Source organism: Nocardia sp. NBC_01329, assembly GCF_035956715.1.
In the GTDB taxonomy this organism is placed as follows: Bacteria; Actinomycetota; Actinomycetes; order Mycobacteriales; family Mycobacteriaceae; genus Nocardia.
This window is the reverse complement of the sequence record NZ_CP108381.1, coordinates 3,918,519-4,031,735: the sequence shown is the minus strand read 5'-3', so window position 1 is coordinate 4,031,735 and position 113,217 is coordinate 3,918,519. Positions and strand designations below refer to the sequence as shown.

Annotated in this window: 117 protein-coding genes and 3 pseudogenes (2 of these 120 running past the window's edge); 53 read left to right on the top strand and 67 right to left on the bottom strand. The window is 67.1% G+C overall.

The window, feature by feature from the left end; translation table 11 throughout:
- Both OG405_RS18390 and OG405_RS18385 read left to right on the top strand, forming a co-directional pair.
- Positions 1-471, top strand: the 3' portion of a protein-coding gene (locus tag OG405_RS18390) for a helix-turn-helix transcriptional regulator (protein ID WP_327147710.1). The gene continues 519 nt to the left of window position 1, outside the view; 471 of the gene's 990 nt are visible here — the last part of the coding sequence; the start codon falls outside the window, past its left edge; the stop codon is at positions 469-471.
- A 239-nt stretch (positions 472-710) separates the two neighbouring features.
- A complete protein-coding gene (locus tag OG405_RS18385; RefSeq protein ID WP_327147708.1) occupies positions 711-2,156 on the top strand; it encodes a neutral zinc metallopeptidase in 1,446 nt (481 codons plus the stop codon).
- Between the two features lie 41 nt (positions 2,157-2,197).
- Here OG405_RS18385 and OG405_RS18380 read toward each other — a convergent pair whose 3' ends face one another.
- Together OG405_RS18380 and OG405_RS18375 are read right to left on the bottom strand one after the other, a co-directional pair.
- The gene (locus tag OG405_RS18380) at positions 2,198-3,058 is read right to left on the bottom strand and encodes an alpha/beta hydrolase (protein WP_327147707.1); all 861 of its coding nucleotides are present in this window, start codon (positions 3,056-3,058) and stop codon (positions 2,198-2,200) included.
- A gap of 94 nt (positions 3,059-3,152) precedes the next feature.
- Positions 3,153-3,347, bottom strand: coding sequence for a hypothetical protein (locus OG405_RS18375; RefSeq protein ID WP_327147706.1), 195 nt, complete (start codon positions 3,345-3,347; stop codon positions 3,153-3,155).
- Between the two features lie 137 nt (positions 3,348-3,484).
- On the opposite strand from OG405_RS18375, the gene OG405_RS18370 reads away from it, so the two are divergent.
- Positions 3,485-4,219 (top strand): DUF4191 domain-containing protein, encoded by a 735-nt coding sequence (locus OG405_RS18370; RefSeq protein WP_327147705.1) that lies wholly within the window; start codon positions 3,485-3,487, stop codon positions 4,217-4,219.
- A gap of 195 nt (positions 4,220-4,414) precedes the next feature.
- Here OG405_RS18370 and OG405_RS18365 read toward each other — a convergent pair whose 3' ends face one another.
- The gene (locus OG405_RS18365; protein WP_327147704.1) at positions 4,415-4,870 is read right to left on the bottom strand and encodes an RDD family protein; all 456 of its coding nucleotides are present in this window, start codon (positions 4,868-4,870) and stop codon (positions 4,415-4,417) included.
- 551 nt (positions 4,871-5,421) lie between these two features.
- On the opposite strand from OG405_RS18365, the gene glnA reads away from it, so the two are divergent.
- Positions 5,422-6,858, top strand: coding sequence for a type I glutamate--ammonia ligase (gene glnA / locus OG405_RS18360; RefSeq protein ID WP_327147703.1), 1,437 nt, complete (start codon positions 5,422-5,424; stop codon positions 6,856-6,858).
- Here the strand turns inward: glnA and OG405_RS18355 are convergent.
- Entirely contained in the window at positions 6,782-7,129 is a 348-nt protein-coding gene (locus tag OG405_RS18355) for a tyrosine-type recombinase/integrase (protein WP_327147702.1), read from the bottom strand. The genes glnA and OG405_RS18355 overlap by 77 nt on opposite strands.
- Positions 7,130-7,521: 392 nt before the next feature.
- Between OG405_RS18355 and OG405_RS18350 the strand changes: the two genes are divergently transcribed.
- Positions 7,522-8,697, top strand: coding sequence for a Fic family protein (locus OG405_RS18350; RefSeq protein ID WP_327147701.1), 1,176 nt, complete (start codon positions 7,522-7,524; stop codon positions 8,695-8,697).
- A gap of 350 nt (positions 8,698-9,047) precedes the next feature.
- Positions 9,048-9,266, top strand: coding sequence for a DUF4287 domain-containing protein (locus OG405_RS18345; protein ID WP_327147700.1), 219 nt, complete (start codon positions 9,048-9,050; stop codon positions 9,264-9,266).
- 219 nt (positions 9,267-9,485) lie between these two features.
- Here OG405_RS18345 and OG405_RS18340 read toward each other — a convergent pair whose 3' ends face one another.
- Entirely contained in the window at positions 9,486-9,776 is a 291-nt protein-coding gene (locus OG405_RS18340; protein ID WP_327147699.1) for a hypothetical protein, read from the bottom strand.
- Positions 9,777-9,933: 157 nt separating this feature from the next.
- Here OG405_RS18340 and OG405_RS18335 point away from each other — a divergent pair.
- Positions 9,934-10,818: pseudogene (locus OG405_RS18335) on the top strand (oleate hydratase); the annotation flags it as partial.
- Here the strand turns inward: OG405_RS18335 and OG405_RS18330 are convergent.
- Entirely contained in the window at positions 10,779-11,903 is a 1,125-nt protein-coding gene (locus OG405_RS18330; protein WP_327147698.1) for a C40 family peptidase, read from the bottom strand. The pseudogene OG405_RS18335 and the gene OG405_RS18330 overlap by 40 nt on opposite strands.
- 256 nt (positions 11,904-12,159) lie before the next feature.
- Between OG405_RS18330 and OG405_RS18325 the strand changes: the two genes are divergently transcribed.
- Both OG405_RS18325 and OG405_RS18320 read left to right on the top strand, forming a co-directional pair.
- A complete protein-coding gene (locus tag OG405_RS18325; protein ID WP_327147697.1) occupies positions 12,160-12,591 on the top strand; it encodes a VOC family protein in 432 nt (143 codons plus the stop codon).
- A gap of 165 nt (positions 12,592-12,756) precedes the next feature.
- The gene (locus OG405_RS18320) at positions 12,757-13,065 is read left to right on the top strand and encodes a hypothetical protein (RefSeq protein WP_327147696.1); all 309 of its coding nucleotides are present in this window, start codon (positions 12,757-12,759) and stop codon (positions 13,063-13,065) included.
- Positions 13,066-13,156: 91 nt separating this feature from the next.
- Here OG405_RS18320 and OG405_RS18315 read toward each other — a convergent pair whose 3' ends face one another.
- Positions 13,157-13,348, bottom strand: coding sequence for a helix-hairpin-helix domain-containing protein (locus tag OG405_RS18315; RefSeq protein WP_327147695.1), 192 nt, complete (start codon positions 13,346-13,348; stop codon positions 13,157-13,159).
- A 354-nt stretch (positions 13,349-13,702) separates the two neighbouring features.
- On the opposite strand from OG405_RS18315, the gene OG405_RS18310 reads away from it, so the two are divergent.
- The 9 genes from OG405_RS18310 to OG405_RS18270 all read left to right on the top strand — a co-directional run bounded on the left by OG405_RS18310 (position 13,703) and on the right by OG405_RS18270 (position 20,279).
- Positions 13,703-14,374, top strand: a complete 672-nt coding sequence (locus OG405_RS18310; protein ID WP_327147694.1) for a cyclase family protein — start codon at positions 13,703-13,705, stop codon at positions 14,372-14,374.
- Positions 14,375-14,564: 190 nt separating this feature from the next.
- Complete coding sequence (locus tag OG405_RS18305; protein WP_442790768.1) at positions 14,565-14,885, top strand: GntR family transcriptional regulator; 321 nt, start codon at positions 14,565-14,567, stop codon at positions 14,883-14,885.
- Positions 14,882-15,799: an ABC transporter ATP-binding protein gene (locus tag OG405_RS18300; RefSeq protein WP_327147692.1), complete on the top strand. Its 918-nt coding sequence runs from the start codon at positions 14,882-14,884 to the stop codon at positions 15,797-15,799. The genes OG405_RS18305 and OG405_RS18300 overlap by 4 nt, the downstream gene beginning before the upstream one ends.
- The gene (locus OG405_RS18295) at positions 15,796-16,488 is read left to right on the top strand and encodes an ABC transporter permease (RefSeq protein WP_327147691.1); all 693 of its coding nucleotides are present in this window, start codon (positions 15,796-15,798) and stop codon (positions 16,486-16,488) included. The genes OG405_RS18300 and OG405_RS18295 overlap by 4 nt, the downstream gene beginning before the upstream one ends.
- A gap of 278 nt (positions 16,489-16,766) precedes the next feature.
- The gene (locus tag OG405_RS18290; protein ID WP_327147690.1) at positions 16,767-17,009 is read left to right on the top strand and encodes a hypothetical protein; all 243 of its coding nucleotides are present in this window, start codon (positions 16,767-16,769) and stop codon (positions 17,007-17,009) included.
- 121 nt (positions 17,010-17,130) lie between these two features.
- Complete coding sequence (locus OG405_RS18285) at positions 17,131-17,715, top strand: DUF4178 domain-containing protein (protein ID WP_327147689.1); 585 nt, start codon at positions 17,131-17,133, stop codon at positions 17,713-17,715.
- A gap of 52 nt (positions 17,716-17,767) precedes the next feature.
- Positions 17,768-18,193, top strand: coding sequence for a DUF4247 domain-containing protein (locus OG405_RS18280; protein ID WP_327147688.1), 426 nt, complete (start codon positions 17,768-17,770; stop codon positions 18,191-18,193).
- A 42-nt stretch (positions 18,194-18,235) separates the two neighbouring features.
- Entirely contained in the window at positions 18,236-18,661 is a 426-nt protein-coding gene (locus OG405_RS18275; protein ID WP_327147687.1) for a DUF350 domain-containing protein, read from the top strand.
- Between the two features lies 1 nt (position 18,662).
- Positions 18,663-20,279 carry a polyamine aminopropyltransferase gene (locus OG405_RS18270; RefSeq protein WP_442790580.1) on the top strand — a complete coding sequence of 539 codons (1,617 nt, stop codon included), beginning with the start codon at positions 18,663-18,665 and terminating at the stop codon, positions 20,277-20,279.
- 4 nt (positions 20,280-20,283) lie between these two features.
- On the opposite strand, the gene OG405_RS18265 is transcribed toward OG405_RS18270, so the two are convergent.
- The 8 genes from OG405_RS18265 to OG405_RS18230 form a co-directional block, all read right to left on the bottom strand.
- Positions 20,284-21,441, bottom strand: coding sequence for an FAD-dependent monooxygenase (locus OG405_RS18265; protein WP_327147686.1), 1,158 nt, complete (start codon positions 21,439-21,441; stop codon positions 20,284-20,286).
- A 121-nt stretch (positions 21,442-21,562) separates the two neighbouring features.
- On the bottom strand, positions 21,563-22,624 hold the full coding sequence (locus OG405_RS18260) for a threonine aldolase family protein (RefSeq protein WP_327147685.1): 1,062 nt from the start codon (positions 22,622-22,624) through the stop codon (positions 21,563-21,565).
- Complete coding sequence (locus tag OG405_RS18255) at positions 22,621-23,340, bottom strand: 2OG-Fe(II) oxygenase family protein (protein WP_327147684.1); 720 nt, start codon at positions 23,338-23,340, stop codon at positions 22,621-22,623. Before OG405_RS18255 ends, OG405_RS18260 begins: the two co-directional genes overlap by 4 nt.
- A complete protein-coding gene (locus OG405_RS18250; RefSeq protein WP_327147683.1) occupies positions 23,337-24,158 on the bottom strand; it encodes a hypothetical protein in 822 nt (273 codons plus the stop codon). Before OG405_RS18250 ends, OG405_RS18255 begins: the two co-directional genes overlap by 4 nt.
- Positions 24,159-24,322: 164 nt before the next feature.
- Positions 24,323-26,257 carry a serine/threonine-protein kinase gene (locus OG405_RS18245; protein ID WP_327147682.1) on the bottom strand — a complete coding sequence of 645 codons (1,935 nt, stop codon included), beginning with the start codon at positions 26,255-26,257 and terminating at the stop codon, positions 24,323-24,325.
- 96 nt (positions 26,258-26,353) lie between these two features.
- Complete coding sequence (locus OG405_RS18240; protein ID WP_327147681.1) at positions 26,354-26,611, bottom strand: hypothetical protein; 258 nt, start codon at positions 26,609-26,611, stop codon at positions 26,354-26,356.
- A 9-nt stretch (positions 26,612-26,620) separates the two neighbouring features.
- Positions 26,621-27,937, bottom strand: a complete 1,317-nt coding sequence (locus tag OG405_RS18235; RefSeq protein ID WP_327147680.1) for a S8 family serine peptidase — start codon at positions 27,935-27,937, stop codon at positions 26,621-26,623.
- Between the two features lie 108 nt (positions 27,938-28,045).
- Positions 28,046-28,486 carry a YbaB/EbfC family nucleoid-associated protein gene (locus OG405_RS18230; RefSeq protein WP_327147679.1) on the bottom strand — a complete coding sequence of 147 codons (441 nt, stop codon included), beginning with the start codon at positions 28,484-28,486 and terminating at the stop codon, positions 28,046-28,048.
- 72 nt (positions 28,487-28,558) lie between these two features.
- On the opposite strand from OG405_RS18230, the gene OG405_RS18225 reads away from it, so the two are divergent.
- The 3 genes from OG405_RS18225 to OG405_RS18215 are packed head-to-tail and all read left to right on the top strand — an operon-like array spanning position 28,559 to position 30,589.
- Complete coding sequence (locus tag OG405_RS18225) at positions 28,559-28,864, top strand: hypothetical protein (protein ID WP_327147678.1); 306 nt, start codon at positions 28,559-28,561, stop codon at positions 28,862-28,864.
- Positions 28,861-30,042 (top strand): WXG100 family type VII secretion target, encoded by a 1,182-nt coding sequence (locus OG405_RS18220; RefSeq protein WP_327147677.1) that lies wholly within the window; start codon positions 28,861-28,863, stop codon positions 30,040-30,042. The genes OG405_RS18225 and OG405_RS18220 overlap by 4 nt, the downstream gene beginning before the upstream one ends.
- A 22-nt stretch (positions 30,043-30,064) precedes the next feature.
- Positions 30,065-30,589 carry a hypothetical protein gene (locus tag OG405_RS18215; protein ID WP_327147676.1) on the top strand — a complete coding sequence of 175 codons (525 nt, stop codon included), beginning with the start codon at positions 30,065-30,067 and terminating at the stop codon, positions 30,587-30,589.
- Between the two features lie 72 nt (positions 30,590-30,661).
- Here OG405_RS18215 and OG405_RS18210 read toward each other — a convergent pair whose 3' ends face one another.
- The 5 genes from OG405_RS18210 to OG405_RS18190 form a co-directional block, all read right to left on the bottom strand.
- Positions 30,662-31,972, bottom strand: coding sequence for an AAA domain-containing protein (locus OG405_RS18210; protein ID WP_327147675.1), 1,311 nt, complete (start codon positions 31,970-31,972; stop codon positions 30,662-30,664).
- Positions 31,969-33,447, bottom strand: a complete 1,479-nt coding sequence (locus OG405_RS18205) for a hypothetical protein (protein WP_327147674.1) — start codon at positions 33,445-33,447, stop codon at positions 31,969-31,971. The genes OG405_RS18210 and OG405_RS18205 overlap by 4 nt, the downstream gene beginning before the upstream one ends.
- Positions 33,444-34,541 (bottom strand): hypothetical protein, encoded by a 1,098-nt coding sequence (locus tag OG405_RS18200; protein WP_327147673.1) that lies wholly within the window; start codon positions 34,539-34,541, stop codon positions 33,444-33,446. The genes OG405_RS18205 and OG405_RS18200 overlap by 4 nt, the downstream gene beginning before the upstream one ends.
- Complete coding sequence (locus tag OG405_RS18195; RefSeq protein WP_327147672.1) at positions 34,538-35,326, bottom strand: hypothetical protein; 789 nt, start codon at positions 35,324-35,326, stop codon at positions 34,538-34,540. The genes OG405_RS18200 and OG405_RS18195 overlap by 4 nt, the downstream gene beginning before the upstream one ends.
- A 207-nt stretch (positions 35,327-35,533) precedes the next feature.
- The gene (locus OG405_RS18190) at positions 35,534-35,914 is read right to left on the bottom strand and encodes a VOC family protein (protein WP_327147671.1); all 381 of its coding nucleotides are present in this window, start codon (positions 35,912-35,914) and stop codon (positions 35,534-35,536) included.
- A gap of 918 nt (positions 35,915-36,832) precedes the next feature.
- Here OG405_RS18190 and OG405_RS18185 point away from each other — a divergent pair.
- Positions 36,833-38,188 (top strand): cytochrome P450, encoded by a 1,356-nt coding sequence (locus tag OG405_RS18185; RefSeq protein WP_327147670.1) that lies wholly within the window; start codon positions 36,833-36,835, stop codon positions 38,186-38,188.
- Here OG405_RS18185 and OG405_RS18180 read toward each other — a convergent pair.
- The 3 genes and pseudogenes from OG405_RS18180 to OG405_RS18170 all read right to left on the bottom strand — a co-directional run bounded on the left by OG405_RS18180 (position 38,185) and on the right by OG405_RS18170 (position 41,361).
- Positions 38,185-39,396, bottom strand: a complete 1,212-nt coding sequence (locus OG405_RS18180; protein WP_327147669.1) for a CaiB/BaiF CoA transferase family protein — start codon at positions 39,394-39,396, stop codon at positions 38,185-38,187. The genes OG405_RS18185 and OG405_RS18180 overlap by 4 nt on opposite strands.
- A 69-nt stretch (positions 39,397-39,465) precedes the next feature.
- Positions 39,466-40,041: pseudogene (locus tag OG405_RS18175) on the bottom strand (serine aminopeptidase domain-containing protein); the annotation flags it as partial.
- 228 nt (positions 40,042-40,269) lie between these two features.
- Positions 40,270-41,361 (bottom strand): homogentisate 1,2-dioxygenase, encoded by a 1,092-nt coding sequence (locus tag OG405_RS18170; protein WP_327147668.1) that lies wholly within the window; start codon positions 41,359-41,361, stop codon positions 40,270-40,272.
- Between the two features lie 142 nt (positions 41,362-41,503).
- Here OG405_RS18170 and OG405_RS18165 point away from each other — a divergent pair, with 142 nt between their 5' ends.
- Together OG405_RS18165 and OG405_RS18160 are read left to right on the top strand one after the other, a co-directional pair.
- A complete protein-coding gene (locus tag OG405_RS18165) occupies positions 41,504-42,241 on the top strand; it encodes a TetR/AcrR family transcriptional regulator (protein ID WP_327147667.1) in 738 nt (245 codons plus the stop codon).
- Between the two features lie 304 nt (positions 42,242-42,545).
- Positions 42,546-43,406: a methyltransferase domain-containing protein gene (locus OG405_RS18160; RefSeq protein WP_327147666.1), complete on the top strand. Its 861-nt coding sequence runs from the start codon at positions 42,546-42,548 to the stop codon at positions 43,404-43,406.
- Positions 43,407-43,564: 158 nt separating this feature from the next.
- On the opposite strand, the gene OG405_RS18155 is transcribed toward OG405_RS18160, so the two are convergent.
- Positions 43,565-43,918 (bottom strand): hypothetical protein, encoded by a 354-nt coding sequence (locus OG405_RS18155; protein ID WP_327147665.1) that lies wholly within the window; start codon positions 43,916-43,918, stop codon positions 43,565-43,567.
- 116 nt (positions 43,919-44,034) lie between these two features.
- On the opposite strand from OG405_RS18155, the gene OG405_RS18150 reads away from it, so the two are divergent.
- Positions 44,035-44,172: a hypothetical protein gene (locus OG405_RS18150; RefSeq protein WP_327147664.1), complete on the top strand. Its 138-nt coding sequence runs from the start codon at positions 44,035-44,037 to the stop codon at positions 44,170-44,172.
- A gap of 159 nt (positions 44,173-44,331) precedes the next feature.
- Positions 44,332-44,727: a VOC family protein gene (locus OG405_RS18145; protein WP_327147663.1), complete on the top strand. Its 396-nt coding sequence runs from the start codon at positions 44,332-44,334 to the stop codon at positions 44,725-44,727.
- A 25-nt stretch (positions 44,728-44,752) separates the two neighbouring features.
- Here the strand turns inward: OG405_RS18145 and OG405_RS18140 are convergent, their stop codons facing one another.
- Positions 44,753-45,445 carry an NAD(P)H oxidoreductase gene (locus tag OG405_RS18140; RefSeq protein WP_327147662.1) on the bottom strand — a complete coding sequence of 231 codons (693 nt, stop codon included), beginning with the start codon at positions 45,443-45,445 and terminating at the stop codon, positions 44,753-44,755.
- Positions 45,446-45,576: 131 nt separating this feature from the next.
- Between OG405_RS18140 and OG405_RS18135 the strand changes: the two genes are divergently transcribed.
- From OG405_RS18135 to OG405_RS18125, 3 genes are all read left to right on the top strand, one after another.
- Complete coding sequence (locus OG405_RS18135; RefSeq protein ID WP_327147661.1) at positions 45,577-46,512, top strand: AraC family transcriptional regulator; 936 nt, start codon at positions 45,577-45,579, stop codon at positions 46,510-46,512.
- 86 nt (positions 46,513-46,598) lie between these two features.
- Positions 46,599-47,030 (top strand): hypothetical protein, encoded by a 432-nt coding sequence (locus OG405_RS18130; RefSeq protein WP_327147660.1) that lies wholly within the window; start codon positions 46,599-46,601, stop codon positions 47,028-47,030.
- Positions 47,031-47,130: 100 nt separating this feature from the next.
- Positions 47,131-49,512, top strand: a complete 2,382-nt coding sequence (locus tag OG405_RS18125) for a serine/threonine-protein kinase (protein WP_327147659.1) — start codon at positions 47,131-47,133, stop codon at positions 49,510-49,512.
- Between the two features lie 100 nt (positions 49,513-49,612).
- On the opposite strand, the gene OG405_RS18120 is transcribed toward OG405_RS18125, so the two are convergent.
- The 3 genes from OG405_RS18120 to OG405_RS18110 all read right to left on the bottom strand — a co-directional run bounded on the left by OG405_RS18120 (position 49,613) and on the right by OG405_RS18110 (position 52,094).
- Positions 49,613-50,611 carry an alpha/beta hydrolase gene (locus OG405_RS18120; protein WP_327147658.1) on the bottom strand — a complete coding sequence of 333 codons (999 nt, stop codon included), beginning with the start codon at positions 50,609-50,611 and terminating at the stop codon, positions 49,613-49,615.
- A gap of 339 nt (positions 50,612-50,950) precedes the next feature.
- Positions 50,951-51,490 (bottom strand): carboxymuconolactone decarboxylase family protein, encoded by a 540-nt coding sequence (locus OG405_RS18115; protein ID WP_327147657.1) that lies wholly within the window; start codon positions 51,488-51,490, stop codon positions 50,951-50,953.
- A gap of 16 nt (positions 51,491-51,506) precedes the next feature.
- Complete coding sequence (locus OG405_RS18110) at positions 51,507-52,094, bottom strand: peroxiredoxin (protein WP_327147656.1); 588 nt, start codon at positions 52,092-52,094, stop codon at positions 51,507-51,509.
- A 131-nt stretch (positions 52,095-52,225) separates the two neighbouring features.
- Between OG405_RS18110 and OG405_RS18105 the strand changes: the two genes are divergently transcribed.
- A complete protein-coding gene (locus OG405_RS18105) occupies positions 52,226-53,134 on the top strand; it encodes a hydrogen peroxide-inducible genes activator (protein WP_327147655.1) in 909 nt (302 codons plus the stop codon).
- A gap of 101 nt (positions 53,135-53,235) precedes the next feature.
- On the opposite strand, the gene OG405_RS18100 is transcribed toward OG405_RS18105, so the two are convergent.
- The gene (locus tag OG405_RS18100; RefSeq protein ID WP_327147654.1) at positions 53,236-54,678 is read right to left on the bottom strand and encodes an MFS transporter; all 1,443 of its coding nucleotides are present in this window, start codon (positions 54,676-54,678) and stop codon (positions 53,236-53,238) included.
- Between the two features lie 100 nt (positions 54,679-54,778).
- Here OG405_RS18100 and OG405_RS18095 point away from each other — a divergent pair, with 100 nt between their 5' ends.
- Positions 54,779-55,168, top strand: coding sequence for a MarR family winged helix-turn-helix transcriptional regulator (locus OG405_RS18095; RefSeq protein ID WP_327147653.1), 390 nt, complete (start codon positions 54,779-54,781; stop codon positions 55,166-55,168).
- Between the two features lie 232 nt (positions 55,169-55,400).
- Here the strand turns inward: OG405_RS18095 and OG405_RS18090 are convergent, their stop codons facing one another.
- From OG405_RS18090 to OG405_RS18080, 3 genes are read right to left on the bottom strand one after another with little or no spacing between them, the layout of a single operon-like run.
- Entirely contained in the window at positions 55,401-55,862 is a 462-nt protein-coding gene (locus OG405_RS18090; RefSeq protein WP_327147652.1) for a hypothetical protein, read from the bottom strand.
- The gene (locus OG405_RS18085; RefSeq protein WP_327147651.1) at positions 55,859-57,055 is read right to left on the bottom strand and encodes a hypothetical protein; all 1,197 of its coding nucleotides are present in this window, start codon (positions 57,053-57,055) and stop codon (positions 55,859-55,861) included. Before OG405_RS18085 ends, OG405_RS18090 begins: the two co-directional genes overlap by 4 nt.
- Before the next feature lie 60 nt (positions 57,056-57,115).
- Positions 57,116-57,961: a hypothetical protein gene (locus tag OG405_RS18080; RefSeq protein WP_327147650.1), complete on the bottom strand. Its 846-nt coding sequence runs from the start codon at positions 57,959-57,961 to the stop codon at positions 57,116-57,118.
- A 262-nt stretch (positions 57,962-58,223) separates the two neighbouring features.
- On the opposite strand from OG405_RS18080, the gene OG405_RS18075 reads away from it, so the two are divergent.
- Both OG405_RS18075 and OG405_RS18070 read left to right on the top strand, forming a co-directional pair.
- Entirely contained in the window at positions 58,224-58,946 is a 723-nt protein-coding gene (locus OG405_RS18075; protein ID WP_327147649.1) for a DUF3558 domain-containing protein, read from the top strand.
- Positions 58,947-59,081: 135 nt separating this feature from the next.
- Positions 59,082-59,909 (top strand): hypothetical protein, encoded by an 828-nt coding sequence (locus OG405_RS18070; protein ID WP_327147648.1) that lies wholly within the window; start codon positions 59,082-59,084, stop codon positions 59,907-59,909.
- A gap of 194 nt (positions 59,910-60,103) precedes the next feature.
- On the opposite strand, the gene OG405_RS18065 is transcribed toward OG405_RS18070, so the two are convergent.
- Together OG405_RS18065 and OG405_RS18060 are read right to left on the bottom strand one after the other, a co-directional pair.
- Positions 60,104-60,604 (bottom strand): DNA-directed RNA polymerase subunit beta, encoded by a 501-nt coding sequence (locus OG405_RS18065; RefSeq protein WP_327147647.1) that lies wholly within the window; start codon positions 60,602-60,604, stop codon positions 60,104-60,106.
- Positions 60,605-60,799: 195 nt separating this feature from the next.
- Positions 60,800-61,123 (bottom strand): hypothetical protein, encoded by a 324-nt coding sequence (locus OG405_RS18060; RefSeq protein ID WP_327147646.1) that lies wholly within the window; start codon positions 61,121-61,123, stop codon positions 60,800-60,802.
- Between the two features lie 434 nt (positions 61,124-61,557).
- Between OG405_RS18060 and OG405_RS18055 the strand changes: the two genes are divergently transcribed.
- The 4 genes from OG405_RS18055 to OG405_RS18040 all read left to right on the top strand — a co-directional run bounded on the left by OG405_RS18055 (position 61,558) and on the right by OG405_RS18040 (position 65,406).
- The gene (locus OG405_RS18055) at positions 61,558-62,883 is read left to right on the top strand and encodes a helix-turn-helix domain-containing protein (RefSeq protein WP_327147645.1); all 1,326 of its coding nucleotides are present in this window, start codon (positions 61,558-61,560) and stop codon (positions 62,881-62,883) included.
- A 3-nt stretch (positions 62,884-62,886) separates the two neighbouring features.
- Positions 62,887-63,780: a phosphotransferase gene (locus OG405_RS18050; RefSeq protein ID WP_327147644.1), complete on the top strand. Its 894-nt coding sequence runs from the start codon at positions 62,887-62,889 to the stop codon at positions 63,778-63,780.
- 219 nt (positions 63,781-63,999) lie between these two features.
- Complete coding sequence (locus OG405_RS18045) at positions 64,000-64,422, top strand: hypothetical protein (RefSeq protein WP_327147643.1); 423 nt, start codon at positions 64,000-64,002, stop codon at positions 64,420-64,422.
- Positions 64,423-64,611: 189 nt separating this feature from the next.
- Complete coding sequence (locus OG405_RS18040) at positions 64,612-65,406, top strand: hypothetical protein (RefSeq protein ID WP_327147642.1); 795 nt, start codon at positions 64,612-64,614, stop codon at positions 65,404-65,406.
- A 109-nt stretch (positions 65,407-65,515) separates the two neighbouring features.
- On the opposite strand, the pseudogene OG405_RS18035 reads toward OG405_RS18040, so the two are convergent.
- Positions 65,516-66,191 (bottom strand): annotated as a pseudogene (locus tag OG405_RS18035) (Tn3 family transposase); the annotation flags it as partial.
- Positions 66,192-66,607: 416 nt separating this feature from the next.
- On the opposite strand from OG405_RS18035, the gene OG405_RS18030 reads away from it, so the two are divergent.
- The 4 genes from OG405_RS18030 to OG405_RS18015 all read left to right on the top strand — a co-directional run bounded on the left by OG405_RS18030 (position 66,608) and on the right by OG405_RS18015 (position 69,811).
- On the top strand, positions 66,608-67,642 hold the full coding sequence (locus OG405_RS18030) for a tyrosine-type recombinase/integrase (protein WP_327147641.1): 1,035 nt from the start codon (positions 66,608-66,610) through the stop codon (positions 67,640-67,642).
- A gap of 4 nt (positions 67,643-67,646) precedes the next feature.
- Positions 67,647-67,985, top strand: coding sequence for a helix-turn-helix domain-containing protein (locus OG405_RS18025; RefSeq protein ID WP_327147640.1), 339 nt, complete (start codon positions 67,647-67,649; stop codon positions 67,983-67,985).
- On the top strand, positions 67,982-69,520 hold the full coding sequence (locus OG405_RS18020) for a hypothetical protein (RefSeq protein WP_327147639.1): 1,539 nt from the start codon (positions 67,982-67,984) through the stop codon (positions 69,518-69,520). The genes OG405_RS18025 and OG405_RS18020 overlap by 4 nt, the downstream gene beginning before the upstream one ends.
- An 84-nt stretch (positions 69,521-69,604) precedes the next feature.
- The gene (locus tag OG405_RS18015; RefSeq protein WP_327147638.1) at positions 69,605-69,811 is read left to right on the top strand and encodes a hypothetical protein; all 207 of its coding nucleotides are present in this window, start codon (positions 69,605-69,607) and stop codon (positions 69,809-69,811) included.
- A 272-nt stretch (positions 69,812-70,083) separates the two neighbouring features.
- Here the strand turns inward: OG405_RS18015 and OG405_RS18010 are convergent, their stop codons facing one another.
- The 4 genes from OG405_RS18010 to OG405_RS17995 form a co-directional block, all read right to left on the bottom strand.
- Complete coding sequence (locus OG405_RS18010) at positions 70,084-71,145, bottom strand: IS110 family transposase (protein WP_327147637.1); 1,062 nt, start codon at positions 71,143-71,145, stop codon at positions 70,084-70,086.
- A 719-nt stretch (positions 71,146-71,864) separates the two neighbouring features.
- A complete protein-coding gene (locus OG405_RS18005; protein WP_327147636.1) occupies positions 71,865-72,305 on the bottom strand; it encodes a PIN domain-containing protein in 441 nt (146 codons plus the stop codon).
- Entirely contained in the window at positions 72,302-72,517 is a 216-nt protein-coding gene (locus OG405_RS18000; RefSeq protein WP_327147635.1) for a type II toxin-antitoxin system VapB family antitoxin, read from the bottom strand. The genes OG405_RS18005 and OG405_RS18000 overlap by 4 nt, the downstream gene beginning before the upstream one ends.
- 156 nt (positions 72,518-72,673) lie before the next feature.
- Positions 72,674-73,543: a LysR family transcriptional regulator gene (locus OG405_RS17995; protein WP_327147634.1), complete on the bottom strand. Its 870-nt coding sequence runs from the start codon at positions 73,541-73,543 to the stop codon at positions 72,674-72,676.
- 78 nt (positions 73,544-73,621) lie between these two features.
- On the opposite strand from OG405_RS17995, the gene OG405_RS17990 reads away from it, so the two are divergent.
- The 3 genes from OG405_RS17990 to OG405_RS17980 are packed head-to-tail and all read left to right on the top strand — an operon-like array spanning position 73,622 to position 76,146.
- The gene (locus OG405_RS17990; protein ID WP_327147633.1) at positions 73,622-74,575 is read left to right on the top strand and encodes an EamA family transporter; all 954 of its coding nucleotides are present in this window, start codon (positions 73,622-73,624) and stop codon (positions 74,573-74,575) included.
- A complete protein-coding gene (locus OG405_RS17985) occupies positions 74,572-75,204 on the top strand; it encodes an NAD(P)-dependent oxidoreductase (protein WP_327147632.1) in 633 nt (210 codons plus the stop codon). Before OG405_RS17990 ends, OG405_RS17985 begins: the two co-directional genes overlap by 4 nt.
- Before the next feature lie 18 nt (positions 75,205-75,222).
- Positions 75,223-76,146 carry an SMP-30/gluconolactonase/LRE family protein gene (locus tag OG405_RS17980; RefSeq protein WP_327147631.1) on the top strand — a complete coding sequence of 308 codons (924 nt, stop codon included), beginning with the start codon at positions 75,223-75,225 and terminating at the stop codon, positions 76,144-76,146.
- 1 nt (position 76,147) lies between these two features.
- Here OG405_RS17980 and OG405_RS17975 read toward each other — a convergent pair whose 3' ends face one another.
- From OG405_RS17975 to sucB, 8 genes are all read right to left on the bottom strand, one after another.
- Positions 76,148-77,221: a dTDP-glucose 4,6-dehydratase gene (locus OG405_RS17975; protein ID WP_327147630.1), complete on the bottom strand. Its 1,074-nt coding sequence runs from the start codon at positions 77,219-77,221 to the stop codon at positions 76,148-76,150.
- Between the two features lie 204 nt (positions 77,222-77,425).
- A complete protein-coding gene (locus tag OG405_RS17970; protein ID WP_327147629.1) occupies positions 77,426-77,713 on the bottom strand; it encodes a putative quinol monooxygenase in 288 nt (95 codons plus the stop codon).
- Between the two features lie 237 nt (positions 77,714-77,950).
- The gene (locus OG405_RS29275; protein ID WP_442790579.1) at positions 77,951-78,157 is read right to left on the bottom strand and encodes a hypothetical protein; all 207 of its coding nucleotides are present in this window, start codon (positions 78,155-78,157) and stop codon (positions 77,951-77,953) included.
- A 74-nt stretch (positions 78,158-78,231) separates the two neighbouring features.
- Positions 78,232-79,329: a lipoyl synthase gene (gene lipA, locus OG405_RS17965; protein WP_327147628.1), complete on the bottom strand. Its 1,098-nt coding sequence runs from the start codon at positions 79,327-79,329 to the stop codon at positions 78,232-78,234.
- Entirely contained in the window at positions 79,326-80,105 is a 780-nt protein-coding gene (gene lipB / locus OG405_RS17960; protein WP_327147627.1) for a lipoyl(octanoyl) transferase LipB, read from the bottom strand. The genes lipA and lipB overlap by 4 nt, the downstream gene beginning before the upstream one ends.
- Positions 80,102-80,626, bottom strand: coding sequence for a GNAT family N-acetyltransferase (locus tag OG405_RS17955; protein WP_327147626.1), 525 nt, complete (start codon positions 80,624-80,626; stop codon positions 80,102-80,104). The genes lipB and OG405_RS17955 overlap by 4 nt, the downstream gene beginning before the upstream one ends.
- On the bottom strand, positions 80,623-81,513 hold the full coding sequence (locus tag OG405_RS17950) for a TIGR01777 family oxidoreductase (protein WP_327152390.1): 891 nt from the start codon (positions 81,511-81,513) through the stop codon (positions 80,623-80,625). The genes OG405_RS17955 and OG405_RS17950 overlap by 4 nt, the downstream gene beginning before the upstream one ends.
- Positions 81,514-81,525: 12 nt before the next feature.
- Complete coding sequence (gene sucB, locus OG405_RS17945) at positions 81,526-83,262, bottom strand: 2-oxoglutarate dehydrogenase, E2 component, dihydrolipoamide succinyltransferase (RefSeq protein ID WP_327147625.1); 1,737 nt, start codon at positions 83,260-83,262, stop codon at positions 81,526-81,528.
- A gap of 255 nt (positions 83,263-83,517) precedes the next feature.
- Between sucB and OG405_RS17940 the strand changes: the two genes are divergently transcribed.
- Positions 83,518-83,871: an oxidoreductase gene (locus tag OG405_RS17940; RefSeq protein WP_327147624.1), complete on the top strand. Its 354-nt coding sequence runs from the start codon at positions 83,518-83,520 to the stop codon at positions 83,869-83,871.
- A 57-nt stretch (positions 83,872-83,928) separates the two neighbouring features.
- Here OG405_RS17940 and OG405_RS17935 read toward each other — a convergent pair whose 3' ends face one another.
- Positions 83,929-85,440 carry a leucyl aminopeptidase gene (locus OG405_RS17935; RefSeq protein WP_327147623.1) on the bottom strand — a complete coding sequence of 504 codons (1,512 nt, stop codon included), beginning with the start codon at positions 85,438-85,440 and terminating at the stop codon, positions 83,929-83,931.
- A gap of 9 nt (positions 85,441-85,449) precedes the next feature.
- The gene (locus OG405_RS17930; RefSeq protein WP_327147622.1) at positions 85,450-86,238 is read right to left on the bottom strand and encodes a TetR/AcrR family transcriptional regulator; all 789 of its coding nucleotides are present in this window, start codon (positions 86,236-86,238) and stop codon (positions 85,450-85,452) included.
- Between the two features lie 111 nt (positions 86,239-86,349).
- Between OG405_RS17930 and OG405_RS17925 the strand changes: the two genes are divergently transcribed.
- The 3 genes from OG405_RS17925 (at position 86,350) to OG405_RS17915 (ending at position 89,345) form a co-directional block, all read left to right on the top strand.
- A complete protein-coding gene (locus OG405_RS17925) occupies positions 86,350-86,961 on the top strand; it encodes a GNAT family N-acetyltransferase (RefSeq protein ID WP_327147621.1) in 612 nt (203 codons plus the stop codon).
- An 82-nt stretch (positions 86,962-87,043) separates the two neighbouring features.
- Complete coding sequence (gcvT, locus tag OG405_RS17920) at positions 87,044-88,138, top strand: glycine cleavage system aminomethyltransferase GcvT (protein ID WP_327147620.1); 1,095 nt, start codon at positions 87,044-87,046, stop codon at positions 88,136-88,138.
- Between the two features lie 106 nt (positions 88,139-88,244).
- Positions 88,245-89,345 (top strand): branched-chain amino acid aminotransferase, encoded by a 1,101-nt coding sequence (locus OG405_RS17915; protein WP_327147619.1) that lies wholly within the window; start codon positions 88,245-88,247, stop codon positions 89,343-89,345.
- Positions 89,346-89,411: 66 nt separating this feature from the next.
- On the opposite strand, the gene OG405_RS17910 is transcribed toward OG405_RS17915, so the two are convergent.
- The 6 genes from OG405_RS17910 to OG405_RS17885 all read right to left on the bottom strand — a co-directional run bounded on the left by OG405_RS17910 (position 89,412) and on the right by OG405_RS17885 (position 94,209).
- Positions 89,412-90,125 (bottom strand): MBL fold metallo-hydrolase, encoded by a 714-nt coding sequence (locus OG405_RS17910; RefSeq protein WP_327147618.1) that lies wholly within the window; start codon positions 90,123-90,125, stop codon positions 89,412-89,414.
- A gap of 109 nt (positions 90,126-90,234) precedes the next feature.
- The gene (locus tag OG405_RS17905; RefSeq protein WP_442790578.1) at positions 90,235-90,990 is read right to left on the bottom strand and encodes an adenosylcobinamide-GDP ribazoletransferase; all 756 of its coding nucleotides are present in this window, start codon (positions 90,988-90,990) and stop codon (positions 90,235-90,237) included.
- Positions 90,991-91,012: 22 nt separating this feature from the next.
- Entirely contained in the window at positions 91,013-92,083 is a 1,071-nt protein-coding gene (gene cobT, locus OG405_RS17900) for a nicotinate-nucleotide--dimethylbenzimidazole phosphoribosyltransferase (RefSeq protein WP_327147617.1), read from the bottom strand.
- A gap of 162 nt (positions 92,084-92,245) precedes the next feature.
- On the bottom strand, positions 92,246-92,887 hold the full coding sequence (locus OG405_RS17895; protein ID WP_327147616.1) for a maleylpyruvate isomerase family mycothiol-dependent enzyme: 642 nt from the start codon (positions 92,885-92,887) through the stop codon (positions 92,246-92,248).
- 91 nt (positions 92,888-92,978) lie between these two features.
- Complete coding sequence (locus tag OG405_RS17890; RefSeq protein ID WP_327147615.1) at positions 92,979-93,521, bottom strand: bifunctional adenosylcobinamide kinase/adenosylcobinamide-phosphate guanylyltransferase; 543 nt, start codon at positions 93,519-93,521, stop codon at positions 92,979-92,981.
- A 7-nt stretch (positions 93,522-93,528) separates the two neighbouring features.
- On the bottom strand, positions 93,529-94,209 hold the full coding sequence (locus OG405_RS17885; RefSeq protein ID WP_327147614.1) for a DUF3043 domain-containing protein: 681 nt from the start codon (positions 94,207-94,209) through the stop codon (positions 93,529-93,531).
- A 244-nt stretch (positions 94,210-94,453) separates the two neighbouring features.
- Between OG405_RS17885 and OG405_RS17880 the strand changes: the two genes are divergently transcribed.
- Together OG405_RS17880 and OG405_RS17875 are read left to right on the top strand one after the other, a co-directional pair.
- Positions 94,454-94,810, top strand: coding sequence for a HesB/IscA family protein (locus OG405_RS17880; RefSeq protein WP_327147613.1), 357 nt, complete (start codon positions 94,454-94,456; stop codon positions 94,808-94,810).
- 183 nt (positions 94,811-94,993) lie between these two features.
- Positions 94,994-95,965 (top strand): carbohydrate kinase family protein, encoded by a 972-nt coding sequence (locus tag OG405_RS17875; RefSeq protein WP_327152388.1) that lies wholly within the window; start codon positions 94,994-94,996, stop codon positions 95,963-95,965.
- 81 nt (positions 95,966-96,046) lie between these two features.
- Here the strand turns inward: OG405_RS17875 and asnB are convergent, their stop codons facing one another.
- Positions 96,047-97,990, bottom strand: coding sequence for an asparagine synthase (glutamine-hydrolyzing) (asnB, locus tag OG405_RS17870; protein WP_327147612.1), 1,944 nt, complete (start codon positions 97,988-97,990; stop codon positions 96,047-96,049).
- A gap of 442 nt (positions 97,991-98,432) precedes the next feature.
- On the opposite strand from asnB, the gene ctaC reads away from it, so the two are divergent.
- Positions 98,433-99,419 carry an aa3-type cytochrome oxidase subunit II gene (gene ctaC, locus OG405_RS17865; protein ID WP_327152387.1) on the top strand — a complete coding sequence of 329 codons (987 nt, stop codon included), beginning with the start codon at positions 98,433-98,435 and terminating at the stop codon, positions 99,417-99,419.
- A gap of 13 nt (positions 99,420-99,432) precedes the next feature.
- Positions 99,433-99,849: a cytochrome c oxidase subunit 4 gene (locus OG405_RS17860; RefSeq protein ID WP_063036634.1), complete on the top strand. Its 417-nt coding sequence runs from the start codon at positions 99,433-99,435 to the stop codon at positions 99,847-99,849.
- Between the two features lie 956 nt (positions 99,850-100,805).
- Here the strand turns inward: OG405_RS17860 and OG405_RS17855 are convergent.
- The 11 genes from OG405_RS17855 to OG405_RS17805 form a co-directional block, all read right to left on the bottom strand.
- Positions 100,806-102,083 carry an FAD-binding oxidoreductase gene (locus OG405_RS17855; RefSeq protein WP_327147611.1) on the bottom strand — a complete coding sequence of 426 codons (1,278 nt, stop codon included), beginning with the start codon at positions 102,081-102,083 and terminating at the stop codon, positions 100,806-100,808.
- A 116-nt stretch (positions 102,084-102,199) separates the two neighbouring features.
- On the bottom strand, positions 102,200-102,553 hold the full coding sequence (locus tag OG405_RS17850; RefSeq protein WP_327147610.1) for a sporulation protein: 354 nt from the start codon (positions 102,551-102,553) through the stop codon (positions 102,200-102,202).
- Positions 102,554-102,665: 112 nt separating this feature from the next.
- Positions 102,666-103,391: a lysophospholipid acyltransferase family protein gene (locus OG405_RS17845; protein ID WP_327147609.1), complete on the bottom strand. Its 726-nt coding sequence runs from the start codon at positions 103,389-103,391 to the stop codon at positions 102,666-102,668.
- A gap of 232 nt (positions 103,392-103,623) precedes the next feature.
- Positions 103,624-104,598, bottom strand: coding sequence for an ROK family protein (locus OG405_RS17840; protein ID WP_327147608.1), 975 nt, complete (start codon positions 104,596-104,598; stop codon positions 103,624-103,626).
- Positions 104,595-105,089: a hypothetical protein gene (locus tag OG405_RS17835; protein ID WP_327147607.1), complete on the bottom strand. Its 495-nt coding sequence runs from the start codon at positions 105,087-105,089 to the stop codon at positions 104,595-104,597. Before OG405_RS17835 ends, OG405_RS17840 begins: the two co-directional genes overlap by 4 nt.
- The gene (locus OG405_RS17830; RefSeq protein ID WP_327147606.1) at positions 105,086-106,366 is read right to left on the bottom strand and encodes an ArsA family ATPase; all 1,281 of its coding nucleotides are present in this window, start codon (positions 106,364-106,366) and stop codon (positions 105,086-105,088) included. The genes OG405_RS17835 and OG405_RS17830 overlap by 4 nt, the downstream gene beginning before the upstream one ends.
- A gap of 77 nt (positions 106,367-106,443) precedes the next feature.
- Positions 106,444-106,881: an SRPBCC family protein gene (locus OG405_RS17825; RefSeq protein WP_327147605.1), complete on the bottom strand. Its 438-nt coding sequence runs from the start codon at positions 106,879-106,881 to the stop codon at positions 106,444-106,446.
- 42 nt (positions 106,882-106,923) lie between these two features.
- Complete coding sequence (locus tag OG405_RS17820) at positions 106,924-107,304, bottom strand: polyketide cyclase / dehydrase and lipid transport (protein WP_327147604.1); 381 nt, start codon at positions 107,302-107,304, stop codon at positions 106,924-106,926.
- Positions 107,305-107,876: 572 nt separating this feature from the next.
- Complete coding sequence (locus tag OG405_RS17815) at positions 107,877-109,001, bottom strand: glycosyltransferase family 4 protein (RefSeq protein ID WP_327147603.1); 1,125 nt, start codon at positions 108,999-109,001, stop codon at positions 107,877-107,879.
- A gap of 45 nt (positions 109,002-109,046) precedes the next feature.
- Entirely contained in the window at positions 109,047-110,060 is a 1,014-nt protein-coding gene (locus OG405_RS17810) for an NlpC/P60 family protein (RefSeq protein ID WP_442790767.1), read from the bottom strand.
- Positions 110,061-110,316: 256 nt separating this feature from the next.
- A complete protein-coding gene (locus OG405_RS17805) occupies positions 110,317-110,892 on the bottom strand; it encodes a C40 family peptidase (protein WP_327147601.1) in 576 nt (191 codons plus the stop codon).
- A 546-nt stretch (positions 110,893-111,438) separates the two neighbouring features.
- Here OG405_RS17805 and OG405_RS17800 point away from each other — a divergent pair.
- Positions 111,439-113,217 carry the 5' portion of a DEDD exonuclease domain-containing protein gene (locus OG405_RS17800; protein WP_327147600.1) on the top strand. The gene runs 18 nt beyond the window's last position, so 1,779 of the gene's 1,797 nt are visible here — the first part of the coding sequence; the start codon lies at positions 111,439-111,441; its stop codon lies beyond the right edge, outside the window.

The following is a 113,217-nucleotide window of genomic DNA, read 5'->3' as shown; positions in this document are numbered from 1 at the left end:
CGCACGGTGGATCCGATCGGCGTGGTCATCGTTCGCGACCGGGGCTACCTGCTGGCCATGCGGGCCGGTGCCGACCGCACTTACCGGCTGTCGCGGGTATCCGCTGCCGAGGAACTCCCCGAACCGGCCCAGCGGCCGGACCGGGTCGATCTGGACCGGGAATGGCAGGAACGCAGCACGCGGTTCCGGACCGGCGGCGACCAGATCGCGGTGCTGGTACGGGTGGACCCGGCGCGGCGGGAGGAGTTGGTGGGTACCGCACTGGCCGTCCGCACCGAGGAACGCGACGCGGACGGCCGGCTGCGGATGGAGGTGACGTTCCAGGACTCGCGACACGCCGAATGGGCACTATGGCAGCTCGCCATGGACGTGGAAGCCCTGGCTCCGCAGTCGTTGCGCACTTGTCTACGCGACCGCGCCGCCGCGATCGCCACCCGATACCAGGACTCACCCGGCGATCGGCGACGGTGACCCGCGAGGTGCAGCCGGGCAGGCAGAGCGCGAGCTCCTCGGCGGCCGCGGCCGACAACGCGCCGAGCGTTGACGGCCGCCTCGGCGATCCCTATACCGCAGAATGGACGAACCGCCCGCGTTTCTTCGCTGTACGCCGTTGCCCGCCTTGTGATTCGATGATCCTCTGTCCGGCGCGGCGGTCTCGCGATCCGGGTGGTGCCGGGTCTGTGGACCCGGTTCGGAACGGGGAGGCGGAAATGGCCAGAACACAGTGGTCACGGCTGGCCGGCGCGGCGGCCGCGGCGATATTGACGATATCGGCGCCGACGGCCTGCTCGGCGGCGAATTCGATACAGCGGGCGACGGATTCGGCGAACCCATGGCAGATCACGGGAGCCACGACCAGCACCGGGCCCAGTGGTCCCCGGGAAGGAGTACCCGACAGCGCTCGGCAGGCCACCAACGGTGACGGCGGTGAAACGGACCGGCTCGCGCTCAACGCGGTCGCCGATATCGAGGAGTTCTGGGCCGAGAACTACTCGGCGACCTTCCCGGGGAAGTTCCGGCCGGTCTCCGAACTCGTGTCCTGGGACGGGAACGCCGCCGAACGCGATTCGGTCGAGTTCTGCGGGATGAGCACCCATGAACTGGTGAACGCCGCCTATTGCGGCACCGACGAGACCATCGGCTGGGATCGTGGGGTGCTGCTGCCGGAACTGGTCGAGCAATTCGGCGAGATGGCCGTGGTGATGGTGCTCGCCCACGAATACGGGCACGCCCTGCAGATAACCGCCGGAATCGCGACCGAGGATTCACCGGGACTGGTCACCGAACAACAGGCCGACTGCCTGGCCGGGGTGTTCCTCCGGCATGTGGCCGAGGGTGACTCCCGCCATTTCGCGCTCAATACCACCGAGGGCCTCAACGGCGTGCTGGGCGCCACGGTCGCGGTGCGTGACCGTGATCCCGGCGATCCGGACAACGTGCACGGCACCGCCTTCGAGCGGGTGACCGCGGTGCAGATGGGCTACACCGACGGCGCCGCGGCCTGCGCCGGGATCGACGAACAGGAGATCGAGGCGCGCCGCGCCGGCCTCCCGGTGACCTTCGAGGAACCGGGCGAGGAGTACCTGCAGTTGGAGATCACCGAGGATTCACTGCGCGATATGGCTGCCGCACTGGCCGATATCCTGCCCGTCGCCGGTTCGCCCGACTACAACTACGACGGTGTGCCCGCCCGCTGCTCGGACGCCGCCTCCACCGTGCCCGTCGCGTATTGCCCGGTCACCGATGTCGTCGGCACCGACGTCGACGCCCTGGCCGAATGGGCGGGAGAAACCGGCACCGAGGACGAACCCCTGTCCGCGATCGTGACCGGAGACTACAACGCGTTCGTCGTCTTCGTCTCCCGCTACACACTCGCGTACCAGAACCATAGACAACTGTCCCTGACCGGCGCCGACAGCGCCGGTCTGCGGACCGCTTGCCTATCGGGCGTGGTGACCACGGCGCTGAGCCGGGAGAACAGCAACCCGAGACTGTCCGCCGGTGATCTGGACGAGGCGGTATCGGGTCTGCTGGCCGACGGGCTGGCGGCCAGCGATGTCAACGGCGAGGTCGTTCCCGAGGGTTATCTGCGGCTGGACGCGTTCCGGCTGGGCGTGCTCGAAGGCGAGAGCGCCTGCCTCGCCGTATACGCGTAGGACCGGCATCCCGAATCCGGTCTCGCGTACCGGGCCGCCGCTCACTTCGCGGCGACCCGCGCGTCCAGCCAGGCGACCACATCGGTGAGTACCTCGTCGCGCTCGGGTTCGTTGAAGATCTCGTGGTACAGCCCGTCGTAACGGCGGACCGTGAGATCGGTGGTGCCGGCGCGCTGTTCGATCCGGTCCGTACTCGCCGGGGCGGCGATGGCGTCACCGGTCCCGTGCAACGCCAGCGTCGGAACCCGTAATCGCGGTAGCCGGTCGAGCACGGTCGCGGCGGCCGTGAGGATCTCGGTCGCGGTGCGTGCGGGTAGCTTCCCGCGGAACACCAGGGGGTCGTTGTCGTAGGCCGCGACCACCTCCGGATCCCGGCTGATCTGTGACGAATCGAGTTTCAGCACACCCAGATTCGGTGCCAGCCGGGTGAGCACCGGCGCCAGCAGTCGCTGTGCCGGATTACCCGCGTCGATGATCAGCGGCGGTGCCGACACCACCACCCCGGCCACGTCCAGCGGCGCCCGGGTGGCCAGATACAGGGTGATCAACGCACCCATGGAATGGCCGATCACGAACGCCGGGACCCCGGGATGCTCCGCACGGGCCAGGTCGAGCAGTGCCGCCACATTGTCCGCCGCGTCGGCGACCGACCCGATGTTGGCGCGGGAACCGGCTGTGGAGGATTCGCCGTGTCCCACATGGTCGAACGCGTACACAGCGAAACCGGCCGCCGCCAGAGTCCGTGCGACGTACTCGTAACGTCCCGAATGCTCGGCCACCCCGTGAACGAGAACGACGACCCCGCGTGCCGGTGTCGCGGGCACCCAGGACCGCCGGCTCAGCCGGTTCCCGCCGTGCTCGAATTCCCCGCGGTCCACTCGTATGTCCTGGTCGCTGGTCATCAGATCCTCCTTCGAAGCCCGTACACGTGTCGGCGGAGGCCGTAGCGAAGGCGGAGGTACCGCCTCATCGCGGCTCCTGCGGCGCTCGGTGAGTTCAGCGGGCCCGTTCCGACTCGGCGAGCGCGGTGACCGGGCGCCGGTTGAAGTCGATCAGCCGAGCGTAGTTCACCCGGGACAAACGCTCGTCGTTTCCGTGGATCCGTTCCAGATCCGCGGCGGTGAGCCGGATGGGGGCGAAATTGCAGCGGGTGGCGGCCAGATCGCCGGAGTGGCGGGAATCGGTGGACATCCCTGCATTCTCCTCGCCCGCGCGACGCTGAGCCCGCACCGTGGCCGGCCGCGCGGATCGGGGCCCGGTCGCCGCGGGTGAGGGGCGGAGTCCGTCCCGTGGCCGGGGCGTGTGGCCCGGGCATTATTCTGGGAGCCATGGCAGCAGGCAAGCCCGACAAAGAGGCGAAGGCCGCGGCGAAAGCCGCGCGCAAAGCACAGTCGAAGGAACGTCGTCAGCAGATCTGGCAGGCGTTCCAGATGCAGCGCAAAGAGGACAAGCTGCTGCTGCCGCTGATGATCGGCGCGGTGGTCGTCACCACCCTGGTGCTGTTCGGGATCGGCTTCCTCTTCGGTGTGCAGTGGTTCCTGCTGCCCCTGGGGCTGCTGCTCGGTCTGCTGTTCGCCTTCATCATCTTCGGCCGCCGGGTGCAGAAGTCGGTCTACGGCAAGGCCGAGGGCCAGGCCGGCGCGGCTGCCTGGGTGCTGGACAACCTGCGGGGCAAATGGCGGGTCAGCAACGGGATCGCCGCCACCACCCAGCTCGACGCCGTCCATCGCGTCATCGGACTGCCCGGCGTCATCTTCGTGGGGGAGGGGTCCCCGCAGCGGCTGCGGTCACTGCTCGCCCAGGAGAAGAAGCGCACCGCCCGTATCGTCGGCGACACCCCCATCTACGACGTGATGATCGGTAACGAGGAGGGACAGGTGCCGCTCAAGGAACTCCAGCGTTATCTCACCAAACTCCCGCGCAATATCGACACGAAACGGATCGATCTGATCGAGGGCCGCCTCAGCGCCCTGAGTTCGCGCGGTGGTCCGGCCATGCCCAAGGGGCCGATGCCGGGTAACGCGAAGATGCGGGGTATGCAGCGCACCATCCGCCGCCGCTGATTCCACGCGGGGCCGGGTCGCTCGATGCCGCAGGAGCCAGCGCACCCGGTCCTGAGCGAAGAGGCGATAGACCAGCAGAGCCGCCGCGGGCAGCAGCGCGAACCGCGGTAGTCCGGCGAACCGCGGTAGTCCGGCGAACCACAGCGCGGCGGCGCCGCCGAACTCGATCGACAGGCGTAGGCCCTTACCGCGGGGTCAGCGGGAACGCACCACCGCGGTCCCCGTCGCGCGATCATGCATACCGCGCCCGTCGGCATCGGTGAACAGTGCGGGAATCACGAAAACCAGCAGCATCTGACGCCCCAGGGCCCGCAGGAATCCGACGGGTGCGTCGGCATCGACACGGATCACCCGGATGCGCAGGAAATACTGCCCCGGGGTGAACCCGAACAGTGTCACCGCCGCGATGCCGATCACGAACCAGAGGAGCAGGTTCACCGACGAGGTCGGCATGCCCTGGGCGATCAGTGCCGAGATCCCGACCGCGATGAACCAATCGACCATCATCGCGACGATCCGGCGAAACATTCCCGGCAGCGATCCGGCGCCCTCGCGTGGCAACCCCAGCTCGGCTCCGGCGTAGTCGTCGGCGCCGCCCGCACCGGGAGCGACGGGAGGTCCGGAGAGCCAAGAGCCGGTGATACGTGCCATGAACCCAGGATAGGCGTACCCTCCGCCTTCGCTCCGGGCCGTGCGCGGACTGCGGATGGGCTTCGCCCAGCTGTGCTCGTCGTGCGTACCCTCCGCCTTCGCTCCGGGCCGTGCGCGGACTGCGGATGGGCTTCGCCCAGCTGTGCTCGTCGTGCGTACCCTCCGCCTTCGCTCCGGGCCGTGCGCGGACTGCGGATGGGCTTCGCCCAGCTGTGCTCGTCGTGCGTACCCTCCGCCTTCGCTGCGGGCCGTGCGCGGACTATGGGTGGGCTTCGCCCAGCTGTGCTTGTCGTGCGTACCCTCCGCCTTCGCTGCCGCGGCGCACGATGCGCGTTCTGGGGGGATATCCGGCGCAACCGCCGGTCGGATGCCCGGACGCAGGCCGCGAGACGAACTCGCTGTTCGTGGCGTGGCCCAAGACACCCCGCCGACACGACGTGTAACACTGGCGAAACACACTCTTGACTGGCGGGAAACACCCTGTCCATAGCGTCGGGTCGCGACGCCCTGCACTCGATACTGGCTGGGAATCTATCCGTAAGGAGAACTAAGTGACGTTCAGCACGGCCGACGAGGTCATCAAGTACATCGCGGACCAGGATGTCGAGTACATCGACATCCGATTCAGCGATCTGCCCGGTGTGCAGCAGCACTTCTCCATCCCGGCGAAGGCCTTCACCGCCGACCTCGCCGAGGAAGGCCTCGCCTTCGACGGTTCCTCGGTGCGGGGCTTCCAGTCCATCGACGAGTCCGACATGCTGCTGCTGCCCGACTACAGCACCGCGCAGCTGGACCCGTTCCGTGCGGCGAAGACGCTCAACCTGAACTTCTTCGTGCACGACCCGTTCACCCGTGAGTCCTACTCGCGCGACCCGCGCAATATCGCCCGCAAGGCCGAGGAGTACCTGCGCTCCACCGGCATCGCCGATACCGCGTACTTCGGCGCCGAGGCCGAGTTCTACATCTTCGACTCGGTCCGCTACGACTCCGGTATGAACGGCGCCTTCTACGAGGTCGAGTCCATCTCCGGCTCCTGGAACACCGGCGCCAAGGTCAATCCGGACGGCAGCCCGAACCGCGGCTACAAGGTCCGTAACAAGGGCGGGTACTTCCCGGTCGCCCCCTACGACCACTACGTCGACCTGCGGGACAAGATCTCCACCAACCTGCAGAACGCCGGGTTCGAGCTCGAGCGCGGCCACCACGAGGTCGGCACCGCCGGCCAGGCCGAGATCAACTACAAGTTCAACACCCTGCTGAGCGCGGCCGACGATCTGCAGCTGTTCAAATACATCGTCAAGAACACCGCGTGGGCCGAGGGCAAAACCGTCACCTTCATGCCGAAGCCGCTCTTCGGTGACAACGGCTCGGGTATGCACGCGCACCAGTCGCTGTGGAAGGACGGCAAGCCGCTCTTCCACGACGAGGCCGGCTACGGCGGCCTGTCGGACCTGGCCCGGCACTACATCGGCGGCATCCTGCACCACGCGCCGTCGCTGCTGGCGTTCACCAACCCCACGGTGAACTCCTACCACCGCCTGGTCCCCGGCTACGAGGCCCCGATCAACCTGGTGTACTCGCAGCGCAACCGCTCCGCCGCCGTCCGCATCCCGGTCACCGGCAACAACCCGAAGGCCAAGCGCATCGAATTCCGCGCGCCGGACTCCTCGGGCAACCCGTACCTGGCCTTCGCCGCCATGCTGATGGCCGGCCTGGACGGCATCAAGAAGAAGATCGAGCCGCTGGCCCCGGTCGACAAGGACCTCTACGAGCTCCCGCCGGAGGAGGCCAAGAACATCCCGCAGGCCCCCACCAGCCTGTCCTCGGTCATCGACCGGCTCGAGGCCGATCACGAGTACCTCACCGAAGGCAATGTCTTCACCGAGGACCTGATCGACACCTGGATCAGCATCAAGCGCGAGCAGGAGATCGCCCCGGTGAATCTGCGGCCGCACCCGTACGAGTTCGAACTCTACTTCGACGTGTAAGCCTGAACTGCGGATTTACCCCTGTTTTCGGCCCACGGTACGCAGTAGAAGGTTTCGAGTCCACCCGCTCGGTGATCACAGAAGCGATCACCCGGCGGGTGGACTCGTCTGCATCGGGCCAGAGGTGGCCGTAGGTGCCGAGAGTGGTCTTCGCGGTCGCGTGACGCATGCGCGCTTGGACGACCTTGATGTCCGCCCCGTTGGCAATCGACAACGACGCCAGATAGTGCCGAAGTTCATGGAAAACGAACTCATCCGGGAGACCGACCACAAGCGGCCGGGTCCGAACAAAGGCCGAACAGGTTCAGTCCCGTCATTCTCCGCCGGATAGTCCGTCTACCTGCACCTTCGGTGCCAGGGGGTTCAGTAAGTGGGGGAAGTGACAGTGAGATTGATGTGTGAGTGGGGAAAGACCACAAGGCGGGGGGAGGGCGCAAGCGCCCCACCGGGAGCAAAAGAACCCGCCTCCATAGCGGCCCAGCGATGCCCAGCAGTCGACCGTCGCGCACTCATAGCTTGTACGCACCACGCGGCAGACGGAGCTTGAACTTACACCGGCGTGATTCAAGGTTGGGCGCCCAAACTTGAATCAGAGGCGCCCCGCTTAAAGTTGCTTATGCACCGCGACCCCGTGGTTCAAGTTTGGGACGCTAATCTTTAACCATGGACTTGGAAGCAATCGGGCAGTCTACGATCGGACAGTTGGTGCCGATCTCGGGTCTTGACCCTCAGACCAAGAACGAATGGTCCTACTGGGCGTACCTACCTGATGACCTTCCGCAAGAGTTGACCATGTCCAGCGCTGCCGTGAATGCCAGCGCCAAGGCCGGCGTGGCCATTGGCCGTCTCGACGAAGCCGTGGCCCAGTTGCCTCGGCCCGAGATCATCGTCCGACCGATCATCCGCCGCGAAGCTCGGAGCACATCTGCCCTTGAGGGGACGTATGCCTCGTTCGAGGAGGTCCTCGAAGCAGACTTCCTCGAACGAGGACAGATGTCGGACGAACAACGCGAGATCCGGAACTACGTCGAAGCGACTGAGTACGCAGTTCAAGACATCACAGGACGCCGGATCACCCGGACGTTTCTCGGGGAGTTGCAGCGGATCATTGTCCGGAACACCAGCGGCGACACCCCGGACACCGGGGACATCCGGCCGCATCAAGTTGCCATCGGCGCTCGGTACCGACCTATCCAAGAGGCGCGATTCGTGCCGTGCCCTCCCGGCGATCAACTTGCTGCAGGGATTGCCGCGTTGTTGGACTGGATCGCCGACCACGACCGATTGCCGATCGTGGCCAGTATGGCTTTAGCGCACTACCAGTTCGAGACGTTGCACCCCTTCGGGGACGGGAACGGCCGTCTGGGCCGCCTTGTCGCAATCTTGCAAGCCATGCAAGCCAAGGAACTCCGGTGGGCCGCCCTCAACATCGCCCCATACTTCGAAACGCGGCGTGCCGAGTACCAAGAGCAACTGCTACGGCTGACGGTGACCGGAGATTTCAACACGTGGATCCGCTTTTTTGCCGACGGTGTCGAGATTGAGGCCCGACAGGGCCTCAGCCAGATCCGAAACCTTCTAAACGTCCGCGACAGGCTCGTGGCGAAGGTGCGGGCCAAGCGAAAAGGCTCCGCGGTCGAAGTCGCGGAATTCCTGATCGGATATCCGATCATCGATGTGAAGACCATAGCTACGCTGACGAACGTCACGGTCCAGGCTGCACATCTCGTCGTAAAGAACCTTGTTGAGGACGGGATCTTGCGGGAGGTCACCGGTAGACGGCAGAGACGGCTGTTCGCCTGCCCGGAAGTGCTGGTCGCACTCGCGGGAACCGGCTAGTCCAACCTCAGTAGCGCCAGTACGCAGTGGGTACGCAGTAGCTTCGTGCGCAGCATCGCTACGCCAACGGTGCCAACGTGGATGTGCAGGTCAGGGCTTTGCCGTCAACGCTGCCGAGAACTGTAGCGAGTCCACCCACTCCGCGATCACTCCACCGATTGCGGTCCGGGTGGACTCGTCTGCGTCCGGCCGCGGCTGTGTCGCGCCGGTCGCCTGTCCCGATCGGGTCGAGCTGGGCCCACCGGTAACGGCTTTCCGGTGATGCGCGACACATAAGCGGCGCGGGCGATGAGATCTCGGCGAGATCGCCGTCTCACCTGCAGAGTCCGTAGTCAGCAAGGAGATCGAAGATGGCGACCACCCCGAAGGGCCCCGCGTCCTACTTCCCGTCCATCGAGGCCACGTACGGGCGCGGTATCGAGGAGTGGACGACAGTCCTGGTCGAGTCGGGGCTGACCGCGCACAAGGAACTCGTCGAATTGTTGAAATCCGAGCACGGTTTCGGGCACGGGCACGCCAACGCGCTCGTGCAGCACCACCTCCACCCGGAGAAATGGGCCGCTGCCTGACCGGATTCGCCCGGGTCCCGGCCGGAGCGTCGACACGCACGAGGGGTGCTGCGGATCGTCCGCATCGTTGTCGGCCGCTCCCACCGGATCGGACCGGATAGCGCCGGATTGTGCACGCCACGTGGCGAGACCGGCTCTGCCGTGAATGCCGGGTCTGCCGCGCAACGGGATTCGATGCGTGGGTGTCTGCGAACCCGGTGATGGCCGAGTGGACCGCGCTCACGACTCCGGCGGGAGTATCGGCGGGCTGAAGACCTCTTCCAGCGGGATGGGTCCGGTGTAGCGGCGGCAATTGCAGCCGACCCATTCGCGCAGGCCGTGTATGCCTCTTCGGGAGAGTTCGGCATGGCATTTGCCGGTCTCGCGGTCGTGCAGTGCGAGGTCGTGCCCGCAGCCGCAGCGTGCGGTGATTTTCGCCCCCGGCCCGCCTCGCCGCCGTGACCCGAATCGGCCGCCTATCCAGCCCATCGCGACGAGGCCGGCGCCGACCGCAAGGCTCAGTGGATCCATGAACGAAGTATACGTATACGCATAGATCGCGGACACCTGAACAGGATCGTGACCCCGGGTCAGCGGTCGGTTTCGTGACCATCTCGATCGAGTCAACACGAATGCGCTGGTGGATCCCCGCGCATACCGTGTGCTGCGAGACCACGCACAGCCGGAATGGCACAGCGCGCTGGAGATGAAGCTGTATCTGCATCGTTTCATCCACCATATCGGGGGTCTGCCGGATTTCTCCGCGTTGAAGTTCACCAAGTACAACCAGTACGAATCGCTGGTGCTGCCGCTGTACCGGTGGTTGCTCGACCGGGGCGTGATCTTCCGGTTCGATACCGAGGTCACCGATATCGATTTCGACCTCGGCGCCGATCGGAAGCAGGCGACGCGGATCCGCTGGGTCGCCGAGGGGCTGCCCGGCGGGGTCGAATTGGGGGATGACGATCTGGTGCTGGCCACCATCGGATCGCTGACCGAGAACTCCTGCAACGGAGACCATCACACCCCGGCGAAACTCGACGAGGGCCCGGCCCCGGCATGGGAGTTGTGGCGGCGCATCGCGGCCAAGGACTCGGCGTTCGGTCATCCCGATGTCTTCGGCGGTCATATTCCGGAGACGAAATGGGAATCGGCGACCGTCACGACTCTCGACGCGCGGATTCCCGAGCATATCCGGCGGATCTGTAAACGGGATCCGTTCAGCGGCCGGGTCGTCACCGGCGGGATCGTCACCGTGCGTGACTCGAGCTGGTTGATGAGCTGGACGGTGAATCGCCAGCCGCATTTCAAACAGCAGCCGGCCGATCAGATCGTGGTGTGGGTGTACTCGCTGTTCGTGGACACCCCGGGCGACTACGTCCGGAAGTCGATGCAGGAGTGTACGGGGGAGGAGATCACCCAGGAATGGCTGTACCACCTGGGTGTGCCCGAGGACGAGATACCCGAACTGGCCGCACGCGCAGCGAAATGCGTTCCGGTGATGATGCCGTATATCACCTCGTTCTTCCTGCGCTACACCCGCACATCCGCGCCCGAGCCGGTGGGCGGTGGTTTGATGACCCCGACGACTTCTCCGGCGTTCATCGAGTAGTCCAGGCGTTGCACGCGGTCGCTGGAGTTGCCTTCGATGGTGTGGATCATTCCGCCGCTGACGGTTTCCACGATTCCGATGTGGTCGGGTGTGCCGTCCCCTTCCCAGTCGAACACGATCAAATCGCCCGGCTGAGCGTCAGCGGGGCTCGGCCTCCGCAGGTCCAATGCTTCGGCGTCGTTCCAGACAGCGGGTACATAGTCGAAGTCGGTCCAGGTGACGTCGTAACCGGCTTCCTTCCACACCCAGCTGGTGAACGCGGCGCACCAGGCGCTGCCGTTGTTGTAGGGCTTACTTCCGAACGCCTCATCGTTTTCCTCGGTCCCGACTTCCTTACCGGCCACGCGCAGGGCCTCGCCGATCGGGTCGGGCGGGTCGGTGATCCGGTAACTGGCCTTACTGGCCGGGGCCGGCCGGTAGGCGTTGCTCGCCGCGGGAACTCCACCATTGTTGTTGTCGTATCCACGCGGGGCATTCGGTACCGATCCAGCTATATCACCGGCATGGGTTTCGATACCGTTCGCCGCGTCTTGGACTTCATCGTGCACGCGGTCGGCTGCGTCCAGTAGAGCCAGTAGCAGACCGATCTCCGCGAGGGGGGACAAACGGTAGACGCCGTCCACGCCTTTCGTCGGGGCGGGTGCGTCCTCCCCGAGCGTGTCCCGCAACTCCAGGACGATCTTGGCGATGTTCCGGTATGTGTTGTTCGAGAGGCTGAACGCGGCGACCTGGGAGTCGTTGATGCTCTTGTTCTCCCGGTCGAGGTTCGCTGTCAGACTCTTCACCTCTTGCTGCCGGTCCGTGTACTTGTCGACCAGGTCGGCCTCGTCGACAGGCTTCTGCAGGTCACTCTCACCGGGCAGCTCTTTGCCTTCGAGCCAGGTGGTGAAATCGGGCGCGTCCTCGGGCTCGCCGGTGGCCAGCAACAGTATCGACCGGTTGATGTGCTCCTCGACGGCATCGATGATGGCGTTCAGACCCCCACTGGCACCATCGGGATGGGGCAGGGGCTTGATCTCGAGCTTTGCGACAGTCGTCGGACTCATCGGAACCCTATTCTCTGCGCCGGCCGTGCTGCCGAGACAACGGATATCGGGTGTCACCGGCTCCGTGCGTTTCCGTCACACCTCAGTGCGTTATAGCACGACCTTCCGGACATTCCCGGCATCGAGAAATGGCCCCGTGAGGCCGCCGGGCCGATCGATCGAGTTCCGGCGGCGGCCGCGGGAGACTTCATCGGCGGGTGAACCGGGAGGTCACCAAGCGCGCGACTAATATCAGGGACCCGACGCAGGAGGCTTCGTGAAACAGCAGGCGCACTTCTTGACGATCGCGACAGCCGATCTCGACGCGGCCCGCCGATTCTATGTCGACGCACTCGGCTGGGAGCCGTTGCTCGACGTACCGGACGAGATCATCTTCTTCCAGATCGCCCCCGGGCTGGTGCTGGGGTTTTTCCATGCGGACAAGTTCAATGCCGATATCTCCGACGGCTCCGACCGCGCACCGGTTTCCGGTCTGACCCTCTCGCACAATGTCGGCAGTCGCGACGAGGTGCGCGATACCGTGAACGCCATGGCCGGCGCGGGCGGTACCGTGCTGAAACAGCCGACCGAAAGCGAGTTCGGCGGGGTGTTCAACGGTCACGTCGCCGACCCCAACGGCGTCGTCTGGGAAATCGCGTACAACCCCGCGTGGCGGATCGACCCGGACGGTTCGGTCGTATTGAGTTGACTGTTGGCCCGTCCGGAACCGCCCGGTAGTCGCGAGTCGCCCGGAATACGGATCGAACCCGGTGCCACGCTCCCGGACCGTAGTCTTCCGGAGACCGCCGGCGCGGCGCACGCAGGCGCCGCCCTGGTCGCGGTGCACCCGGCACGAGAAAGCGGAGTTGTGCACATGGTGTTTCGAGAACGGCCGGGTCCGGCCGCAACTGATATAGCGCCTGTCTACGGGGAACCGTTCGAGACAGCGGACGGTGCGATCGTCATCACGGTCTCGCGCCGCGGCAGCTTTCCCGGTTCGGCGATGCGGCCCGCGGGGATTTTCGTGGTGCGCGACAGTGCGGCCACCTGGGTCCCCGCGGTGGATGTCAACCGGATAGCCCAACTGGGCGAATGGATCGGGTTGCTCGCCGCCGTGATCGCGGCCCTGGCAGTGCTGCGGCGACCGCCCTGGCCGGATCTTTCCTACCGGCGGATCTCATGATCCGGCACCTGGGCCGATTCCGCTGACCCAACGCCGGTCGGCCGCCACTGTACGGTCGGCTCGTCCACGGGAGGCCCCGGGTCGCGCGATCTCACTTCCTGGTCCGCCGCGCCTGGGCGAGTAGGTCGATCGCGCGGGGTCCGATGCCGTGCAGCGGACGGAGTTTCTCCAGTTGTTCGGGTAGATCGCCGAGCGTGCGATATCCCGCGTCGATCAAGGCGCCGGTCGCCGGTCTGCCGATCTTCACGCCGTCGAAAACAGGTCCACGATCGTCGGTGGTCACGCCCGAGAATCTACCCGCCAGTGCTGCCGGAGCGATCGAATCACTGCGCGGAGTCGAAGGTTTCGCCGGGAGGGTGCTCGGTGTATCTCGACAGCCCTGTCCTGCGAGAAGCCGGGGCGCGAAACCCGCCACGCTGGATTTCCGGTATCGCGCGTGGCATTCGCGCTATCGAGGCCGGGCTCGAATAAGCTCCCCGCGAAATGTGCACACCACAGATAATCCGAGACCTCCGCGCGGCCGCGGACGATCTGCCACGTCCCGGTCGGCGTGCGTTTCTCCGTGCCGCGGGTGCGGCTGTCGCCCCTGGGTGCCGTCATCTCCGCGGCGCCGGCACGCGCCGCCGAAGGTGGTGTCGTGGATCTGACCCACGCGCTCAGTGCACGCACCCCGAGGTGGCCCGGGATCCCGCCGTTCTCGATGGTTCCGGTCGCTTGGGAAGCGGTGGGTGGATTCAACCAGAACCTGCTGGCGTACTGGGAGCACACGGGCACGCATGTGGACGCGCCGACGCACCGTCGCGGCACGGAGTCCACCGATGTTCTCGCCGCGCGCGATCTGGTAGCACCGCTGGTGGTGATCGATATCAGCGCCCGGGCCGACGCCGATGTGGATGCGGCGGTGACCGTGGACGATCTCGACGCCTGGGAGTCCCGCTACGGCCGGATTCCGGAGCGGGCCTTCGTGGCGATGTACTCGGGATGGGAACGCCGCCTGGAGGTCCCCGGCGCATTCGTGAACCTCGACGGGCAGGGCACACCACACGCGCCGGGGTTCGCCCCGGAGACCGCTGAGTTCCTGGTGAGCGAACGAGGAATCGTGGGTGCGGGTGTGGACACGCTGAGTCTCGACCGGGCGGCCGACCCGGATTTCGGCGCCCACTCCGCTTTTCTGGACTCCGGTCGCTACGGTGTCGAACTACTCGCCAATCTGGCGTCGGCTCCACCGGCGGGTGCCACCGTGGTCGTCGGCGCGCCCAAACATGTGGGCGGCACCGGCGGACCGTGCCGCGTGCTCGCTCTGACCTGACCCGGACCCCCGCAGATCGGTCAGCGGGCGGTGGCGTGCTGTCCACGAAATCTTCGAGCGATCGACTTCGGTCTTGCGCGACACCGCGGTGGGCTCTATGGTTCATTACATGAGTAGTGAACCACTTGACCGGAGAAGGTGAGTAACCGTGCACGCGGACGGTAAGCCGCTCTTCCTGCAGATCGCGGAGATGGTCGAGAACTCGATCGTCGACGGATCACTTCCCGAAGAGGCGCAGGCACCGTCGTCGAACGAGCTCGCGGCCTTCCATCGGATCAATCCGGCGACAGCGGCCAAAGGTCTGAACCAGCTGGTGTCGGACGGAATTCTGTACAAGAAAAGAGGGATCGGCATGTTCGTCACCGCCGGTGCGCGCGGCGCGCTGCGGCTGCGGCGCAAAGAACGATTCGCCCAGCAGTACATCGACCCACTCATCGCCGAAGCCGACAAACTCGGGATGCGCACCGACGAACTCAAGACCATGCTCGACCAGCGGGAGGGAATCCGATGAACGCCACCTTCATCGATCCGGCGCTCGACAACGACGTGCTGGCCTCGGCACGCGGTGTGACCATGCGGTTCGGTTCGGTCACCGCGCTCGACGACGTGACCTTCGATCTGCGCGAGAACACCGTCTACGGTTTGCTCGGCCGCAACGGCGCCGGAAAGACCACGCTCATGCAGGTGCTCACCGGGCAGATCTTCCAAACCTCGGGGGAAGTGCGGATCAACGGCGCGGCGCCGCACGAGAATGCCGAGGTACTGCGCTCGGTATCGTTCATCAAAGAGAGCCAGGCGTATCCGGCGGATTACAAGGTCGGGCAGGTGCTGTATGCCGCCCGACATCTACTGCCGAACTGGGACGAGGGGTTCGCACGTGAACTGGTGCGCGATTTCGATCTGCCCACCGATCGTAAGGTGAAGAAACTCTCCCGTGGCATGCTCTCCGCGCTCGGCGTGATCCTCGGCCTGGCCTCCCGCGCCCCGCTGACCTTCTTCGACGAGCCGAATCTCGGCCTCGACGCCGTCGCCCGGCAGCTCTTCTACGACCACCTCCTCGCCGACTACGCCGAACACCCGCGCACGGTGGTGCTGTCGACACATTTGATCGACGAGGTCGCCGGTCTGCTCGAACGCGTGCTGCTGATCGACCGGGGCCGGCTCGTCGCCGACGCGTCCGCCGACGAATTGCGCGACCGCGCCCTCACCGTTTCCGGGCCGACCGCCGATATCGACCATTTCGTCGCGGGCAGGCCGGAACTGCGCCGGGAATCGCTGGGCAGCCAGAGCCGGGTCCTGCTGCGCACCTCCGACAACGCCGCGGACACCCAGCACGCGAAAACTCTGGGCCTGCTGGCGGAACCGGTATCGCTGCAGCAGTTCATCGTCGAGACCACCACCCTGCACGGCAAGGAACAGTCATGATCGCTCGCGCTCTCAATGTCTCCCGCATCCACACGGTGGCCTGGCCGCTGCTGATCGCCTGGCCGCTGGCGATCCTTTTCGTCGCCTTCGCTATACCGTGGGTGGTCTTCGCTCTGATCGACGCCACCGAGTCGAACACGACCGGCAGCATCTACTCGATCCTCGGCGTGACCATGGCCTTCTACCTGGGCGCGATGACCCAGACCTTCCCCTTCGCTCTCGGCCTCGGGGTGACCCGCCGCGACTTCTTCAACGCCACCGTCCTGGTCGGCGCCGGGCAGGTGGCCGCGGCTTCGCTGCTGCTGTGGGTCCTGGCCGTCATCGAGGACCATACCGACGGGTGGGGTGTGCGGATGGAGATGTTCGGTCTGCCGGCCGATTTCACCGGCAACCCGCTGACCCAGCTGGCCACCTACGCGGCGTTCCTGAGTCTGGTGGCCTGCGTGGGCCTGCTTCTCGGCGCGGTCTATCAGCGTTGGCGGGTTACCGGTATCTACACCGCCGGCACGGCCTTCCTGCTGGTCGGCGGCCTCGCCGCCATCCTGGTGTCCTGGCAGCGGTGGTGGCCGGAGGTCGGTTCCTGGTTCGCTGATACGCCCCGAGTCGTTCCGATGGTGGCGTTGCCCGCGACGGTCGCGCTCGCCGCGCTGATCGGTGCGTGGACCACGATCCGTCGCGCGACCCCCTGAACCGGCGATATCCGGACCCTGTTCGCGTTCTGCGGACGGGGTCCGCGGTCGCGTTCGGCGGACGGGTCCGCGGTGTGGCGGTGGACGGGTTCAGCAGTTGTCTCGGCGGGGTATGTGCGCGCTGATCATCTCGAAACGGCGCCATGCCGTCTCAGGGGCGACCGGGTCGGAAGGTCGAACGGCCGATATTCGCCCGGGCGATCACATCGCTGACAGTGATGCGGTCGTAGGCCCGTTCCATCATGAGCCCGATGAGGGCTCGGTGCAGAGCATCGCGGGTGCTCCGGCCCGGCGGCCGGTTGCTCTCGGCCGACGCGCATCCGTCCGCCTCGATGCGGACAGTGTTCGCCTGGCTCGACCGGATCCGCCGCAAGGACCCGCGGTCCACGTTCGGCACGACCGATATCCGGCGATACTCGGCCGCGCTCCGTGAGTGCGGATTCGGTGAGCCGGAGTTCGTCTCCATCGGACACAACACGGCCTTGCTGTCGGCGACCGAGCCCGACGACCGGGCGACCTGACGGACCGAGTGCGGATAGCGGGCCGTCGTCCCCGGTCCGGGGCCTGCCGTGGCCGCGGTCGGGTGTTATCCTCCGCTGAGTTCGCCAGAGGGAGGCTGTCATCACCGCGCTGTTACTCGTTGTGCTGATCATCGTGCTCGTCGTGGCGGGCGTCGCACTGTATCTGCTCGTGCGTAGGAAGAACGAGCCGGCTGCGGAGTCCGTGCCGGTCGACCCGTTCGCCGACAAGGATTCCGATGCGTTGCGGGGCGACCCGCGCACCCTGAAGGCCGGGGATATCGTCGACGTTTTCGGCGAGACCTACACCGTCCGTGGGTCACTGCGGTTGAAAGAGGGCGGCTACCGGTGGAGCGAGCATCTGCTGGACACCGCCAAAGGCACCCGCAAATGGTTGTCGGTGGAGGAAGATCCCGATCTCGAACTCGTCCTCTGGACGGAGACACCGGGTATCCCGGCGGCGGGCGGGGACGAGATCGAGCACGACGGGAAGACGTTCCGGCTCGACGAGTCGGGTAGCGCGCAATACGTGAGCGAGGCGACCACCGGGCTCACTCCCTCCGGCACCGTGGCATATCACGATTATGTGGCTGCCGACGACACTCGGCTGTCGTTCGAGGATTTCGGCGAATCGGGCAAAAAGGAAGCCGCGATCGGCCAGGTGCTGTATCGGAGTGCGATTATGATCTACCCGCAGTCGTCGAACTGAGCGACAGCTGCGGCACCGGAGGGACTGTGCGCCGGACGGGGGAAGGGTTTCAGTGAGTCGTAAGTCCTGGCTGGTCGCTGCGGTCTGCGTGATCTTCACGGTTGTGCTGTCGGGATGCGGATCCGATGATGACGACGACCCCGGGGTCCGGTCCTATGTCGGGTCGCACTATACGCGCGCACCGAAGCTCGACGAGGCGAACAACGGGCTCGCGTACACGTCGAACAGGTCGGCGACGGCCACCGCCGACGAGATCGCCAAAGGGGTGCGGCAGCTGGACCGGCGCACCACCGGCGCCACTACCTACCTGCAGTACCGGAACGACATCATCGCGATCTCGCCCAACGGGTCCGGGGCCAAGATTCTGCTGGACGATTACCGGACCGGGCACCGGCGCCACCACAGTGCGGTCAGCGTTTTCGGATGGCCCAGCGATAACAGCGGCTTCCGCGGCGGCGGTTCCGGCGAGGGAAAGTAGCGGCCGGGTCCGCATCCAGATCCACTCCCACAGGAGGAAACAATGCTCGAAGACCTGCCCGCGAACGCCGGCGCCGCCGCTGCCTACTCCGGCCTCGGGTTCGTCCTGATGGTGCTGGGGTTCGTTCTCGTGGATGTGCTCACCCCGGGCAATCTGCGGCACCAGATCTGGGTGGAGCGCAATCGCAATGCCGCCCTGCTGGTCTCCGCGAACATGCTGGGCGTGGGGATCATCGTGGCCACCGCCATCTGGACCTCCGACGGCGCGATCGGGCAGGCGCTGGTGACCAGCGCGGTGTACGGGATCATCGGTCTGGTCGCGATGGCGCTGGCGTTCCTGCTGCTGGAGTTCACGACTCCCGGGGAGTTCCGGGGCGTGGTGAACGAGCACGAGCTGCATCCCGGTGTGTGGGTGAGTGCGGCGGTGCATATCGCGGTCGCGGCCGTGGTCGCCTCGGCTCTCACCTGAATTGACGACCGACGAATCCTCGACGGAGACCGTCACGCCCGCACCACCGGTCGTCGGCGGGGATGCCGCGCGGGAAGCCGGGCAGCCGCCGGTCCCCGGTCGTTTCGCTCGGTTGGCCCTGCTCACCACGGTGTTCGTGTGTGCCGCCTGCGGGCTGGTGTACGAACTGTCCCTGGTGACGCTGGGTAGCTATCTGATCGGCGATACCGCCCAGCAGGCATCGATCACCCTCAGTGTGATGGTCTGCGCGATGGGTGTCGGTGCCCTGGCGGCGAAACCGCTGCGGCATCTGGCCTCGGCTGCCTTCGTGGCTGTCGAGCTGGCGCTCGCGCTGGTCGGCGGTCTCTCGGTGCTCGGACTGTACGCCGCCTACGCCTGGCTCGATCTGTACACCACGGCGCTGGTGGTGGCGTCCTGCGTGATCGGAGCCCTGGTAGGCGCCGAGATTCCGTTGTTGATGGAGATGTTGCAGCGGATCCGGAAACAGGAGGCCGGGAGCGCCGTCGCCGATCTGTTCGCCGCCGACTATGTGGGCGCGCTGCTCGGCGGACTGGCGTTCCCTTTCCTGCTGCTCCCCGTATTCGGGCAGATCCGCGGCAGCCTCATCGTCGGTGTGGTGAACGCGGTAGCGGGTCTGGCGCTGGTGCTCGTCTGGTTCCGCGCCGATCTGTCGAGACCGGTGCGAGCGGCCTTCGGCGCGGTGACGTTTCTGGTGGCGGCGGTGCTGGTCGGCAGCTATATCTACGCGGACAGGTTCGAGGCCACCGCCCAGCAGGCCCTCTTCGCGTATCCGATCGTGTGGCAGCGGCAGACCGAGTACCAGAAGCTCGTGCTCACCGAATCGGTGTCACCGTTCGGAACTCGGGACACCCGATTGTTCCTCAACGGGGATCTGCAATTCTCCTCGGTGGACGAATACCGGTACCACGAGGCGATGGTGCATCCGACGCTTGCCGGGCCGCGCCGCGATGTGCTGGTGATCGGCGGTGGCGACGGTCTCGCGCTGCGCGAGATCGTGGAATACCCCGATGTGGAGTCGGTGACCTTGGTCGAACTGGATCCGGCCGTGATCGAACTCGCCCGCACGGATGCGCGGCTCACCGAACTCAACCGGAACTCTTTCGCCGATCCGCGGGTGCGTGTGGTCACCGCCGACGCGTTCTCCTGGCTGCGGACCGCCGGCACCGGCTACGACGCGGTGATCGTCGATCTGCCGGACCCGGACCAGACCTCCATCGCAAAGCTCTATTCCACCGAGTTCTACGCGATGACCGCCCGGGTGCTGGCGCCCGGCGGCACGATGGTGGTGCAGGCGGGGTCCCCGTTCTTCGCCCCGCGTTCGTACTGGTGTATCGCGGCCACAGTGCGTACGTCGGGTTTGCACATCCTGCCCTACCACGTGGATGTGCCCAGTTTCGGCGACTGGGGTTTCGTTCAGGCGACTCGCGCCCCGGAGCCGCGGCTCGCGCTGGATCCACCGGTCCCGCTGCGCTCGATCGACGAACAGAGCCTGCCGGCGGCGACGGTCTTCGCCCCGGACCGCCGCGACACCGGTGAACAACCCTCGACACTCATGCATCCGACGATCCTGGATCTCGCTCGCAAGGAATGGGTGTAGCAGATCAGGCGGGTGGTCCCCAGGCCAGTATCGGCCCGAGCGCACGCAGGGCGGCGGCATCCGGGACCAGTCGCAGCAGAGAGTTCCGCACCGGCGTCACCGCGGGCCAGTCGAGTTGCAGTGCGGCACCCATCCGATGGGACTGTCGCGCCAGCGGCTGCACCCGCGCGCGGCGCACCCGGTCGTATTCGGTGAGAGCGGCGGGTAGATCCGGTATCCGGTCGAGCAGCGCCGCGAGGGTGACCGCGTCCTCGACAGCCAGATTCGCGCCCTGGCCCAGGTTCGGGGTCATGGCATGCGCCGCGTCACCCAGCAGCACAACCCGTCCCCGGACGAAAGTGCGCAGCGGCGGCAGTTCGTAGATATCGTGTCGCAGTATCGTTTCCGGATCGGCCGCGTCCAGCAGTGCCGGAACAGGATCGTGCCAGGTGCCGAACCGGCGCCGGATCTCCCCGAGCTCATCGCCCGGGCAGCGCTGCCCGGCCGGGAGATTCGCGGTGGCGAACAGGTACACCCGGCCGTCGCGCAGCGGCGCGATACCGACACGCTGCCCGCGGCCCAGGGTCTCGCCACCGGAATGCACCGGCTCCACGGGGGTGACGATGGTCCGCCAGGCGGTGTAGCCGGCGTAGATCGGGGGCCGCTCTCGCGGCCACAGGGCGGTACGGGTCGTGCTGTTGATTCCGTCGGCGCCGAGCACCAGGTCGGCCTCGGTCGTACCGGAACTGTGCCGGACCCGGACGCCGCCCGCGATGGACTCCACCGCCTCGACCTCGCAGCCGAACCGTGGCGCCGCGCCGAGCGCGGCGCGCAGGATCTCCGACAGCCGGGTGCGGTGGATCACGACCAGATCGCCGTAGCGGTGACGGAGTTCGGCGATATCGGTCCGTGCCAGCCAGCGCCCGGCGGTATCCCGGATTCCGCCTTCGGTCGCCGCCAGCGACTGTTCCCGGACTCCTGCCCCGACGCCGATCGCGTCGAGACCACGTAGACCGTTGGGCCACAGGCTCAGCCCCGATCCCGCCGCTTCCATCGTGGCGGCCCGCTCCAGGACCTCGACCTGCCAGCCCCGCTGTCGCAGCGCTATGGCGGCCGTGACTCCCGCGATTCCGGCGCCCACGACCACCGCGCGCCGATCGGAACGACCTGAGTATGTGCTCACACCACCTCCGGCGTCGAGCTTCGCACGTCGAGCAGCGGCGGGCGACACCGGTATCGCTGTCGCCGAGGGCTGCCCGGGCCGGGCAAATGCAGTGGTGAGGCCCGCAAGGGCCCAGCTGTTGTCAGGGTTTTCGCATCTCCGCCGCGAGATCGGCGGCAAGGTTGTCCACGTCTTCGGGCGTGGTATCGAAGGCGCACATCCATCTGACCTCACCGGTGCGTTCGTTCCACACGTAGAAGCGGTGGCGCTTCTGTAGCCGCTCCCCGGCTTCGCGGGGCAGAATCGCGAAAACCGAGTTGGCCTGTACGGGCCGAGTCAGGCGGACACCGTCGATCTCACGAGCGGCAGAGTGCAGGCGGGCGGCCATGGCGTTGGCGTGCGCGGCACTACGCAGCCAGAGGTCCCCGCTCAACAGAGCTTCGAACTGGACCGAGATGAATCGCATCTTGGACATCAGTTGCATCGACATCATGCGCAGATAGTCGAGGTCGCGGACCTTGTCCGGAGAAAGGACGACGACCGCCTCACCGAGCAGCAGACCATTCTTGGTGCCGCCGAAGGACACGACATCGACACCGGCGTCGGCGGTGAAGCGCCGCATCGGTTCGTCGAGCGAGGCGGCCGCGTTGGCCAGCCGGGCCCCGTCCATATGGACGAGCATGCCGAGCTCATGAGCGTGGTCGCAGATGGCGCGGATCTCCGCCGGCGAATAACACGTCCCCAATTCGGTGCTCTGGCTCAGTAACACTGCGGAAGGCTGCGCCCGATGTTCGTTGCCCCACCCCCAGGCTTCCCTGTCGATCAGCTCCGGGGTGAGTTTGCCCTCCGGCGTCGCGACTGGATGGAACTTGATTCCGGCCATTTTCTCGGGGGCGCCGCCCTCGTCCAGATAGGCGTGCGCGGATTCGGCCGCGATCACCGCACCCCAGCGGGGCACGCACGCCTGGAGTGCGATCACGTTGGCCCCGGTGCCGGTGCAGACCGGATAGGTGGCTGCCTGCTCACCGAAATGCCGCCCGAAGACCCGCTGGATATGTTCGGTGTAATCGTCTGCGCCGTAGGCGGGTTGATGGCCACCGTTGGCCAGAATTATCGCTTCCAACACCTCCGGGTGCACACCGGCGTTGTTGTCGCTCGCGAAACCGCGGATGGCCGGATCGTGTCTGCGCAGCGCGTCGGTCATCGCGAGGTCGAGTCGAACAACTGCTCGTCGAGGCCGGCCGGTCGCACCGTCTCCGGACAGGACGCGGAGTAGTAGTTCATGGTCACCACCGCTCGCACATTCTGGGGGAGAAGCACCGGCCGTACATAGTGTGGGTGCTCGCGGGCATCGAAAATGCAGAGATGACCCCGCCGCGGATAGAGCACGGTGCAATCGGCATCCACTTCGTCGACGTCGCGGGCGGCACTGGACCGGGCGATGACCAGTGCACCTCCGGTCTGCTCGTCGCAATCGGTCAGGTAGAGCAGACCCTGGGCAGGGTTGCTGTCGACATGGCACGGATAGCGTGAACCGTCGCCGCGCGACACATTGAGACTCAGCGCCCGATTGTGGGTACTGGTGGTTTCCAATGGTTCTCCGGCGTAGCGCTCGGCCAAACGCCGGAACGATCCGATATACAGCTCGTACAACCACGGCGCGTATTCGTGGAGGACATCACCGGTAACCGATTCGAGCGCTGTCTCGAAATCGGCGGCTTCGCGCGCGGAACTCATCGTCGGCCGGAAAATGTGTCTGGTGGATCGCCGTGCCGCCAGTTCCAGCAATTCGGTATCCCAGCCCGGCGGCAGAACGCGATTGAGGTCGTAGGTGTGCCAATGGAAAGGGCTCGGGGACAAAATCTTTCCGGCGGAAGTTGTCTCGCTCGCCGGGGTGGTCGACAGATCTGTCACGGTCACTGGATCTCTTTCGACGTATCGTGCCGATATCGATAGGCGAGGTCGGTGTCGCCGCCGAAGGAGCGGTACATAGCGGTGCTCTCCTGCCAGAGGCGCGGGAAGAGTGGCCGAACCGCGAGACGCTCGAGATCGGCGAGGGGTCTGCCGCGCATACTGGTCGGCCGGTCGCTCGGTGCCGCAGTGTCCTCGGAGACCCCGGGGTGACCGCCGAGCAGTTGCCAGACCATATTGAGGTGCACCTGCTTCCATTCGACCATTACGGAATCGAACCGGTGCAATTCCATCGCTACCTCCGAGAGCAGTGCTGCGCCGGGATCCCCGGAATAACCGGGCCGGGTGGCGGGCATCAACTCGGGGAAGCTGAGGTTGTGGTCGACCAATGTCTTCTCGAATACCTCCCAGACCACGTGCGCTGCCTTGCGTACCGCGCGGGCTCCGGGCGAGTCCAGCCCGGATGAGCCCTCGGGGAAGCCGGCCCGCATTTGCAGAAAGCTGGCCTGCGGTAATGAATCGATCAGCAGCCGGATACTGTTGACCGGCCATGCGGCCAGCTGTTTCGCGCGTCTGATCAGACGTAATGCCGGGACGGTGTCATCTCGTTCGAGGTCTGTCGCGATATCGCACAGGGTGTGATGTATTGCGACCCAAGAATACTCGGTGACGAGGTGTGCTATCTGGAACAGCCTGTGATCAGGATGGACCAGGTCATCGGTGGGAACCAGCGCCGACAGTGCGGCGGTCAGTCGTAGTTCGGCTTCGTACCCGGTATCCCGGTCATAAACATATCGCAGCCTGGGATTCTGCTCCGATGGGTTCATTATCTTCACTGCGAACCGGCTTTCGTGCTATTCGACACCGCGGGTGGATCGGTTCTCGGCACGGGGTGCCGAGAGATAGCGGTCTCGACATACTGCGCGCTATCTGTTCACTTGTCCAGTCTTGTGTTTCGAGAGTGCTTTTGACCTTCGAGTCGTCGGCAGGTTCAGCGAGAGTCGGTGTCCGACCGCGGTGACGGGCCCGGGGACTCCGGCGCGGAAGAAGTGCCAGGGGTCCGAGTGCTGGTGGGGTGCCGACCGGAATCAGGGGTATCCGAGGTCGCGGAGGCGATCGGGTCGGAGGAGGGGACGTGCGCGGAGGACGTGGCGATGGCACTGCCCCGGCTGTCGGCCTGCTCGGTGGTCGCGGTGCCCACAGCAGAGGCGGACTGTTCGCCGGTCCCGGTGGTATCCGGCGGGGCGGTCGTGGCCGTACTGCTGGAAGAGGTGGCCGACGGTGTGCTGCTTCCGGGGTCGGTGGTTGTGGTGGGAGTGGTTTCGCTGGTGGTCGGTGCGACGGTGGTGGTCGGCGGCGTCGCGACGCTCGTGGTCGGCAGCGGCGGTGCGGGCCGGGGCTCATCCACCGGATCGCTCGCGGGCGGCGTGGGCACGTCCGCCGTGACAGTGTTCTCCGGTACGACGTTTCCCGGTGCGACCGGGGGTACCGGCGGAACCGAATGGGTGGCCGACGGCATGGGCCGCTCTTCGTGGAGTCGCGGTGGGGGCGCGGGCGCGATACCGGCTGCCGGGGTGCCCGGTGCCGAGGTGACCGATACCGCCGGCGGAGCCGTGGTCTCCGGTGCGTCGGTGACCACGGTCGACCCTTCCCGGGTCAGGGCCAGTGCCGAAACACTCACCCCGGCTATCACCAGTGCGGCTACTGCGGCAGCGGTCTTGAAGCGGAAGCCGGCCGGTTTCGCGGGCACGGTGACAGCGAGCCTGGGGGCCACCGGTCGGTTGCTGCTCGGCGGGGTGTCCGCGGGCGGCATATCGGCCGGTGGAGTTGCGGCCGAGCCGGGGCCGTCCGGTGGAGTTGCGGCCGAGCCGGGGCCGTCCGGTGGAGTTGCGGCCGAGCCGGGGCCGTCCGGTGGAGTTGCGGCCGAGCCGGGGCCGTCCGGTGGAGTTGCGGCCGAGCCGGGGCCGTCCGGTGGAGTTGCGGCCGAGCCGGGGCCGTCCGGTGGAGTTGCGGCCGAGCGGGGGCCGTCCGGTGAGGTATCGGGCGGCGGGAAGTCGCCCGGATAGGCGTGGGCCGACCGGAAGTCGGCCAACGGCGCGACCGACTGTGGGCTCTCGACCGGCAGGAGAGCCTGCCGCGCGGCTGCTGCGAGTTCGCCCGCCGACTCATATCGATCGTCCGGGTCTTTCGCCATCCCCGCGGCGATCACCGCGTCGAAGGCGGGTGGCACGCCGACAACCGAGGGCAGCGGCGGGCGGTCGGTGAGATGCGCCGCGATCTGCCTTTCCACGCTGTCACCCAGGTACGGTTTCGTCCCGGCCAGGCATTCGTAGAGCACGCAGGCCAGCGAGTACACATCCGAGCGCCCGTCTATCCGGTCCAGGGTGAGCCGTTCCGGCGCCATATAGGCGAGCGTGCCGATCATCGTTCCGGCGCGGGTGAGGGTGGTGTCCCCGCCGCTGCGGGCGATCCCGAAATCGATCAGGTAGGCGAAATTGTCGGGGGTGACCAGGATGTTCGACGGTTTCACGTCCCGGTGCACCACCCCGCTGGCGTGGGCGGCGTCGAGGGCCGCGGCGATCTGAGTGATCACGGCGACGGCTTCGGCGGGCACGAGCGGTCCGCTGTCCGCGAGCAGTGTGGCCAGGTCGGGGGCTTCCACCAGCCGCATTTCCAGGAACAACCGGCCATCGATCTCGCCGAAGTCATGGATCGGCACGATATGCGGTTCGTGCAGCCGGGCCACCAGCTGGGCTTCCCGCTGGAATCGCTGTCGATAGGTTTTGTCCTGCGCGTACTCTTTGGACAGCACCTTCACTGCCACCATGCGCTCGGTGCCGGTGTCGTAGGCACGGTGTACTTCGCCCATGGCGCCCGCCCCCAGTGGATCGAGCAGTCGGTAACGACCGAACTCTGTACCTTCCACACCTTCCACGAGCTACGGATACCACATCCGGTGCCCGATCACAGCTCCCGGGAACCCCGGATGAGGGTGGAATCACCCAGGGAGGAGCGGTTTCGGTCAGCGGCCGGATTCGTCGTGCCCCCTGGACTCGTGTCGCAGTGGTTCGACGGGGGGATCCGCGAATACCGTGGCCGCGGTATCGGCGGCCAGGCGGGCGACCGCGCTCGCGGCCACCCGGAGTGCGAACCGGCCGGTGCCGGGGTCGAGGGCGATCAGGCCGTATTCGCGGTCGACCTCGGCCTCGGACAGACCCAACTCCCGTAGCGCGTCGGCCAGCACCGACCCCGGGGCGAGGGTGACGGTCAGCAGTGGCATATTCCCAGGTTACGCGCGGGCGGCGACCTTCTGTAGCTCTGCGAGCAGGGCTCGGGGCTCGGCGATGCCGTATCCGTAGTCGTAGTCGAACCCGGCGCCTGCCCCACCGGCCGCGGTGCTGCGCAACAGTTCCCGCAATCGCGCCGGTGATACCTCCGCTGCCGACCACCGGCTCCGGAAGGCGGCAACGACCCCGGCCAGGACCGGGCAGGCGGTCGAGGTGCCGGTATCCGGGACCCCGGCGCCGAACGCCGTCGACCCGAGGAAATGGGAGTACGAGCAGAGATCGGGTTTCCGATCGGAAAGTCTGCCGGGTCCCTGCGACGAATACCCGACCCGTCGTCTGCCGGTGTCGACGCCACCGACCGACAGCACGTTCGGATGCGAATTGGCGCCGGTGATCGGCCGATCCGGGTAGGCGCAGCGTCCGTCCGGGCAGTCCCGGCCACAGTTTCCGGCCGCGAAAAGGATATCGGCGCCCGCGGCGTCGAGCGAGGTGACGATCACGTTGAACGGGTGCTCGGGGTTGTCTGAATAGTTGCCCGGGTCACCGGCCGGGAAATCCCATTGGGGCGCGAACGAGCCCCAGCTGTTGCTGATAACCGGGGAGCGCTTGTCCTCGGGTTGCGCGGTGAGCACGGTACGCAGGTGGGCGAAGGCGGCCAGGGCGTCCGAGAGCAGACCGTCCATCCGGCTGCCACCGGACCGGGTGCTCTGTAGCAGTGGTATGTCGAGGAACGTGGCCCGCGGTGCGGCGATGAGCGCGTCGAAGGCGCACATGGTGCCGTGGTCGACCGGGAATTCGCCGGCCGTGCCACCGACCCCTGCGGGATTCCAGCTCCGCGACCCGTCGATCGCGATCGTGGCTCCGCTGACCCGCTGTACGGCCGCCGCGTTGATCCCGGTGTCGAGGATCGCCACGGTCGCTCCCTCGCCGGTGAGCCCGGCAGCGATGAGTTCGTCGCGGCCCAGCAGACCGGCGACGTCCTTCCAGGTGCCGACCGGCCCGGTGTCCCCGCAGGTGAGCACCGATTCGATCACCGGGTCCGCGTAGACGCCGGTCACCCCCGGTGCCGCCGCCGATGCGGTACGCGCTGCCGGATCGCCGTCGGGGATCTCACCGCGCACCAGGTACGAACCCCTGTCTCCGCGCGACGTATCGGCTACTTCCCGGACACCGGAGGGGATCGCCACCGGGGTGTATTCGTCATCGACGGTGAAACCGGGTACCTCGCCGGCTATGGCGAACGCGGAGACTCCTGCAGCGGAATCGATTGCGGCGGATACCAGTTCGGAGGTAGGGCGGAGCTCGATCACGACTCGCATGCCGGCAATACTGCCCGGGCGATCGACCGACGGCAACCATCGCGCAGCGGGTGCCGGACGGAAAGCCCGTTCCGGCGGGCAGCGGGGGACACTGTGCGCATCCGGTGGTCAGGCGCGGAAGAAACCCTGATTGCGGCGTTGGTTCAGTTCGATCAGTTCTTCTTCGGACAGTTCGTCGTCCGGGTCGGCGTAGCGGGCCGGGCGGGGCGCCACCGGAGGTGGGGCCGGGCGGGGCTTTTCGACGGCATCGCCGAAGGATTCGGCCACCGCCCTGATACGCGGGTCTCCGGTGAGCGTGTCCAGCTGGGTGCGCACATTGTCGCGTGCCTGCTCGAGCGCCTCACGAGCGAGCTGTGTGATGAGCTCGCCCAGTGCGTCGCCGTAAGGGGTGACGGATGGGTCGATTCGCACCGATTCGAGTGAGCCGTCGGCTCGGACATGGACCGAGACTCCGTAGCGGCCGACGGTGGCCGTATCGGTCAGCAGGGCGCGCTGAACGGCTTCCAGCTGTCCGCTGATCGGATCGATATCGCCGGGATTCGGTGGCACACGGAGCTCGCTTTCCCCCACTGAGAAAAATGTTGCTGTGTTAGCGTAACAACCCGTCAAGGGGAGGTTCTGGTGTCCGATCTATTCGTCGATGTGCCTGCGACGGAGGGGATGATCGGTGCCCTCGGTCAGTCCAAGACCATATTGGACGGGATACCGACGGAGGGTTTCGTGGCGCAGACCGAGACGGCATTGCCCGGGTCCGGGCTGGGGCACTCGGTGATGCTCGCGGGGTTCCGGGCTCGCGCCGCCACCCGTGGGGCCGGCAGCATGGTCCAGGAGATCAGCGACCGCGCCAGGGCGGATATCACGGCGTTCCTGCACACCGAGGGACAGAACACCGCCGGCGTCGCCGAGGCCGCCGAGCCGCCTCGATGAGCTCGATCCCACCCACCAAAACGCAGATCCGGCAGTGGGACACCGCTTCGCTGGGTCAGCAGGGCGAGGAATGGACGCGGGCCGCGCAGATCACGCTCACCGAACACGGCGCGGTATCACAGCAGCTCGCGGATTCGCCGGGATTCTGGCGCGGAGGCGCCGCCGACGCGATGCGGGTGAAGGGCGAGGAGACCAGAACTTCGTTGTCCTCGGTGGTGACCGCGCTGGAACAGGCGGGCACCATCGCCACCCAGGCCGGGCCGGCACTGCTGGCGGCCAAGACCACCGCGGTGAACGCGATCTCGACAGCCGAACAGGAACGGTTCGTCGTCGGTGAGCAGGGCGGTGTCGGCTACACCGAGGAAATGCTGGCGTGGGTGCAGGCCGAGCTCGGGACCATGAGCTGGCAGTTGGCGCATTCGGTGCTCTACAAGCAGGCCCAGAAGCACGAGGATGTGATCAAACCCGCCCTGCGTGCCGCCGCCGACGCCGCGGAAACAGTCCGAAACGCCCTGGACAAGGCCTTCGAGAACGTCAAGCTGCCCGCCGGGTGGGAGCTGGAGGCGATCGTCACCGAGTATCAGGTGGACGCCGATCCCGGCGGTATGGTCACCTGGCCCGACGATGGGCTGCTCGGATTGATCGCCGGTCCGGCCGGGAAGGCCAAGGAGGTCACCGCGGCCGAAGCCGAGATGCTGGACAACCTCAGCATCGGTGACAAGATCCGGTTCTACCGGATCATGACCGAGGCGGAGGACACCGCTCTCGACGTCTACGAGGGCGATACGGAACAAGACGATCACACCGACGCATTCCGTCATGCCTACTGGAATGCGTTGATGACCCAGGAGTTCGGCGAGGATTGGACGACAGAGTACGGGTCCAAGCACGAAGGCAGGCCCGACAACGCGGCCGTCCGGGAGGCGATGGATCTGCACAACAACGAGATCGGGCGCACCATCGCCCTGCAGAATCCCGACGCGAGCCCCGAGGAGCTGCAACAGTTGGTGAAAGACGCTGTGGGGCGCGGCGATACCGTGGTCATCAACCAAGGTCACGAGCTCAGCTTCTCGGATGACGTAAAGGTCGGTGACACGGTCGATTCGGATGTTTTCAACGAGAACCCGAGATTCCTTCCCGGTTCGCCGTTGCCCGACGACGAACCATCACCGAAATAACAGAGTTTCAGCGGAGGGCTTGGTGGAAGTGACTGCTGCGCGTGGACGAGGCCTGCGGGCACTCGTGGTCGCGGGAATATCGGCATCGGTGCTGATGGGCAGTACCGGGTGCGGAGCGGTATTCGGCGACGAGGTTCAGGTCGTCGGCGACGATGCCGCAGTGGACAGTGCGTTTCAGCGCGTACTGGATTCCCGGCAGCCGGTGCGCCTGGGGGACGCGATGGCGGCGGCGGATCTGCCGTTCGACTCGTGGGACCGGATGTATCGCTTCGCGTCGTCGAAGGACGGCGACGAATTGAACGCCGCACTCGGAACCAGCGTGCGCTGGGAGGGGTTGCCGGGGGGTTCGGATTCCTCTGTGCAGGTCTTCATGAGCGCGGGCAGCGTTGTGCACGCGTTCATCGATTCGGTTCCGTCGTTCGGGGTGCGCCGCGACCACTATGCGACTCCGGATTCGATGGTGACACCGGTCCAGCGGGAGCGGGGTGACCCGACAGGGCCGGGGACCGAGGTCTACTGGGGGTTGGATATCGACGTAGCCGGCTGACACCTGGACGGTGGGTCTTCCGTCTCGTGACACCGGATGATGTGGCCGCCGGTGTGACGCGCCCGGTCGGTTTCAGCGGGCGCGGACCGTCGCGGCGACGCGGTGTCGGGCCAGCCTGCCCAGGACCGCCTGATTGGCCTCCCAGCCATCGGGGAATTTGACCGGAACTCCCAGGTAGACCGGTTCGGCCGAAGGATGTGCGTCGAGGAGCTCACCGATTCCGGCGCGGCCCACGACGATACAGGCGTGCCGGTGCCGGGACGCCAGTACGCAGAGTCGCCCGGCCTCGAGGTGGAACGCGCCCGCGTCGCGGCGCCCGGACAGGGGGTGCAGGATGACGGTGACATCGTATTCGCGACCCTGCAGCCGGTTGGCGGTATCGACGGTCACCGTTTCCGCGACTGTTCCCGCGAGAGCGTCGCGCACGGCCTGGGCCTGGTCGCGGTGGGCGGTACCGACCGCGATACGAGTGGCGTCGACTTCGCGGGTGCCGTGTTCGGAATGCGCGACGCCGCCGCGTTCCAGCAATCGGCAGGCCAGGTCGGCGATGGCGGCCACCGCTTCGCCGTCGGTGCGCAGCGTATGACGGGCGGGTAGTTCGTAATACGCCCAGCCGTGCGCGGCGGCTTCGTCGAGAACGTCGTCCACGGGGCCCCGGATACCACGGGTGGTGAATTCGAGCCGGCGCTGCTCGGGCCGGGTCCCGGCGGCGAAGGGCGCGAACGGGTAGAACGCCGAGGAGACCACCGAGGCCGCCGACGGCGGCAGCCGCCACGACACCGGCAGAGTGTGCACCGGAATACCGGCATTGTGGTTGAGCATCACCGCCACCGCGCTCATGGTCGGATTCCACGACAGGCCCGCCCAGCGGTCACCGTCGACGGTGGCGAACGGATCCAGCTGGCCGGGGTCGCCGACGAAGAGGCCTCGATCGAAACGATTCGCGATGCGCAGCAACATATCCGAGCGCATCTGATAGGCCTCGTCGACGATCGCGTACGACCAGCGGCCTTCGTCGAGGGTCGCCCATTTCGCGGCCGTACCGATCACGATCGAGCATTTCTCCAGGTCGGCGGGACGGTTGGCGACCTCGACGTTCTCGCGATCGATCCGGGCGCTGCGGCGGTAGTCGCCGGCGGAGAGGCGACCGATCAGCAGGCCGGGGTCGGCGGTGGCGAGCCTGTCGATGAGGTCGTCGACCTGTTCGTTGGTCTGCGCGACGATCATCCGCTGTTCATCATCGGCGGCGGCCAGCTGCCGGGCCGCACGCACCACCAGCGTGGATTTACCGGCGCCCGGTGGGGAGTCCACGACCAGGGCACGGTGCGCGGTGTTGTCGAGGTCGGCGAGAATCCGGCCGACCACCTGGTCCGCGGTGCTCACGACCATTCCTCGACGAGTTCGGAAGTGGGTTCGGGTGGGGGTCCGCCGTGGGTCCACGGGGTCTCCTCACGGGGCGGAAGTTTGGCGGGCGGGCCACCGAAACCGCCGGGGGAGAAGCGCGCGAAACCGATCGCGTCGCCTTCCTCGGGCACGCTGCCCGCGGCGGGGTTCTTGCCCTGGCCCATACCGCTGATGAGTTCCAGCTGGATCACATCCTCATCCACCCCGACGACCTCGGCTTTCTGCGCGGGCCTGTCGATCCGGATCAGGGTCTCGCCGACCCGCGCCCGGAACGGGTCGGCGGTATGCACCCAGATGTAGGGTCGCGGCACCTCACGCGATTTCGGTTTCGCCCGCCGCTCCGGTTCACAGGCGCCGATCGTGCCCTGGAACGCTTCGCCGACCAGCCGGTATTCGATCAGCACCCGGGGGTCGTCGAAGGCGCGTTGCGCCTGGAAAGTGTCCAGGGCCTGTTCCTGTTTGAGCAGCCGGCGGGTCGCCGAGACCGCCGAATCGCGGCGGGCCTGCGGATACCCCTCCGGAATATCGGCCGCGAACCAGGAGAAGGCGCCGCGATCGTCGGTCCACCGCTTTTCCACGCTCGCGCCCTCCGGTAGGTCGCGCAGCAGTTCTACGGCACGCCACATCAATTGCCAGGTCGGTTCCAGCTGACTCCGCAACGCCTGTTCGAGCCGTTCGGCGGCGATGACCTTCGCCCATTCGTGCTCGGCGCCGTCGTACGCGGCGATCAAGGGGGCCAGTTCCTCGTTGTCGAAACCGGGATCGGTGGCGGGTCCGGCCGGTGGGAACGCGAGCGGGTCCTCGGCGAGGGCGGCCGCCTCGGGACCGGTCATTCCGGCGGGTGGATCGATCCAGCCGAGCAGGGCGGCCAGGTTTCCGTCCTCGAGCGCGGACTGGCCCGACGCCCAGTGTGTGGTGAGCACCGAGGTCATCGCGAGGCAGACGCTCGATCCCGGGAAATCGGATCGATCGCCGAACCAGGTGAGCCAGCGACCCAGCAGCGGCAGTGTCTCCGGGACCGCGTTATCGCCCTCGGTGCGATGGAACCGCACCGACCGGCCCAGCAACCGCAGGAATTCGGCGCCACCGGGATTCGGTACCAGCAACTGGGGGGCGTCCAGGTAACGCAGATAGGCCTCGCCGGTCGATTTCACCGTGAGTTCTTCGGCGTCCTCGCAGAACGACGAGACATAGGGCAGCACCCGGTCGGCGAAATGTTCGATGAACCGCAGCCGCAGCACCCGGTCACGTGGTTGCGCCACGATCAGCACCGTAGCGTCGTGCGGTGCCGACCCCAGGGCGACCGCGAGCGGCGCCGCCGCCTCACCGGCCAGCCGCAGCGGGACGAGGACCAAGGGACGGGCGGAGAGATGGTAGTGCCGCCGTTCGGCGATGGGTTCGGCACGGCCGGTACGGGCCGCGGTCACTTTCGCCAGCGCGCCGAGCACGCTCATCGGGCGACCTCCAGGCGCAACGCCCGCGCCCGGCGCAGCATCTCCGCGATATCGGCGTGCTCGGGTCCGGGCTCGAGGGTGCCCTCGGCCAGGGCCAGTACGGTATCGAGGTTGTCGATGCCGCCGAGGTCATCGCAGACTCCGCGACCGAGAGTGTCCACCGACCCCTGGGTCCGGGCCTCGGACCGGCAGGCGAAGGCCAATTCGCAGCTGGACATACATTCCGGCGCGTACCGCGACGGTATCGCCGCCACCGTGTTCGCGAGGTCTTCGCCCGGAGTGAACGACGTGCCCGGGGGGACGAGGTCGAGCAGGGTGTCGATCGAGGTGAGCCGCGACAACTGCCGCCCGATCACCGCGAGTTGTTTGCGCAGATCCACCAGCGCCGCGGTCGGCCGGTTGGTGAAATCCTTGGCGCACACCAGGATCGAGTTGTGCGCGACCAGGTCCGGTGAGTGCCCGAGTTCGCGCAGCAGTTCCCGCATGGCCAGCACATACACTGCCGACTGCCGGGCCGCCGACGCCACCTGCGCGGGATCGGCCTGGCCGTCGACCACGGCGAACGATTTGATCTCCACCACGTGGAAGAGCCCGCCGATCTGCAGGGCCACCACATCGGGCTCCAGATAGGCGATGGCACCCGCGATCTCGAGGCGCAACATCGGATGATCGAAAAGGGTTCCCTGCCCGGAGGTCAGCGCCTGCCCCAGTAGCTGTTTGGTGCGCTGATAGCGCACCGAATTGCTCGCGTTGTCGCCGACTGTCTCCAGATCGTGGTATCCGACCTCCGGGATGGTCAGCTCCAGCTCTTCGCGCAGCAACCGCAGCAGTTCGGCGCAGCCGTGCGCCTTCACCATGGCCTCGAAGGTGTTACCGCGGGTGATCGCGAAGGGCGACTGCCCGAATTTGGGCGGGAAGCCCAGTTCCTGGGCGATGACGGTCTTGTCCACCGCCGCGGCGTCCAGTAGTGCCCGGCGCGCGCAGCCCGGGTTCGCGGTGAGCGCGGCGATGGTCCGGGCATTGTGCCGGGTGGCGGGAGCGTCGCCGCGCAGTTCGTCGAGCCGGGTGGTCAGGGTGTGCTCCGCGAGCGTCATCTCAGGCCTCGTTCTCCTCGCCGGTCGGCTACCGCGAGCCGAACACCGAACAATTGCGCCGCGGGATCCGCCAGTTGCCGCACCGCTCGCTCCGCGGCATCGGCCCGCTGCTGTGTGTCGTCTTCTCTGTGCACCTCTAGTTCGCGTTCCGCGGCCGCCAGCACGACATCCGGGTCGATGGTCTTCCCGTCCGTCGCCCCGGGGATGGATACCGCCAGCTGCCACAACACACGTTGCCCGGCCGAGGTACATCCGTGGTCGGTCATGTACCGGGCCAACCGGATCGCCCCGGTGAGCAGGTCGACCCGCGGACTCAACGGCCCGACCATACGCTGCGGCAGCGACCAGGTGCTCACGGCCAGCAGCCCGCGCGCCGGGGCCAGCAGATCGGTGGTCATGGCGGCGCAGATGTAGTACGGCCGGGCGTACGGCGCTGCCCGGAAGGATCGCTCCTCGTCGCGGCGCAGGCTGGTGAGCCGCGCCGCGACGAGTTCCCCCGAGAAGAATGCGTCGTGCACCGCGAGTGCCAGCTTCGGGGCGGCCGGAACGGAGAGCAGTGTGAGCGCGCGGTGCACGTGCTCACGGACCGGTACTGCCGCCGCGGACTGCCGGGCCGGGGCCGGTGGCCGGGGGGGTCCGAGAACCGCCGCGTCCCACTCTGTTTCGGCGGCGCGCAGTTCGGCGCGCAGCCGACGCGCCGCGGTCCGTTCTCCGGATCCGGCGGCACGGCGCACCTGTGCGCGCAATTCGGCTATGCGCTGTTCCAGCGCATCGGCGGTGGGCATGGGGGTGAATGTAGGTGGCAATTCCAGGGAAGTCCAGTGAATGCCAGTATTTGCCGGTATATATCGGGCGGCTGGACGGGTTTCCCGAGAGCTCTGCGCCATACTTCTGGGTATGTCAGCGTGCCGGGGCTCCCGTGCCGGTGCGGGCCGAAGCACGGCCTGCTCGCCAACGGAATCGGTGGCGAGCAGGACTTCCGCGATCGTCTTCTACTCCTGGAGCGCGGCCTCCGAGCGGCGCATCACCTCGGTGTCCAATTCCTGGATCTGGATCGTGACGCCGTCGGGGTCGACGACCCGGAGACTGCGTCCGAAATCCTCCTCGACCAGCTCCGGGGAGTATCCGTTCGCGCGCAGGCGCGCGGCGACCGTTTCGAGAGGTTCATCGGTGACGAAACCCAATTCCACCGTGCCCGGTGGGCGGCCTTTCGAGACTGCCGCATCATGAATGCCGACCGCGCCGGCGTCGGCGTCGAGCTGGGTCCAGACCGACAGTCCGGTCTCGTCGCCGGATCGCAGTCCGAGCCCGGCGTAGAAGCGACGGGATGTTTCGACATCGGCGACATATCGGATGGGCAGTGCGGTCAGCACGGGTCCTCCTGAGCACAGCGGGCGGCCGTGGCCACCCGGAAACGGAGCTGTTCGGTCCGATCGTGCGCCTATCCGCTGTGTCCGGTGCCGAGATCCTTCGACAAGAGCCGGATTCCGACATTGCCGCGGCCCGCGACGACGGAATCCGGCGCGGCGCGTGCCCGGTGACGGTCGGCGGTGATCGCTGCGGCACGCTCGTAGGGTGGCCGTATCGGAGAAAGCCGGAGGGACGTCGAGCCGGGCCCGAGCGGCCGGGCTCGGCTCGGCATCGTGGGTGTTGTTCGCGAGTTCGCCGCCCGCTGGCCGTGGCGGTGCTGGCAGCGGGCTGGTCTCCGGCTGCGGTGACCTCGGTGCGGATCGTGCTGGCCGCAGTCCTGCTGGTGCAGCTCGCCGGCTCGGAACCGCTTCCTCCGGTCCGGACCCTACTTCGCCTGTCCTTCAGGAAACGATGACGCCGCCGTCACGATTCGAAAACGCTGCCCGGTGTTCCGCGCCTGAAAATACGGTGGGTAATCGCAGGATTCGACTGCAGGCTATGAATCGTTCGCAACGGGTGTTACCGATGATGCCGGAGCGTCGCGCCCATGACGACGCGCATCTTGGGGCCGAGCTCCGAGAACGGTAATCGCTACGGTCTTGTCGGGGAAGGTCTGCATAGCGAATGTCCTGTCCAACTGGCGCGCCCGCACCACCGGGACTGCCGGCGGATTCACTCTCACCATAACCGTGAATTATCGGTCGCGCCTCCCGAGAGCACTTTCGAATCAGTAGCAAATGGGAATAAGTATCTATCTTCCCAGGGTTGGTGACGATCCCTTACTTGCCGTGTGTAAGCGTTTCACACACTCGGCCCGGACGGATGGACAACCGTGCGCGGCCGGGACTCGCAGTGATAACAGGATCGAGGACAAGAACACCATGACGCCGTCTGCTGCTCCGCTACCGCCACTCGTCTCCAGGAGCAGGCCGGCTGTCGGCCATCTGCTGGAATTCCTGCGGTCGCCGGAACGACTACTGTGGCGCGGCAACCGCGAACACGGCCTGCTTTTCCGTCTTCGGGTCCTGGGCGAACAGGCCGTGGTGGTTCTCGGCGCCGAGCACAATCGCTGGTTCTTCAAGGAGACCGATCGGGATCTCGCCATCGACAGTGCTTATCCGTTCTTCGCCGATATGTTCTCGCAGGATTTCTACTACTTCGGAGGTCCGGAGGAATACGAGCGGCAACGCGATATCATCCTGCCGAAGTTCCGCGGTGGGCAGCTGGAAAATTATGTCACCGTCATGGATGACGAAACCCAGAAATGGATCGAATCACTGGGCGATTCAGGCGAATTCGATCTCACGTCGGAACTGGGTCCATTGGTGATGCGAATCGCGGCTCGCAGCTTCCTGGGCCCGAACTTCGCTACCGAGGTCAAGGATTTCTTCACCGACTTCCGGCTGTTCTCCGGCGGCATGGGCTATGTCCCGCAGTGGATACCGCTTCCCTCGTTGATTCGCAGCCGATCGGCAGGCAAGAGACTGAAAACGTCGCTGACGGCCATGATCCATCGTCGCCGCGAAACTCCACTGGACCCACCGGATTTCCTGCAGATGCTGGCCGAATCACAATACGCAGAGGGTGTGCCGGTGCCCGATGACGTTCTCGTGAACCTGATCCTGCTACTGACCTGGGCCGGCCACGAGACCACTACCGGAGCGTTGTCCTGGACTCTGGCCGATCTGCTCGGCAGTCCCACCGATCTCGCCCGAGCCCGCACCGAAGCCGACGCCGCGGTGGCCGCCGGCCGGTTGACCATGGCCTCCACCCGCGGCATGGGCTTCTTGGAGGACTGCGTGTACGAGTCGGAACGAATGCATCCGGTCGCCTACATCATGGCGCGGCGTGCGGCGACCGATATCGAACTGGACGGCTATCGAATCCCCGAGGGCACGTATGTTTTCACCAGCCCATGGGTGACGCACCGTTTGGCCGATGACTATCCGGAGCCCGATACCTACCGCCCCGCACGATACAGCGATCCCAACGGAAAAGCTCTGCGGCAACGGCTGATCGGATTCGGCGGCGGGATCCATCGCTGTTTGGGTGTGCATTTCGCCAAACTGGAGATGCAGATAATTCTGGCCCGGATGCTGGCCGCCTTCGATCTCGAATTGGTGAACGGGCCGCCGGAGCCGGTTTCCAGTGGTACCTCCACGAAGTGGCCCGAATCGCCATGCGTCGTTCGCTATCGCGTCCGCTCCAGTGTGCGCGAGGAGCTTCCGGTCATCTAGACGATCCCCCGTGACCTCAGCTTCTCCACCTCGGTCTCGGACTTTCCGAGCAGTCCACTGTAGATCTCGTCGTTGTGCTGACCCGGCCGCACCGACCCGGCGCTGCGGATGGAGCCCGGCGTGGCGGAGAGTACAGGAATCACGCCCGGGCCCTTCACATTCCGCTGAATGCGCTCGTCGTAATGATCGGCGATCATGCCACGAGCGTTCAGCTGCGGATCGGTGACGACCTCGGCGACCGTATTGATCGGTCCGCTGATCACCCCGGCCGCGCTCAAGGTGGCGATGATCTCCCCGGGCTGCCGCCGTTGTGCCCAATCTCCGATGATCGCGTCGAGTTCGTCCTGGTTGCGGCCGCGTGCGAGGTGATCCGCGAACCGCTCGTCGGTGGCCAGTTCCGGGCGGTCCATCGCCGCGCACAACCGGCGGAACACCGTGTCCTGGTTGGCCGCGATCACCACCCAGCTGCCGTCGGCGCTCTGGTAGATGTTCGACGGTGCGATACCTTCGAGCCGGGTCCCCGAGGGGCCGCGGACCACGCCGCCGACGTCGTAGTCGGGGATGGTGGATTCCTGGACCGCGAGACAGGCTTCGGTGAGCGCGGCGTCGACGATCTGCCCTTCACCGGTCACCGTGCGCCGGTACAGCGCGGCCAGTGCGCCCTGGGCGGCGAACATCCCCGCCAGGCTGTCACCGAGGGAGAGCGCGAGCCGCGGCGGCGGTCCGCCGGGAAAACCGTTCATATGGCGCAGTCCGCTGGCCGCCTCGGCGACCGAGGCGTATCCGGCCTTTCCCGCTTCCGGTCCGGTCTGCCCGTAGCCGGAGACGCGGACCAGAATGATGCCGCGGTTGCGTTGCCGCAGCACCTCGTAACCGAGACCCCACCGTTCCAGTGTGCCGGGGCGCAGATTCTCGACGATGATGTCGGATCGCTCGGCCAGCTCCAGGAACAGCTCCCGTCCCGGTTCCTCGCGCAGGTTGAGCGTGATGGCTTTCTTGTTGCGCGCGTGCACGGTCCAGAAGAAATGATGGCCGTCGAGTTCGGCCTGACCCCAGGTGCGTAACGGATCGGGGGCGTCGGGGGGTTCGAGTTTGATCACTTCGGCGCCCATATCACCCAGCAGGCGGCCGGCGAAAGGTCCGGAGATCAGCGTGCCGATCTCGAGTACCCGGATACCGTCGAGAGCACCTGTTGTCGCGGAGTCCATCGCGGCATTATCTCCCTGGTCGTCGAAGTTCGATTCGACGGGGCGCCGGTCCGCCCGGGCGGGGGCTGTTCAGTCGTTCGGCCCCAGGTCGCGGGCCCGCAGCCAGTCGTCGACGAGCGCGATCGCCTTCGCCAGCGGTTCGCGCTGGTCCGGACCCAGGTAGTAGTGGTCGGCACGCGGGATCTCGTGCAGTTCCTTGTCCGCGCAGCCCAGCGCCTCGAAGATGTGGTGGGCGTGCGAGGGCGTGCACACATTGTCCGCGGCGTTGTACAAAACCAGTGTGGGCACCGCGATATCCGGACCGCAGGCCACCGCGTCACCGCGCGCATCGTCGATACTCCACTGCGACAGCCAGCTACGCAGGGTGGTGAATCGGGCCAGGCCGAACGCACCCGTGTTCACCTCCTGCGGTTCACCCAGATAGGACTCACCGGGTTCGCGGTCGTTGGGGTCGAGCGCGGGATCGAGCACGGTGGGGTCGGCCATGGTGCCGTGTACGACGAAACAGAACTCGTCCTGCGGCCGGTCGCAGGCCTTGATCGTCGTGAGCTTCTCCTTCACCCAGGTGGTGATCCGCCGGTTGCGGTCCTGTTGCGCCTGCCGATACCGGGCCACGAACTCGGGAGCGTACGGGGGCTCTCTCGGTTTCACCAGGATCGAGTCGAGAGTGACCGTTTCGGTGAGACCGCCGTAAGCGTCCCGGGTGCCGGAGGTGTTGGCGTAAGCGACCACATACGGGACGCGTTCGACATGATGCGGCATCGTGTTGCCTGCTCTCGTCTTTCCGTACTTCTGAGCGGTGCCCACGGGTTCCGGGTCGTGCGGGTGGCCCGGAACGGGCTCGGGACCGCGGGCGCGATCGGGGGCGAACCCTCAGTGCGCGCCGAGATTGCCGGCCATGACCTCGGGGGAGGGGGTGAGCCGGCGCCGGGTGTCCACCGCGATGGTGGTCCACCCGATGTGGGTGATCTCTTCGCGTTTGCGTCGCGCGCGCTCCCGCATCTTCTCCGGCGCGCCGTGGTGAACACCTTGCGGCGCGTGGGAGATCAGACCCGGCGGCATCGGCACACCGTACATATCGCCGCCGTGGAAGAACGCGATCTCGTCGTAGTCGGCATTGCGGTGGTACCACGGGATGGTTTCGGCACCCGGCGCCGATTCGGCCCTTTTCGGTAGGAAGTTCATCACGTACACGCCGGTGGCCTGCATGAACAGGTGCACGGTGGCGGGCAGGTGGACCGTATCGGAGAGTATGACGTTGTAGTCGGCGATATTGAAGGTGAACGGGAAGTTATCGCCCTGCCAGCCCACCACATCCAGTGGATGGTGCTTGTAGAACAGCGAAGTCGGCCCGCCCTCGTGTACCAGCCGTACTTCGTACTCGTCGCGGCCGTCGTCGTCCATGGCCTGCGGTTCGGGAACGACGATCCGGTTGGGATCGAAGGGGAAGTGCCGGCCGAGCGGACCGGCCGGTGGAACGCGGAACTCCTCGGTGGCCTCGATCATCAGCCAGGTCGACTCGCTGTCGGGGACCTGGCGGAAGGTGCACGCCTTCGGGATGTACACCCAGTCGCCCTCGCGGTAGCGCATCGGTCCGAACTCGGTCTCCAGCACGCCGGTTCCCTTGTGCACGAACGAGAGCAGATCGCCGTCGACGTAGCGCGCGAAGAACGGCATCTCCCGCGCGCGCCGGCTCAGCAGGATCCGGCAGTCGGCATTGGAGAACAACAGCAACGGCGACCCGGCGGGATCGGTGGAATCGGTGGGATCCAGTGCGTCGGCGAGAATATCGACCGGGGCCAGCGGGCCCTGCGCGCGATAGCCCATCGGTTCGTTGCGCCGATACAGCTGGGCGGTACGCCCGGTGAATCCGCCGCGCCCCAGTTCGTCGTCCGCGAGGCCGTCGAGATCGGCGTGCAGTCGGTCGGGAGTGGTGCCTTTCCGCAGGTGCACAAAGGATTCCATAGCAGTTTCCCGTCCTCGTCGGGCGCGCGGCGGTCGGGGACAGTGCCCGGGGCGCACCCCTCCGCGATCCGCCACACCGCGCGGCTTTGTGATCGGTGTCACCCTCGCAGAGAAATTGATAGCTGTCAATATAATCCAGTTCATGGACGCAGAGGTCGCATCGAAACCACAGGTGCCGCGCAAGGGCCGGGGCCGACCGCCGGCCGGTGACTCACCGGCCTCGGCGGATGAGATCCTGACTGTCGCGCTACGGGTTTTCGCGCGCGAGGGTTTCGCCGGGGCTTCGGTGGCCGCGGTCAATCGGGAACTCGGAGTGAGTCACAACCTGATCCATCAGCGCTTCGGCACCAAGGAAGCACTGTGGTACGCGATGGTGGACTGGATCTTCGCCAACGCCGTCACGTTGCCGAAGATCCGGCCCGAACGCGACGACCTGCTCCCGCTCGAGGAATTCCGGGCGGGCATCATCCGCTTTCTCGAAATCCAGGCCGAATACCCCGATGTGGTGCGGTTGATCAGTATGGAATCGGCCATCGAGGGCCCACGCCTGACCTATCTCTTCGACCGGCATATCGAACCGATGCTGGTGCTGCTCGCCGAACCGCTGAAACCGCTGATCCAGCAAAAGATTCTGAACCGTAACGATCTGCGCACCCTGCACTTCCTCATCGCCCACGGCGCCACCGCGCCCTTCGCGCTGCTCCCGTTGGCGACTCGCATGGCTCCTGCCGACCCCCGATCCGAGCGGGCGATGCGCCGGCACGCCCGCCTGGTCGCCGACACCATCGTCGCCGGGATCGAGGCCCGGGCGGCCCGGATCCCGGGCTCGGACGAGGTATCCGGCGACGGAGGTACGCGGGCCCGGTCAGCAGGTAGGTGAGGGCGACCTGTGCCGGGAACACGCCGTGGGACTCATCGATGCCCGTCTCAGTGCCCGCCGGTGAGATGACCCGAAAGCCGTTGACGCCGTGCCACAGACGCTGGATTCAGGCCCAGGATCTCCACCCGCTTCCGCCCGGCCGAGTCGAGCGGACTGTCACCCGACTCCGTGAGAAGCGAGCTGTCCCGAGCCGGGAGCTTCCATGGAACCGGTCGACACCCGTCGGCCCGCGATGGCAAACTTCCACCGAATCGATGCCGTCGTAGGGCAGGATGGCGCCGCGCTCCGGCTACTGTCGGGACCCATGCCGAGCGAACACGAACAGCCCGCCCGGACGCCGTCGTTCCACCTGGACGCCATCGCGGCCGAACTCGCTGCGGACGCGACGCCCGGTGCCGACCCGATGGCCGTACTCATCGCCGCGCTGGATCTGCAGGCCGCGTTACCCGGGGTCCGGCGGATGCGGCGCTGGGCGCACGAAGTACTGGCTGTCGATTCGGGGGAGTGGGCCCTCGATATCGGTTCGGGGACCGGTTCGGAGGTGCTGGAATTGGCGCGTCGGGTCGGCTCCGACGGGGAGGCCGTCGGGGTCGAACCGAATCCCTCGATGCTCGCGGTGGCCCGTGCGCGGGCCACCGCGGCGGGGGTGCGGTGCCGATTCGTACAGGCCGACGCCTACCGGCTGCCGTTCGACGACGATTCCTTCGACGCCGTGCGTAGCGAGCGTGTCTATCAGCACCTCGACGATCCGGCCGCGGCCACGGCGGAGATCGCGCGGGTATTGCGACCGGGTGGCCGGGTGGTGCTGGTCGACAGCGACTGGCAGACCGCGATCCTGCATCCCGGTGATACCGCGGTGGTCGCCCGGATGATCACCGCGATGCTGGAGGCCACCCCGAACGCCAGATCCGGTCGCGGTCTGCGCGGCCTGCTCGTCGCCGCCGGATTCGAGATCGACGATATGGGCTCGGAGGCCGTCATCTTCGACCCGGCGACCGCGCGCCCGATGTTCGACGAGGTCGGCGGTAGCGCGCTGGCCGGCGCGGCGATCACCGAACAGGAACGCGACGAGCTGGTCGACGCGATCGAAACGGGCATCGAAGCCGGCGATTACCACCTGTCGGTGACCATGTTCGCTGTGCTGGGCCATCTCTTACGCCCATAGCTCGCATGCCGGTCGCTCGGTTTCGGCCGGGCGCATTCGCCGCGCTCGGCCGTCCGCTCATCGGACAGTGGCGATACCGGCGAGGATGAGGTCGATACCGGCGAGGAACTGTGTGTGTGGTCGGCGGTCTACGGCCCCACCCACGGTCGGCGGTCCGGTTACGTCGGACCGAGCGCCTGCTCGATCCGGGACGCGAGCTCAGCGCAGTCGACCGGTCGCGAGGTGTTCACCGTGACGACCGGCCCGAGCCCCAGCGGCGCCGCCCGCGCTGCCCACGAATCCCACTCCTCGGCCAGGCGCTGTTCGTCCCGATGCAGCGCGGCCCGCTTCCGGCCGGCATACCGGGCCCGCGCGACCTGGGCCGTTACGTCACACCAGAGCTCGACGACCCGGCCCGGCGCGACCTTCTCGACTCCTGCCCGGGCGAACTCGAGATCGCGGGGCCGGAACCACCAGGAGTCCACGACCACATCACGCGGTACGGCCCGGGCCAGCGCCCAGACGATGTCCATCGCGATACCGATTCGGAAAGCGGCCCGAATCGAGCCGGCTGCCGGTGGAAACAGGATCTCGGTTGCGCAAGTACTGTGGGCTCTGTCGATACGACACGTCGAAAGGTGAGCTGACAATGAATTCGGGTTCCGCGGCAGCATTGGAAAGTATTCGTCAGGGCTACCTCAACGGCGACCCTGTCGCCACAGCCCTCTTCATTCCCTTGTTCTTCATCGCCGGCGCTTTCGCGCTCCTGCAGGGGCAGCCGTTCTGAGCGCACTATCTCGGCGGTAGTCGAGAACGTGTGAGGTGAACGCGAGGGTAACCGTGTCCCGCGCGATAAGACGAGGGACACGGCTACCCACCGGTGCCGGGAGCCCCGCAGGAGACAAATCTCCAAGTCGGGGCAAGTGTCACCGCCGATACTCCTTCTATGAGTATCGAGCAGATCACACCGAAACTGATCGTCGAAGGTGCCGACGCGGCAATCCGCTACTACGGCGACGTGTTCGACGCGACTCTCCGAGAGCGGCACGAGTCCGACGGCCGGGTGGTCTTCGCCGCGCTCGGACTTCCGTGCGGCGCGGTCTTCGAGGTGAAGGACGCCGACGAATTCGATCACGACCCACTGCGTCTCGGCGGTCGTGGCCTGCTGCTCGCCGTGACGACGGGCGATCCGGACTGCCTTGCCCAGCGGATGGTGGACGCCGGTGGCGAGCTGATCTTCGAGGTCGCGGATCGACCCTACGGTGCGCGTCAGGGGCGGGTGCGGGATCCTTTCGGCCACGAGTGGATCCTCGGTACACCTATCCCGGTCGCACGGAATTGAGTGCCCTGACGTGCTCGAACAGTGGTCAGGCCGGTACCTGGTCGGCGGCGAGGAAATCGTCGACGAAGCTCAGTGCCCGGTCTTCCAGGCCTGCGTAGTGGGCTTCGCGGATCGAGCCGGTGAGGGCTTCGTCGAACAGCAGATTGCCCGCGTCGTCCAGGCGCTGCCGCTTCTCCTCGGCACCGGCGAGCAGCCCCACCGACGACTGTGCGAAGCCGCAGTAATAGGCGATACCGTCGTTGAGTTGCGTGCTCAATGCTTCCTGCATGAGCTCGACAATCGCGTCGTCGTCCGCCGCGCCCGCCAGGCCGAGCCACAGGATCCGCTTACCCGCGAGCCGGGGTTTGCTCCGGCCGTAGGCGAATCCGTAGTTCCACACCCGATCGATCCAGCCCTTCAGTATCGCGGGGACCTGCAACCAGTACACTGGGAACACCGGGACGATCACATCAGCCGCGAGGATGCGTCGCATATGGCTCTCGGTCTCAGGTGAGTAGGTCTTCTCGCGGTTACCCCACTCCGGCAGATCGGCGGCGGTCATCCGGGGGTCGAAGTTCTCGGCGTGCAGATCGAGCAGGTCGACGTGGTAGCCGGCCGCGGTGAGCCGGCGGGTGGCCAGCTCGGCGATATGGGCGGTGAGCGAGTCGCGGCGCGGGTGGGCGACGACGACCAGGGCGGTGCGGGTGGTCGTGGCGTCGTCGATCGTGGTGTGCGACACGGGGTCCTCCATCTCGATCCGGCTCTTTCCGGATACTCAGTTGTGCGGTCGGCTCTCATTCCACACGGCATCTTCTGGACGATCTATGGGCAAAGGTCTACATCTGATAGGAGTTCGTCTACTCTGGTGGGGTGGATCCATTGAGCACACTGCTGAGCGGCATCCGTGCCGAAGGCGCCGTACTCACCAACGCCGTTCTGGAAGCCCCGTGGAGTTTCCGGTTCGCCGACCGCGCACCGCTGACCATGATCACCGTGCTGCGCGGCGGGGGCACGCTGCTGCTGCCAGGTGGGATCGAGCGCCGGATCGTGGCCGGCGATACGGCGATCGTGCGCGGCCCGGAACCCTTCCTCTTCGCCGACGACGCGGGCACGGTCGAACTGCCCCACCGGCAATACGAGATCGCCTGCTTCGCACCGAACATGAAATGCGATGCTGCGCTGGGCGACGGCAGCTGGGATGACGACCCCGACGGTGAAACCGCGCTGATCGTCGGCGCCTACCGGGCATCGGGCCGGCGCCACGAACGCCTGCTGCGCGCGGTACCGCCGGTGCTCGCGGTATCCGACGATGTGGAGGTGTGCGCGTGGATGGAGTCGGTGGCCAGGGACGCGGTCCGGCGGCCGGCCGGCGCGCAGGCGCTGATGGACCGGCTGCTCGACTGGGGGCTGGTGTGCACGCTGCGTGATTGGTTCGAGGGGCAGGACGCAGGCGCGCCGGGCTGGTATCGCGGGCCGGCCGATCCGGTGGTGGGTCCGGCGTTGGAAGCCATGCACGGAAAGCCCGCCGCCGGATGGACGGTCGCTTCGCTGGCGTCCGAATCAGGGGTCTCGCGGGCGCTGTTCGCGCGACGGTTCTCCGAGGTCATGGGGCAGTCGCCGCTGGCATACCTCACCGAATATCGAATGGACGAGGCGGAGGAACTGCTCGCCGATCGCAATCTGACGGTGGCGCAAGTGGCGAAAGCCGTGGGCTATGCGGACGCGTTCGGCTTCAGCGCGGCGTTCAAACGATATCGGGGCGTCCGCCCGAGCGATTTCCGCGCCACCGTCGATCTCGGAGCGTGAGCGCAGCGTCGAGCATTCGATCGGCAGGACACGACCGGGTGTGAGAGGCTCGGAGCGTTCCGACCGAAGATCACGAAAGGTTCGATATGCACAGCAATATCCGACATTTCGGCTTCGCCGCGTTCCTGAGCGCCCTGGGTGTCGCGGCAGCGTACGCAGCACCCGGCGCCGGAGCGGCCGTCACCGGAGTGGATGTCGCTGCTGGGCCGGCGGGGCTGCACGCCGGATGTACCTACACGGTGACGGCGACAGTCGATGCGCCACCGTCCGAGGCGGGCGAAGTCACCATCATCAACAGCGGTGGCGCGGTTCCGGGTAACGGAGAGCGGTTGGGCCAGGCCGTCTACCACCCGGACAACGGGACGGCGACCTTCGAATGGACGCCGAAATACACCGGTCGTCAGAACATCACCGCCCAGCAGTTCATTCCGGGGCAGAACACGTCGGCGAAGTACATCGAAGTCGATGTGCCGGGACGGGGACTGAACACCGGGAGTTCGTGCCTGCCGTTGCCGTAGGTGTTCGACGCTCCGGCGGCCGGGCACTGTCCACAGAGTTGCCGATGGCTTCCCGATGCGGTGTGATCGGCTGAGCACCGGGTATCGGAGGGGTTGAGCAGTGGCCGCATTGGCGTCGGGGGCGGTATTCGCCGGATACACCATCGAGCGCCTTCTCGGTTCCGGAGGAATGGGCGAGGTCTATGTCGCTCGGCACCCCCGGCTACCGCGTTCCGATGCGGTGAAGGTGCTGGCCGCGGAGTTCACCCGCGACGATTCGTACCGGCGCCGCTTCGAACGCGAGGCCGATCTCGCCGCGTCACTGTCGCATCCGGGTATCGTCAGCGTCCACGATCGTGGCGAATTCGACGGGCGGCTGTGGATCGCCTTGGAACTGATCGACGGTATCGATCTGTCGGCCTCGCTCGCCGCCGCGTCGGGCGGGATTTCCGGCCCGGATGTGACCCGGGCGATCACCGAGGTCGCCGATGCGCTCGACTACGCGGGTGCGCGCGGGTTGGTCCATCGCGATGTGAAACCGGCCAATATTCTGCTGGGCCGGACCGGTCATTACCTGCTGACCGATTTCGGGATCGCGCGGATGGGGCCGGAAACCTCCGACCTCACCGGAACGGGCCTGACGGTGGGCACTGTCGCCTACGCCTCGCCGGAACAGATGCAGGGGCAACCTGTCGATCCGCGATCCGACCAGTACTCGCTGGCTGCCACCGCCTTCCATCTCCTCACCGGCGCGAAACCGTTCCCCGGCACCAACCCCGTCGCGGTGATCATGGCGCACGCCCAGCAGCCGGTCCCGAGCGTGCGCGCGCAGCGGCCCGATCTCTCGCCACACGTCGATTCGGTGATCGAACGGGCGATGGCGAAGAGTCCGGGGAATCGTTTTCCCACCAGCAAGGATTTCGCGAACGCACTCGGCGATGCGCTCGCCGCGACCGTCTCGCACCCCCGGGCGCAGGCCGCGCCGGGCGTGCCCACCCCCGCCTCCGCCGATCGGTATGCAGCCACTGTCATACGCCCGGACCATATCGGCTACCTTCCGCCCCCGGCCCCGCCGATATGGCCGGGGCAGGGCGGTGCGGCACCGTCGGGCCGCAACCGCACCGTGCCGATGGTCGTCGGCGCATTGCTGGCCGCCGTGGTGCTGGTCGTCGTCGGTGTACTGGGCTTCCGGGCGTTCGGGAACCAGGCGGGCGCGGCGGAAGCCGCGCAGCTGCCCCGCCGGCCGGTGACGCCGATGCTGCCGTCCCTCGAGCGCCGGCCGGATACCCCGATCTGGACGATGCAGGACCTTCCGGGACCGCCCGGTTCCTATCCGAGCCGTGCCGAGGTGCTCGGCGGGGACTCCGAGATCGTCCTGCGCGGCCGTAACTACTACCTCTCCGACGGCGGCAACATCGACTACCTGGACGTGCTCGACGCGGGCACCGGACGGCTGCGCGACGGTGCCGAACCCATAGTGCTGGATACGACCCAGCGCAGGTTCGGCCGGTGCGTCGTCAGCGAATCGCGTTCGGCAGCGGCATGCCATCTCGAACGCTCAACGGAAGCCACCGATCAGGTGGTGATCGTGGATCTCGCAGCGAACCGGGTCATCGGCACCGTCACCGCGGCGGGTCGGATCGACGAGCTGATCGCCGCCGGTGAGCGCTTCGTCTTCGTGGACCAGCCGGATCGGCCGCAATCGCCGATACTGCGCTCGGTCGGGGTGGACGGCAGGGAGCTGCCGCCGATCCAGTGGTCCGGCGAGTCCGCGGCTCGGCGCTCAGATGAGCCCCGCCATTCGATCGAGCTCTTCGGGCTGGTCCGGCTGGCGGTGATACATTCCGCCCCCGACCCTTCCCGACCGCTGTCGAAATGGGAATTCCACGTGGTCCGGCTCGAAGACGGCACAGAGATCTTCCGCCGCGATACCGTCGAGCAGATCGGCACGGACGACTGGAATGTCTTTCTCGACGGATTCGTCGTCGCCGACGGTGCGGCCCCGGCCGGGATCTACGACCGGAACGGTGACAGGACAGCGGATCTGCCGGCGGGCTGGCGTCCGAGCGAGCATTCGCTGAGCGCCGAGAAGGGGCCGACAGAGACGTCGGTGCCGACCGCCATCCGAACAGAAGACAGCGAGACCACCTACGCGGGCATCAGCCCGCGCAACGGAACCGTCCTGTGGCAGAACCAGTCGTACAGCGCCGACGATTACCCCGAGCGACTCCTGTTGCGCGGTATCGGAACGCTGATCGCCACCGCGGACACAGGCCGGGTGATCGACGCCTACACAGGCGAGTACGTGATCCCCGGCTACCTACCGGACGGCGCCGAACTCGGTACCGACGGTAACCGGATCGCCGTTGCCACCAGCGGATCCGGCAGCGGTACAACGCTCGAAGTCTGGAACAGCGACGGAGAGGTGTGGAAGATCTCGAGCGAATTCGAACCCGTGGCGATCGGCGGCAAGGTCTACGTCGGAAATCTGCGGCTCTTCTGAATTGCCGGAATCCACCTCGCGGCTGTAGCAGGGGGTCGGGCGCGCCTTCGCCCCTGCTGCTCGCCCGGCCACCTTCCTCGAATGGCTTCGAGGACCCGCTCTAGCGGGTGCCGAGCGACTGTGCCAGGAACGGCCAGGAGGTGCGCAGGTCGTCCTCCCAGTAGCCCCAGGAATGCGTACCGACGGGCCGGTCGTCCAGTGTCACCGGGATGTCCAGTTCGCGCAGCCGGTTGGTCAGGTTCACGGTGCAGTACCGGATGGCCGCTTCGATCGGCCCGCCGAAAGCGAGCTGTACCGGAAGCGGGATCCGGCCCTCCTGGACGCGCCGATCGAACGGGGTGTCATGAGGCGCGGCCGGGACACCGCTGCCGGTGGTGAGATAGATTTGCGTCCCGCGCAACCGGTCCGCGTTGACCAGGGGATCGTTGGCGCGCCACAGTGGCCCGTTCTGCGGACCCCACATGTTCTCGACACTCTGCCCGCCGCCCCACAGTTCCACGGTGAGCCGGACGAATTCGTGCCCGACCGGATCGGAGGTCTGGGCGCACCCGCTGTAGGAGGCCACACTCTTCCAGTAGCCGGGTTTGGCGATCGCCAGGTTCAGTACCGAAGTGCCGCTCATCGATACACCCGCCAGCGACCGGTTGCCGTCGGCGCCGAGGAACTTCTCGATCACCGGCGGTAGTTCCTCGTTCAGGAAGGTCTGCCATTTGTTGCGGCCGAGAACAGCGTCGTCACGGATCCAGTCCGTGTAGTAGGAATTGCTGCCGCCGTAGGGGGTGACGACATTGACGTCCTTGCCGCGCAGGAAATCGAAGGCGTCGGTCTGCACATCCCACCCGCTCTCGTTCGGGCCGCCGCCCGAGCCGTTGAGCAGGTACAACGTCGGACGCGGTCGTGAGCCGTCCGCCGCGCGGACGACCTGGACAGGAATCGGCCTGTTCATCGCGGGGGAGAAGACCGTCACGGTCTGCTGCCGGTCGCTCACGTTCTCCGCGGAGACCACGTGTGCCGCTTCCGGTGCCGCGGCGGCGGGGCTCGCCGTGCCCGCCAGTCCGGCGGCCAGGATGCCCGCCAGGCTCCAGCGCAGTGCGCTCATACGTATCCATCGCCGTGCACTCACAGTCGCGAACCTCTCGTGTACTCGTCGGCCGAGGTATCGAGACCCCGGCGCCCGGAACGGCATCGGGAGAGATTCGGATGGGTCGGGCTTCCGGTTTGGTCGGTTGCCGGACTTTTCGAGGATCGATGACGGGTTGAGCGGACGGGCGGCCGTGGCCGGAGCGGCGCGAAGGCTCTGTCGTCGTGGTGACTGTCGACCGGGCCGCGCCGGGAATCACGACGTACACACAGAACCGGGGCGGCGAGGAAATCCTCGCCGCCCCGGTATCGGTCCGTACCGTTCGCCGGGCAGGCGGAAGGTGCGGGAATGCGTCGGTCAGACCGAAGCGGTGGCCAGCGCTTCGGTCGATTGCACGGCCTGCCCGACCCCGGCCACAATGGCCGCGGCGCGCAACGCCTCGAAGATCACCTCGCGCGAGACACCCGCTTCCCGCAGGGTGTGCTCGTGGGCCTCCAGGCAGTGCTGGCAGCCGTTGATCGAGGACACGGCGAACGACCAGAGTTCGAAATCGGCCTTGTCCACGCCCGGGTTGCCGATGATCTGCATCCGCAACCCGGCCCGCAGATCGTCGTATTTACCGTCCAGGAACGCCTTGCCCCGGTAGAACACATTGTTCATGCCCATGATCGAGGCGGCGCCGAGCGCGGCGCTGTAGGCCTCGGCGGACAGCACACCGACGGCTTCCTCGCCGATCTCACGCAGGGTCGCCGTGGACCGGGTCGCGGCGGCAGCGGCCAGCAGGGTGCCCCACAGCTGCTGCTCGTTCAGCACGGTCGTCCGCGAGATGGACGAGAGGTTGAGCTTGAGGTCCTTGGCGTACTCGGGAAGCGAGTTCTTCAGGTTGTCGATGCTCACAGTGGTCCCTCCGATTTCAGACGCTCGCCGCCAGCAGTTCGCCGGCGTCGATGGTCGGGTCACCCTTCTTCCAGTTGCAGGCGCACAGTTCGTCGGACTGCAGCGCGTCCAGCACTCGCAGCACCTCGTCGACGTTGCGGCCCACCGAACCCGCGGTGAGTGAGACGAACTGGATCTCGTTGTTCGGGTCGACGATGAAGGTGGCCCGGTCGGCGACGCCGTCGGCATTCAGCACACCGGTGGCGGCGGCCAGTTCGCGCTTCAGATCCGACAGGATCGGGAACGGCAGGGTCTTGAGGTCCTCGTGCTGAGCCCGCCACTGGAAGTGCACGAACTCGTTGTCCACGGACGCGCCGAGTACCTGGGCGTCACGGTCGGCGAACTCCTCGTTCAGCTTGCCGAACGCGGCGATCTCGGTCGGGCACACGAAGGTGAAGTCCTTCGGCCAGAAGAACACGATCCGCCACTTGCCCGCGTAGTCGGCGCTGGTGATCCGGGTGAAATAGTCGTCCGGCTGCTGCGCGTCGACCTTGGACAAGTCACCGCCGATCACCGCGGTGAGGTCGTAGGCGGGGAACTGGTCGCCGATGGTCAGCAGGGACATGCCCGATCTCCTTCGTTGTATCTGTGATGCCGGCACGGTCGATTTCCAGCCGACGGGGCGAACGCTCGGAATGGATCTTGCCGAATGACCGGCAAAAGGTAAAAGTGATGACTGGCACTAGATTGATAGGCGTGTCCGATCAGTCTTATCAGCCCACCCTGTCACAGCTGCGTGCGTTCGTAGCGGTCGCCGAGTACCGGCACTTCGGCACGGCCGCCGCGCGACTCGAGGTGAGCCAGCCCACGTTGTCGCAGGCATTGGCCGCACTGGAGAGCGGACTCGGGTTGCAGCTCATCGAGCGCAGCACCCGCCGCGTTCTGGTCACCGCGGCCGGGGCCCGGCTGCTGCCCGCGGCCACCGCCACCCTCGAAGCCGCGGACCGTTTCCTCGCTGCGTCCTCCGGCGACATATTCGCCGGAGTGCTCCGTATCGGCATCATTCCGACGGCCGCACCGTACCTCCTGCCTTCGCTGCTGCCCACACTGCGGCGCAAACTCCCCGCATTGGCCCCGCAGGTGATCGAGGACAAAACCGCACGCCTGCTCGACGAACTGCGTTCCGGGGTGCTCGACGTGGCGGTCCTCGCCCTGCCCACCGAAACCTCCGGCCTGGTCGAGATACCGCTGTACACCGAGGAATTCGTTCTGGTGGTGCCCGCGGGCCACGAGCTGGCCGGTCGCACCGATATCGAGCCGGCGGCGCTGGGCGCGCTGCCGATGCTGCTGCTCGACGAGGGCCACTGTCTCCGCGACCAGACCCTCGAACTGTGCCGCTCCGCTGACGTCCATCCGAGTGCGGCCGGTGACACCCGCGCGGCATCGCTGCCGACGGTGGTGCAGTGCGTGGCGGGTGGCCTCGGTATCACGCTGATCCCGGAGATGGCGGTCGCGACCGAAACCGGTCGCGGCACACTCGATACGGCCCGCTTCACCACCCCCGCACCCGGGCGCACGCTGGGGCTGGTGTTCCGGGCATCCAGCGGTCGCGCCGACGACTACGCCTACCTGGCCGAGATCATCCGCACCCAGCGGCCGTTCTGATTCCGCCGCGTTCGAGGACCGGAGAGCGCCGGCTGCCCGGAGCTGATTCCGAGAACGGGGCCGCCGGTTCGGCGACCCCGTTCTCTCGCTCCGCAGACCCGCTACGCGAGGTCTGCGACAGGCTGTTTGCGCGCCAGCAGCGCCGAAGCCGATGCCACCAGGCCGATCACCGCGACGGCGGTGACCAGGTAGAGCCCCGGCCGGTAACCGTCGATGCTGTCGGTAGCGGCGTGGCTGATCAGGCCGGTGGCGATGGCCAGTACCACCGCGCCACCGATCTGGAACGAGGTCTGCACCAGGCCCGAGGCCAGGCCCTGCTCGTGGTCGGCGATACCTTCGGTGGCCTGCGACATCACGGCCGCGAAGCCGAGGGCGAAGCCGAGACCGAGGAGCAGGAACGCGGGCAGGTAGTCGAGCGCGTAGGCGGGGTCGGGGCTGCCGCCGCGGGTGAGGAACCAGGCGTAGCCGGCGACGAAGGAGGTGAGAGCGGCGACGATCATCGGGGCGGTGCCGAACCGGTCGATGAGGTTCCCGGCCATCGGGGAGAGGACGGCGACGATGATGCCGGCCGGGGCCATGGCCAGCGCCATCTGCAGCGGCTCCCAGTGCAGGGTGTTCTGCAGGTACAGCGACACAATGGTCTGGAAGCTGAGGTAGGAGCCGAAGATGGCCAGCGCGGCGAGGTTGGCCCGCACGATGGATTTCACCTTGAAGATGCTCAGGCGCACCAGCGGATGGCTCACCCGCTTCTCGGTGACGAAGAACGCGCTGAGCAGTCCGATCGCCAGGATCGTGGTGGCGATGACGGTGGCCGTGAAGCCGGTTTCCGGGGCTGTGACGATGGTGTAGACCGCGGCGAGCATTCCTCCGGTGAGCAGAGCCGCTCCGGCGAAATCGATTCGGCCTTCTTCCTTCTCGATATTGCGCGGCACCACGATGTAGGCCGCGATCAGCACTCCGGCGACGACGACCACCGGCATGTAGAAGGTGAGCCGCCAGTCGATGCCGGTGAGCAGGCCGGAGACGATCAGGCCGGAGGCGTATCCGGTGGCGCCGAAGATGGTGAAGATCGACAGGGCCCGGTTGCGATCGGGACCTTCTTTGAAGGTCGTGGTGATGATCGAGAGGGCGGCCGGTGCGGTGAAGGCCGCGGCCACGCCCTTGACGATTCGGGTGGCGATCAGTAGCCAGCCCTCGTCGACGAGTCCACCGACGAGCGAGGCGATACCGAAGACCACCAGGGCGGTCAGGAAGACCTGGCGACGGCCCAGCAGGTCGGCGGCTCGTCCGCCGAGGAGCAGCAGGCCGCCGTAGCCGAGGATGTAGCCGTTGACGATCCACTGCAGGGCGGAGGTTTCGAGGCCGAGGTCGTGGCCGATGGACGGGAGGGCCACGCCGACCATGGAGACGTCGAGCGCGTCGAGGAACATCGCCAGTCCGGCGACGACCAGGATCGCCCACAGTTTGGGTCCCCAGCGGCCGACGTCCGGTGCGGCAGACGTTGCGGCGGCGAGGTTCTGCGGGGTGGGAGCAGTGAGGGTCACTCGACAGAACTTAGATGCACGGGCATTGAATGTCAAAGCATTTAATGCTGGATCATGTAATGCATGGGCATAAAATGACTTGACATGATAATCTCGGCTCATGTACCACGACTCCGACAACGATGTCTGCGCGAAGTGGTCCGAAACGTTGCGTCGCTACCACGTCACCTCGTGTGAACTGGAGAACGCGCTGCAGGCGCGGCACGAGCTCGGGCTCAGTGAGTTCGAACTGCTGCAGGTCCTGGGCGGGCGCTGCGGTGCGGAGCAGGCGGAGAAGGTCAAGATGAAGGATATCGAGGCCGAGATGTACCTGAGCCAGAGCGCGCTCTCCCGCACGGTGACCCGGCTGGAGAAGGCGGGGTTGGTCCAGCGCGCCGCCTGTGATTTCGATCGCCGCGCCAACTTCCTGGCTCTTACTCCCGAAGGTCGCGCACGGCTGGAGGACGCGCGCCCGACGCATCTGGAAGTGCTGCGCAAGCACCTGGTGTAGACCGAATTCTCGGCGGCATCGGCAGGCGTGAGCGGATCGGAACACCGGACCCTGTCAGGTCCGAGACGGGAAGACCGCTGGTCGGAATCGGGGAACATCATTCAGCGGATCGGTATGCGCGTCGCGGGTCGCGGATTGTGCATGGGCCGACTTCGAACAGTGGCCGAGCCTTTGTAGTCGAATCACTGGAAGGGCCCCCGGGATCTGCGTTCGGGAGCGACGGCGCCACGCGTCAAACGAGCCAGGATCGCCCGTCCGGATAGTCGTCGAAGTCGTCGGGCCAATCGGAGGGGCCCACAGTGCCGGGGTCGGATCGTGGACGCAGCGGCGGGGCCTGCGGTGTGGGTGGCGCTGCGCTCCAATTCCAGATGAACCGGTCCGACGATTTCATGTCGACCACTTCGGGTGGAAGTGGGCGAGCCCAGATCTCGATTTCGGACCACTGGCACTCACCACGCTGCACCTGCACCCAGTAGTCGGTGAGCTCCGGCGAAGCGCCGGGCCGCACGGCCAGCGCTCGCATGAAATCCTCTGTGACTTCGGTCGGCTCGTCGAGAAAGGCCTGCATGTCGAATTCGTCCATGCGGATACGAGCGGTGCGGAGGTCGTCGACGGCACCCAGCAACGTGCGGTATGCGGCCTCGACCGCCGGATCGACGTCCGGGTCCCGGTCGGCGGAGCCGGGCGGTCTCATCCGTTCGCCCACGGTTTTTGGCCAGTACCCACGTCGTAGGACTCGCCTGGACGGTTGGTGGTTTGTGACAGATCGGCAGCAAGTCTCGCGTCGTTCATGATGTCCGCTGCCTTGACACCCTTGGCGAACGGTTCCACCAATTGCTCGAACTTCTGATTGGCCTGGTCGCGCGCGAATTGCGCGGGGTCGCGAAGTACCTCCAGGAATTTCTGGACCGCCTCGACCAGCTTCCTGATCTGCTCGACCAGGTTCACCGCGCGCTCGATGATGTCCTTGATCTTGAACGCCAGTTCGGTGATCTGGGCGGTCCAGCCCACGACCGGGATCTTCTTGAAGGCGAACTTGAAGGCATCCGTTACGCCATCGATCTTCACCTGGCTTTCGAGCATCTCCCACAGCCAGGTGAGCACACTGCGAATCGCGTTGCGGATTTCGTCCGAGACCGCTCCCAGCCCCTCGGCGATGATTCGGCCCGTAGGACCTTCCCACTTCATCGCGGCGATCTGGCGGGCCGACCAGTCGCTGAACGTGAGTGCTGCCTGACCGTCCCAATACGCGTCAACGCGCTTGACACCCGACTCGAGGTTCTTTCCACATGCCTCGAGCGCTTGACCGGCTATCTTGTACGCCTCCCCGATCCGGCGGATCTCGGTCCAGTTCCCCGGGACGGGCTTCAAGGCCTCACCCAGCGGATCGAACTCCTTGCCGGCCGCCTTGGTCAGGCGTTTCACGGTGTCGTTGACAGCCCCGAGGGGCGGCGCGACGTCACCGATGAGACCGATCAACTCTTCCTTGTTCGCCGCGGGCGGATCGAGCTGCACATCCTCCGGTTTCGGGTACGCGACCGCGCCCTCGAAGGCGTTGGTCGCCCCCACCGCCTCCTGGTCGGAGAGCACCGGAACCCCCTGGCCCGGGGCGAGCAGGTTGACTTTCTCCCGGTTCAGCGCCTCATAGGTCCGATTGTCCTGGTCCACATAGAGCCAAGCGGCGTCTCGCAACGAGAGCGCGCTGTCGGCGGTTGTCGTTCCGATGCTGAGCATGCGCATGCGCGTGGTTTCCGAGAACGACCGCAACGGTTCCAGCAGACCGTTGATGATCTCGGCGTTCAGCCAGTCGGCAGGCGGCCCCTCGTTGTGGATGAAATCGGCGGCCTTCCATGCGTCCTTGCCGATCTCCTCCATGAGATTGCCCATACCGGCGATCTCTCCGGCATTCGCCCGGAAGTCCTCTACCAATTGACTACACCTTCGCCCTTACGTGCTTTCCCGGATCGTTCGAACGATGTCGTCGACAACGCTCCCGCTGAGTGAATCCTCCAGACCGATATGCCGACGAAGCACGAAGACCGCGACTTCCGCAGTCGCAGGTGCAGGTACGGCAACGACGGTGAACTCCGACCGGGCAGGGTCACACGAGGCGACTTGCGGCAGGTCGGAGATCGACGCTGTGTAACGGACGGCGGGCAGTCCACCGAGGGTCGATTCCACGGGAGGGCTTATTTCCACGCGTGGCTCGCGGGCATCCGGGGCCGCGAAGAGAGCCGGTGTTTTCTCGATCTCCTGGCGGGCGGCGGTCGCTACGTCTACGCCGTTTCGGCCGCGCACCCCGATGAACGCGAGGGACGAGGTGTCAGTGGCGGGACAGTAATGTGCACCGTAGTCGCTGACGGCTCCATAGGTGGCAAGCGTTCCCTGCCCGGACGGATCGGAGTAACCGACGACTGTCTGGTTGCTGGGTCGCCAACCGTTTCCGGACGGCACCGTATAAGTGAGCCCGTACTTCGTCGGTACCGGTTGCGGCTCGCCCTCGGGGGCTGGGCTCATCGACGGTGGTTCGAGGCGTGGATGATTCGGTGGTGGAGGCGGATCGGTGGGGCCGATCGGGTGCGGCGGGTTCCACGCGGTGGAGTCGTCTGTGGTCGCTTCCTCGTTTTGTACGAAAGGGTTTCCCGTCTGGGAGACGAACACCATGATGCCCGCTGCGACAGCGATCGCCACCATGAGCCGGAGGACCTGGATTCGCCCGCTCTTCGCGGGACCGCGACGGAAGAAGTCGCGCAGGAATGCACCGATGCGGGTGGGTAGGTCTCGGCTCTTCACGAGGCTTCGAAGGCGCTGTGGGGGCTGAGTCCGTCTGTTCGGATACCCGTAGCCGACTCGGCCGGTCGACGCCGACGTATGTGGTTCGAGACCAACGACCCCCCTCGGATCCAACTTCAATACGCTCTCGGACGATAACACTTGCGGCCGCGGCGGTGTCCCTCGGTCGTTGTACCCCGTACTACACTCCGGTGGACTCGCTGGTGGGAGTCGCCGGCCACTGTCGCCGATTCAGCCGGCCGGACAGTGGGGACGATGGTTCGTGGTACTGCGTAGGTGCTCATCCAGGGCGAACGGTCGGCGGCATTCCCTTGCCCGGTCGCGCTTTTCGTCTTCTGTTCCAGCCGCGGCCGTAGGTCTGGTGGCTGTAGTCGGCTTGGTTACCGGGTGCGCATCCTCCGAATCGGCGGAGCCGACGCCCGCCACGCCATCGAAGCCGGTGACATCCACTGCGGAATCCTCCGCCGCTCCCGCTCCCGCAGCCGAGGGCATCGGCGTATCCGTGCCCCCGGCCCCCGGGAATGCGGTGCCCGGCGAGGTCGCCTTCGATCCATGTTTCGAAGTCGATGACTCACTGATCGACCGGGTGGGTTTCGACCCCGGGAGCCGTCAGCGGCAGGCCGCCGAAATTACCGGCAGCTCCCTCTTGACGAAAATCGGCTGCAGTTTCCGTCGATACTCGACGGTCGACGGCGAAAAGATGCCGATCATGGCGCTCAACATCACCACGAGTACGGAGTCGGTCACCGAAATCGGCGGCGACAAGGACCACCAGATCCTCGATTCCGCGCCTATCAACGGCCGTCCTGCCGTCGTCTACCGAGTGGCGGCCACGACATTGCCGGCCTGCGATGCCGTTATCGAAGCGCCCGACGGGACGTTCGGTGTCACGTTGACGGCAGCTCCCGGGGCGGCCGGCGCTCCGGACCCCTGCGGTGAGACCCGCGAAGTCGCCACTGTATTGGCGAGCGCGCTCGACAAGTGAGACTGCGGCCGCGCATGTCGCAACGCGAGGGCTTGTTGCCTGCGGGTCCGAGGCGCAGCTGCGCGACAGGCGCGGGTCGTGGCGAAACCTGGCACTCATTCCGTGGAGTCGCCTCGACGGGTATCGTGGCGCGGCGTGGCTCATTTCTCGGTTCTGGTCATCGGCGACGTCGAGGAACAGCTGGACACATTCGCGCCGAATCCCTTGATCGACCTGCCCGAGGAACCAGACCGGTGGCCGTTGAAATCCTGGCGCAAGGAGTACGAACAAGCCTTGGCCCACCTCGAGGAGAACCCCTCGGATGAGGTTGATGATCTGAACGACGTGGCCGTCGTGCTCACCTACTGGCTCGAGGAGAATGTCGAGAGGGTCGGGCCGGACGAGTACATCATCGAGCAGGAAACCAACCCCGATGCGCAGTTCGACTACTACAGCACGGGCGGCCGGTTCGCGGGTGTGCTTCTGCGCCACGACGGCGAGTGGGTGAGCTACGCGCTCAAACACGAGGTCGACTTCGAAGGGATGCGGCGGCACGCGCGGGAGCAGGCCGAGATCGCCTTCACCGATTTCATGGCGGCCGTAAACGGGCTGGAACGACCCCTTCCCTGGAGCGACTGGCTGATGCAGCGCAAGGGCAGCTCCGGATGGGACATGATGCTGCGCGAGGAGTACCTCGAGATCCCCTGGGTGGCCGCAGCCTCGCCTTTCGACACATCCGTGCTCGACGTACAAAAGGTATTCTGCCTGGCCGACCCCGACCCGAAGGCCGCCTATGTTGAGCAACAGGTCCGCTCTGCCGGGGTGAGCGAAGTGCTGGTCGTCGACAAGACATGGCACTCTCGCGAAGACCTGGGCGACAGCGTGTGGAACAAGACCTCGCAGCGCTGGGCCACCACGTTTTGGGGACTGCTCGACCCTGTCTCGGGTGACGAGCAGCTCACGATGGTCGACTGCCACGCATGAACCTCGCGCAACGATAGCCCTGCGGGCCCGGTGCCGGGCGGCTCGGGTGCATTCGCGTCTTCGTTGGAATTCCGGCAGTCCGAGCTCCGTCGACCAGGACCCGGCTCATCAGGTCGACGTGCTGCGCCGGTCCGGTGTCGGGCGAGGAAGCTCGCCTCGACAGAGTCCGGTTGTTTCCGAGACCCGTCGGATTATCAGGTGTGCCCGGTGGGGGTGCGTAGCCAACCGCCGCGGGCGGCGCAGGCTCGGACAGAGTCGGTTACGAGGCGGCCGGAGGGTCGGAAGGGGCAGCGTGGGGGTTGGATCCAGCAGCGGAAGAGTTCACCGCGGTCGGTGGGGGAGGGGAGGGAGATGGTGGCGCCGGTGCGGACGACCGAGACGTTGAGGTGGAACATCTCGGCGAACAGGGCGGTGTCGTCGGGCAGATCGGGCCGGATGAGGAAACTCCATCGGCTGGAACGAATGTGGGCGATGACGGGTCCCGCGCCGGTGCCGGCGTCGTGGTGGCGGGACCGTTGCAAATCGTTTTTGACGGCGAAGCCGAGGGACGAGGGCATCATGAGGGCCCAGATATGTCCGGCGGTCATGACGATGCGGCCGAGCTCGGGTGGGTCGATGCGGGCGGGTAGGTCACAGACGCGGCGGTAGTAGTGGCAGCGAGTGCGCGGGGTATCGCCGAACGAAATGGGTTCCATAGCAGGACCTTCGGGTGATGGTTGGTGGGGCGCCCATCCGGTGTGCTGCCGGGCGTTGTGGGCGGAGTGTGGTCGCTTGCGGTCTGCTGCCCGGCGGGCAGGCTGTTTGTCGCTATTCCCGGTGTTCGGGCAGCGTGATCGCGAGTACCAGCACGATCAGTGGCAGGCCGATGGCGACGAACAAACCCAGCGTGGTCATTGCTGCCTCTTTGTAGGCGTGGTGAGCGTCGATCCCAGCGGATACTCCTGTGTGCCGGTGATCAGGTCGCCTGCCGCGGTGACCACCCGCCACGGTGTAGCGGATTCGAGTGTGCCGATGTGGGGGATCACTACCGCGTCGGCGAGGTGTTCGAGGGCGTGCTGGACGGCAATGAGTGCGGCCAGTACGGCGGGAGCATCGGTGTGCACGGTGTAGACGATTCGCAGTTCGTGCTTCTGCACCAGTGTTTCGAGCGTCATCGGGTCATGGCCGCTGTGCAGCAGGGCAACTGCCCGCCTCGGATTGTCTTGATTCGTCACTGTGTAGCCCCTCCTGAAGTTGATGTGAGGCACCCGTGACCGACAGACGCTGGAGTTCACTCGGACCCCGCCGCAGTTCTGATCGGGGGTCGCCGAGTGGCTTCTGCTCGTCCGCTGATATCAGCCTGTCGGATGCCCGCATTCAGCGTCGCGGCGATAGGCATCTCCTCCAATCTCCGTGCGGGATATCCCCGTTGGGGATGGCTCGTTCGCATCGAGCCGGTCGCGTCCGTTCCGATGGTCGGTACTGGGCGTTACGGTGAGGGAGATACCCCTGGCCCAGTCGAAAGCGTCGATTCATGAGAGAACGACAGCAGTGCCGCTCCTGCGGGAATGGAGTCGCGATCGAGACTGCCGCAGGCTTGTGCGCCAGATGTGCGCGAGCGGCGGGTTTCCGCCGTCCCTTGCCCGTTGGCTTCTTCACCAGCCGCGCGATGCGGACAGCATTGTCCGAGCATGACTTCGGCGCCGTATTCGGTGCGATCCGCGACTGCACCGGTCTGTCGCAAACCCAACTTGCTGCACTGGTCGGGCTGAGCCAAGCTCGGGTCTCCGAGGTGGAAGCTGGCGCGCGGCGGTTGACCGGCGCCAAACTGGCCGCCCGTATATCGTCGGTCTTCGCTGTTCCCGCGCAACTGCTCGGCTTCCATGTGGACAACGCCGACCCGGCGGTCGGTAGCCTGGCCTCCGAGGAGATGGACTGGGTGAACCGCAGGGACTTCGTCACCCTGGCAACCGCCGCCGCCCTCGGGTCACGTCTGCATCCGGAACTCGAACGGCTGGCCCACGTCCTACCCGGTCGGCTGAATTCCGTCACCAGACCCCGCATCGGCGACGCCGATATCGACGCGATCGAAGCCATCAGCGACGGCTTCCGCCGGTGGGACCTGGCTCACGGCGGTGGGTTGTGCCGCAGTGCCGCACTCAGCCAGCTACATCAGATCGCCGCACTCGACGAGGGGGTATGCAGTCCGAATGTCCGGGCTCGGCTTCAGCTCGCCACCGCTGAACTGGCGAGTATGGCCGGCTGGCTCGCCTACGACATCGAAGACCACAACGCCGCTCGTCGACTGTGGACCTACGCCCTCCACACCGCCCAATGCGCCGACGGAAACCTGCGCTCCACCGACCTCATGGTCATCATCCTGCTCGATATGGCCCACCAGGCGCTGCACCTACGGCAACCGAAAGACGCATTCGCCTTCTGCCGGTTGGCCGCCGCGACTTCTACAGGTCGCCGTCACCCGGTATCGCACATCACCGCCGGGTACATCCACACGGTGACCGCGTGGTGCTGGGCCACGCTCAGCGAACCCGAACCGACTCGGAGGGCGCTGGCCGATTCGCAAACCGGGTACGCGGCTGCGAGCGCAGATACGATTCCGCCCTGGGCGTGGATCGTCACCGAGGCGGAGATTGCCGCTCAACAGGGGCACGCACTGTATTTGCTGTCGCTGACACACCCGGAATTCGCCGAGCCCGCCGCTGCCCGACTGACGGCTGCAGCCGATGGGCATCCGGCCGAGCACGAGCGCAGCCGTGCCGTGGTGCTGCCGACCTTGGCCGTCGCCCATTTTCGAGCCGGCGACATCGACTCAGCGGTGCGGATCGGTCAAGATGCCGTTACCGCAGTCACGGCACTCTCCTCACAACGCTGCTACGCCCGTCTACGAGACCTGGATACCGTTGCCGCCCGCCATCGATCCGCCTCGGGAGTGCTGGAACTGCGCGCCGACATCGCTGCGGCCTCGGCAGTGTGAACGATGACGGAAGACAGCGCGCTACCTGGCCGCTTCGAACTCGAAAGAGCCTGCCATGCCTATGGGCTGAATCCCAGCACAGCGCAACTCCTGCATCGGAGATCGAACGCCGTATGGCGGGTCGACGATGCGATCGTCCGCCTTGCCCCCGACACCCCCCTGCGCCGCACTCGTGCCGCCACGAGCATCGCGGTCACCCGATGGCTGGCATCCACGGCGGCAGAGCCCATCGCATTGAACCCGCTGCCCGGTGAACAGCCGGTGCCGACCGGCAGCGCGGTGGCGACATTCTGGCCATACCGGCCCTCGGCTACCCGGTCGGCTGCCGACGATGTCGCGAACCTGGTTCGCCTTCTCCACGAAAAACCTGCGCCACCGTTCGGGATCCCGGAGTATCGCCCTTTGCGACGACTGCTCGAGGCACTCGAGGTCGACGCCGCGCGAACGCAGCCGGCATTGCACAGTCAGGACCGCGACTGGCTCGACAGCCGAGCCAACGATCTGATCGCAGCGTTCGAGACGACCCGCTTCCCGTTGGGACACGGCCTGGTTCACGCCGACGCTCACCAGGAGAACGTTGTGCTGGACAACGGCCGCTGGGTTCTCATCGACTGGGACAACGCATGCTACGGCCCACGCGAACTCGACCTGGTCGGCACTCTGCCCGACCACTTCCACCCGCCCCACACCGACCGCGCAGCGTTCGTCCACGCATACGGCTACGACCTGCTCGAATGGCCAGACTGGACACTGCTGCGAGACATCACCGAGTACCACTCGCTCGGTTCCTACATCCGAATCGCCGCTGACACACCTCGCGCCGCACACGAACTACGCCGCCGGGTGGAATCTCTGCGCGCCGGCAATCGTGATGTCGTCTGGGAATCGGTCAGCTGAGCCGACGTGGACAGTGGCGCTACGTCGATATGGAGAGCGCCGATCATGCGCACTGATCGGAGCCAACTCGGTATCAGGGGTTCCGGTAGTAATCGCGCGGAAAACAACGACAATGACTTGACCAGCGGTTATTTCGGCTAGGACGTGTCGCGAAGTGGCACCGTGGGCGCGCTACTGGACCGCTGTGTACGCCAGGTCTTCGGATGACACGCTGAGATCGTGAAAACCTCGCACGACTGGAACGCGATAAACGACGCAGTACGGGCGGCGGAGTCTCGGTGTGACTGGGGCGCAGCGATCTCCGTAGTCAGCGCTGCTGCCAAGTGCTACAGCGCTGACGCCGACATGCACAATGCGCATCTGTGGCACATGGATCTACTCGCGAAAGCTGGACGGATCGATGAGTTGGCCACGTTGGCTGAGACCGACGTCCACGCACGGCGCAGGCTGGACCGGTTCCTGTACGAGAACGGATGCGATGGTGATCTGCGGCAGCGAGCCCAGCGCGGGGACAAGGCGGCGCTGTACTATCTCGTGAGGCTGCTTCGTCGGCGAGGCGAACAAACCGCCGCTCAGCAGGTGGTGGACGAGATCGATCCGGCTGATCAATACGCTCTCGAACTGGCGACACGGGACGACTGATCGTGAGGGTACGACGACACCCATATCGGTCCACTCGGACGCAAGCGCACCAGCGTGTTGGCCCATTTCGGGCGACCGAAAGCGCCGGCCGAATGGCAGGGCGGATGCAAAGTGTCAGGCGCGGGAAGTGCTTACTGTAGACGTGAGATGGGCGATCTACGGCGACCAGTTGGCTCCGCTGGGATTTCCATGGTCGAGAGGAACGGTATTGGTGCGATGGGTTTCTACGACTGCAGTTGCATGATCACCGGCGTCAGTCTGCACGACGACGCCACCCTGGTCGTGCTACGACGTATCGGCCAGAACTACCTGCCGATCACGCTGGGCATCACAGGCACCTACGACCGACTCGGCGGCATCGACGGCGTCCACGAGGACTTCAACACCGAGTTTGTTCTGCGCTACTTCTTCGACCGGTATCGCGACGGCAGGTTCTTCGCCAAAGACCAGACCGGCACATTCGACGGCGACTCACTCACCTCTGACAGTCACATCGAGGACCTGTTGCAGCTCATCGAGCGCACGCACGTCGCAATCGCCGACGAGATCCATGATGAGGGCATCTATTCCGCATCGACCGTGCTGGACGGCGACAGGGTCGTCTTCGCGTTGATCGCGCAGCCCGTCTGGGATGCCATCGCTGATGCTGCCTGCGAACCGGATCGGCCAGTGGATCGCCAATTCGAGCGACTGTTCGGCCCGGCATCGACAGCCGCGGAAATCTATGAAGGTCGGCTGCCTGAACTGGTCACTGCTCTCAATCAGCTGGCCGCGGTCAACGACTTTGTCGAAGCTCACGGGCTGCGCTGGGCTCCCGCACCCGAACCGTCGCAGCGGTACCCGACCGATTACGGCTGCCAACACGGCGACGAGATCAAGGAATTCCTCGACCGAGCAAAACACGACTACCAGGATGAGCCGGTTATCCTGACCGGCCTGGCCCGCTACGAACAACAGCTGATCGACTGGGACCTACTCAACTGATGCGACGGCGCCGCCGACACCGAGTCTCGGTCATCATTGACCGTGATGAGACCGATCATCCTCCTGAGCCATAGCCGAGAGCGAGACTCGCCTGTCCTCCCTGGAGCGATCAGAACAGGGCGTCGCGTACACGTGGCGGCCGGTACCCGGTTGGGCCGAGCTGGGCGAGTTCGGCGTCGATGTCGACTTCGATGGCGCCGAAGAAGTTGATGTTCTCGCTGTGCGCCGGGCTGTTGTGGGCGAGCACGTCATCGTCGATGCGGCGTCCCGCGCGGCGAATCTGCTCGACGGCGAGGCGTAATCTCCTGTGGTCCAGGAGATCACCGCGTTCGTCGCTAGGGTCAGGCACCACGCTTGTTCGGTTCGGGCTTCCAGGTGCCGGCCCGGAACGCTCCTTCGTGGGCGTAGATGAGGTCGCGTTTGAGGGCGTGGATCGACTCGCCCTTGTTGAGTTGACGGGAGATCTTGCGCCGATAGTCCGGATCCGACAGGTAACGGGCTGCGTAGATGGTCCGTCGCATCGCGCCGTACGCCTTCAGTGCCGCGGCCAGAGCGTTCTGGCGGGTCGACGCGGACAGCTTTCCGACCAGCAGTGACGCGGTGGCATGCCCGAACTTCAGCGATCCGGCCAACCTGAGCAGGTCGTCGTAGTCCTCACCCAAGGCCTGGGTCAGATCAGGGGTCGGCGAAGCCTCGGCGGACCTCGAGGTGATCCGCGGGTCCGCGGGCGATCGCAGTGATCGCGTCGTGCGCAAGAAACGGGCCCTGCCACAAAGCCTGACGCGCGACAAGCCAAGCCGAGACCAACCGAGCCCATCCGCAGCCCGAGCCGCTACAGGATATCTTCGCTGGTCAAGCCATTGTCGTTGTTTTCCGCGCGATTACTACTTCCGCCGCCAATTGCATCGGCTGCGAACTGGCGACTGTGTGCGCATCAACCGGTTCGAGGCGGCAAATACGGCCTCCATCAGCGGGATTCGGCACGGCTGCACCGCCGAGGATAGACCCACCAGTAGAGGCGAAGCGGTCAGGTCGGCGCAACTACCTGCGGATTCCACGTCGACTCGCATAGGATGCGACTTTCTCGCATCTGATGCGACCGATGGAGGTGACCGGTTTGGCGGGTTTCGGCGGTTCGGTGCCGGGTGGTGCGCGGCTGCACCTCGTCGACGGTGTGTCGTTGCTACGTCCGGAGGAGTAGGTGTTCGAGGCGATGCTGGCGGGGTTCGCCAACCAGCAGCTGGCCCGGAACCTGGCCAGAACGACCGTGGAGGGCCGGGAGAACACGGTGAAGGCGTTCACCGCCTACGTCAACGCCTTCCCGTGGCAGTGGGCCCCGGCGATGGTCGACGAATGGCTCGGTGACCTGCGGTCGCTGCGTGATCTGAAGAGGTCGACGATCCGGTCCTACTCCGAGGCGATCCGGTCGTTCTGTAACTTCATCACCGATCCGCTCTACGAGTGGCCGGAGACCTGCGAAGAACGGTTCGGCACCCACCCGATCCAGATCGTGCACGAGTGGAACACCGCGGTCCACGCCCAGGGCACCGAATCCGACCCGAAGAAGCGGGCGTTCACCAAAGCCGAGCTGCACGCGTTCTTCGAGCACGCCGACAACCAAGTCGCGCGTATCCGCGCGTTCGGCCGCAAGGGCTGGCTGCCCGCGTTCCGGGACGCGACCTTGTTCAAGACCGCGTACTCGTTCGGGTTGCGGCGCAACGAGATCCGGATGCTCGACGCGGCCGACTTCGGCGTCAACCCACACGCACGCGAGTTCGGCCAGTTCGGTCGCTGCCAGGTCCGCTACGGCAAAGCGAAGAAGGGTTCACCACCGAAACGCCGGGGCGTGCTGACGGTCTGGGACTGGACCCCCGAAGTGCTCGAAGAATGGTTCACCGAGATCCGTCCGTTGTTCGGTGTCGACGGCAACCCTGCGGCCTGGCCGTCCGAGCGCGGACTGCGGATCGGCTGCCAGCGGCTGAACTCCCGTTTCGGAGCCTACCGGGACGCACTCGGCCTGGACACTGGCCTGGACCTGCACAGTCTGCGGCGCTCATATGTCACGCATCTGATCGAAGACGGCTGGGATCCTCGGTTCGTGCAGGAACAAGTCGGCCACGAGCACGCGTCCACGACCTCGATCTACACCTGCGTGTCGTCGGATTTCCGTACCCGCACCCTGCGCCGACAACTCGACGCCACCATCGCCGCCGCCTTGGACTCCCGGAAGGGATGAACGCATGAAACGAACCGTCGGTTACACCTGGCGCCTGCGTGAGCTGATGGCCACACGCGGCAAGTTCAACGCCACCGAACTGGCCCCGTTGCTGCACGAGCGCGGCATCAACCTGTCCGCCTCCCAAGTTCACCGCCTGGTCTCGGGAACACCGGAACGGCTTTCCCTGCAAGTACTTTCGGCGCTCTGCGACATTCTCGGCTGCACCCCGGCCGACCTGGTCGCCACCTCCGCCGAGAACGCCGGGGTCAGCCGCACCGCCACCGACGACCTGGCCGGCCCGGTCCCGGCCAACGTCGCCAAGCTTCGGCCACGCGCCGCCCGGATCCTGCCGGACCTGTGAGCCCGTCCTATCGGACCACCGAGCAGTATGAGCGCTGGCACAAAGCGCACTGCGCTCGCTGCGGCCGGTTCGGCTGCTTCGCCGCGACCTGGCCCGGTGGGAAGGTCTGCCGCACCTGCCACGACCGGGCGCTGAGAGTCTGCGGACGTTGCCCCGGCTGCGGCGACAACCGGCCACTGCCGGGACTGCGCCCGGTCGATCACGCACCGATCTGCGCTGACTGCGCCGGATTCGCGGTCTCCTACCACTGTTCGCGCTGCGGGCACGAAGGCAAACTTCACGGTCGACGCCTCTGCACGCGGTGCACCTTCGCCGACGAACTCGCCGATCTGCTCAGTGACGACACCGGCCGGGTCCGAACCGAACTCGCCCCGCTCGCCGCGCAGCTGCTGACAATGAGCTCGCCGCTGTCCGGGCTGTGTTGGCTCAAACACCGCAAGTGCCGCGACCGCGCGCCCGCGGATTTGCTGGCCGAACTCGGCCGCGGCGAGATCGCGTTGACCCACGAGGCATTCCACGCCCTTTCGCCCTGGCGCGCGGCCGCGCACCTCGAAGAACTGTTGATGACCTGCGGCATCCTGCCCCAGGTCGACAAACAGATCTGCGCGTTCGAACGCTGGACGATCAGGCATCTGGCCGCCGTCACCGATCCGGAGCATGCCCGCTTGATCAAGCGGTTCGGCGCCTGGGACGTTGCGCCCCGGCTGCGGGCACGAGCCGAACGCAATCCACTCACCGTCAGCAGCCGGCGGGGCTTCAGCTCCCAGATCACCCAGGCGACACAGTTCCTCGGCTGGCTCGCCGAACACGACCTCGAGCTGGCCGACTGCGGACAGGCCGACATCGACGCCTGGCATGTCGAACACAATGTCCACGCCCGCACCTCAATCCGCGGGTTTCTGCACTGGTGCATCGCCAACAAGCTCACCCGCCGATTCCGCCTTCCCACCGTCGTGATCGGCCCGGCAACACCGATGCCACAACAGCAGAGGATCGACCTGCTCGGCCGACTGCTTACCGAGCCCGACCAACCACTGAGGTCCCGCGTCGCGGCGGCGATCGTGCTGCTCTATGCCCAGCCCGTCAGCCGCATCGTCCGGCTCACTCTCGACGACGTGATCGTCGACAGCGGCACCGTTCGACTGCGGCTCGGTGACCCACCGTCACCGGTCCCCGGCCCAGTCGCCGAGCTGCTGCTGTCCTGGATCGACCAGCGCACCAACATGAATACCGCCACCAACCGCGAAGCCCGCTGGTTGTTCCCGGGCCGCCGCGCCGGACAACCCATGCACCCCGGAACACTCGGGGCATCGATCAAAGCCCTCGGCATTCCCAGCACCGCTGGCCGCGTCGGCGCACTGCACCAGCATGTCCTCGAACTACCCGCACCAGTCGTCGCCGACGCCCTCGGCTACCACCACAAGACAACTACCCGGGCCGCTGCCCACGCCTCGACCGACTGGTCCCGCTACGCCTCCGGCCCACGGCTTCGGTCACCCGCTAGCTGGCAACCGTCGACAACCCGCGACGATTAATATGCGATTTCACCCGTCCGTGACCCCGTTTGGCACCGATAACGGAGACATCGAACAGTGCGGATGCTCGGTAATCTGACGGCCATGCGTTACGAAGTCCATCGGACCCGGGTGCCAGGAAGCCTTCCCTGCCGGGTGATCGCAAAACTGCAGCCACTGACATGGCGTGTGATCGTCGGTGAGGGCGTCGGACAGCTCGATGGGGGCGTCCATCAGGACTGGTTGGATGACGAACTGCCGTTCGAATTCCGCAGACCGAATGCGGTTTTCTTCGCCATCGGCCCCTACTGAGCCGGAGTCGTGCGGGCCGATCTGGACCGACTGCACCGCTTTCGCCACCGACTACCGGTGCTCGCGCCGCGGGCAAGAGGACGAGCTTCGTGCACGCCGTCTCTGCACTCGCTGCCCGTCCGGTCGTCGCCGACGCTCTCGACTACCACCCACGTCACCACAACCAAGCTCGCGACCGAAATCGCGGACACCCGGAGCCGCCACATCACCGCACCCCGGTTCCGGTCCCTCGAGGGTTGGACCATCGACAACCCGCGATACCTCTGTATCTGTCAAGCTGCGTCGGCGTGGTGGCTTGATTCGTTTGGTGCGGTGCGGCGTTCGTCTCGAGTCATCGTTCGCCAGCACAGATCGGCCAAGCGGCGCTTGAGACAGCGCTTCGCTTCCTTCGGGGTCTTTCCTTCGGCGATCTTCTTGTCGTAGTAGGCGCGGCCGGCGGTGCTGCGCATCCGGATCTGGATCATCGCGACTGTGTGCAACGCGGAATTGAGTTCTCTGTCGCCGTAGCGGGACAGGCGATGGCGGGTCGAATCGGCACTGGCGATCTCGACAGGTGCGGTGCCGGTGTAGCTCGCGAAAGCGGCAGCCGTCGGAAATCTGCTGACTCGTCCAGTGCGTCCGATAATGCGGGCAGCCAGCACTGGCCCGACGCCGGGTATTTCGCGCAGCGTGGTGCCGTGCTGATCGAGAAGCTCGCTCATCGCTGCGGCGTTCTCGGTCAGCTGGGTGTCGTAGCGTTTGATATCGGCGACGAGGTCCTTGGCCAGCGTTTTTCGGACTCGGTCGGTGCCGCTGATCGGGCGCAGACCACGTAGGGCGGTTGTGGCCTTGGCGGCGGTGAGATCCGTGGGGACCCCGCCTGGCAGCATTTCGCGCAGCAACGCGTGCAATTGGTTGACTGATCGAGTTCTGTTCTCGGACAGGGTCTTGCGTCGCTCATCGAGCAGAGCGAGGGAGTCGGCGTGCGTTTCGCCGTATACCGGACGGGCATCACCCTGCATTGCCGCGACGCTGGCTGCCGCCGCGGCATCGATGCGGTCGTTCTTGCGGCGGCCACCGCGGGAGAGCTGCCGCACTCGCGCGGTCGCGGAAGGCGCTACATCCACCACTGCCTCGTCGGCGGCGACCAGCCACTGCGCCAAGTGGTGGCCGAGGCCTTCGGCGTTCTCCACAGCCCAAGTGCGTTCGGGCCATTGCCGTGCCCAGACCAGCAGCTGGCGGTAGCCGGCATGGCTGGCGTCGACGCGGATCGATCCCTGATCAGAATTCGTCGCTGGATCCAGCGCGGTCGCGGTGTGGGTGGACTTGTGCGGATCGACGCCGATCAGCATCATCAGGTGCGGTTTCCTCGCCTCGTCGGGTGGGGTGATCCACGGCCGACAGGTCGACTTCCAGAACCCTTCGCAGCAAGTAGTCGTCACACCTCTGTCGAGTCAGACCGTGAACGGAGACCAGGCGGTGGACATATCGCGAGCAAGTCAGCCACACCGGCGACAGACAGTTGACGAGTCACCCCGCCCGGTCACCTGCGGGACGTTACGGGGTCGCGAACCCCGACCACGAACCGCTGCGTACAGATAAGTCGACAGTTGAATACGCGATCTCACCAGTCCGGAACCCCTATCAACGGCGCCTGATTCGAACTGGCTCGGCTGATGACCCAGGCCTGGTGAGAGACTGGATATCGGAGTCACCGCGCGGCTATGAGTCCGGTGACGGCGCCGCGCCCCCGTCAAGCGCTATGCCGGCTTGATGCTTGTTCAGGCGGCGGCGTCCGTCGTGGGGGTCGTCGAGATCGAACTGCCTCACCGTGGTCGTGAACAACTCGGCCACCCAGCTGTGCCTGCATCTGTGGGTGCTATGCAACCCCGCCGCGCGGGACTCCAGAGCGCGGTGCGGCACCACCAGCGACAGCCGGAGATCCTGCTGCGCCCTGCCCCGATCCGGCCACGGCACATCGCACGGCGTTTTCGCGGACCCGACTATCTCGTGGAGATCGCCGCATCCGGGCAGCCGGCTCGGCAGCAGCTGCAGTACGGTTCGGGCGGTGAGTTCACGACACCGAGCCGCGGGGAGCGATCCAACGCTGCCGTAGACCGGGGTATGCGGCGGATATCAGTTCGAAGTGTTTGTCGTAGTGCAGGATGGTGGCGCCGTAATGCACCGCGGTGGCCGCAATGAGAATATCGGTGGCCTGGGCGGACCGCCCTTGGCCCGCTGCCCACAGTTGCTGTCGGATGGAGCGGACTATCGGGTCGATGGCGGGGTCCATCGGCAGGTAGCGGAACGCCTCGGTGTAGATGTGCAGGATCTTGTGGAGCTCGTCGGGGTTGCGGGCGCTGAATGCCGCTTCGTCGGTGGTGACGGCGCAGGAGCAGATCACCGCGGCCGCGGCGTTGAGCCGGTCGAATGCCTCGCGTACCGGAACGTGGCGCTGGATGCGGGCGACAGCACTGTGGTCGACCAGGTACAGGGCGCGAACTGTCGAGGTCACTGTGGTGGCTGCTGGTTGCTTTCTGCGGCGACTTCTTCCTCGGATAGGAATGGTTCGTGATCGGCGAACCACGCGATAGCGTCATGCTGCTGCTGCTGGCGGACGAGCAGTCGCAGGGCGGTGCGCACGGTCTCCGTCTTCGTCGCTCCGCCGGTGATCTGTCTGGCCTGCTCCATCAGTTCGTCCGGAATATCGATCAATGTTTTGGTCATCGCACTCCAATCGGATATATAAATTTCGTCGCCAGTATATCTCAGTCGGCGGGTGGTGTCCGGGACCATCGTCGCGTCTGGCGGGCAGGGCGCCAACTGTGTCTCGCTCCGGCTATCAACTGCCGCTATATCGCCGGGCCTTGCGTCCGGGCGAGTTCATGGGATGTCCAGAATGGTGAGGAAGGCCGCGGCCGCCGGGGTGTGGGTGGTGTGGCTCCAGACGAGGTATTCGACCCGGGCCGGTGCGTCGGAGATTTCGACCGTCACTACTCCGGTGAGCTGTGGGACGTACGCGGAGGGGAGCATGGCGACGCCGAGATCCTGTTCGACCAGCCGGGCGATGTAGTCCGCGGAGGACACCTCGAAGGCGACGTCGCGGTCGAGGCCGGCGGCGGTGAAGGCCAGGTCCGATTGGGCGCGGCCGGCCGTCCCGGCCGGTAGGTCCACGAACGTCTCGGTCGAGAGCCGCGACAGGTCGACCGATGTCTCGTGGGCGAGCGGGTGCTCGGTAGCGACGACGGCGACCAACCGGTCGCGGGCCAGTTCGCGGCCGGCCACCCCGTGCGGCTGTGTGGTCGTGGGCAGCCCCAGGAACGCCACGTCCAGCACACCTTCCTGGACCTGGGCGGAGAGTTCGTCGCTGGCACCTACCCGCAGGCTGATGCGTACATGCGGGTAGCGGGCCCGGAACTCGCGGAGTGCCTCGGGTAGGTCGACGGCGGTGACCGAGGGGATCAGCCCGACCGCGAGCCGGCCGCGGACCTCGCCGACGGCTGCCGCGGCCGCCGCGGCCGCGCGTTCGGCTGCGTCGAGGCATTGGCGGGCGGCCGGGAGAAATGCTTCCCCGGCGGGGGTCAACCGGACTCTTCGGCTGGTGCGTTCGAACAGTTTCGCGCCGAGTTCTTTTTCCAGGCGGGCGATCTGGTGGCTGAGCGCGGACTGGACGACCAGGCAGCGCTGAGCGGCCCGGGTGAAATTGTTCGTCTCGGCGACTGCCAGCACGTAGCGCAGTTGTTGGAGCTCCATGGATCAATCTTGTATCACGATCGATGGAGTGACAAACATGTGTTGGACTCATTGATCGTCAGGGATGAGACTTCCACTGTGAAAAGTTCAGTCGTACACAGGGTTTTCGACGGGACCGGTGGACCCCGTGGAGGCGATCTGTCGCGCGCCGCGCTCACCGCGTTCGCGCCGATCGCCTGGGGCACGACCTATATCGTCACCACCGAACTCCTCCCACCCGGACATCCGCTGTTCGCGGGCCTGCTGCGGGCGCTACCGGCCGGGCTGATCGCCCTCGCGATCACCCGGACGCTGCCGCGCGGAGCCTGGTGGGGCAAGGCCGCCGTCCTCGGGATACTCAATATCGGCCTGCTGTTCCCGTTGCTGTTCATCGCGGCCGAGCGACTGCCCGGTGGTGTCGCCGGCACCCTCGCGGCCGCGCAACCGCTGGTCGTCGCGGTGCTGGCGGTGGCCGTTCTGCACGAGAGTCCCTCGGCGTGGCGGATGGCCTGGGGTGCGATCGGACTGGTGGGTGTCGGTCTGGTGGTACTCGGACCGGCCGCGGGTCTCGACGCGGTCGGAGTCGCCGCCGGTCTGGGCGGCGCCGCCTCGATGGCACTCGGTCTGACACTCACCAAACGCTGGGGACGGCCCACCGGGGTGACGCCGACCGCCTTCGCCGGCTGGCAGCTCACCGCGGGCGGGGTGTTCCTGCTTCCGCTCACGATCTTCGCGGAGGGGGCGCCCCCGCCGATCGATCTGCCGGCCGCCCTCGGATATCTGTGGCTCGGCCTGTTCGGCGGACTGGTCGCGTATGTCCTGTGGTTCCGCGGCGTCACCACCCTCCCGGTGAACTCCGTCGCGATCCTCACTCTCTTCTCGCCGCTGGTGGCCGCCGGGCTCGGCGCCGTCCTCCTCGGCCAGACTCTCGGCCCGATCCAGCTCGTGGGATTCGGCCTCTCGCTGGCCGCGATCGTCGCGGGCCAGCTTCCCGTGCCGACTCGTCGGCCCGGTACGTTCCTCGCTCTCGCATCGAAGGAGAAATCGCGATGAAGATCGCTGTCGTGGGTGCCGCCGGTATGGTCGGCTCCCGGGTCGTCGCCGAAGCCGCCCGTCGTGGACACGACCCGGTGGCCGTCATCCGGAACGGGCGTCCGGTCGCACTGCCGCCCGGAGTGGTCACCGTCCGGGGCGACGCGAACGACCGCTCCCGCATGGGCGAACTGTTCGTCGGCGCGGATGCTGTCGTGGTCGCGACCCGGCCGGTGCCCGGGCAGGAGCACGGGGTGGCCGCGACCACGCGCGCACTGCTCGACGCGGCGGCCGCGAGCGGTATCCGCGTCCTCGTCGTGGGCGGGGCCGCGCCCCTGCGGAACCCGGCGCATCCCGACAGGCTCGTCCTCGACAGCCCCGAGTACGTCCCCGAGCCGATCCGGACCATCGCGGGCGCCAGTGTCGCGCAATTGGATGCCTGCCGCGACCATCCGGCCGACTGGGTCTACCTGAGTCCCCCCGCCCTGCTCGAACCCGGAACCCGTACGGGAACCTACCGTCGTGGCACCACCACGCTCCTGGTCGATGCTGCCGGAAACTCCCGTATCTCGGCCGAGGATCTCGCTGTCGCGATTCTGGACGAGCTCGAGAATTCCGGTGGCGTAGAGCATTTCACGGTCGGCTACTAGGGCACCGGGGGTTCGGCGATGCGGCGCGCTCTCGAAATCGGGATCTCCCTCGCGATGCTCGGGGCGGCACTCGTTGTGCCCGGGTGCGCGGAACGGCAGTTCTTCGCCGCCACGATCGAACTACCCGCCGGGTTCGCGCCGGAAGGTATCGCGATCGGATCCGAGCCGGTCGCGTACCTCGGTTCGCGGCTCGACGGGACCATCTACCGGGTGGATCTGCGGACCGGCCACGGTTCGGTCCTGAGTCCGGGTCCGGGTACACCGGCACTCGGACTCGCGCTCGATCCGCACGGCCGGCTGTTCGTCGCCGGGGGTACCGGGGGAGACGCCCGCGTCGTCGACACCGGGACGGGTGAAGTGCTGGCGCGCTACCGGCTCGGATCGGCGAACACGTTCGTCAACGATGTGGTGCTCACACCCGCGGGTGCGTGGTTCACCGATTCGTATACGCCCGTGCTGTACCACCTGCCGCTCGATCCTTCGGGTGTGTTGCCACCGCCCGATCGGGTGGTGCGACTGCCGCTGAGCGGCGATATCGAGTTCGTGGCGGCGGCGATCAACGCCAACGGTATCGTCGGCACGCCGGACGGTGCCGGGCTGATTCTCGTGCAGTCGGCGACGGGGCGGCTCTACCGCGTCGACCCGGTCACCGGTGCGGCGAAATCGATCGACCTCGGCACCGAGTCGGTGCCCTACGGTGACGGAATGCTGTGGCACGACGGCAGATTGCTGGTGGTGCAGAACCGGCTCGGTGCTGTCGCGGAGGTGGAGCTCGACGATACGGGCGCGCGGGGCACGATCGGACGACGCCTACGCGACGCCCGCTTCGACGTCCCGACGACGGTGGCTGCTTTCGAGGAGCGTCTCTACCTGCCCAACGCCCGGTTCACCACACCCCCGGCACCGGGCACCACCTACGACGTCGTCGCGATCGGCGGGTGACTCATCGAGCCGGGCCCACGGCGGACGGTCCGACTCTGCTCCAGTCGAACCCGAGCTCACCCCGGACCGAGATGATCTGCTGCCACCAGCAATGGTTCTCGACATACCAGCCGACCGTCTCCGCGATACCCTCCGCGAAGTCGCGGGTGGGCCGCCACCCCAGTTCGGCTTCGATCTTGATCGGTTCGATCAGGTACCGGCGGTCGTGGTTCGGGCGATCCGGGATGTGCTCGATCCATTCGCCCGGATCACGATCCAGCGCCGTGCAGATAGATCGCGCGATCTCCAGATTGGTCACTTCGCACCGTGCCGAGATGTCGAAGATCGGCAGCAGGCCCGGATCGGTTCCCGCCGCTGCCGGAATCGGATCCAGCTCCGCGTGCAGGACCCGGTGCACAGCGTCGCAGTGGTCGGTCACGTGCAGCCAATCCCGGGACTGCGCGCCGTCCCCGTACACGGGTATCTTGCGGCCGCGCAGCAGATTCGTGACGGCCAGCGGAATCAGCTTCTCGGGCATCTGGAAAGGCCCGTAGTTGTTGGCGCAGTGAGTCATCCGGATGTTCATGTCGGGATAGGTCGACATATAGGCGCGAACCATCTGATCACCGGCCGCCTTCGCCGCACTGTAGGGGGTCTTCGCGTTCAACGGGCTGCGCTCGGTGAAATACGGTCGATCGTCGGCGAGTTCGCCGTACACCTCGATGGTCGAGACGTGCAGATGCGACCGCACCGGAAACAGTCTGCTGCATTCCGCCATCACCTGTGCGCCGAGCGCGTTGCTGCGCATGAACGCGCTCGGGTCCAGGATCGCGCGGTCATTGTGTGATTCGGCGGCGAAGTTCACCACATAGTCGGGCCGATGGCGCCGGTAGATCGCCGCCATCGCCTCCTGATCGGCGATATCGGCGTTCTCGAACACCAGAAGATCGGATACCGATGCCAGATTGGCGATATTCCCGGCGAACCCGAGATAGTCGACGGCCACGACTCGGGCGTCGGGCTCCCGCGCCAGCAAGTGGTGCACGTAGTTCGCCCCGATGAAACCTGCGGCACCGGTGACGAGGTAGACAGACATGGGGTCCGATCCTAGAGGGCGGAGCCGGGATCGGCGGGGTCGTCCGCGGCCCCGCCCGACGGCTCCGATCGCACTCGAGCGCGGATCTGCGCCAGGGACAGCACGAGGGTGGTAGCGGCGTGACGACAGCCGGCAGTTCAAGGCGCTGATGTCGGCGTCGCAGATCCCCGCGCTACTACAGCGCCTCGAGCTCCAGCCGGGCGATCAGGTCAGCGAACGGATTTCCGCGATCTCGTACTCGGCCACCGACGCGCCGCGAATCGCCGTACTCTGCTCCGCGCCGGTACCCGCGCCGCGAAACGCCTCCACCGATTCCCGGTCGGCCCAGCGCTCGAAGATATTGATGCGCGCGGGATCGGTGAGATCGGCGCTCAACGCGAAATCCAGGCAGCCGGGAGCCGAGCGGGCCTGATCGACCACGCCGAGGCAGCCGGCGAGGTAGGTGGCGCGAGCCGGCGGGTCGACGATGAGATGTCCGGCGACGATCAGCATGGTGGTCTCCCTCGGAATCCGGTGGTGTCACCACTATGACGTGTCGGCACGAGCCGCTGTCACTCCGCGCACCGCAAAGGTCCGCGGACTACACCCATGGGTCGATTACGCGCACTCCCGCGGCCTCGAAGGGGGCGGTATCCCGGGTGGCGACGGTCATGTTCACCGACTCTGCCGTGGCCGCGATCAGGCCGTCGGCTGTGGAGATCGCCCTTCCGGCTGCGCGGGCCGACGCCATTACCTCGGCGAAAGCGCTGAGGCCGTCAGATCGAAGGCGAGCACCCGGCCCGTGAACAACGGCAGGACACGAGTTTCGACCCTGGTTTTCAGGATGTCTCGGCGGCGTCCCGGAGGCATAGCGGCAATCCCGAAGCGCAGTTCGGCCACGGTGACGGCCGACAGATAGAGCGTGTGGAGGGGTTGCGCGTCGATCCACTCGACCACTCCGGCCTCGGGCGCCTTGCGCAGTGGTTCGGAGATGACATTCGTGTCGAGGACGATCGTCCGAACTCCGCGGCTCAGGCCCGGGACCCGAACCGTTCCAGGACGGCGCTGGCCTCCTGGGAGGCGGTGCCCTCGGTGGCGAGATGCGCCATGGTCTCGGGAATCGGACGGCCGTGGTGTTCCATGGCCTGGGCGTACAGGCGCCCGGCGCGGTAGGAGGAACGGACCAGCGGGCCCGCCATCACTCCGGCGAAACCGATATCCTCGGCGACCTTCGAATGTTCCACGAACTCTTCGGGTTTGACCCAGCGGTCCACCGGATGGTGGCGCGGCGAGGGGCGCAGATACTGGGTGATGGTGAGGATATCGCAGCCCGCCTCGTGCAGATCGCGCATGGCCTGGGTGACCTCCTCAGGGGTCTCACCCATACCGAGGATCAGATTGGATTTGGTGACCAGGCCGTCGGCGCGGGCCGCGGTGAGGACTTCGAGCGAGCGTTCGTAGCGGAAAGCGGGACGGATCCGTTTGAAGACCCGGGGCACGGTCTCCAGATTGTGGGCCAATACCTCGGGGCGGGAGGAGAAGACCTCGGCGAGCTGATCCGGTTTCGCATTGAAGTCGGGGATGAGCAGTTCGACGCCGGTATTCGGGTTGAGATTCTTGATGGCGCGCACGGTTTCGGCGTAGAGCCAGGCGCCGCCGTCCGCCAGATCGTCGCGAGCGACACCGGTGATGGTGGAGTAACGCAGGCCCATGGCCTGCACGCTCTCGGCGACGCGGCGCGGTTCGTCCCGGTCCAGCGGGGAAGGCTTACCGGTATCGATCTGGCAGAAATCGCAGCGCCGGGTGCACTGTTCGCCGCCGATCAGGAAGGTGGCCTCGCGGTCCTCCCAGCATTCGAAGATGTTCGGGCAGCCCGCTTCCTCACAGACCGTGTGCAGACCCTCGCGCTTCACCAGACCCTTGAGTTCGGTGTACTCCGGGCCCATGGTGGCGCGGGTCTTGATCCAGCCGGGTTTGCGTTCGATCGGGGTCTCGGCGTTGCGGGCCTCGATCCGCAGCAGTTTGCGGCCGGCGGGGGCTTGGGCGGAGGTCATGCTGCGACCATCGCGCATGAGCGAGGGCCCTTCGTGGTTACGCTTCGCTGCCGTCTCCGGGCCTGACTCGCTCATGCTGTGGCGCCTTTCGGATCGCGTGCCGCGGTGGCGGCGGCGTGGTCCGCGTCGGCCGGGGTGGCGGCCCGCGGAATATCGTGCTCGGTGACCGGGATCTCGCCGTTGAGCGCGGCCGGAACGGATTCGGCGATACGTGGCGTGACCTCGGCGACGGTGACCTCGCGGCCGAGCTCCTGGCTCAGGCTGGTCGAACCGACATCACGGATACCGCAGGGAACGATGGCGCCGAACGCGCCGAGGTCGGGGTCGCAGTTCAACGAGATGCCGTGCAGGGTGACCCCGCGTTGCACCCGGATCCCGATCGAGGCGATCTTGCGTTCCGGCAGCAGACCGGCGGCGGGCAGCCAGACACCGGAACGACCCGGGACCCGGCCGCATTCGACGCCCAGATCGGTGACCGTCCGGATCAGCGCCTGCTCGAGCCGCCGGACGTAGTCGACCACGTCGAGGGGTTCGGCGAGCCGGATGATGGGATAGCCGACCAGCTGGCCCGGACCGTGCCAGGTGATCTTGCCGCCCCGGTCCACATCGATCACGGGGCTGCCGTCGGCCGGCCGGTCGGCCTCCTCGGTACGGCGGCCCGCGGTGTAGACGGAGGGGTGTTCCAGGAGCAGCAGGGTGTCGGCGCCGGCGCCGTCCGCGCGCCGGGCGGCGATCTCACGTTGCAGATCCCACGCCTGCTGGTAGTCGATGAGACCCAGTTCTCGCACGTCGACGGGGGTGCTGTCGTAGCGAGCCGACCGGGTTGCGGTGCGGGTGTTGTTCACATTCATGACGTTACGCTCACCTCCACAGTGAGCTGCATCAGCGTCAGATCCATCCAGCGGCCGAACTTGCGCCCCACTTCCGGTAGTACGCCTACCGTGCGGAAGCCGAACCGTTCGTGCAGGGCGATCGAACCGGTGTTGCTCGATTCGACGGCCGCGATCATGGCGTGGATATCACCGGCTTTCTCGGCGCGGGCGACCAACTCGGCCAGCAGGGCCGCGCCGATACCGCGCCGCTGGAATCGGTCGGCGATATAGACGGAGTTCTCCACGGTATGGCGATAGCCGGACTTGGGCCGCCACGGCCCGTAACTGGCGTATCCGGCCAGTTCCCCACCCACTTCGGCGACCACCACGGGCCGGTTGTGCTCGGTGCGGTTTCGGAACCAGGCGATTCGCTCGTCGAGTCCCACGGGTTCGTCGTCCCAGATGGCCGTGGTCTCGGCGATGGCGCGGTTGTGGATCTCCAGGATCGCGGGCAGATCGCAGGTCCGGGCGTCCCGGACCGCTGTCGTGGAATCGGTCATCGCCCCACCGCGGCCGACAGCGCCGCGCCGACGGTGGCGTGACGGAACTCGTACCCTGTCTCCTCGAGCACCCGTGGCAGGGCGCGGGGACTGTGCAGGATCGCTTCGTCGGCGAACTCGCCGATCACCAGGCGCAGGCCGATACCCGGGACGAACATCGGTGTCGGCCGGTGCAGTGCCTTCCCGAGCGCACGGGTGAACGCGGCATTGGTGACCGGGGCGGGGCCCACGGCATTGAGCGGGCCCCGCACCGATTCGTCGGTGAGGGCGTGCCGGATCGCCCCGATCTCGTCGTCGAGGGAAATCCACGGTTGATACTGACGGCCGCTGCCCAACCGGCCGCCGAGACCCAACAGGAAGAGGGTCTTCAGTTGTGGTAGCAGTCCGCCGGACGCGGTCAGCACCACAGCGCTGCGCAGTAGTACCGTGCGGGTCCCGGCCTCGGTCGCGGCATGGGTCGCCGCCTCCCAGTCGAGACACAGCGTGGGCAGGAAACCGGTGCCCACGGGCCCGCTCTCGTCGACCGCGCGATCGCCGGTATCACCGTAGTAGTGGACTCCACTGGCATTGACCAGTGTCGGTACCCCGGCCCGGGCCACCGCTGTCGCGAGGACATCGGTGGGCGTGATCCGACTGTCCCGGAGCAACTGTTTGTACGCGCCGGTCCAGCGTTTGTCACCGATACCGGCCCCGCACAGGTTCACCACCGCGTCGACCCCGTCGAGGATCCTGGGGTCGAGTTCGGCGTGTGCGGGATCCCAGCGACGTTCGTCCGGCGCGGCGGCCGGTCGCCGGACCAGCCGGATCACCTGTTCCCCGTCACGGCGCAACGCCGCGACGAGCGCAGTTCCGATCAGTCCGGACGAACCGGCCACCACAACCGACATCGTCATCGCCCCTTACAGGCCGAGATCGGCCTCGAACGCCGCCTCTTCCAGGCGGTGCCGGATGGTCGTGAGGAACCGGCCGGCGTCCGCTCCGTCGATGAGGCGGTGATCGTAGGTCAGCGGCAGGTAGCACATCGACCGGACGCCGATGAACTCGCTACCGGACTCGTCGGTGACCACGGTCGGGCGCTTGACGATGGCGCCCGTGCCCAGCATCCCCGCCTGCGGCGGCAGCAGGATCGGGGTGTCGAACAGCGCGCCCTGGCTACCGATATTGGTGATGGTGAAGGTGCCGCCGGCCAGCTCGTCGGGCTTCAGGCCGCCGGTGCGGGCCCGGTTCGCGATATCGGAGATGGCGCGCGCCAGACCGGCCAGCGACAGATCGCTGGCGTTGTGGATCACCGGGGAGAGCAGACCCTGCTCGGTGTCCACCGCGATACCCAGGTGCACCGACGCGTGGTAGGTGATCTCCTTGCTGTTCATGTCGTAGCTGGCGTTGACGTTCGGGTGCACCCCGAGCGCCTCCACCACGGCCTTGGCGAAGAACGGCAGGAAGGTCAGATTCACGCCCTCGCGCTTGGCGAAATCGGCCTTGGCCTTCTTGCGCAGCGCGGCGATCTTGGTGACATCGGCCTCGTGCACCTGGGTCAGCTGCGCGGTGGTCTGCAGCGATTCCAGGGTCTTGGTCGCGGTGATCTGCCGGATCCGATTGGCCTTCTTCGTGGTACCACGCAGCGCCGCCAGCGCGGGGCTGGGGGCCGGGGCCGCCTTGGCCGGTGCCGCGGCGGGAGCGGTGGCCGCCGGTGCCGCCGCCGGAGTCTGCTTGGACTCGGCCGCGGCGAGCACGTCCTGCTTGCGGATCCGGCCGCCGACGCCCGAACCGGAGACAGACGTCAGGTCGACGCCGTTCTCCTCGGCCAGTTTGCGGACCAGCGGGGTGACGTACGGGGTCGCGCCGTTGGCAGCGGCGGACGGCGCGGGAGCTTGGGCGGCAGGGGCGGGAGCCGGTGCGGCGGCGGGAGCCGGTGCAGGTGCGGGTGCGGGAGCCGGAGCGGGTGCGGGAGCCGGAGTGGGTGCCGGTGCAGGCTCGGGAGCCGGTGCGGGGGCCGGAGCCGATCCGCTCGCGGGAGCGCCGGAGCCGATGACCCCGAGCTGACCGCCGACCTCGACCACATCGTCTTCGTCGGCGGTGATCTCCAGCAGGGTGCCCGCGACGGGGGACGGGATCTCGGTGTCGACCTTGTCGGTGGAGACCTCGAGCAGCGGCTCGTCGATCGCGACCTCGTCGCCGATCGCCTTCAGCCAGCGGGTCACGGTGCCCTCGGTGACCGATTCGCCGAGTTCCGGCATCTTCACCGAAGTGCCGGATGCCGCGGAGTCTGCGGCGGGGGCGGAGGACTGCGCGGGCGCCGGAGCCGGAGCCGGAGCGGCTTCCTGCGCGGGTTCGGCGGGCGCGGGCGCGGGTTCGGCGGCAGCCGGTTCGGGAGCCGGGGCGGGCGCGGGGGCCTCGCCGGCGTCACCGATGACACCCAGTTCGCCACCAACCTCGACGATGTCGTCTTCCTTGGCGACGATCTTCGTCAACACACCCGCCGCGGGGGACGGGATCTCGGTGTCGACCTTGTCGGTGGAGACCTCGAGCAGCGGCTCGTCGACCTCGACCGTGTCTCCTTCCTGCTTCAGCCACCGTGTCACCGTTCCCTCGGTGACGCTCTCACCAAGAGCGGGCATCTGGACGGAGAAGGCCATGTCCGTTGACTCCTCTAACTGCTCGACGGGTCTACAACAGTTCATTCCGGTGGATCCTGCCGCGGGTCGCGGTGGTGTTCCAGCCGGCGTTCATTCTGCGCGGCGCCGGAGATCCGTGTGGTTGTTGTTCCGTCCACCATCCTTGCATTCGCCGCGCGACGCGTTTTCCGGAGGGCATCCAATTCTGGTAGGTGGCACGATGGAATCACCGCCGGACGAGGCGGGATTCGGGTGGCGAGCAGGAGGTCGGCCGCAGTGGGACTACTGGACCGTTTCCGTCGTGCCACGTCCGGGCGCAGCGGTGTTTCCCGTCCGGGTGGCGCGGATAGGCGGTACCTCGCGGAATGGGTGTGCGCACATGCGGGTGTCGAGGGTTTCGTGGAGCCGAAAACCACTGTGACAGATGTCACTATTGTCCTGATTGCCGCCGACGGGGAGTGGACCCGCCGGATCGTCGGGGAGGCGGGCGCCCGCCGGGCGGCGAAGGACCTGGGTATTCCGGTGTACGACGTGGGCCGGACCGGATACCCGCAGCGGATGCGCGACTACGACGCGCGCCGGCGGATCGAGCGCCAACGGGCCGCCGAGCGTGATCTCGACGGCCTGTAGCACCTGCACAGCAGGAGTCGGCGGTGCGCCGGGCGGCCGCGCCGCCCGGACAGCTACCTACTCCGCGGCGATGTCCTCCAGGACGGCGATGAGGGTGCGGACCGGTACTCCGGTGCCGCCTTTGCCGATGTAACCGAAGGGTCCGCCGGTGTTGTAGGCCGGACCCGCGATATCGATATGGGCCCATTCGACACCGTCCGGGACGAACTCCTTCAGATAGGTACCGGCCAGGAGCATGCCGCCCCACCGGTGCGCGGAGGCGTTCACCATATCGGCGACCTTGGAGTCCAGATCGGCACGCAGTTCCTCGGGCAGCGGCATCGGCCAGCCGTGCTCGCCGACCTCCTGGGAGATCCGGGCGACCCGGTCCCGGAATTCGTCGGTGCCCATCACGCCCGGGGTACGGGTGCCCAGCGCCACTATCTGGGCGCCGGTGAGTGTGGCGACGTCGATCAGGTAGCTCGGGTCGTCTTCGCCGGCACGGACCATGGCATCGGCCAGGACGAGCCTGCCCTCGGCATCGGTGTTGGTGACCTCGATGGTGGTGCCGCCGTACTGGGTGAGCACATCACCCGGCCGTTGCGCGGTACTCGACGGCATGTTCTCCGCCATCGGCACAGTAGCGATCACCGTCACCGGCAGGCTCAGTCGCGCGGCGAGCAGGGTGGTGGCCACGACCGCCGCGGCCCCGGCCATATCCGAGGTCATGTTCTCCATGTTCGCGGCCGGTTTGATGGAGATACCGCCGGTATCGAAGGTGATGCCCTTGCCGACCAGCGCGACCTTCTTGTCACCGCCCCGATAGGTGAGCCGGACCAGGCGCGGCGGGCGTGAGGAACCCTTGCCGACTCCCAGCACGCCGCCGAAACCACCCTCTTCCAGCGCCTTCTCGTCGAGAATCTCGACTTCGAGACCTGCGCCCTCGCCCAGCAGCGCCGCGCGGCGCGCGAATTCCGCCGGGTACAGGTGGCTCGGCGGGGTGTTCACGAAATCGCGGGCGGTGGCCACGGCCTCGGCGGTGAGCTGGGCGCGCAGCAGCGCGTCGCCGCCGAAATCCGGTTCCGGGACCAGCAGTTCGACCCGGGCCAGCGGTGCGGCCTCCGGCTTCGGCGCGGATTTGGCGGACCGGAACGGGGTGAACGAATACGCGCCGAGATAGAAACCCTCCACCGCGGCGCCGATGTCCACGCCGGACAGGGTGGTGACCGCGCGCGCGACCCCGGTCAGGGAACGGGCGGCCACCCCGGCGCCGCGCCGCACCTGTTCGGCATCGATATCCGCGGCGTTGCCGAGCCCGACGGCCAGTACGCTGGCGGCGTTGTCCAGGCCGGTGGGGGCCGGAATCCGGACGAGCTGTCCGGTCTTGCCCGTGGCGCCGACGGTCGTCAACTGGTCGAGCAGCCGGGTGCGCAGGTCGGTGCCGAGTACATCGCCGAAGAGATCCCCGGGTACGAGGACGGGACCGTCATCGGTCGTGGCCAGGCCGATGACGAGGACATCGGTACCGGGTTCGATGGTCTGGGTACGTGCCAATTCCGGTCCGAGCGGACGGTCTGCGACTGCGGTCATGGCCACAGGCTATGCGGTGGGTTCCCGATGGCGCACCGCGACGCCTTCGAGCAGCATGTCCACGGCGTCGGTCAGCAGTGCGTCGAAATCGAGATCGGGCGACGGGCCCGCCGGGCCGAACACCTTGTGCAGGGCGGGGCGCGCGGCGGGGTCGGCCAGTGCGGCCAGTGCGGCCGACCTTCCGGCGACCGATTCCGGGCCGCTGAGCCGGTCGGAGCGTTCGCCGGTCCATACCAGGGCGAGTCCCTGTACGAGCGCGGAATAACTCAGATACGCCGACATCAGCTGTGTCCTGGACATATTCAATTCGTCGAGCGCGCTGAGCGTCCGTTCCAGGGTGTCGAACAGAGCCGGACCCAGCGGCGGGCGGAGCCGCGCCAGCACGGTGAGGACCCATGGATGACGGCGGTAGATCTGCCACTCCTGCTGAGCCTCGTATCCGATCCGAGCCCGCCAGCCGGCCAGATGCGGCGGCGGGGGCGGTGTTTCGGCGAGTACGAGATCGGTCATCGCGACGAGGAGCTGTTCTCGATCGTCGAAGTACCGGTACAGCGCGGCGGTGGCCACACCCAGTTCACCGGCGAGGCGGCGCATGGTCAGACCCTCGGTGCCCGAGCGGTCGGCCAGGGCGACCGCCGCATGGGTGATCGTGAGCGCCGACAACCGGCGTGGTCGCGGCCGGGGCGGGGCGGCGGGTGTCCGGCGGCGAGCCCGGTAGGCGCGGGCCTGGCAGGAGCGGGAACAGTATCGCCGCCGCCGGCCCCGGGCCGGTTGCCGCAGGGTCCCATTGCAGGTCACACACGCCGTCATACTGGTATTTCATCACACGAAATACCGTGACGAAATAGTCGTTTCTCGCAGTTCGAGCGCATAAGTTCGCTAGTGATAACACCATTCACAGGAGGCGCTATGGGAACGGAACTGACGGTGCGGCGGGCCGGCACGAGTGATCTCGAACCGCTGACGGAGGCCTTCCGGAAAGCGACCTTGGACGAGGCGGTCACCGAGTGGATCATGCGGGACTATCCCGTGGATCAGTTCCTCGACGAATGGGTCCCGCTGGTCATCGACCGAGGTCTGCGAGACGACGAGATGTGGGTGGCCGGCAGCGAGGAGGAGATCTGGGCGATTTCGCTCTGGCAGAAGCTCACCTCGGCCGACCGGCTGGTCGCCGATGCCGCCACCGCCTGGGCGCATGCCGACAGGGCACCCGATCTGCGTCCGTTGCAGCGGTCGGCCTATGTGACCGAACTGCTGTCGCGTGAGCATCCGCGCAGGTTCCCGCACAGCTATCTGGAGCTCATCATCACGGTGCCCGAGTATCGCGGCCGGGGCGCGGGCGCCGCGATCCTCACCGAACGGACCCGGCAATTCAGCGCCGCGGGACTCCCGGCGTATCTGGAGGCCAGCACCGAACGTTCGGCACGGCTCTATGCGCGGCAGGGTTTCGTCCGTACCGGCGAGGCCCACACGCTGCCGGAGGACGGTCCGACGCTGATCCCCATGTGGTTCGAGGCCTGACCGCCGCCGGACCGGCACCCGGCGGGCGGGGCCCGGCGCGGTAGGAGACCGCTCCCCGCGAGCGCCGGGATAAGCTCGCCGGGTGAACGACGCCGAGCTGAAACAGGGCCCTGTCCACGGAGTACATGTCGAACTCGGGGCGAAATTCGCGCCGTTCGGCGGCTGGGAGATGCCGGTGTCGTATACCGGGACGGTCGCCGAGCACACTGCGGTACGGGAATCGGTGGGGCTGTTCGATGTCAGTCATCTGGGGAAGGCGACCGTTCGCGGCGCCGGCGCCGCCGAATTCGTGAACTCCGCGCTGACCAACGATCTGGGACGGATCGGCCCCGGCCGGGCGCAGTACACGCTGTGCTGTACCTCCGACGGCGGGGTGGTCGACGACCTCATCGCTTACTTCGTGCGTGACGACGAGATCTTCCTGGTGCCGAACGCGGCCAATACCGCGGCGGTGGTGGAGAAGCTGGCGGCGGCCGCGCCCCCGGCGATCACGGTCACCGGAGAGCATCGCGACCACGGTGTCTTCGCCGTTCAAGGGCCGCGGTCGGTGGAGGTACTCACGGCACTCGGGCTGCCGGTCGATCTGTCCTATATGGCCTTCACCGACGCGGAATGGTCCGGCCGGACGGTGCGTGTGTGCCGGACCGGCTACACCGGTGAACACGGCTACGAATTGCTGCCGCGCTGGGATGATGCCGAGACGCTGTTCCGGGCGCTGATGGACCAGGTGCGGGCCGTCGGCGGCGAGGTCGCCGGACTCGGCGCCCGCGATACCCTCCGGACCGAGATGGGCTATCCGCTGCACGGGCACGAGCTGTCGGCCGAGATCACACCGGTGCAGGCCCGCGCCTCATGGGCGGTGGGCTGGGCCAAACCGGATTTCTGGGGCAAGGCCGCGCTCGCGGCCGAACGGGCCGCCGGCCCCCGCCGAACCCTGCTCGGCCTGGAGGCTCTCGACCGCGGTATCCCCCGCGAGCATCAGGATGTACTGGTCGACGGCGAGAAGGTCGGGGTGACCACCTCGGGCACCTTCTCGCCGACCCGGCAGATCGGGATCGCACTGGCGCTGCTGGATCCGGCGGTAACGGCCGGGACCGAGGTCGCGGTGAACGTCCGCGGGCGGTCGCTGCGCTGCACGGTGGTGCGCCCCCCGTTCGTCGAAGCACGCACCAGCTGAGACGGGGACCGGTCTACCGTGCCGGTCGCGGTCGGTGGGACCGGGGTGGGCTCGCGGAACGGACCACCGCGGATTCGGCACGAACCCAGGACATAGACTGCTGGTCATGACCGCTGCTGCACAGTTCGCCCGTATCCCTCATCCTGCGCCCACCCCGGCGCAGCGGGTACAGGAGATTCTGTCGGCCCCCGGTTTCGGCCGCTATTTCACCGACCATATGGTCACCATCGATTACACCGAGACCGACGGATGGACCAACGCGGTCGTCGAACCCTACGCCGCGCTGACCCTGGACCCGGCCACGATGGTGTTCCACTACGGCCAGGCCATTTTCGAAGGGCTCAAGGCATACCGCCAGCCGGACGGGCAGGTCGCCTGTTTCCGGATCGATGCGAACGCGGCCCGGTTCCGCCGGTCCGCGCGCCGGATGGCGATGGCTGAACTCCCCGAGGAACTGTTCATCGAATCGGTGCGCCAGCTGCTCGAGGTCGATTCGGACTGGGTCCCCGCGGCCGGTGGTGAGGAGTCGCTGTACCTGCGGCCGTTCATGTTCGCCACCGAATCGGGACTGGGCGTCAAACCTGCTTCCGCCTACAAGTACCTGCTGCTGGGTTCCCCGGCCGGCGCCTACTTTCCGCGCGGGGTGAAGCCGGTACGGGTGTGGCTGTCGACCGAGTACGTGCGGGCCGCGCCCGGCGGTACCGGGGAGGCCAAGGTGGCCGGTAACTACGCGGCCTCGCTGCTGGCGCAGGCCGAAGCCACCGCCAAGGGCTGTGATCAGGTGGTGTGGCTGGACGCGGTCGAACGCCGTTACGTCGAGGAGATGGGCACCAACAATCTGTTCTTCGTCTACGGGTCGGGATCCGATGCCCGGCTGGTGACCCCGGAACTGTCCGGGTCACTGCTGCCCGGGATCACCCGGGATTCGCTGCTGACCCTGGCCGCGGACTCCGGCTATCCGGTGACCGAGCGCAAGATCTCTGTCGAGGACTGGCGGGCGGGCGCGGAATCCGGCGAGATCACCGAGGTTTTCGCCTGTGGAACCGCGGCGGTGATCACCCCGGTCGGGTCGGTGTGCGGGCCCGACGGTGAATTCTTCGTCGGCGGTGGGGAGCCCGGCGAGGTGACCATGGCGCTGCGTGACACGCTCACCGGCATCCAGCGGGGTACCTTCGCCGATGTGCACCAGTGGATGCGGGTGCTCTGAGCATCCCCCGCGAACCGGAGGCGACCCGGGTGCCCGGCTCAGAGCCCGGCACCCGGGCATCACTGATCAGCCCGGCATGAGGGCGTGCCATTCGCCGAGCGATTGCGGGCGCAGTACGTAATTGTTGTCGCGGATCGCGTCCAGGGAGGCATGCGGGTCCGGGGAGTACCAGTGCCCGGGGTAGACCTCCGGATTGATCGGCATATCCGCCAGGTAGCGCAGGCTGCGGAACATGGTGTCGGAGTCCCCACCCGGGAAATCGGTGCGTCCACAGCCGTCGATGAACAGGGTGTCGCCGGCGATCAGCTTGTCGTCGACCAGGAAGCACTGGCTGCCGGGGGTGTGGCCCGGGGTGTGCAGGAATTCGATATCGAACGCGCCGACACTCAGTGTGTCCCCGTGCCCGTGGGCCGTGAGTTCGCTCGGGGCGATACCGGTGACATCGGCCACCCAGGTTTTCTCCTGATCGTTCACGTGCACCGGAACGGTGGCCTGTTCGAGCAGTTCCCGGACTCCGCGCAGGGTGAACCCCATCATGCTGCCGCCGATATGGTCCGGGTGATGGTGGGTTACCAGCACGCCGGACAGTTTCAATCCGTCGTTCTCGGCGATATCGGCCAGATCGCCGGCCGCGTAGGCCGGATCGACGACGACGCATTCACCGGTGTCCCGGTCACCGACCAGATAGGCGAAATTGCGCATCTGCGTGGCGATGGGATCTCCCACGGCGAAATCCCGGCCGGCCAGAAGTTGACGGAAGTAGAGGCGCTCGGCTGACATACCCCCACCTTATGGGCAGCGCCGCCTCGGCGAGAGGCTGCGTTCGCAATATTGAGGCCAGGTGACATCAGACGGTCCGGGTTTTGTGGACCGGACCGAGATTACCGACTCAGACAGAGTTCACGGCGACCGCGAACCCCAGTGCGGCCAGTGCGGTGGCGAGTTCCACTGCCGCGCCGAGCAGATCACCGGAAAGCCCGCCGATCCGGCGGACACCGTGATCGACCAGGCGCACGGCGGCGGCCAGGGCCACCAGCGTGATCAGCGGGCCGGCCCACGGCAGCTCCGGTACCGCGAAGACCGCCACTACCGCGGTCGCCGTCACCCAGCCGAATACGACAGACCGGGACTGGGTCCCGGCGACCATCGCACCGAACCAGGCATCCGGCGCGGGTCCGATTCCACGGCGGCAGGCCGCGACCACCGCGACCCGCCCCAGACCCACAGCCACCACGACCGCCGCCCAGCGGCCGGTGGTCGCCAGCGCGGTGAACGCCCCGGCCTGGACGCCGGCCGCCAGTACGATCGCGGCGACCCCGAACGGCCCCGCGCCACCGCTTTTCATGACCTCGCGAGCTCGTTCGGGCGACCCGTAGACTCCGAGCCCGTCGAAAGTATCGGCCAAACCGTCCAGATGCATCCCCCTGGTCAGCAGCGCCAGCACCGCCACTGCGACGAACCCGGCCGCGATGCCCGCGGGATGCAGGACCCAGAGCACCGCCGCGGCGGCGAGACCGAGTGCCGCCCCGGCTACCGGGGCCAGTGCGATGGCGCGCCCGGCCGCGCGACTGTCCACCTCGCTCGGGCCGCGGACCGGCAGCACCGTGAGCCAGGAGAAGGTCAGACGAAGCGGTGCGGGCATCATCGCTGTCGTCTCATCGCGCCGGTCATTTCCGGAGGTCGACAGCGGCGGTTCCGGTAGCCGTGCTGACACCCGCGTCGGCGAAGGTCGCCATCTCCGCGAGAACCGCGACGGCGGCCCGCAATACGGGCAGGGCGGTGAGCGCCCCCGAGCCCTCACCGAGTCGCATTTCCAAGTCGAGCACCGGAGTGAGTTTCAGTTTGGCCAGCGCCTCGGCATGCGCGGGTTCGGTGGAACGGTGTGCGGCCACCCACCAGTTCACCGCGCCCGCGGCCAGATCCTCGGCGACCAGCGCGGCCGCCGTGACGATCAACCCGTCGAGCAGCACCGGGGTACGCCGGGCGGCGGCCCGGGCCAAAAACCCGGTCATCGCGGCGATATCGGCACCGCCGGCAACGCGCAACAGTTCGATACCGTCGCGGGCGACGGGGCGGGCCCGCCACATGGCGTCCCGGACGGCGGCCACCTTGCGCATCCAGCCGTGATCGTCGACGCCCGTGCCGCGGCCGACCGCCCGGACCGGTTCCACCCCGGTGAGAGTGGCGATGAGCGCGGTTGCGGGGGTGGTGTTGCCGATCCCCATATCCCCGGCCACCAGCAGATCGGCCCCGCTGTCGATCTCCTCGTCGGCGATCGCCGACCCGGCGGCGAGCGCGGCGGCGACCTCGTCGGCCGTGAGCGCGTCCTCGCGGTCGATCGCCCCGCTGGACCGGCGCACCTTATGAGTGCTCACGGCAGGATCGGTATCGGCGTCCACCGCGATATCCACCACCCGCACGGTGGCCCCCGCGATCCCGGCCAAGGCGTTCACCGCGGCCCCGCCCGCCCGGAAATTGGCGACCATCTGCGGGGTCACCTCGCTGGGAAACGCCGACACGCCGTGCCGTGCCACACCGTGGTCACCGGCGAATACCACTACACGTGCCCGGTCGAACTGTTTCGGCGGACAGACGCCCTGACAGGCGGCCACCCAGTTACCCAGTTCCTCGAGCCGGCCCAGCGATCCCGGCGGCTTGGTCAGCGACGCCTGCCGTTGTTCGGCAGCCGCGCGGGCGTCTGCATCCGGCGGGGCAACGGGTGCGAATCCCTCTGTCACTGTTCGAGCCTTCCGATCGGGTGCTGTCGCGGCGGCACGGGCCGCGGGATCGCTCCCGGTGGCCGGCGTCCTACCTTCGGACAATATTGCCCGCCGCGCGCCGCGTGTCGTGCGGCGCCCGGCCGAGCGCAGTCGCGGGGAAGTATCCGGTGTGGTCGGGGGTCAGGCTCCTGTTCGATCGCGCAGGATCGCCACGCCCGGGCCGGTGAGTTCGGCGCAGTAGCGGGAACGACCGGCCAGCGCCATGACCAGTGCGAGAGTAGTGCCGCTCACCTCCGGCCCGGAGCCGGTATCGAACGGGCTGTCGGTGGCCCGCAGGTGCAGACCTTCGGCGGCGGTGCGGCCGTTGACCGTGAAATCACGTGCGGCGAAGAAACGGGCGACTTCGGTCACCGAGGTGAGGGCGGGCGCGCCGGGCAGCCCGAGCGGTGTGCGGATATCGGTGCCGTGCACCACGATCTCACCGAGCCAGGCAGGGGTGTGCCCGGACGGCGCGATGGTGTTCGGGACCGCGGCCCGGAACCGGGCAAGCGTCTCTGCCGGATCGGCACCCCGGAACTCGTGCATACGCCGCTGATTGTGCAGATCGGCATCGAAGCGGGCGCCGAGCATGCTGCGGATCCAGCGCATACGTCCGATATTCGCCGCTGCGGTGAGATGGGCGACCACCTCTTCCACCGACCACCGGCCGCACAGGGACGGAGCCGACCACTGGTGCGGGGTAAGGGCGGCGAGTTCGTCGGCGAGGGCGGCGCGTTCCCGATGGATGGACGCCCAGATATCAGCGCGCGACATGGTCTGCATCGCCCGATTCAAGCACCGCACTCCGACAACGGAGCCGGTTCGTGCGGCGCTGCGGGAGTGCGTGTCCGGATCGGATCGAACCCGGCCCGGCTCATTTCAGGCGCATCGGCAGACCGGCCACCACGAGAAAGGCCGCATCGCAGATCTGGGCCAGCCGCTGATTCAGAGTGCCGATCTCGTCGCGGAACAGGCGACCGGATCGGGTCGCGGGGATCACGCCCAGCCCGACCTCGGGGGAGACGATCACCAGCCGGTCTCGATACCCGGTGACAGCCTCGACGAGAACGTCGGTATCCGCAGTGATGGTGCCGCGTGGGGCGTCCCAGGCGGCGCGGGCGTCGAGCCGGGCCGTCAGCCACGTGCCGATATCGTCCACCAGGGTGGCACCGGGATGGGCGGTGGCCAGCTCGGCCGCCGGATCGGCGGCGTCGACCACCGTCCAGTACGCCGGGCGGCGCGCCCGGTGCGCGGCGATCCGGGCGGTGAAATCGGTATCCGCGGGGTCGGGGATCGCGGTGGCCAGATAGCGGACCTCGCCGTCGGCGACGAGAGATTCGGCGAACGCGGATTTACCCGAACGCGCGCCCCCGAGCACAAGAGTGCGCTGTCCGAGGGGCGAGACGGGGCGGGACACCCGTGGATCAGATCGCGTCGCCAGGCGAGACGCGCGGCTTCGGGGCGCGCATCTTGCGCATCTGCGAAGCGCGAACGAACGCGTACCAGCCGAGCCGGAATCCGGTATCGGTGGATTTCGGGAAGCGCTCCCGGACCCGGCGGTTGACGATCCGGCCGAGCAGGAACCCCTCGGCGATCATGAACACCATCATGACCAGCATCGCCAGTGTGATGATCGACTGCCACGCGGGCGCCGCGAACATGGACAGGATCAGCAGCAGTGCCATCGGCATGAACAGTCCGACCAGATTGCGGCGGCCGTCGACGATATCGCGGACGAACGAACGCACCGGGCCCTGGTCGCGGGGCAGCAGGTACTTGTCCTCACCCGCGAGCATCCGGGCACGACGATCCTGCGCGGCGGCGCGGCGTTCCGCGGAGGCCGTCTTGCGGTCCTCCTTGGAACCTCGGGTCTCCTTACGGCGAGCGCGCGCTTCCTTCGAGGTCATGGGGGGCGGGGCCACCGGGCCGCGGCGCCTGCCCTCGGCTTCGCGCCGACTCGGAGTGGGCCGGCCCTTGCCCGCCGTGGGCGCGGCTTTGGCCGGGGGTGCATCGGCCTCGGCGGCGCTCGCGGTGGCGGTTGCGGCCCGCGAGCCGTCAGCGGGCGCGTCGGTGCCGCTGGGCTCACCGCGTCGGAACAACTTCACGGTAACCAGGCTAATCGGTCGCCCGCCCCGGTGGTGAACGGGGCGGTAGCCGGGGTGTGGCCGATCACGCGTCGCACCGGTCGTGGCCGGGCTCACTTCGGACCCGGCACCGGATGCGGCACGGTGGTGTGGCCGTGAGCCCCAGAGATGGCAAGATGGGGAATAGCAGCCCGTCCGAGGGTGTTGCAACACCCGGGAACCGTGCGCTGTTCACGGACCGACCACGCTGTCCATAGGAGAGTTCATGAGTGTGCAGAACGACACCGCCACCACCACCCACGGTGTGAAGCTGACCGATGCTGCCGCGGACAAGGCCAAGGCGCTGCTCGATCAGGAGGGCCGGGACGACCTCGCGCTGCGGATCGCGGTGCAGCCGGGCGGCTGCGCGGGTCTGCGCTACCAGCTCTTCTTCGACGACCGCATCCTCGACGGCGACCTGACCGCGGAGTTCGGCGGCGTCAAACTCGCCGTCGACCGGATGAGCGCGCCCTACGTGCAGGGTGCCGCGATCGACTTCGTCGATACGATCGAGAAGCAGGGCTTCACCATCGACAACCCGAACGCCACCGGCTCCTGCGCCTGCGGCGACTCGTTCAACTGAGTGCCCCCGGGCCGGTGACAGCGCCGGTCCGGCACTCACGGTTACACCGGGTTACGCGGCGGTCGACAATGTCGCGAGGCCGGTTACGACACGTAGTCGTAGCCCCGGCGAATTGATACGGTGAACGGGGGCAAAGCTCCGTTCACTTTCTTGTTCGCGCTGATTCCGAAGGGGCCCACCTACGTGTCCATTGCTGTATCCGCGTCTATCGCGACCGACCACCTCATGCGTTTCTCCGGTCGGTTCGCCGATGTACTGCTGCCCGATCAGCTCGAGCATGTCTCGCTGAGTTTTCTCGTCGACGACCTCGTGATCCGCCGTGGCGGGGTCGCGGGGAACATCGCTTACGCCATGGGTCTGCTCGGGCAGTCGCCCCTGCTGGTCGGTGCGGTGGGACGCGATTTCGCCGAGTACCGGCAGTGGCTGGAATCCCACGGGGTGGACTGCTCGGTCGTCCGGGTGTCCGATTCCGCGCACACCGCCCGTTTCGTCTGCACCACCGATGAGGACATGGCGCAGATCGCCTCCTTCTATCCCGGCGCGATGAGCGAGGCGGGCGATATCTCGCTCATGGCGATGGCCGAGGAACGCAACCTCGATCTGGTGCTGGTCGGCGCCAACGACCCCGAGGCGATGCTGCGGCATACCGCCGAATGCCGCGAACTGGGTATCCCGTTCGCCGCCGACCCCTCCCAGCAGCTTGCGCGCCTGGACGGGGATCAAGCCGCCCAACTGATCGAGGGCAGCACCTACCTGTTCACCAACGAGTACGAATGGGGCCTGCTCAAGCAGAAGACCGGCCTCACCGAGGGCGAGATCGCCACCCGGGTGGGCGTCCGGGTCACCACCCTCGGCAAGGACGGGGTCCTGGTGGTCGATACCGACGGCAGCGAGGTGCGGGTCGAGGCGGTACCCGAGAACGCCAAGGTCGATCCGACCGGCGTCGGTGACGCGTTCCGGGCCGGCTTCCTGACCGCGCATACCGCGGGCCTGAGCATCGAACGCGCGGCCCAGCTGGGATCGCTGGTCGCGGTACTCGTCCTGGAGACGGTGGGCACCCAGGAATGGACTCTGGACGCCGATGCCGCGCTCAAACGGCTCGGTGAGGCCTACGGCGCCGAGGCGGCCGCGGAGATCGAACCGCTGCTGCGCTGAGAAGCCGGTCGACCGACGTACGAAGAGCCCCGCTAACGATCGTGAGCGGGGCTCTTCGGTGTCGTCCGGCGACCTGAGCGGCTAGACCTGCACCGGGTAGGTCGGTTCGGCGATCTCCGGTTTGATGCGATCCTCCACGAAGATCCCGTGCCAGATCATGAACACCAGCAGCGTCCACAGGCGCCGGCTGTGATCGGAATCCCCGGCCCGGTGCGCATCGAGCATCGCGGTGACCGCGGCCTTGTCCAGCAGATGATCGGTCTGCGATTCGGCGATCTGCTGCCGGGCCCAGTCGTAGAGTTCGGTGCCGCGCAGCCAGTGCCGCAGCGGTACCGGGAACCCCAGCTTGGCGCGATGCAGCACATGGCCGGGCACGATGCCCTCGAGAGCCTGACGCAGCGCGTACTTGGTGGTTTCCTTGGTGATCTTCTGTTCCAGCGGGATCTGCTCGGCCACGCGGAAGACCTCGGAGTCCAGGAACGGCACCCGCAGTTCCAGCGAATTCGCCATGGTGATCTTGTCGGCTTTGACCAGGATGTCACCGCGCAACCAGGTGTACAGGTCCAGATGCTGCATCCGCGTCACCGGGTCCCAGCCGGCCGACTGCGCGTAGATCGGCGCCGTGACGTCCTGGTGTGTCCACTCCGGGCGGAACTCGCGCAGCACCGACCGCAATTGCGCATCGCTGAAGCTGCGGGCATTCCCGTAGTAACGCTGTTCGAGAGTGAGCGAACCGCGGTGCAGCAGGCTCTTGCCACGAGTGCCGTCCGGGATCAGCTCGGAGACCTTGCCGGCCAGCCGGCGCACACCGCGGGGCAGCTTCTCGAACGGAGCGAGCGAGAGCGGCTCGCGATAGATGGTGTAACCACCGAACAGTTCGTCGGCACCTTCACCCGAGAGCACGACCTTGACGTGCTTACGTGCCTCTTTCGCGACGAAATACAGCGGCACCAGCGCCGGATCGGCCACCGGGTCGTCGAGGTACCAGACGATTTCCGGGATGGCGGCGGCGAACTCGGCGGGGGAGACGACCTTGACGATATGCCGGGCGCCGATCGCGGCGGCACTCTCCGCGGCCACATCGACCTCGGAATAACCCTCGCGCTCGAACCCGGTGGTGAAGGTGATCAGGTTCGGGTTGTGCCGCATCGCCAGCGCCGCGATGGCAGTGGAGTCGATACCGCCGGACAGGAACGAGCCCACGGTGACATCGGCACGCATATGTTTGGCGACCGAATCCTCGAGCGCCGCGGCGATCTCCCGGTAACGGGTCTGTTCGGATCCCGCGGTGAACGGCCGCACCCCGAATCCGGGCACGAAGTAGCGGCTGATCTCCGGCGAAGACCCGGGACGGACCACCGCGTAGCTGCCCGATTCCAGTCGGCGGATACCGGCATGCAGGGTCTCGGGCTCCGGGACGTACTGCAGCACGGTGTAGTGCTCCAGGGCCCGATGGTCGAGTGATTCGTCGAGACCCAGATCGGCCAGCAGTGCCAGCAGACTCTTCTTCTCGCTGCCGAACGCGGTGCCACCCGGGCCGGTGGCCAGGAAGAGCGGTTTGATACCGAAGGAATCACGGGCGAGGAACAGCTCCCGGGTCCGGGTGTCCCAGATCGCGAACGCGAACATTCCCCGCAGCCGCCGAACCGCCTCGGGGCCCCAATAATGGAACGCCGCGACGATGGCCTCGCCGTCGCCCTCGGTCGCGAACATGGGTTCGTCGCCGAACTCGGCCGCATGCTCGCGGGCCAATTCTTCGCGCAACTCCAGGTAGTTGTAGATCTCGCCGTTGAAGGTCAGCGCATAACGCTGCCGGTCATCGGCCGGGCCCCAGCGCAGCGGCTGGTGCGAATGCTCGATATCGATGATCGAGAGCCGGTTGAAGCCGAAGATCAGCTGGTCGTCGTGCCAGGTGCCGCGCTCGTCCGGGCCGCGGTGCCGCACACAGTGCAGGGCGTCGTACACCCGCTCCACCGTTTCCGGGGCAGCCGTATCGGACGTCAGATATCCGAGCAGTCCACACACTGCGGCACTAACCTCGTTTCCACTGGTCGGGGATCCGCGCCGGGGGAGCCGGCACGGTAGGTGAAATCTAGTGTCCGAGTATGCCGCACGCATCGATTCCCCGTGCGATACACCTCCGCTCGGCCGGTCCGCCACCGTACGGAGTGTCGAAGCCGACCCGACGGCGTACCGGGCGCGTGTTTGGTCTACGCTGCGTAGTACTCGGACTCTTCCGGGTGGTGACGCGTGGTGCGCGGAGCCGCCCCGAGAAGCCCGGATGAGCTATTTGTCCGTACCCCCGGCGGCGGGTCCGCCGGGGCGTGCGATGTCGGAATGTGTGGCGACCAGGAAGGCGTTGAGCGTGGCGCACAAGGCGAGCGACGAGATCGGGGCACGGCCTGCCCGGCGGCGGGGTCGTGTCCTGCGGCGGGCCGGACTGGTGGTATCCCTCGGGATCACCACCATGCTCGTTTCCGGCTGCTCGATCGACAATGTGTGGTTGCGGTTCGGCTGGCCTTCGGGTGTCACTCCGCAGGCGCACCGGATGCGGGAACTGTGGACCTGGTCGGTGGTCGCCGCCCTCATCATGGGTGTGCTGGTCTGGGGCCTGACCTTCTGGACCGTGGTCTTCCACCGCAAGAAGAAGAACGCGCCGGAGTTCCCCCGGCAGACCGGCTACAACGTGCCGCTCGAACTGACCTACACCGCGATCCCGTTCGTCATCATCGCGGTGCTGTTCTACTTCACCGTGGTCGTGCAGAACTACGTGCACGAGAAAGTCGACAACCCGGATGTGGTCGTCGACGTGACCGCGTTCCAGTGGAACTGGAAGTTCGGCTACCGCGATGTCGACCTGCAGAACGGATTCACCTACAACGGTGTCGACACCGTTCGCGAGGACGCCAACCAGCAGCAGCTGCAGGAATACGCCGGGCGCACCAACGAAGAGGGCCATCCGCAGCCCGGTCCGGTGCACGGCCGTCCCGAGAACGACATTCTTTCGTTCCTGCACTACAACAAGATCGAAACGATCGGCAGCAGCACCGAGGTGCCCGTCCTGGTGCTCCCCACGGGCAAGGTCATCGAGTTCCAGCTGGCCGCCGCTGACGTCATTCACGCGTTCTGGGTTCCGGAGTTCCTGTTCAAACGGGACGTGATGCCGAACCCGAAGGAGAACAACTCCGACAACGTCTTCCAGATCAGTGAGATCGACCGGGAAGGCGCCTTCGTGGGCCGCTGCGCGGAAATGTGCGGCACGTTCCACTCGATGATGAACTTCGAGGTCCGTGCGGTCTCGCCGGACAAGTTCCAGCGCTACATCCAGGCGCGGGAATCGGGGATGACCAACGCCGCCGCGCTCGAGTCCATCGGCGAATCGCCGGTTGCCACCTCGACCCAGCCGTTCAACACCGATCGCACGGTGAAGACCGACACCACAGAGAGCAAGTGAGGACTGATCTGAGATGAGGATCGAAGCACGGTTGTTCGAGCTGCTCACGGTGTTCTTCATTCTCGTGGGCGTCATCTACGGCTTCTTCACCGCCCAGTCGCGGACCGGGATCGAATGGGCCGGCACCACGGCGATCGTCCTGACCGCGGGCTTGTCGCTGATCATCGGCACCTATTTCCGCTTCGTGGCCCGCCGGCTCGACCTGCGGCCCGAAGACTACGAGGACGCCGAGATCGTCGACGGCGCCGGTGATCTGGGCTTCTTCTCACCCGGTAGCTTCTGGCCCATCCTGCTGGCCGGTGCCGCCTCGGTGACCGCGCTGGGCTTCGCCTTCTTCGAGCCGTGGCTGCTCGGACTCGGTGTCATCCTGGTCCTGACCGCGGCCGGGGGCTTGGTCTTCGAGTACTACCTGGGCCCCGAGAAGCACTGAATCTATTTGCCCCGCCTCCGGCGGGGCGGGGCTGTGTCTATCTGCCCCGCCTTCGGCGGGGCGGGTCGGGGCCCTATTAACCCCGGTTCTTCACTCCTACGCTCAGTCGCTGCGTTCCATCGCTTCGTCGCTCCAGAACCGGGGCGGGCCCCGACTGTGTTTGTTTGCCCCGCCTGCGGCGGGGCTGTCGGGGCCCTCGTGACCCCGGTTCTTCACTCCGGCGCTCAGTCGCTGCGCTCCATCGCTCTGTCGCTCCAGAACCGGGGCGGGCCCCGACCACGGAAGCAGACCGTCCGGAGGAGGCGGAAGGTGCGGGAGGTATCCGTCGTCCGATCTGGGCAGGCTCACGTCGCTGAAAGTGCTCGGTGGTCGCCGTTCTCCGGGCGGGCCGGCCACATGCGTTCCAGAACCGGCGGCCGACGGCACGGGGAGCAAGGTGGAGCCGGTCGCGGCCGAGCTGCGTCCGGGGGTCATGGTGGCATCTGCGGATATGGTCGACCGCACCCCGACCACAGGAGTGCGGAGGATGTTTCGCACAGACACAGAAACCCCGCTGCCCGAAAGGACAGCGGGGTTTCTTGCTCATGGTCCGAAGCTCACGGGACTCAGGCTTCCTGCGAACTCACGCCGACCACGCCCGTCCGCACCTTCTCTACGCCGGATGGTCGCTCTCCCTGGTCGGGGCCCGCCCCGCTTCTGGCGCATCAGAGCGCCCGAGCACAGCGACCGAGCGCCGGAGCGAAGCCCCGGGCTCATCAGGGCCCCGACGCGACGCCGAAGGCGAGGACCATCCACACAGTCGGGGCCCGCCCCGGTTCTGGAGCGACGAAGCGAAGGAGCGCAGCGACTGAGCGTAGGAGTGAAGAACCGGGGTTAATAGGGCCCCGACCGCCCCGCCGAAGGCGGGGCAGATAAACACAGCCCCGCCCCGCCGGAGCGGGGCAAATAGGCACGACTCAGTCGATCGATTCGTAGCGAATGCTGTTCTCCGAGCGGCAGATCTCCTCGATACCGGTGACGATATCGCGCAGTTGCTCTGATGGCAGGGCGTGCGGGCGGAGCCGGCAGGTGAAGGTGATCAGCCCGTGGTCGGCCGCGGGGAGGTTGTGGGCGGCGGATTCGGCGCGCAGATAGTCCGAGCGCACCCCATAGGTCATGGCGGAGATGACGGTGAAGCAGCCGGTGCGTTCCCGATGCCCGTTGAACAGATCGTGCAGCCGGTAGAACACCGACGTGTAATTGGACAGCGGAGCGAAAATTCCCACCCGGTAGGCCGGACCGCGTTCCGAGGAGCTGATCACCGTATCGGCGAGGTATTCGGCATCGCGCAGGGTCAGGACCTTCGGCGTGAACATCACCGCACCCGCGGCGGCGTTACGGACCGGCATACCGGCCTTTCCGGGCGTGGCCGAGGCGATGGCGCCCAGCGATTTCCGGGCCCGGCTGCCGACCTCGCGGCGGGCCCGCAGCGACCGGGTGGGGGCGGTGGGGTAGAGACTCGACCACTGTCCGAAACGGACGGTGCCCAGCTGAACTTGACCCGCGCCCACCGGCCGGGACATCTTGAGTGGAGCGGTGTCCACCCAGCGGCCCACCTGCAGTACGGCGTCGCGCGGGCGGGTGACCTCGGTGTAGGCGTAGTCGACGAAACTGTCGAAATCGAGGAAACGACGCGAATCGGCAGACAGCCAGGTGTTGTCCTTGTCGACCTGCACGGTGTCGAGGGTGAGCGCGGTGATGATTCCCGCCCGCCCACCGGCGCCGAGGATGCGATGGAACCGCTCGGTGTGGTGGGCACGTCCGCAGGTACCGATCCGGCCGTCGGGATCGACGTATTCCAGATCCACGATCTGATCGATGAACAGCCCGTGCCGGTGCGAGGCCGTACTCACACCACCGACCGAGGCGAAACCACCCGCGGTGATATCCCGATGATCACCGATCACGGGCAGCCCGAGACCGTGCGCGGCCAGCCGCCGATCGATATCGGAAAGGCGTGCGCCCGCCTGCACTCGAACCGTACGGCGGCCCAGGTTCAGATCGACGATCGCGTTCATCCGGCGCAGCGAGACCACGGTCTGCTGGTCCGGCAGAGTGAGACCGTCGGTGGCGGGATCGCCTCCGTGAACGGTGAGCGGCGTGGACCGGCCCCGGGAATTCCGCACGGTGCGAACGACATCCGCGGTGTCGCGAGGCAGGTACTCGGCGGGGAAGACAAAGTGCGGCGTGCTCATGGCACGAAAGCTAACCACAGCACGGCGGCCATGGCGATATCGGTGTTTTCCGGCGCGCTGGCGTGCGCGGGCCGAAGCCGGTGAAGTCCCGTCCTCGTGGACCGGCGCGCGACGATTCAGGTCAGCGAATGGAGACGCCGGCCGATCGCTGCTACCCGATCCACCTGCTCGAAGGTGGCGAAATCGACCCGGATCGCATCCACCACATCGCGACCGGGTGCGAACAGCGCGGCGCGCTCATCGGCTTCGATGACCACGTCCATATCCACCAGGCTCGCGCCGTCGTGGTGCTCGCGTTCGGCCCGGGTGATCAACTCCGCCGCTACGCTCTTCACCCGGTCCGGGCGGTCGTGACAGCGCATTCGGATGACCCCGCGCCCCGATTGCCCGGGCTGCACCTCGGGCGTGCACAATTCGGTCTCCACCTCGACCGTGTTCGCACCCAGTGCGCCCAGCAGCGTCTCGAACATTCGAATGCCGCCACGCGTCTGCTGAAGATCGGAAAGTGGAAGGTGCCTGCGGGACGATTGCGGCGTTCACCGCTGGGTGTTTCCCGCGGTCACCTTCCCATTGTTCCGACGGTCAGCTCGCGGCGGACTCGGGGATCCGCGGGAGCCGGGAGGAAGGGCCCGACGGGACATCCTTCTTCAAGCTGGCGGCGTAGACGTCGACGTACTCCTGACCCGACATCCGCATGAGTTCGTACATGACCTCGTCGGTGACCGCGCGCTCGACGAAACGGTTGCCGCCCATGCCCTCATAGCGGGAGAAATCGATCGGCTTCCCGAACTTCACCGTGACCTTGCGCCGCCGCCACCGGAACGGTCCGGGCGGGCTCACCTCGTCGGTGCCGATCACCGCGACCGGGATCACCGGTACTCCGGTATCCAGCGCGAGTCGGGCCATCCCCGTCTTGCCCTTGTACAGCCGACCGTCGGGGGACCGGGTGCCCTCCGGGTAGAGGCCGACGAGCCGGCCCTCGTCGAGCAGTTTGCTCGCCGCGGTGAGCGCGTCCTCGGCTGCGTCGGCGCCGCCGCGATCGATCGGGTACTGGCCCGAGGCACTGAAGAAGAACTTCTGGAACCGCCCTTTGAGGCCCGGGGTGTTGAAGTACTCGGCCTTGGCCAGGTAATTGATCCGGCGCGGACTCGACAGTGGCGCGAAAAGCCAGTCAGCGAACGAGAGATGGTTCCCCGCCATGATGGCCGGACCGTCGGCCGGAATGTTTTCCGCGCCCTCCACCTCGGGCCGGTTGTACAGGTGGATGAACGGACCCAGCAGCACAAACTTAAGCAGCCAGTAGAACATGACGTCCTTACTCCGGGAACCGGGATGGAATTCGGGGAATGCCTCTGCAAGCCGACTCTACCGCCGGTCACAGATCACATCCAAGCCCCGCGAATAATGTCACTCACACCATCGGCTCGGCACTTCACCAGTGCGTTTCGGTCACGTGAACGTGATGCGACGGGATTTCGGGCGATTCGGATTCAGCGAGCCGGTACTCGATCGTGACCTCGACACCCGGCGCGAAGCGACCTCAACGCCTGGCGATGAGCGCGGTGCGGGCGAGTTCGGCGGCGCCGATCATCCCCGCGGCCTCACCGAGTTGCGTGGTCCGGATGCGCGCCAGCGGGCGGTGCCCGTGTCCGGTGACCGCTTTCGCGTACTCCTCGCGGGCCTCGTCGAGGAACAGCGGCGCCGAACTGCTCACCCCGCCGGCGATGACCACCAGATCGGGGTCGAAGATATCGCCGACGAAGGCCAGTCCCAGTCCGAGCCAGCGCGCGAAATCGGCCATGACGCGCACGGCGAGCGGGTCGTCGTCGTGGGCGGCGTCGGCGACGCGGCGCCCGGTGAGCGCGCCCGGGTCGGCGAAGATCTCACGAGCCAGAGGCGAGGTCGCGGATTCGGTGGCCAGCAATTCGATCGCGGTCTCGGCGAGTGCCGTCCCGCTGCAGTACCGCTCCCAGCAGCCCCGTTTCCCGCAGCCGCAGTCGCGTCCCTGTGGGACGACCTGGAGATGCCCGAGTTCGGGGGCGACACCGTGGGTGCCCCGGTACAACTCCCCGTCGAGCAGCAGGGCTGCGCCGATACCGGTACCGATCGCGATCAGCACCACGTTGTGACCCCCGGCGGCGGCGCCGAACCGGTATTCGGCCCACATCGCGGCGTTGGCATCGTGTTCGAGCAGGACGGGTAGCCCGAGGCGCTCGGTCAGTCGTTTCGCCACAGGCGCGTCACGCCAGGGCAGATGCGGCGCGAACCGCACCGTGGTGCGGTCCTGGGAGATGAAACCGGCGACAGCCAGCCCGACGGCGTCGAGGGTATGCCGGTCGGCGAGTTCGCGGACCGCGCGGTCGAGCGTGGCTTCCAGCGCCGCCGCCGAATGCGGTGTCGGGTACTGGACCGTATCGAGGACCTCGCCGGTGCCGTCGACCACCGATGCGCGGATATTGGTGCCGCCGATGTCGATACCGACGGTCAACGGGGTCCCGGAGCCGGCAGCGGTCATTGTTCGATGTTCACGGGTATGCCGACATAGCGGGACTTCCCGGCCGGTGCGGACCGGCCGGCGGGAGAGTTCGCGCCCGGGTCGGTCTCCGCGGTGGCCACCGGCTCCCGCTCGGAACCGCCGGCGCCCGTTTCCTCGTCGGCACCGGATGTCCCGGACTGGGGATGTTCGTGCGCGGCGGTGGTTTCCGGCCCGTGCCGGTGCGCCGTGACCGGATCCACCGGGACTCCCGCCAAGGCTTCGCGTAGGACGGTGACGATCGCGGTGCCGTGGGCGGCCACGGTGGCCAGCACCTCGTGGTGCTCGCCGCGCACGAGCGCGGCGGCCGCGCACAGCGGGCACCAGGTGCAGTTGTTCCACTCCGGCTGCCCCTCCGCCGCGGCGTCGCGCAGCACCGGTTCGACGCGTTCCAGCACGGCCTCGGCGAGTAACCGCAGTTCATCGGCGAATTCGGCGATGCCCTCGGGCTGGCGGTAGCGGGGTCCGGTCACTTCGGCCACTCCTGCGGGTCGGGGCGGAAACGGATCACGAGGTACCCGTTGTCCAATTCGGCGGTGCTGACGGTGCAGCGGCGTAGAACGGGCGCCAGGCGCAGCCGGCGGCGGACGCCGTCCGCTCCCACGATCAAATCGTCCTCCACTCTTCCCAGGCGCAGCGTCGCCGGATCGGCGACCGGCAGATGGATACGCATCGAGTACACCGACTGCAACCCCGCGCCCGATTCCAGCAGCACCGCGGGTGCGGCGGTATCGGTGCCGCCTCCCGGACCCGGATCGTCGCGCACGGAACTGCCTGTGTCGAGTCGAACGCGGTCGTGTCCGCTCCCGGGATCTGCGCTGTGCTCGGCGACGACACACGACAATGCTGCCAGCGGGCCGATTCCCACCGGTTCGGCACCGGTATGGCCCGCGACGAGCACCGGGACCTCCGGCATCGACCGCTGTAGCCCGGCGATCACGTCCCACTGCTCGGCCCAGCGGTTCAGATACCAGCGCACAGCCGGATGCTGTGGGTCCGGGCCCGGCGGCGGCACCGGCGCCAGCACCTTGTTCACTACGACCGCGTCCAGCCGCAATCCGAGCAGCGCTGTCGCCGACCGCACCCGCGCGGATTCGGCCACCGCGACCCGCTCGGCCAGGGTGATGAGCCGGGCACCGGTGCGCTCCCGGTCAGCGAGCAGATCCCGGGCCTCGGTGACCGCGGTGACGATCCGTTGGACGGTCGCCGCCAGAATCGCCCGGCGCAGATCGGTGCCGATGGAGCTCATCATCCGTTGATGCGGCGGCCAGATCCGGTCCAGATAACCGAGCACCGTCTCCGGCATGGTGACGATGCGCAGCATATCGGCGGTCGGCGGGCAGTCCAGGATTATCGCGTCCCATTCGTCATCGGCTGCGTACTGGGCGATCTCCACCAGCATGAGCAGCTCCTGAATCCCCGGCAGACCGGTGAGCTCGGCCGGATCGAGGGCCGCCAGGTCGATACCGTGCTCATGACCCGGATCGCTGCGCAGCAGTTCGGTGAGAGTGCCGAAACGATCCTCGAGCAGCGCCAGCGAATCGAGCTCGATGACCTCGAGACCCGGGACGACCTGCGTGATCCCGGGGACGGCTCCCGCGTCGTGCGCGAACCGGAAACCGAGCGCGTCCCCCAGCGAATGCGCCTGATCCAGCGACGCCACCAGGATCCGCTGGCCCTCTCGCGCGCAACTCATCGCCCGCGCGCACGCCAGTGTCGTCTTCCCGACACCGCCTTTGCCGACGAACAATTCGAGCCGCGTACGCGACCGGCCGCCGCGAGCGGGACGGCCGCCGCGGGCCTCGTCTCCGGAGCGCTGCGGCCCGGTCAGCCTTCGACCCGTTTCTTCAGTTCCTTGAGCGCGGTATCGGTGATCACCTTCTCCGCCTTGCGTTTGAACATCCCGATCATCGGAATCGTCAGATCCACGGTCAGTTCGTAACGCACCTCGGTGCCGCCGCCGGGCTGTTCGACGAGTTCGTAACGACCCTCCTGGGTCTTTTGCAGTTCACCGCTCACGAGAGTCCAGCTCACGGCCATATCGTCCGGCTGCCAGGTGTAGGACAGCACGTAACTGTCCTTGACGACGCCCGCGTCCAGTACGAACCGTGCGGTATGCGCTCGGCCGTCCGGTCCGGTCTCGAGTACCTCCACCGACTTGGCCGCCGATACCCATTCCGGGTAGGACGCCAGATCGGCGATAACAGACATCACCTGCCGCGCGGGTGCCGCGATGACGATCGATCTCTGGGTCCGGTCGGCCATAGGGTCTCAGTGGTTCCTTTCGGCGGTGCGGTACGAAATCCGTCAGTTGTCGTGCGGAGCGACTCCGGCCGGTCGGTCGTCCTCGAGGCGGTCCTTGATCTCGAACGACATGACCTTGCCCGCCACCCGGCGTGCCCGGTTCGCGGCGGCCGATTTGCGCGGCGGCAGCGGCTGCGGCGGTTCGGCGTGCAGGAAGTAGTGCAGGATCACACCGTCCAGCGACGGTTCCAGCCACACCTCCATGGTGCCGGTCAGCGCCCCCGACACCGACCAGCGAATCCCCTTGTCGCCGCGATCCTCCCGGACATCCAGTTCGAGATCGGGCCACCAGCGACGCCAGCGGGCCGGGCCGTCCAGCGCGGCCGCGACCGCGGCGCCGGGAGCGGCGAGGAAGGTTTGGTCCGCGACTTGGATACTGCTCACCCGGGTGAGCGTAGTAGATCACCTGCGAGCTGCTTTTCGGGCTGTGTTTATTGGCGCGCCTGCGGCGCGCGGGGTTGCGGCTCTGAGGTCTCGCCGTTTCGGCCTCGAGACTCGCGCTTCGCGCATGCGCTTCGAGGCCGAAACGGCGAGACGGCCTCAACCCTTTGAGGTGTCTCGCAAAACTCGACTCATACGGGTTACGTCAGCTTCGACGTCTCGGTCGGTATGCGGACTCGCTCTTTCGGCGGCGAGGTTCCGGTTTCGGTCGGTGTGAGGGCTTGCTCGTATCGGCGGCGGGGTTCCGGTTTCGGTCGGTAGGCGGCCCTACTCGTACCGGTGGCGGGCTTGTGGTTCCGGCGGCACGCGGACCCACTCGTACCGGCGGGGGAGTCCGATTCCGGTCGGCTCCACAGTTCCGGTCGCCTCTCGACCACTCCGCATGGTCCACCTCACTGGGCGGGGCCCGCCCCGGTTCTGGAGCGACGAAGCGAAGGAGCGCAGCGACTGAGCGCAGGAGTGAAGAACCGGGGTTAATAGGGCCCAGCCCCCGCGGCGCCGGAGGCGCCGCCAAATTACAGCAGCTGCCGGAGGCGGGCGCCCAGGGTGTCCCAGCGCCACTGCCGTTCCACGAAGGCCCTTCCGGCGGCGCCCATTTCGGCGGCCGCGTCGCGGTCGGCGAGGATATCGGCGATCGCGTCGGCGACGTGGTCGGCGCGGCGGCCGTCCACCACTCGTCCGGTTTTCCCGTCCAGCACCGTTTCCGGGGCGCCGCCCGAGGTTCCGGCGACCACCGGGACACCAGAGGCGGAGGCTTCCAGGTAGACGATGCCGAGGCCCTCCACATCGAGGCCGGCGCCGCGGGTGCGGGCGGGCATGGCGAACACATCGGCCAGGGTGTGGTGGGCGGCGAGTTCGGCTGCGGGTACCCGGCCGGTGAACACGACGTCGTCGGCGAGGCCGAGGGCGTCGGCGAGGCCGCGCAGCTTGTCTTCGTAGGGGCCGCTGCCGGCGATCACGAGGACGGCGCCGGGGATCCGTTCCTTGATCCGGTGCATGGCGATCAGGAGGACGTCCTGACCTTTGCGCGGGACCAACCGGGACAGGCAGACAACAGTGGGCCGGTCGCCGAGTCCGTATCGTTTGCGCAGTTCGGCGCGGGCGGCCGGGTCGGGACGGAAGGTTTCGGTATCCACGCCGGGCGGCAGGTATTCGAGGGCGGCGTCGGGGCCGAACGCGGCGGCGAACCGGCGGCGGGTGTATTTGCTGACGTAGGTGACCACGTCGGTGTTGTTTCCGATGACCCGCAGCGCCTGCCGCGCCGCCGGCAGCATCGACCAGCCGACCTCGTGGCCGTGGGTGCTGGCCAGGATCCGGTGGGCGCCGGCCTTCCGCAGCGGCGCGGCCAGCAGGGCCAGCGGTGCTGCCGCGCCGAACCAGACTGTTTCGCAACCCTCGGTGCGCAGCACTTTCCGGGCGCGCCGCAGGACTGCGGGTGTGGGCAGCATCAACGTGGTGGGGTGGCGGACCACCTGGAAGGGCTGCTTCGCGTCGAATCGGGTGTGGCTGTCTCCGCGCCACCGGGGCGCGTAGACGACCAGATCGTCCGAGGGCAACTGTCCGGCCAGCGCCTGCAGATACGACTGGATACCTCCCGGCCGCGGCGGGAAATCATTGGTAACCAGCAGAGTTCGAGCCATACGTCCCACAGTATTGGCGTGTGGTCGGCTGGGTCGCTCCGGGTGTCAGTAGCGCCGGGCGGAGTGGTAGGGCGTGGAATCCATAGGCGCGACGGCTACCGGGACGCCGAAGGTCGACGCGTGCAGCATGAGGCCGTTACCGGCGTAGATACCGACGTGGGAGATGTCGTCGTAGAAGAAGACGACATCGCCGGGTTGTAGTTCGTCGCGGTCGACGGGGGTTCCGTAGGCGGCCTGGGCCGAACTGGTTCGAGGGACTTCCTTGCCGACCTGGGAGAATGCCCATTGCACCAGGCCGGAGCAGTCGAACTGGTCGGGCCCGGTGGCACCCCAGACGTACGGGTCGCCGACTCGGGTGAGTCCGGCGGCCAGGGCGCTGGTGCCGCTGCCGGGTACCAGATCACGCAACAGGCTGTCGCGGTCGAACCCGGAGGGGAAGGGGGACCCGGCCAGGGCGGTCCGGTCGGCGGTCGACAGGGAGCCCCAGACCTCGATGACGTGCGCCACGGCGTTCTGCAGATCGGTTTGTCTGCGCTGCACATCGTTGCGGACGGTATCGGCCTGGTCGGCTGCGGCGCGGGCGGTATCGGCGGCGTTGCGGGCGGCCGACTGTGCGGCGGTAGCGGCGTCGGTGGCTCGTTTGTACTGCTTGAGCTGGTCGGAGGTCTGGGTGGCGACCACGTCCAGGGTGGACATCTGGTCCAGTAACTGCTGGGGGGAATCACTGACCAGGACCGAGAACAGCCGGTTGGTGCGGGCGCCTTGATAGGCCGCGATGGCGGTGCGATCGATCATCGGCCGGTAGCGGGCGACCTCGTTGCGGGCGGCGTCGACGGCGGCGCCGGCCGCGGCGACCTTGGCATCGGCGTCGCGCTGGACGGCCAGTTTCGCGTCGAGATCGGCCTGGGTGGTGAGTGCTTGCTGATTGAGCTGTTCGGCCTGCCGGGACAGGTCGATCATCTGCTGGACCGCGTCGCTCGCGGAGGTCGGTGCGGGGGCCGGGTCGGCGCCCGCCGGGCCGCCTCCGTAGAGGGCCGCCGCGAGGAGTCCAGCGGCCAGAGCTGTGCGGGTGGTGTGCCGATCCGGACCGTGGCCGGGTTTGCGCTGGTCTCGCTGACGCCGTTGCCGCCGTTGATGTGCTGCCACAGCCTGCCGTGCCCCGCTCTCCTATGACGCTCTGTGCGATACGCCCCGTAAAGGTCTCGATTAGATTACGGAACCGGGCCGCGGAGTGTCCAGCAGGAGACGAAACGGTCGCGCCCACTGTCGATTCGGTGAGCGGCGCACCGGCGCCGGACACTTCCGCAGCCGGCGGTCAGTAGCGTCGGGCGCCGGCGAAGGGCATGGAGGAAATGGGAGCGACGGCGACCGGCGAGCCGGCGGTGGAGGCGTGTACGACATTGCCGTCGCCCGCGTACAGGCCGGAGTGCCCGCCACCGTAGAACGCCACCACGTCGCCGGGCTGGAGGTCGTTGATCGAGATGGGCGCACCCGAGGCGAGTTGCGCGTCGCTGGTTCGCGGTAGTTCGCGCCCAGCCTGTCTATAGGACCACTGCACGAGGCCGGAGCAGTCGAAGGCGTTCGGGCCGGCCGCGCCGTAGACGTAGGGAGCGCCGACCTTCGAGAGTGCGGCGTCGAGCGCCAGATCGCCGGCGGTCGCGGTGGGGGTGACGAACGGCGGGGTCGCCGGGGAGTCGGGCGCCCGGAGGCCGGGGATGCCCGCCGGGATCGGGATCTCGTTCGGTACCTCGAACGTGCCCACGCCGTCGATGGTGACCGGCTGTGCTTCGGCCGGAGCGGCGGTGAGCAGGATTGCGCCCAGGGTGGCAGCGCCGACTGCTCCGGTGACGGCTGCGCGCCGTGCCTGTCGCTTGACGGTGTTGAACGCCATGATGCGGTCCTTCCGATCTCCCCGCCCGGTCGCACCGCCGATGGCACGCCGAACTCCGCGAGGTCTCGAAAAGATTACGAACAGATCACGGTCATTTGTAAAGCCCTCGGTCTCGATATGCGTGTGGGATGCAGCTTTCGCCGAGCAAATTGTGCGAGGGATGTCACAGATCGACTGAGGATTGCGTCGAGGTTACGTGCAGATGGGACAGGCCTTCGTGGACGTATCGATCAATGGTTGCCCGCGAGCGCGCGTCGTCGATATTTCGCAGCTCGAGCGGGGGGATGTCATCGGCTGGGCAGTGGTCCAGCTGCGACGTGAACCCCGGTTTGTCTCACTGGGGCATCGGCGTTTTGGGCCGGCCGACCATTTTGTTCCGAATGTGGCAATTACATAGCTAATGAACATCGTGTGTGAACTGGGGCACATTTTGGTAGTGAACGAGGCATAGCGGGGGAATGCGGGTGGGTTCGGCCCCGGGACCAAGATCATGGACAACGGTTCGATATCGGGAATCTGTCGGACCCGCCCAGTACTCTCCCCGCCGTGTCCGAACCCGCTCCGTTGCCCGCCCGGCAACTGGCGTTCGACCAGCTCGACACCCCGCTCTACGACACGACCTTCGTGGTCGTGGATCTGGAAACCACCGGTACCAGTCCGGCGGAGGACGCGATCACCGAAATCGGCGCCGTGAAGGTACGCGGTGGTCGAGTGCTCGGCGAATTCGCGACCCTGATCGACCCGGGCAGGTCGATACCGCCCGCGGTCGTGCAGATCACCGGTATCACCACCGCGATGGTGCGTGCCGCCCCGTCGATCGAGGCCGTCCTTCCCGGATTCCTGGAGTTCGCGTCCGGTGCGGTGCTGGTCGCACACAATGCCCGGTTCGATATGGGTTTCCTGAAGGCCGCCGCGACGCGCTGCGATATACCGTGGCCGCGCGCGCAGGTGGTGTGCACGGTGCGGCTCGCGCGCCGAGTACTCGGCCGGGACGAGGCGCCGTCGGTCCGGCTCGGCGTCCTGGCCCAGCTGCTCGGCGCCGGCACCACCCCCACCCATCGCGCCCTCGACGATGCCCGCGCCACCGTGGATGTCCTGCACGCGCTGATCGGCCGGGTGGGGAACCAGGGGGTGCACAGCCTCACCGAACTGATCGACTATCTGCCCGAGGTCACCGCCGGGCAGCGGGCCAAGCGAGCTCTGGCCGTCGATCTGCCCACCGCACCCGGTGTCTATCTCTTCCGCGGACCGTCGGACGAAGTCCTCTATATAGGGACAGCGGTGAATCTGCGCCGCCGGGTGCGCAGCTACTTCACCGGTTCGGAGACCCGTGGGCGGGTCCGGGAGATGGTGCGGCTGGCCACCCGGGTAGACCATGTGGTGTGTGCGCACGGGCTCGAGGCCGGTGTCCGGGAGCTGCGGCTGCTCGCCGCACACGCCCCGCCCTACAACCGGCGCTCCAAATTCCCGAAGCGGGCCTGGTGGATCACGCTCACCGCCGAAGCTTTTCCCAGGCTGACCCTCGTCCGTGAACCCGGCGGCCCGGCCGTGGGCCCGTTCCACTCCCGGGCCGCGGCCGCCGATATCGCCGCCACTCTGTCCGAGTACTGCGGTCTGCGCACCTGCACCACCCGGCTGTCCCGGACCGCGCTGCACTCCTGCCCGCCCGAAGTCGTGGGCGGTTGCCCGGCCGCCGCCGACACCCCCCGGGCATCGGCGGCCTACGCGGCGGCCCCGGCCACGGCGCGCGCCCTGTTCGCCGGAACCGACGACACCGTGGTCCGGGCTCTGCTGACCAGGGTCGAGGAGTACGCGGCAGGTGCGCAGTACGAATCCGCGGCACGATTACGCGACCGTGCCGCCGCGGCCGTCCGCGCGTTGCGCCGCACCCAGCGGCTGGCCGCCGTCGCCCGCCCGGCCGAACTGATCGCCGCGCACCCCGACGGAGCCGGCGGCTGGGAATTCGCCGTTATCCGCCACGGCCGACTCGCCGGGGCGGGAACAGCCGGACGCGGGGTCGCACCCATGCCGGTGGTCGAGCGGATCGTCGCCGCCGCGCAGACCGTACTGCCCACCGGGCCCGGGGCAGGTGGGGTATCCACCGGCGAATTACTCTCGGCCGGAGCCGATCTCCGGGTGCCGCCCCTGCTGGGCGCCTCCCCGGACGAGGTCGCGGTGATCGTCCGCTGGCTCGAACGCCCCGGCGTCCGGATCGTGCGGACCACCGACGGCTACGCCGAACCCGCCCGCGGCGCGGGTCGCTGGATCGGCTGGGCCGAGGCAGCCGATGCCGCCGCGGGAGCGGCCCGCGCCGCCGAATCCTAC

Bases quoted from the DNA above. Each gene is read 5' to 3' on its own strand.
- OG405_RS17850 (WP_327147610.1), bottom strand. From the start codon at position 102,553: ATGTTCGAGACGCTGCTGGGCGCACTGGGTGCGAACACGGTCGAGGTG.
- OG405_RS17980 (WP_327147631.1), top strand. From the start codon at position 75,223: ATGCGGCGCGCTCTCGAAATCGGGATCTCCCTCGCGATGCTCGGGGCG.
- OG405_RS18300 (WP_327147692.1), top strand. From the start codon at position 14,882: ATGAACGCCACCTTCATCGATCCGGCGCTCGACAACGACGTGCTGGCC.
- OG405_RS18200 (WP_327147673.1), bottom strand. From the start codon at position 34,541: ATGACGCTCGCGGAGCACACCCTGACCACCCGGCTCGACGAACTGCGC.
- OG405_RS17985 (WP_327147632.1), top strand. From the start codon at position 74,572: ATGAAGATCGCTGTCGTGGGTGCCGCCGGTATGGTCGGCTCCCGGGTC.
- OG405_RS17950 (WP_327152390.1), bottom strand. From the start codon at position 81,513: ATGTCGGTTGTGGTGGCCGGTTCGTCCGGACTGATCGGAACTGCGCTC.
- OG405_RS17935 (WP_327147623.1), bottom strand. From the start codon at position 85,440: ATGACCGCAGTCGCAGACCGTCCGCTCGGACCGGAATTGGCACGTACC.
- OG405_RS18195 (WP_327147672.1), bottom strand. From the start codon at position 35,326: ATGCCCACCGCCGATGCGCTGGAACAGCGCATAGCCGAATTGCGCGCA.
- OG405_RS17860 (WP_063036634.1), top strand. From the start codon at position 99,433: ATGAGGATCGAAGCACGGTTGTTCGAGCTGCTCACGGTGTTCTTCATT.
- OG405_RS18150 (WP_327147664.1), top strand. From the start codon at position 44,035: ATGAATTCGGGTTCCGCGGCAGCATTGGAAAGTATTCGTCAGGGCTAC.
- OG405_RS18350 (WP_327147701.1), top strand. From the start codon at position 7,522: ATGGACTTGGAAGCAATCGGGCAGTCTACGATCGGACAGTTGGTGCCG.
- OG405_RS18085 (WP_327147651.1), bottom strand. From the start codon at position 57,055: ATGGGCAATCTCATGGAGGAGATCGGCAAGGACGCATGGAAGGCCGCC.
- OG405_RS18000 (WP_327147635.1), bottom strand. From the start codon at position 72,517: ATGACCAAAACATTGATCGATATTCCGGACGAACTGATGGAGCAGGCC.
- OG405_RS17975 (WP_327147630.1), bottom strand. From the start codon at position 77,221: ATGTCTGTCTACCTCGTCACCGGTGCCGCAGGTTTCATCGGGGCGAAC.
- OG405_RS18110 (WP_327147656.1), bottom strand. From the start codon at position 52,094: ATGTCCCTGCTGACCATCGGCGACCAGTTCCCCGCCTACGACCTCACC.
- OG405_RS18375 (WP_327147706.1), bottom strand. From the start codon at position 3,347: ATGTCCACCGATTCCCGCCACTCCGGCGATCTGGCCGCCACCCGCTGC.
- OG405_RS18130 (WP_327147660.1), top strand. From the start codon at position 46,599: ATGCACAGCAATATCCGACATTTCGGCTTCGCCGCGTTCCTGAGCGCC.
- OG405_RS18235 (WP_327147680.1), bottom strand. From the start codon at position 27,937: ATGCGAGTCGTGATCGAGCTCCGCCCTACCTCCGAACTGGTATCCGCC.
- OG405_RS18010 (WP_327147637.1), bottom strand. From the start codon at position 71,145: ATGATGCTGATCGGCGTCGATCCGCACAAGTCCACCCACACCGCGACC.
- OG405_RS18050 (WP_327147644.1), top strand. From the start codon at position 62,887: ATGACGGAAGACAGCGCGCTACCTGGCCGCTTCGAACTCGAAAGAGCC.
- OG405_RS18015 (WP_327147638.1), top strand. From the start codon at position 69,605: ATGCGTTACGAAGTCCATCGGACCCGGGTGCCAGGAAGCCTTCCCTGC.
- OG405_RS18025 (WP_327147640.1), top strand. From the start codon at position 67,647: ATGAAACGAACCGTCGGTTACACCTGGCGCCTGCGTGAGCTGATGGCC.
- OG405_RS18330 (WP_327147698.1), bottom strand. From the start codon at position 11,903: ATGAGTCCGACGACTGTCGCAAAGCTCGAGATCAAGCCCCTGCCCCAT.
- OG405_RS17910 (WP_327147618.1), bottom strand. From the start codon at position 90,125: ATGTCAGCCGAGCGCCTCTACTTCCGTCAACTTCTGGCCGGCCGGGAT.
- OG405_RS18205 (WP_327147674.1), bottom strand. From the start codon at position 33,447: ATGAGCGTGCTCGGCGCGCTGGCGAAAGTGACCGCGGCCCGTACCGGC.
- OG405_RS18145 (WP_327147663.1), top strand. From the start codon at position 44,332: ATGAGTATCGAGCAGATCACACCGAAACTGATCGTCGAAGGTGCCGAC.
- OG405_RS18365 (WP_327147704.1), bottom strand. From the start codon at position 4,870: ATGGCACGTATCACCGGCTCTTGGCTCTCCGGACCTCCCGTCGCTCCC.
- OG405_RS18065 (WP_327147647.1), bottom strand. From the start codon at position 60,604: ATGGAACCCATTTCGTTCGGCGATACCCCGCGCACTCGCTGCCACTAC.
- OG405_RS17970 (WP_327147629.1), bottom strand. From the start codon at position 77,713: ATGCTGATCGTCGCCGGACATCTCATCGTCGACCCGCCGGCTCGCGCC.
- OG405_RS18155 (WP_327147665.1), bottom strand. From the start codon at position 43,918: ATGGACATCGTCTGGGCGCTGGCCCGGGCCGTACCGCGTGATGTGGTC.
- OG405_RS18370 (WP_327147705.1), top strand. From the start codon at position 3,485: ATGGCAGCAGGCAAGCCCGACAAAGAGGCGAAGGCCGCGGCGAAAGCC.
- OG405_RS18170 (WP_327147668.1), bottom strand. From the start codon at position 41,361: ATGGAATCCTTTGTGCACCTGCGGAAAGGCACCACTCCCGACCGACTG.
- OG405_RS18260 (WP_327147685.1), bottom strand. From the start codon at position 22,624: ATGACCGACGCGCTGCGCAGACACGATCCGGCCATCCGCGGTTTCGCG.
- OG405_RS18090 (WP_327147652.1), bottom strand. From the start codon at position 55,862: ATGAGACCGCCCGGCTCCGCCGACCGGGACCCGGACGTCGATCCGGCG.
- OG405_RS18320 (WP_327147696.1), top strand. From the start codon at position 12,757: ATGGTGTTTCGAGAACGGCCGGGTCCGGCCGCAACTGATATAGCGCCT.
- OG405_RS17995 (WP_327147634.1), bottom strand. From the start codon at position 73,543: ATGGAGCTCCAACAACTGCGCTACGTGCTGGCAGTCGCCGAGACGAAC.
- OG405_RS18345 (WP_327147700.1), top strand. From the start codon at position 9,048: ATGGCGACCACCCCGAAGGGCCCCGCGTCCTACTTCCCGTCCATCGAG.
- OG405_RS17915 (WP_327147619.1), top strand. From the start codon at position 88,245: ATGACCGCTGCTGCACAGTTCGCCCGTATCCCTCATCCTGCGCCCACC.
- OG405_RS18250 (WP_327147683.1), bottom strand. From the start codon at position 24,158: ATGAACCCATCGGAGCAGAATCCCAGGCTGCGATATGTTTATGACCGG.
- OG405_RS18120 (WP_327147658.1), bottom strand. From the start codon at position 50,611: ATGAGCGCACTGCGCTGGAGCCTGGCGGGCATCCTGGCCGCCGGACTG.
- OG405_RS18385 (WP_327147708.1), top strand. From the start codon at position 711: ATGGCCAGAACACAGTGGTCACGGCTGGCCGGCGCGGCGGCCGCGGCG.
- OG405_RS18275 (WP_327147687.1), top strand. From the start codon at position 18,236: ATGCTCGAAGACCTGCCCGCGAACGCCGGCGCCGCCGCTGCCTACTCC.
- OG405_RS18185 (WP_327147670.1), top strand. From the start codon at position 36,833: ATGACGCCGTCTGCTGCTCCGCTACCGCCACTCGTCTCCAGGAGCAGG.
- OG405_RS17925 (WP_327147621.1), top strand. From the start codon at position 86,350: ATGGGAACGGAACTGACGGTGCGGCGGGCCGGCACGAGTGATCTCGAA.
- OG405_RS17815 (WP_327147603.1), bottom strand. From the start codon at position 109,001: ATGGCTCGAACTCTGCTGGTTACCAATGATTTCCCGCCGCGGCCGGGA.
- ctaC (WP_327152387.1), top strand. From the start codon at position 98,433: ATGCTCGTTTCCGGCTGCTCGATCGACAATGTGTGGTTGCGGTTCGGC.
- OG405_RS18160 (WP_327147666.1), top strand. From the start codon at position 42,546: ATGCCGAGCGAACACGAACAGCCCGCCCGGACGCCGTCGTTCCACCTG.
- OG405_RS17955 (WP_327147626.1), bottom strand. From the start codon at position 80,626: ATGACCGATTCCACGACAGCGGTCCGGGACGCCCGGACCTGCGATCTG.
- OG405_RS18295 (WP_327147691.1), top strand. From the start codon at position 15,796: ATGATCGCTCGCGCTCTCAATGTCTCCCGCATCCACACGGTGGCCTGG.
- OG405_RS18380 (WP_327147707.1), bottom strand. From the start codon at position 3,058: ATGACCAGCGACCAGGACATACGAGTGGACCGCGGGGAATTCGAGCAC.
- OG405_RS18040 (WP_327147642.1), top strand. From the start codon at position 64,612: ATGGTCGAGAGGAACGGTATTGGTGCGATGGGTTTCTACGACTGCAGT.
- OG405_RS17905 (WP_442790578.1), bottom strand. From the start codon at position 90,990: ATGATGCCCGCACCGCTTCGTCTGACCTTCTCCTGGCTCACGGTGCTG.
- OG405_RS17840 (WP_327147608.1), bottom strand. From the start codon at position 104,598: ATGACCGCTGCCGGCTCCGGGACCCCGTTGACCGTCGGTATCGACATC.
- OG405_RS18095 (WP_327147653.1), top strand. From the start codon at position 54,779: ATGTACCACGACTCCGACAACGATGTCTGCGCGAAGTGGTCCGAAACG.
- OG405_RS18165 (WP_327147667.1), top strand. From the start codon at position 41,504: ATGGACGCAGAGGTCGCATCGAAACCACAGGTGCCGCGCAAGGGCCGG.
- sucB (WP_327147625.1), bottom strand. From the start codon at position 83,262: ATGGCCTTCTCCGTCCAGATGCCCGCTCTTGGTGAGAGCGTCACCGAG.
- lipA (WP_327147628.1), bottom strand. From the start codon at position 79,329: ATGAGCGAGTCAGGCCCGGAGACGGCAGCGAAGCGTAACCACGAAGGG.
- OG405_RS18055 (WP_327147645.1), top strand. From the start codon at position 61,558: ATGCGGACAGCATTGTCCGAGCATGACTTCGGCGCCGTATTCGGTGCG.
- OG405_RS18240 (WP_327147681.1), bottom strand. From the start codon at position 26,611: ATGCCACTGCTGACCGTCACCCTCGCCCCGGGGTCGGTGCTGGCCGAC.
- OG405_RS17880 (WP_327147613.1), top strand. From the start codon at position 94,454: ATGAGTGTGCAGAACGACACCGCCACCACCACCCACGGTGTGAAGCTG.
- OG405_RS17825 (WP_327147605.1), bottom strand. From the start codon at position 106,881: ATGGCCGACCGGACCCAGAGATCGATCGTCATCGCGGCACCCGCGCGG.
- OG405_RS18340 (WP_327147699.1), bottom strand. From the start codon at position 9,776: ATGGATCCACTGAGCCTTGCGGTCGGCGCCGGCCTCGTCGCGATGGGC.
- OG405_RS17845 (WP_327147609.1), bottom strand. From the start codon at position 103,391: ATGTTCTACTGGCTGCTTAAGTTTGTGCTGCTGGGTCCGTTCATCCAC.
- OG405_RS17855 (WP_327147611.1), bottom strand. From the start codon at position 102,083: ATGAGCACGCCGCACTTTGTCTTCCCCGCCGAGTACCTGCCTCGCGAC.
- OG405_RS18180 (WP_327147669.1), bottom strand. From the start codon at position 39,396: ATGGACTCCGCGACAACAGGTGCTCTCGACGGTATCCGGGTACTCGAG.
- OG405_RS18305 (WP_442790768.1), top strand. From the start codon at position 14,565: ATGGTCGAGAACTCGATCGTCGACGGATCACTTCCCGAAGAGGCGCAG.
- lipB (WP_327147627.1), bottom strand. From the start codon at position 80,105: ATGAATGTGAACAACACCCGCACCGCAACCCGGTCGGCTCGCTACGAC.
- OG405_RS18220 (WP_327147677.1), top strand. From the start codon at position 28,861: ATGAGCTCGATCCCACCCACCAAAACGCAGATCCGGCAGTGGGACACC.
- OG405_RS17805 (WP_327147601.1), bottom strand. From the start codon at position 110,892: ATGGCGTTCAACACCGTCAAGCGACAGGCACGGCGCGCAGCCGTCACC.
- OG405_RS17895 (WP_327147616.1), bottom strand. From the start codon at position 92,887: ATGCAGACCATGTCGCGCGCTGATATCTGGGCGTCCATCCATCGGGAA.